This window comes from Prosthecobacter gellanilyticus (genome assembly GCF_007992435.1).
Taxonomy (GTDB): domain Bacteria; phylum Verrucomicrobiota; class Verrucomicrobiia; order Verrucomicrobiales; family Verrucomicrobiaceae; genus Prosthecobacter; species Prosthecobacter gellanilyticus.
In genome coordinates this window covers 1-115,343 of record NZ_BKAG01000019.1, presented here as the reverse complement: position 1 = coordinate 115,343, position 115,343 = coordinate 1, and the positions used below count along the sequence as shown (strand labels likewise).

Annotated in this window: 84 protein-coding genes and 1 riboswitch (1 of these 85 running past the window's edge); of the genes, 33 read left to right on the top strand and 51 right to left on the bottom strand. The window is 60.0% G+C overall.

The window, feature by feature from the left end; all coding sequences use genetic code 11:
• The 5 genes from BGE01nite_RS14605 to BGE01nite_RS14585 form a co-directional block, all read left to right on the top strand.
• Window positions 1-505, top strand: the 3' portion of a protein-coding gene (locus BGE01nite_RS14605; protein WP_146851216.1) for a carbon-nitrogen hydrolase. 365 nt of this gene lie to the left of the window's left edge; only the last 505 of its 870 coding nucleotides appear in the window; its start codon lies off the left edge, out of view; it ends in the stop codon at window positions 503-505.
• On the top strand, window positions 498-1,544 hold the full coding sequence (locus tag BGE01nite_RS14600; RefSeq protein WP_146851215.1) for an agmatine deiminase family protein: 1,047 nt from the start codon (window positions 498-500) through the stop codon (window positions 1,542-1,544). Before BGE01nite_RS14605 ends, BGE01nite_RS14600 begins: the two co-directional genes overlap by 8 nt.
• Before the next feature lie 129 nt (window positions 1,545-1,673).
• On the top strand, window positions 1,674-2,354 hold the full coding sequence (locus tag BGE01nite_RS29290; protein WP_146851214.1) for a hypothetical protein: 681 nt from the start codon (window positions 1,674-1,676) through the stop codon (window positions 2,352-2,354).
• Between the two features lie 115 nt (window positions 2,355-2,469).
• On the top strand, window positions 2,470-3,819 hold the full coding sequence (locus BGE01nite_RS14590) for a 3-deoxy-D-manno-octulosonic acid transferase (RefSeq protein ID WP_146851213.1): 1,350 nt from the start codon (window positions 2,470-2,472) through the stop codon (window positions 3,817-3,819).
• Between the two features lie 123 nt (window positions 3,820-3,942).
• Entirely contained in the window at window positions 3,943-4,146 is a 204-nt protein-coding gene (locus tag BGE01nite_RS14585; RefSeq protein WP_146851212.1) for a hypothetical protein, read from the top strand.
• A 126-nt stretch (window positions 4,147-4,272) separates the two neighbouring features.
• Here BGE01nite_RS14585 and BGE01nite_RS14580 read toward each other — a convergent pair whose 3' ends face one another.
• Window positions 4,273-5,256: a malate dehydrogenase gene (locus BGE01nite_RS14580; RefSeq protein WP_146851211.1), complete on the bottom strand. Its 984-nt coding sequence runs from the start codon at window positions 5,254-5,256 to the stop codon at window positions 4,273-4,275.
• A gap of 94 nt (window positions 5,257-5,350) precedes the next feature.
• Between BGE01nite_RS14580 and BGE01nite_RS14575 the strand changes: the two genes are divergently transcribed.
• The 3 genes from BGE01nite_RS14575 (at window position 5,351) to BGE01nite_RS14565 (ending at window position 9,209) form a co-directional block, all read left to right on the top strand.
• Window positions 5,351-6,694, top strand: a complete 1,344-nt coding sequence (locus BGE01nite_RS14575; RefSeq protein ID WP_146851210.1) for a sulfatase family protein — start codon at window positions 5,351-5,353, stop codon at window positions 6,692-6,694.
• A gap of 159 nt (window positions 6,695-6,853) precedes the next feature.
• Window positions 6,854-8,188 (top strand): sulfatase-like hydrolase/transferase, encoded by a 1,335-nt coding sequence (locus tag BGE01nite_RS14570; RefSeq protein WP_146851209.1) that lies wholly within the window; start codon window positions 6,854-6,856, stop codon window positions 8,186-8,188.
• Between the two features lie 298 nt (window positions 8,189-8,486).
• Window positions 8,487-9,209 (top strand): methyltransferase domain-containing protein, encoded by a 723-nt coding sequence (locus BGE01nite_RS14565; RefSeq protein WP_146851208.1) that lies wholly within the window; start codon window positions 8,487-8,489, stop codon window positions 9,207-9,209.
• Window positions 9,210-9,452: 243 nt separating this feature from the next.
• Here BGE01nite_RS14565 and BGE01nite_RS14560 read toward each other — a convergent pair whose 3' ends face one another.
• Genes BGE01nite_RS14560 through BGE01nite_RS14545 form a run of 4 tightly spaced genes read right to left on the bottom strand, consistent with a single transcriptional unit; the run spans window position 9,453 to window position 14,579 of the window.
• Window positions 9,453-10,232: an SDR family NAD(P)-dependent oxidoreductase gene (locus BGE01nite_RS14560; RefSeq protein ID WP_146851207.1), complete on the bottom strand. Its 780-nt coding sequence runs from the start codon at window positions 10,230-10,232 to the stop codon at window positions 9,453-9,455.
• A gap of 8 nt (window positions 10,233-10,240) precedes the next feature.
• Window positions 10,241-11,683, bottom strand: coding sequence for a hypothetical protein (locus BGE01nite_RS14555; protein WP_146851206.1), 1,443 nt, complete (start codon window positions 11,681-11,683; stop codon window positions 10,241-10,243).
• 6 nt (window positions 11,684-11,689) lie between these two features.
• Window positions 11,690-13,111, bottom strand: a complete 1,422-nt coding sequence (locus BGE01nite_RS14550; protein WP_146851205.1) for an outer membrane protein assembly factor BamB family protein — start codon at window positions 13,109-13,111, stop codon at window positions 11,690-11,692.
• 40 nt (window positions 13,112-13,151) lie between these two features.
• Window positions 13,152-14,579, bottom strand: coding sequence for an FAD-dependent oxidoreductase (locus BGE01nite_RS14545; protein ID WP_146851204.1), 1,428 nt, complete (start codon window positions 14,577-14,579; stop codon window positions 13,152-13,154).
• 136 nt (window positions 14,580-14,715) lie between these two features.
• On the opposite strand from BGE01nite_RS14545, the gene BGE01nite_RS14540 reads away from it, so the two are divergent.
• Window positions 14,716-15,573, top strand: a complete 858-nt coding sequence (locus tag BGE01nite_RS14540) for a hypothetical protein (protein WP_146851203.1) — start codon at window positions 14,716-14,718, stop codon at window positions 15,571-15,573.
• Window positions 15,574-15,732: 159 nt separating this feature from the next.
• On the opposite strand, the gene priA is transcribed toward BGE01nite_RS14540, so the two are convergent.
• From priA to BGE01nite_RS14500, 8 genes are all read right to left on the bottom strand, one after another.
• Window positions 15,733-18,048: a replication restart helicase PriA gene (gene priA / locus BGE01nite_RS14535; protein WP_246145727.1), complete on the bottom strand. Its 2,316-nt coding sequence runs from the start codon at window positions 18,046-18,048 to the stop codon at window positions 15,733-15,735.
• A 111-nt stretch (window positions 18,049-18,159) separates the two neighbouring features.
• Window positions 18,160-18,738 carry a 3'-5' exonuclease gene (locus BGE01nite_RS14530; RefSeq protein ID WP_146851202.1) on the bottom strand — a complete coding sequence of 193 codons (579 nt, stop codon included), beginning with the start codon at window positions 18,736-18,738 and terminating at the stop codon, window positions 18,160-18,162.
• A 115-nt stretch (window positions 18,739-18,853) separates the two neighbouring features.
• Window positions 18,854-19,996, bottom strand: a complete 1,143-nt coding sequence (gene alr, locus BGE01nite_RS14525; RefSeq protein WP_146851201.1) for an alanine racemase — start codon at window positions 19,994-19,996, stop codon at window positions 18,854-18,856.
• 65 nt (window positions 19,997-20,061) lie between these two features.
• Complete coding sequence (locus BGE01nite_RS14520) at window positions 20,062-22,500, bottom strand: DUF4838 domain-containing protein (protein ID WP_146851200.1); 2,439 nt, start codon at window positions 22,498-22,500, stop codon at window positions 20,062-20,064.
• A gap of 234 nt (window positions 22,501-22,734) precedes the next feature.
• The gene (locus tag BGE01nite_RS14515) at window positions 22,735-24,126 is read right to left on the bottom strand and encodes a sulfatase family protein (RefSeq protein WP_146851199.1); all 1,392 of its coding nucleotides are present in this window, start codon (window positions 24,124-24,126) and stop codon (window positions 22,735-22,737) included.
• A 26-nt stretch (window positions 24,127-24,152) separates the two neighbouring features.
• Window positions 24,153-27,941 (bottom strand): FAD-dependent oxidoreductase, encoded by a 3,789-nt coding sequence (locus tag BGE01nite_RS14510; RefSeq protein WP_170266795.1) that lies wholly within the window; start codon window positions 27,939-27,941, stop codon window positions 24,153-24,155.
• A gap of 162 nt (window positions 27,942-28,103) precedes the next feature.
• A complete protein-coding gene (locus BGE01nite_RS14505; protein WP_146851197.1) occupies window positions 28,104-28,679 on the bottom strand; it encodes a transposase in 576 nt (191 codons plus the stop codon).
• Window positions 28,680-28,783: 104 nt separating this feature from the next.
• Window positions 28,784-30,013 (bottom strand): alpha/beta hydrolase family protein, encoded by a 1,230-nt coding sequence (locus BGE01nite_RS14500; protein WP_146851196.1) that lies wholly within the window; start codon window positions 30,011-30,013, stop codon window positions 28,784-28,786.
• Window positions 30,014-30,103: 90 nt separating this feature from the next.
• Between BGE01nite_RS14500 and BGE01nite_RS14495 the strand changes: the two genes are divergently transcribed.
• On the top strand, window positions 30,104-31,150 hold the full coding sequence (locus BGE01nite_RS14495) for a hypothetical protein (RefSeq protein ID WP_146851195.1): 1,047 nt from the start codon (window positions 30,104-30,106) through the stop codon (window positions 31,148-31,150).
• Window positions 31,151-31,169: 19 nt separating this feature from the next.
• On the opposite strand, the gene BGE01nite_RS14490 is transcribed toward BGE01nite_RS14495, so the two are convergent.
• The 9 genes from BGE01nite_RS14490 to BGE01nite_RS14445 all read right to left on the bottom strand — a co-directional run bounded on the left by BGE01nite_RS14490 (window position 31,170) and on the right by BGE01nite_RS14445 (window position 44,902).
• Window positions 31,170-32,510, bottom strand: coding sequence for a hypothetical protein (locus BGE01nite_RS14490; RefSeq protein WP_218032993.1), 1,341 nt, complete (start codon window positions 32,508-32,510; stop codon window positions 31,170-31,172).
• A gap of 4 nt (window positions 32,511-32,514) precedes the next feature.
• A complete protein-coding gene (locus BGE01nite_RS14485; protein WP_146851194.1) occupies window positions 32,515-33,591 on the bottom strand; it encodes a dihydrodipicolinate synthase family protein in 1,077 nt (358 codons plus the stop codon).
• 8 nt (window positions 33,592-33,599) lie between these two features.
• Window positions 33,600-34,847 (bottom strand): sialidase/neuraminidase family protein, encoded by a 1,248-nt coding sequence (locus BGE01nite_RS14480; protein WP_146851193.1) that lies wholly within the window; start codon window positions 34,845-34,847, stop codon window positions 33,600-33,602.
• A 42-nt stretch (window positions 34,848-34,889) separates the two neighbouring features.
• Entirely contained in the window at window positions 34,890-35,648 is a 759-nt protein-coding gene (locus BGE01nite_RS14475; protein ID WP_146851192.1) for a phosphatase PAP2 family protein, read from the bottom strand.
• A gap of 50 nt (window positions 35,649-35,698) precedes the next feature.
• Window positions 35,699-37,273 carry a sialidase family protein gene (locus BGE01nite_RS14470; protein ID WP_146851191.1) on the bottom strand — a complete coding sequence of 525 codons (1,575 nt, stop codon included), beginning with the start codon at window positions 37,271-37,273 and terminating at the stop codon, window positions 35,699-35,701.
• A gap of 97 nt (window positions 37,274-37,370) precedes the next feature.
• Window positions 37,371-38,927, bottom strand: a complete 1,557-nt coding sequence (locus tag BGE01nite_RS14465) for a glycoside hydrolase family protein (protein WP_146851190.1) — start codon at window positions 38,925-38,927, stop codon at window positions 37,371-37,373.
• An 11-nt stretch (window positions 38,928-38,938) separates the two neighbouring features.
• Window positions 38,939-40,420 (bottom strand): right-handed parallel beta-helix repeat-containing protein, encoded by a 1,482-nt coding sequence (locus BGE01nite_RS14460; RefSeq protein WP_146851189.1) that lies wholly within the window; start codon window positions 40,418-40,420, stop codon window positions 38,939-38,941.
• A gap of 3 nt (window positions 40,421-40,423) precedes the next feature.
• Complete coding sequence (locus BGE01nite_RS29390) at window positions 40,424-43,957, bottom strand: FAD-dependent oxidoreductase (protein ID WP_218032992.1); 3,534 nt, start codon at window positions 43,955-43,957, stop codon at window positions 40,424-40,426.
• Window positions 43,958-44,020: 63 nt separating this feature from the next.
• A complete protein-coding gene (locus BGE01nite_RS14445) occupies window positions 44,021-44,902 on the bottom strand; it encodes a right-handed parallel beta-helix repeat-containing protein (RefSeq protein WP_146851188.1) in 882 nt (293 codons plus the stop codon).
• Window positions 44,903-45,029: 127 nt separating this feature from the next.
• Between BGE01nite_RS14445 and BGE01nite_RS14440 the strand changes: the two genes are divergently transcribed.
• Window positions 45,030-45,722 carry an SGNH/GDSL hydrolase family protein gene (locus BGE01nite_RS14440; protein ID WP_146851187.1) on the top strand — a complete coding sequence of 231 codons (693 nt, stop codon included), beginning with the start codon at window positions 45,030-45,032 and terminating at the stop codon, window positions 45,720-45,722.
• A 64-nt stretch (window positions 45,723-45,786) separates the two neighbouring features.
• On the opposite strand, the gene dps is transcribed toward BGE01nite_RS14440, so the two are convergent.
• Together dps and BGE01nite_RS14430 are read right to left on the bottom strand one after the other, a co-directional pair.
• Window positions 45,787-46,356 (bottom strand): DNA starvation/stationary phase protection protein Dps, encoded by a 570-nt coding sequence (gene dps, locus BGE01nite_RS14435; protein WP_146851186.1) that lies wholly within the window; start codon window positions 46,354-46,356, stop codon window positions 45,787-45,789.
• Window positions 46,357-46,426: 70 nt separating this feature from the next.
• Window positions 46,427-47,425, bottom strand: a complete 999-nt coding sequence (locus BGE01nite_RS14430; protein ID WP_146851185.1) for a GlxA family transcriptional regulator — start codon at window positions 47,423-47,425, stop codon at window positions 46,427-46,429.
• Window positions 47,426-47,641: 216 nt separating this feature from the next.
• On the opposite strand from BGE01nite_RS14430, the gene BGE01nite_RS14425 reads away from it, so the two are divergent.
• The 3 genes from BGE01nite_RS14425 to BGE01nite_RS29380 are packed head-to-tail and all read left to right on the top strand — an operon-like array spanning window position 47,642 to window position 49,401.
• Complete coding sequence (locus BGE01nite_RS14425) at window positions 47,642-48,478, top strand: alpha/beta fold hydrolase (RefSeq protein ID WP_146851184.1); 837 nt, start codon at window positions 47,642-47,644, stop codon at window positions 48,476-48,478.
• A gap of 57 nt (window positions 48,479-48,535) precedes the next feature.
• A complete protein-coding gene (locus tag BGE01nite_RS29385) occupies window positions 48,536-48,913 on the top strand; it encodes an alpha/beta hydrolase (RefSeq protein WP_218032991.1) in 378 nt (125 codons plus the stop codon).
• 41 nt (window positions 48,914-48,954) lie between these two features.
• Window positions 48,955-49,401 (top strand): alpha/beta hydrolase, encoded by a 447-nt coding sequence (locus tag BGE01nite_RS29380; RefSeq protein WP_218032990.1) that lies wholly within the window; start codon window positions 48,955-48,957, stop codon window positions 49,399-49,401.
• Here the strand turns inward: BGE01nite_RS29380 and sigJ are convergent.
• The 11 genes from sigJ to BGE01nite_RS14365 form a co-directional block, all read right to left on the bottom strand.
• Window positions 49,380-50,273, bottom strand: coding sequence for an RNA polymerase sigma factor SigJ (gene sigJ, locus BGE01nite_RS14415; protein WP_146851183.1), 894 nt, complete (start codon window positions 50,271-50,273; stop codon window positions 49,380-49,382). The two genes, BGE01nite_RS29380 and sigJ, sit on opposite strands and share 22 nt — an antisense overlap.
• A gap of 14 nt (window positions 50,274-50,287) precedes the next feature.
• Complete coding sequence (locus BGE01nite_RS14410) at window positions 50,288-50,821, bottom strand: hypothetical protein (protein WP_146851182.1); 534 nt, start codon at window positions 50,819-50,821, stop codon at window positions 50,288-50,290.
• A gap of 79 nt (window positions 50,822-50,900) precedes the next feature.
• On the bottom strand, window positions 50,901-51,506 hold the full coding sequence (locus BGE01nite_RS14405; protein WP_146851181.1) for a 2'-5' RNA ligase family protein: 606 nt from the start codon (window positions 51,504-51,506) through the stop codon (window positions 50,901-50,903).
• A 13-nt stretch (window positions 51,507-51,519) separates the two neighbouring features.
• Window positions 51,520-52,467 carry an alpha/beta hydrolase gene (locus BGE01nite_RS14400; protein ID WP_146851180.1) on the bottom strand — a complete coding sequence of 316 codons (948 nt, stop codon included), beginning with the start codon at window positions 52,465-52,467 and terminating at the stop codon, window positions 51,520-51,522.
• The gene (locus tag BGE01nite_RS14395; RefSeq protein WP_146851179.1) at window positions 52,467-53,633 is read right to left on the bottom strand and encodes a Gfo/Idh/MocA family protein; all 1,167 of its coding nucleotides are present in this window, start codon (window positions 53,631-53,633) and stop codon (window positions 52,467-52,469) included. Before BGE01nite_RS14395 ends, BGE01nite_RS14400 begins: the two co-directional genes overlap by 1 nt.
• 31 nt (window positions 53,634-53,664) lie before the next feature.
• A complete protein-coding gene (locus BGE01nite_RS14390) occupies window positions 53,665-54,909 on the bottom strand; it encodes a hypothetical protein (RefSeq protein WP_146851178.1) in 1,245 nt (414 codons plus the stop codon).
• A 148-nt stretch (window positions 54,910-55,057) separates the two neighbouring features.
• On the bottom strand, window positions 55,058-56,059 hold the full coding sequence (locus BGE01nite_RS14385; RefSeq protein ID WP_146851177.1) for a nucleoside hydrolase: 1,002 nt from the start codon (window positions 56,057-56,059) through the stop codon (window positions 55,058-55,060).
• Window positions 56,060-56,083: 24 nt separating this feature from the next.
• Complete coding sequence (locus BGE01nite_RS14380) at window positions 56,084-57,043, bottom strand: hypothetical protein (RefSeq protein ID WP_146851176.1); 960 nt, start codon at window positions 57,041-57,043, stop codon at window positions 56,084-56,086.
• 22 nt (window positions 57,044-57,065) lie between these two features.
• Complete coding sequence (locus BGE01nite_RS14375) at window positions 57,066-58,544, bottom strand: sulfatase (protein ID WP_146851175.1); 1,479 nt, start codon at window positions 58,542-58,544, stop codon at window positions 57,066-57,068.
• A gap of 46 nt (window positions 58,545-58,590) precedes the next feature.
• Window positions 58,591-60,144 carry a pyridoxal-phosphate dependent enzyme gene (locus tag BGE01nite_RS14370; protein WP_146851174.1) on the bottom strand — a complete coding sequence of 518 codons (1,554 nt, stop codon included), beginning with the start codon at window positions 60,142-60,144 and terminating at the stop codon, window positions 58,591-58,593.
• Window positions 60,145-60,195: 51 nt separating this feature from the next.
• Window positions 60,196-61,893 carry an FAD-dependent oxidoreductase gene (locus BGE01nite_RS14365; protein ID WP_146851173.1) on the bottom strand — a complete coding sequence of 566 codons (1,698 nt, stop codon included), beginning with the start codon at window positions 61,891-61,893 and terminating at the stop codon, window positions 60,196-60,198.
• A 136-nt stretch (window positions 61,894-62,029) separates the two neighbouring features.
• On the opposite strand from BGE01nite_RS14365, the gene BGE01nite_RS14360 reads away from it, so the two are divergent.
• On the top strand, window positions 62,030-62,686 hold the full coding sequence (locus BGE01nite_RS14360) for a class I SAM-dependent methyltransferase (RefSeq protein ID WP_146851172.1): 657 nt from the start codon (window positions 62,030-62,032) through the stop codon (window positions 62,684-62,686).
• Here BGE01nite_RS14360 and BGE01nite_RS14355 read toward each other — a convergent pair.
• A complete protein-coding gene (locus BGE01nite_RS14355; protein ID WP_146851171.1) occupies window positions 62,673-63,539 on the bottom strand; it encodes an alpha/beta hydrolase in 867 nt (288 codons plus the stop codon). The two genes, BGE01nite_RS14360 and BGE01nite_RS14355, sit on opposite strands and share 14 nt — an antisense overlap.
• Window positions 63,540-63,652: 113 nt before the next feature.
• Between BGE01nite_RS14355 and BGE01nite_RS14350 the strand changes: the two genes are divergently transcribed.
• A complete protein-coding gene (locus BGE01nite_RS14350; protein WP_146851170.1) occupies window positions 63,653-65,467 on the top strand; it encodes a hypothetical protein in 1,815 nt (604 codons plus the stop codon).
• A gap of 3 nt (window positions 65,468-65,470) precedes the next feature.
• On the opposite strand, the gene BGE01nite_RS14345 is transcribed toward BGE01nite_RS14350, so the two are convergent.
• A complete protein-coding gene (locus tag BGE01nite_RS14345; protein ID WP_146851169.1) occupies window positions 65,471-67,081 on the bottom strand; it encodes a twin-arginine translocation signal domain-containing protein in 1,611 nt (536 codons plus the stop codon).
• A gap of 178 nt (window positions 67,082-67,259) precedes the next feature.
• Here BGE01nite_RS14345 and BGE01nite_RS14340 point away from each other — a divergent pair, with 178 nt between their 5' ends.
• Window positions 67,260-68,627 carry a cytochrome B6 gene (locus BGE01nite_RS14340; protein WP_218032989.1) on the top strand — a complete coding sequence of 456 codons (1,368 nt, stop codon included), beginning with the start codon at window positions 67,260-67,262 and terminating at the stop codon, window positions 68,625-68,627.
• A gap of 87 nt (window positions 68,628-68,714) precedes the next feature.
• Here the strand turns inward: BGE01nite_RS14340 and BGE01nite_RS14335 are convergent, their stop codons facing one another.
• The 5 genes from BGE01nite_RS14335 to holA form a co-directional block, all read right to left on the bottom strand.
• Entirely contained in the window at window positions 68,715-70,169 is a 1,455-nt protein-coding gene (locus BGE01nite_RS14335) for a sulfatase (protein WP_146851168.1), read from the bottom strand.
• 53 nt (window positions 70,170-70,222) lie between these two features.
• Window positions 70,223-72,448 (bottom strand): FAD-dependent oxidoreductase, encoded by a 2,226-nt coding sequence (locus BGE01nite_RS14330; RefSeq protein WP_146851167.1) that lies wholly within the window; start codon window positions 72,446-72,448, stop codon window positions 70,223-70,225.
• 104 nt (window positions 72,449-72,552) lie between these two features.
• A complete protein-coding gene (locus tag BGE01nite_RS14325) occupies window positions 72,553-74,106 on the bottom strand; it encodes a sialate O-acetylesterase (RefSeq protein WP_146851166.1) in 1,554 nt (517 codons plus the stop codon).
• Between the two features lie 78 nt (window positions 74,107-74,184).
• A complete protein-coding gene (fdhD, locus tag BGE01nite_RS14320) occupies window positions 74,185-75,015 on the bottom strand; it encodes a formate dehydrogenase accessory sulfurtransferase FdhD (protein ID WP_146851165.1) in 831 nt (276 codons plus the stop codon).
• A 21-nt stretch (window positions 75,016-75,036) separates the two neighbouring features.
• The gene (gene holA, locus BGE01nite_RS14315; RefSeq protein ID WP_146851164.1) at window positions 75,037-76,194 is read right to left on the bottom strand and encodes a DNA polymerase III subunit delta; all 1,158 of its coding nucleotides are present in this window, start codon (window positions 76,192-76,194) and stop codon (window positions 75,037-75,039) included.
• A 98-nt stretch (window positions 76,195-76,292) separates the two neighbouring features.
• Between holA and BGE01nite_RS14310 the strand changes: the two genes are divergently transcribed.
• Genes BGE01nite_RS14310 through BGE01nite_RS14300 form a run of 3 tightly spaced genes read left to right on the top strand, consistent with a single transcriptional unit; the run spans window position 76,293 to window position 80,554 of the window.
• Window positions 76,293-76,925, top strand: a complete 633-nt coding sequence (locus BGE01nite_RS14310; protein ID WP_146851163.1) for a lysophospholipid acyltransferase family protein — start codon at window positions 76,293-76,295, stop codon at window positions 76,923-76,925.
• Between the two features lie 29 nt (window positions 76,926-76,954).
• Entirely contained in the window at window positions 76,955-77,356 is a 402-nt protein-coding gene (locus BGE01nite_RS14305; protein ID WP_146851162.1) for a hypothetical protein, read from the top strand.
• 36 nt (window positions 77,357-77,392) lie between these two features.
• Window positions 77,393-80,554 (top strand): PVC-type heme-binding CxxCH protein, encoded by a 3,162-nt coding sequence (locus BGE01nite_RS14300; RefSeq protein WP_146851161.1) that lies wholly within the window; start codon window positions 77,393-77,395, stop codon window positions 80,552-80,554.
• A 37-nt stretch (window positions 80,555-80,591) separates the two neighbouring features.
• On the opposite strand, the gene BGE01nite_RS14295 is transcribed toward BGE01nite_RS14300, so the two are convergent.
• The 4 genes from BGE01nite_RS14295 to BGE01nite_RS14285 form a co-directional block, all read right to left on the bottom strand.
• A complete protein-coding gene (locus BGE01nite_RS14295; RefSeq protein WP_146851160.1) occupies window positions 80,592-82,397 on the bottom strand; it encodes an SPFH domain-containing protein in 1,806 nt (601 codons plus the stop codon).
• Between the two features lie 118 nt (window positions 82,398-82,515).
• Window positions 82,516-83,022 (bottom strand): PH domain-containing protein, encoded by a 507-nt coding sequence (locus BGE01nite_RS29000; RefSeq protein WP_170266794.1) that lies wholly within the window; start codon window positions 83,020-83,022, stop codon window positions 82,516-82,518.
• An 11-nt stretch (window positions 83,023-83,033) separates the two neighbouring features.
• Window positions 83,034-83,291 carry a hypothetical protein gene (locus tag BGE01nite_RS28995; protein ID WP_170266793.1) on the bottom strand — a complete coding sequence of 86 codons (258 nt, stop codon included), beginning with the start codon at window positions 83,289-83,291 and terminating at the stop codon, window positions 83,034-83,036.
• Window positions 83,292-83,397: 106 nt separating this feature from the next.
• Window positions 83,398-83,572, bottom strand: a riboswitch (cyclic di-AMP (ydaO/yuaA leader).
• Window positions 83,573-83,639: 67 nt separating this feature from the next.
• The gene (locus tag BGE01nite_RS14285; RefSeq protein WP_146851158.1) at window positions 83,640-85,124 is read right to left on the bottom strand and encodes a serine/threonine protein kinase; all 1,485 of its coding nucleotides are present in this window, start codon (window positions 85,122-85,124) and stop codon (window positions 83,640-83,642) included.
• Between the two features lie 127 nt (window positions 85,125-85,251).
• Here BGE01nite_RS14285 and BGE01nite_RS14280 point away from each other — a divergent pair, with 127 nt between their 5' ends.
• The 3 genes from BGE01nite_RS14280 (at window position 85,252) to BGE01nite_RS14270 (ending at window position 88,165) form a co-directional block, all read left to right on the top strand.
• Complete coding sequence (locus BGE01nite_RS14280; protein ID WP_170266792.1) at window positions 85,252-86,040, top strand: TrmH family RNA methyltransferase; 789 nt, start codon at window positions 85,252-85,254, stop codon at window positions 86,038-86,040.
• Between the two features lie 28 nt (window positions 86,041-86,068).
• The gene (locus tag BGE01nite_RS14275) at window positions 86,069-87,481 is read left to right on the top strand and encodes a sulfatase family protein (RefSeq protein ID WP_146851156.1); all 1,413 of its coding nucleotides are present in this window, start codon (window positions 86,069-86,071) and stop codon (window positions 87,479-87,481) included.
• 96 nt (window positions 87,482-87,577) lie between these two features.
• Window positions 87,578-88,165: a thermonuclease family protein gene (locus tag BGE01nite_RS14270; protein WP_170266791.1), complete on the top strand. Its 588-nt coding sequence runs from the start codon at window positions 87,578-87,580 to the stop codon at window positions 88,163-88,165.
• A gap of 61 nt (window positions 88,166-88,226) precedes the next feature.
• Here BGE01nite_RS14270 and waaF read toward each other — a convergent pair whose 3' ends face one another.
• Complete coding sequence (gene waaF, locus BGE01nite_RS14265) at window positions 88,227-90,185, bottom strand: lipopolysaccharide heptosyltransferase II (RefSeq protein ID WP_146851154.1); 1,959 nt, start codon at window positions 90,183-90,185, stop codon at window positions 88,227-88,229.
• 115 nt (window positions 90,186-90,300) lie between these two features.
• Between waaF and BGE01nite_RS14260 the strand changes: the two genes are divergently transcribed.
• Window positions 90,301-90,840, top strand: a complete 540-nt coding sequence (locus BGE01nite_RS14260) for a hypothetical protein (RefSeq protein WP_146851153.1) — start codon at window positions 90,301-90,303, stop codon at window positions 90,838-90,840.
• A gap of 51 nt (window positions 90,841-90,891) precedes the next feature.
• Here BGE01nite_RS14260 and BGE01nite_RS14255 read toward each other — a convergent pair whose 3' ends face one another.
• Complete coding sequence (locus tag BGE01nite_RS14255; protein WP_146851152.1) at window positions 90,892-93,663, bottom strand: AsmA-like C-terminal region-containing protein; 2,772 nt, start codon at window positions 93,661-93,663, stop codon at window positions 90,892-90,894.
• Window positions 93,664-93,738: 75 nt separating this feature from the next.
• Here BGE01nite_RS14255 and BGE01nite_RS14250 point away from each other — a divergent pair, with 75 nt between their 5' ends.
• From BGE01nite_RS14250 to BGE01nite_RS14230, 5 genes are read left to right on the top strand one after another with little or no spacing between them, the layout of a single operon-like run.
• On the top strand, window positions 93,739-95,214 hold the full coding sequence (locus tag BGE01nite_RS14250) for a Wadjet anti-phage system protein JetA family protein (protein ID WP_146851151.1): 1,476 nt from the start codon (window positions 93,739-93,741) through the stop codon (window positions 95,212-95,214).
• A gap of 33 nt (window positions 95,215-95,247) precedes the next feature.
• The gene (locus tag BGE01nite_RS14245) at window positions 95,248-95,922 is read left to right on the top strand and encodes a DUF4194 domain-containing protein (protein WP_146851150.1); all 675 of its coding nucleotides are present in this window, start codon (window positions 95,248-95,250) and stop codon (window positions 95,920-95,922) included.
• Window positions 95,919-99,254 (top strand): SbcC/MukB-like Walker B domain-containing protein, encoded by a 3,336-nt coding sequence (locus BGE01nite_RS14240; protein ID WP_146851149.1) that lies wholly within the window; start codon window positions 95,919-95,921, stop codon window positions 99,252-99,254. The genes BGE01nite_RS14245 and BGE01nite_RS14240 overlap by 4 nt, the downstream gene beginning before the upstream one ends.
• Window positions 99,255-99,304: 50 nt before the next feature.
• Window positions 99,305-100,519, top strand: a complete 1,215-nt coding sequence (locus BGE01nite_RS14235) for a Wadjet anti-phage system protein JetD domain-containing protein (RefSeq protein ID WP_146851148.1) — start codon at window positions 99,305-99,307, stop codon at window positions 100,517-100,519.
• Window positions 100,516-101,301 (top strand): GDSL-type esterase/lipase family protein, encoded by a 786-nt coding sequence (locus BGE01nite_RS14230; RefSeq protein ID WP_246145726.1) that lies wholly within the window; start codon window positions 100,516-100,518, stop codon window positions 101,299-101,301. Before BGE01nite_RS14235 ends, BGE01nite_RS14230 begins: the two co-directional genes overlap by 4 nt.
• Before the next feature lie 197 nt (window positions 101,302-101,498).
• Here the strand turns inward: BGE01nite_RS14230 and BGE01nite_RS14225 are convergent, their stop codons facing one another.
• Window positions 101,499-105,161: a PVC-type heme-binding CxxCH protein gene (locus BGE01nite_RS14225; RefSeq protein WP_146851147.1), complete on the bottom strand. Its 3,663-nt coding sequence runs from the start codon at window positions 105,159-105,161 to the stop codon at window positions 101,499-101,501.
• Between the two features lie 241 nt (window positions 105,162-105,402).
• Complete coding sequence (locus BGE01nite_RS14220; protein WP_146851146.1) at window positions 105,403-106,194, bottom strand: hypothetical protein; 792 nt, start codon at window positions 106,192-106,194, stop codon at window positions 105,403-105,405.
• A gap of 163 nt (window positions 106,195-106,357) precedes the next feature.
• On the opposite strand from BGE01nite_RS14220, the gene BGE01nite_RS14215 reads away from it, so the two are divergent.
• The 3 genes from BGE01nite_RS14215 (at window position 106,358) to BGE01nite_RS14205 (ending at window position 112,530) form a co-directional block, all read left to right on the top strand.
• Complete coding sequence (locus tag BGE01nite_RS14215) at window positions 106,358-106,798, top strand: 23S rRNA (pseudouridine(1915)-N(3))-methyltransferase RlmH (protein WP_146851145.1); 441 nt, start codon at window positions 106,358-106,360, stop codon at window positions 106,796-106,798.
• A 125-nt stretch (window positions 106,799-106,923) separates the two neighbouring features.
• Window positions 106,924-110,184: a PAS domain S-box protein gene (locus BGE01nite_RS14210; protein ID WP_146851144.1), complete on the top strand. Its 3,261-nt coding sequence runs from the start codon at window positions 106,924-106,926 to the stop codon at window positions 110,182-110,184.
• 27 nt (window positions 110,185-110,211) lie between these two features.
• The gene (locus tag BGE01nite_RS14205; RefSeq protein ID WP_146851143.1) at window positions 110,212-112,530 is read left to right on the top strand and encodes a hybrid sensor histidine kinase/response regulator; all 2,319 of its coding nucleotides are present in this window, start codon (window positions 110,212-110,214) and stop codon (window positions 112,528-112,530) included.
• 147 nt (window positions 112,531-112,677) lie between these two features.
• On the opposite strand, the gene BGE01nite_RS14200 is transcribed toward BGE01nite_RS14205, so the two are convergent.
• Window positions 112,678-113,703 carry a zinc-binding dehydrogenase gene (locus BGE01nite_RS14200; RefSeq protein ID WP_146851142.1) on the bottom strand — a complete coding sequence of 342 codons (1,026 nt, stop codon included), beginning with the start codon at window positions 113,701-113,703 and terminating at the stop codon, window positions 112,678-112,680.
• 162 nt (window positions 113,704-113,865) lie between these two features.
• Between BGE01nite_RS14200 and BGE01nite_RS14195 the strand changes: the two genes are divergently transcribed.
• Window positions 113,866-115,305 carry a sulfatase family protein gene (locus tag BGE01nite_RS14195; RefSeq protein ID WP_146851141.1) on the top strand — a complete coding sequence of 480 codons (1,440 nt, stop codon included), beginning with the start codon at window positions 113,866-113,868 and terminating at the stop codon, window positions 115,303-115,305.
• The last annotated feature ends 38 nt before the right edge of the window (window positions 115,306-115,343 follow it).

Sequence of the window (115,343 nt, the reverse complement as noted above, 5' to 3'; positions counted from 1 at the left end):
GGATCCAGGCTTTGAGGAGAAGTTCTACTTCACCCCCGGTGACCTCGGTTATAAAGTTTGGAATACCAAGTTCGGCCGCATTGGCGTGCTCATCTGCTGGGACCAGTGGTATCCAGAGGCCGCGCGCCTCACCGCACTCGCCGGCGCGGAGATCCTTTTCTACCCCACCGCCATCGGCTGGCTCAGCAGTGAAAAGGCTGAGCTCGGCAAGGCCCAGCATTGCGGCTGGGAGACCGTGCAGCGCGGCCATGCCGTGGCCAATGGCTGCTTCGTCGCCGCGGTCAATCGCACCGGGTTCCAGGATGATACCGAATTCTGGGGCCAGAGTTTCGTTGCCAATCCTTATGGCGAGATCGTCGCCAAGGCCTCCGTGGAGCATGAAGAAGTGCTCATCGTCCCTTGTGACCTCCAGGCCGTGGAGGATTTCCGCCGCATTTGGCCGTTTTTCCGTGATCGGCGCATTGACACGTATTCCCCCCTGACCAAACGCTACCTCGATGAGTAAAGCCTACCCGAAGAACTATCGCCTTCCCGCCGAATTTGAACCGCAGGAGGCTGTCTGGCTGTCTTGGCCGCATAACAAGGAAAGCTGTCCCAAGACTTTCCATCGCATCCAGGACAAGTTCGGTGAGATCGCCAGCTCCATCTCCCGCTATGAGCGTGTGCGCATCAACGCACCCATGCTCTCGCACATGAACATCCGTCTGAGCATCGCAGATAATGAAGGCGATCTCAGCCAGGTGGACATCTACGAAAACTTGACGAACGACGTCTGGTGCCGTGATCACGGCCCCATCTTCATCAAGCATAACGAGACCGGTCAGGTCGCCGTCACCGACTGGAACTTCGACTCCTGGGGCGGCAAGTTCCCCCATGATCTGGATAACCAGATCCCTGCCAAGGCAGCCGCCGCTCTGAAGATGGAGCACTTCACCTCCGAGTTCACGCTCGAAGGCGGCGCCATCGAGTCCAACGGCAAAGGCCTTCTGCTCACCACTGAGGCGGTCCTTCTCAACCCTAACCGCAATGGTGGCAAAGCCCGCACCAAGGCGGAGATGGAAAAAGAGCTCAAGGCCATGCTCGGCGTCACAGACATCGTCTGGTTCAAGCAGGGCATCGAAGGTGATGACACCGACGGCCATATCGACGACCTCGTCCGTTTCATCCGTGATGACGCCGTCATCTGCATGGTCGAGTCCAAGGAGACCGACCCTAACTTTAAGGTTCTCAAGCAAATCCGCGAGCAGCTGGATGACGTCCGCCTTCCTGGCGGCGGCAAGCTTGAGATCATTGAGATCGAGATGCCTAACTCCATTGAGATGAAGGACTGGCGCCTCAGCCGCCTGCCGGCCAGTTACGCCAACTTCCTGATTCTGAACAATGCCGTCATGGTCCCCATCTTCGGCCAGAAGAAGAAAGACCAGTTTGCCGAAGACATCATCGCCGAGTGTTTCCCAGGTCGTGAAGTCATTCCGGTGACCTGTAAGGATCTTGTGACTGAAGGTGGCGCGCTACATTGCATCGCCATGACACAGCCAAAGTGAACGTTTTTCAAAGAAAGTTAGACAAATAGTCGCGAAGCTGGTTAAGCCGTCCATTTTCATCTTGCGCCTTCATCGGCCAACTTGCATTTTCAAGGCTAATCTCCCGCCCCCAACAACAATCCCCCATCTATGCGCCGCCGCTCCAACCCCCTGTCCGAACGAAACATCAAACGCATCGACACTCGTTCCGATGCCTCCAAGCAAACTCACGGCTTCCAGGTCTGCATCTCCCGCGAAGGCGGTCTGCACACCAAGCACTTCTCTGACAGCCTCTATGGCGGCGTCAAAGGCTCCCTGAAGGCTGCCCGCTCCTATCGTGACGAGATGCTCGGCCAGATGTCTCCTCTGGAGGCCAGCCGCATCGCCCACACCGCTAACAAAAAGAACAAAAGCGGTCACGTCGGCATTTCCTACCGCAAGTACAAGACCGCGAAGGGCAAGGTCACCCGCCTCATCGCCGTCTCCGTCCGCGCTGAAAAAGGCCGCACCATCTCCAAGGTCTATCGCTACACCAAGGACGACCATGATGCCGTGCTCAATGAAGCCATCGCTTTCCGTGAGAAGGCCCTCCTGGACCGCCTGAAGCGTGAAGGTGGCGTCACCGGCATCCTCAAGTCCGCTGCCAAGGCCCCGACCGCCAAGGCTGCGCCAGCCAAAGCCGCCAAGCCAGCCAAGAAGGCCGCCAAGGCCCCGGCCAAAGCCGCGAAGAAGGCTGCCAAGGCTCCGGCTAAGAAAGCTGCTGCACCAGCCAAGAAGGCTGCCAAAGCCGCCAAGCCAGCCAAGAAGGCTGCCAAGAAAGGCCGCAAGTAATTAGGATCATCGCCTGGAGTCATCCAGGCGCGGGCTTGCCACGCAGGAGACTGCGTGGCATGAACCCCCTCAAATCTGGCCGCGTTCACCAGGACGCGGCCTTCTTTTTGCCCCGATGTCCCTCCTTTTCACGCTGATCGTCTACAACCTCCTTCTTCCCCTCGGCATCCTCATTCTGCTGCCAGGTGCCGTGCGGAAGATGAAGGCCCGCGGCGGCCGCTGGGAAGACATGGCAGGCCGCTTCGGCAGACTGCCCTTGGAGAAGAAAGCCGCCATCGCCGCTCTCCCATGCGGTCGCGACCGTATCTGGATGCATGCCGTCAGCGTGGGTGAGGCGGGCATCGCCATGAAGCTCATCACCCGCCTGCTCAAAGAAGCTCCACGGACCGGTGTCGTGCTCACCACGACCACTCCGACCGCGCATGCCATGGCAGAAGAATTTGCGGTTAGGCAGTCTGGCCGCGTGGTCGTGCTCTACTCCCCGGTGGACCTGCCCTTTGTCAGTGAGTTCTTCCTCGACCTCATCCGTCCCTCCCAGATGATCCTTATCGAGGCCGAGGTCTGGCCTAACCTGGTTTACTCCGCCCGCCGTCAGGGCATCCAGGTCTCCATGGTCAATGCGCGTCTCTCCTCCAAGTCCGAGCGCCGCTTCCAGCAGCTCGGCTTCCTCATGTGCCCCGTGTTTGGCATGCTGGACCAGGTTCACGTGCAGGAACCTGCAGACGTCACCCGCTTCGCCACCATCGGCGTTCCCACCGCGAACATCCACCACACCGGCAGCATCAAGTTTGACCCCCAGGGTGCCGAGGCCGACCCCGCCCAGGTCGAGCGCCTCCGCGCCGTGATGCATCAATCCGGCATCACCGCTGCCCACCGCCCCATCCTCTTCGCCAGCACCCACAACGCCGAGGAAGCCCTCCTCGCCAAGGTGATCCAAAACCTCGCCGCAAAGCACAAGGACCTCGCCCTCCTCATCGTCCCCCGCCACGTCGAACGCGCCGACTCCATCGTCACCGAACTTCAGTCGTTAGGCCTCGACCCCGTCCTACGCTCCCAGATCCATTCGTCATTCGTCATTCGCTCGTCGTCATTACCAACCCTGTTGGTCGATACCACTGGCGAGCTCCGCGCCTGGCAGTGCCTCGCCAGCATCGTCATCGTCGGCAAAAGCTTCCTCACCACCGGCGGCCAGAACCCCGCCGAGGCTGTCATGGCCAAAAAGCCCGTCCTCTTCGGCCCCCACATGGAAAACTTCGAGCCCCTGGTGGATCTCCTCCTCAAACACCAAGGCGCCCTCCAAGTCCCCGACACCACCGCTTTGGAGTCCGCCCTCGACCGCCTTCTCTCCACCCCCGCCCAGGCCCAGCGCCTCGGAGAGTCCGGCCACACCGCCCTCCGCGCCCACGAAGCCGCCACTATCAAGACTCTCACTTTGTTAGGCCGCCATTCCCAAGCCGGTTTGTAGAAAGATTGAGGTAGAAAAATTAAATCTTTCTACCCTTAATTTTTCTACCAAACTGTCTTGGTGTTCTGGAAATGAAGCAAGCCCGACACGTTGAAGGTGATTCCAAAGACGCACACTCAGCCAATGACTCTGCAGCAGATCAAACAAGAGATTGCCGCTCTGGACGATGAGGAACTCAAGGAGTTCTCAGCTTGGCTCGAGAGCCATCTAGCAGAAGTGTGGGATCGTCAGATCGAAAAGGACGCGAACAACGGCACCCTTGACCGCCTCGTCCACAATCTCGGCATCGATCTGGCAGATGAACGCAATCCCCGAACCGGCAGTTGAGGACAGAAAAGAAAAAATCTTTCTACCCTAATCTTTCTACTAAATCGGATTTGGAATCCCAAGCCCAACAAAAAAGCCGTCCACGAATGCATAACACTCGAGGACGGCCAAAAGAATCAATAGCGATTACAGCATGTCCGCCACAAACGAGCGCTCATCCGTGAGCTCCTTGTTCGTCGCGGCGATCTTCGACTTCGCGAAGTCGTCCATCTCATAACCCGTGATCACTTCATAGCTGCCCGCCGTCGTCGTGCGCACCGGCATGCCGGCCCACACATTGGCATCAAAGCCATACAGACCATTGCTCTTCACGGCGATGCTGTGGATCGCGCCCGGAGTCACCAGGGAGCGCACGTGATCGACCAGAGCGTTCGCGGCAGAAGCAGCGGAGGAGGAGCCACGAGCCGCGATGATCGCCGCGCCGCGCTTGCCCACCGTCTCACAGAAGGGACCTTCCAGCCAGGCGTTGTCGTTGATCACTTCCTTGGCCGGTTTGCCAGCGATGGTCGCATGGGCAAAGGAGGGGAACATCGTCGGGCTGTGGTTGCCATAGATGAAGATGTCTTTCACTTCCGTGAGATCCACACCAGCCTTCTGGGCCAGCTGGGTCTGCGCGCGGTTCTGGTCCAGGCGCACCATGGCGGTGAAGCGCTCGGCAGGCAGGCGCTTGGCCTGGGAGGCGGCGATCATGCAGTTCGTGTTGGCAGGGTTGCCCACCACGGCGATGCGCGCGTCGTCAGCGGCCACAGCGTCGATGATCTTGCCCTGTTCGATGAAGATCTTGCCATTGTCCTTGAGCAGGTCGGCACGCTCCATGCCTGGGCCACGGGGCTTCGCACCCACCAGCAGGCACCAGTTGGCGTCCTTGAAACCCACGGCTGGGTCGGAGGTCTGCACAATGCCCTTCAGCAGTGGGAAAGCGCAGTCATCCAGCTCCATCGCCACACCAGCCAGAGCGGCCAGGGGCTTCTCAAACGGAGCCTCGATGAGCTGGAGGATCACCGGCTGGTCCGGACCAAACATGGCGCCGGAAGCGATGCGGAAAAGAAGGGCGTAACCGATTTGGCCGGCGGCGCCGGTGACTGCGACTCTGATGGGGGCTTTGCTCATGGTGTGTGGAGAGGGCTGGGATGATTCCAAGCCCGGGCCGCGCAGCAAGGAGAAAGTCAGGTCACATCCTGTTCGTTTCGGGGCGCGCAAAGCCATGAAACCCCTCTTCACCCTCCTTTTCTGCCTCTTCGCTCTCTGCCCTTGGCTCTCCGCCGAGAAGCCTAACGTCCTCTTCATCGTCGGGGACGACATGGGTTATGCCGATGTCGGCTTCCACGGCTGCAAAGACATCCCCACGCCGAATCTCGATGCCCTCGCCGCCTCCGGCGTGCGCTTCACACAGGGTTACGTCACCGGCCCTTACTGCTCCCCCACCCGCGCCGGCCTGCTCTCCGGCCGCTACCAGACCCGCTTCGGCCATGAGTTCAATCCCGGGGGTGAGGAGTCAGGCCTGCCCTTGAGTGAGAAGACCATCGCCGACCGCCTGAAAGCCGCCGGTTATGAAACCGGCCTCGTCGGCAAATGGCACCTCGGCTCCCAGCCCGCCATGCAGCCTCAGCAGCGCGGCTTTGGCAGCTTCTTCGGCTTCCTCGGTGGCGCCCATGACTACTTCTCCAAAAACGGCATCCTGCGCGGCACAGAGCAGGTCACGGAGTTCGATCACACCACCGATGCCTTCGGTCGCGAAGCCGCCACCTTCATCGAGAAGAACCAAGGCAAGCCCTGGTTCCTCTACCTCGCCTTCAATGCCGTCCACACCCCCATGCAGGCCACGAAGGAGCGCCTCGCCAAGATGGCCGCCATCACTGATCCACAGCGCCGCACCTATGCCGCCATGATGCTCGCCATGGATGACTCCATTGGCGTCGTGCGCGCGAAACTCGCCGCCACCGGTCAGGAGCAAAATACGTTAGTCACCTTCATCAGTGACAACGGCGGCCCCACCATGGAAGGCGTGACAGTGAATGGCTCCATCAACACCCCTCTGCGCGGCAGCAAGCGCACCACCCTGGAAGGCGGCATCCGCGTGCCCTTCCTCATCTCCTGGCCCGCGAAGCTGAAGCCCGCCGTCTATGAAAAACCCGTGATCCAGCTGGATCTCACTGCCACCGCCCTCATCGCCGCAGGCACTGAAAGCCCCGGCGAAGGCGTGGACCTCATGCCCTATGTTCTCGGCGAAAAGACCACGACCCCTCACGAAGCCCTCTTCTGGCGCTTCGGCGATCAAACCGCCATCCGCTTCGGCGACTACAAGCTCGTCAGCTACGACGGCGCCGCCGAAAGCAAACCCGGCACCCTCCAGGGCCCCAAGCTCTACAACCTCGCCACCGACATCGGCGAATCCAAAGACCTCAGCGCCGAGATGCCGGAACGAGTCAAAGAGCTCCAAGCCAAATGGGACGCCTGGAACCATACCAACGTCCCCCCTCTCTGGGGCGGCAAAGAAAAGCGCGGCAAAGGCATGAAGAAAAAGAAGAAGGGCAACGCTGAAGAATAACGCGCCGAAGTCGCGAAGCGTCCCGGAGTGCGGTGGCAGAGAGGCAAGGGCACCCTTGCCTCGTCGACACCGCTAACGAGCGCATCAAGCGTCCGCAATCCTCAGGCCAATCTCTGCGCACCCCGCCATCTCAAGACGCCTCTGACCTAACCAACAGTCATGAAAACCTTCCTCGCCCTCCTCTTCCTCTCCGCCCTAAGCCCTCTGCTCTCCGCTCAAAAGCCAAACATCCTCGTCTTCTACCTCGACGACATGGCCTGGGCCCAGCCCGGCGCCTATGGCGGCAAGCTCGTTGAGACCCCGAACATGGACTCCATCGCCTCGTCCGGCGTGCGCTTCACCAACGGCTACTCCAGCGGTTGTGTGTGCTCACCCGGTCGCGTCGGCCTGATGACCGGCCGTTATCAAGCCCGCACCGGTCACGATGCCAATCCCACCCGTGAAGGTCGTGAGCTCCTGCTCAGTGAAAAGACCATCGCCCAGCACCTGAAACCCGCCGGTTACACCACCGGCCTCGTCGGCAAATGGCATCTTGGCGATACCTCCGCCGAGTTCCTCCCCCAGGCCCGTGGCTTTGACTTCTCCATGGGCACCGTCGGCAATCTCGGCGAAGGCAAAGGCCCGTCCTTCTATCGCGGCTCCGAACTCTTGAAAGAGCTCGAAGGCGAACCCATCACCTCGCCCATCTATGCCCGCGAAGCCTGCGGCTTTATTGAGTCTAACAAAGACAAACCCTTCTTCCTCGCCCTCTCCTTCAATGCCGTGCACACCCCGCACGTCGCCTCGCCAAAGTGGCTGGAGAAATTCAAGCACCTCGAAAAGCGCACGGGCGAATACGCCGCCATCATCGGCGAGGCTGATGAAGCCATCGGCACCGTCATGACCAAGCTCCGCGATCTCAAACTCGAAGAAAACACTCTCATCTTCTGCATCAGCGACAACGGCGGCGCCTCACCCATCTCGGAGCAGATGGGCCTGCGCGGTCACAAATGGTTCGTCTGGGAAGGCGGCGTGCGTGTCACCTGGATGGCCCAATGGAAAGGCCACGTGCCCGCAGGCCGTGTGGTGAATGACCCTGTCATCCAGCTTGATGTCCTCCCCACTGCCCTCGCCGCCGCTGGTGCGGAACCTCTGAAGGTCGATCTCGATGGCGTGAACCTCCTCCCTCTGCTCGAAGGCAAACAGGACAAGCTCGCCCCGCGTGAGCTCTACTTCCGTTTCGGCGTGCAGCACGCCGTCCGTCAGGGGGACTGGAAGCTCGTCAAAGCCTCCAAGGACATGGACCCCATGCTCGTGAACCTCGCCACCGACCCCGGCGAGCAAAAAGACCTCTCCACCGAAAACCCCACCAAGAAAGCCGAGCTTCAAACCCTCTGGGAAAAGTGGGACGCCTCCATGCAACCCCCACGCTGGGAAGATCGCCGCTGGAACGGCGAAGAACAACGCAAGCCCAACAAAAAAGGTAACAAGAAGACCAAGCAGAAAGAAGAGTGAGTCCAAGTCTAGCTGATGTTGGCACCCGTATCTGAATAGGCCCTCCCAGCGTGGATTGGCGAGCTGGAGGCTCGAAAGCTGGTAGCCAGGGGTGAAACGAAACCGCGAAGCGGTGTAGTGCAACCCCTGGAATAACGCCACACATACACCCATTCAGGTCCGCCCCCTGGAAGGGGGCGAGAAGTCCGCGTCCCCTAGCATCCATCCCGCAAAACAGGGTGAGGGATCTTCTTTTTCGCCGCATCATCCCTCTCTGGCGTATGATCCTTTCCACTCCCCACCTCCCGCTCCCGTCCCCGTGAACATCTACGAAACCCGCCGCCTGCTCGATGAATACCTCCTCTTCCACTACGGGTCTCCCTCCGAGGTCCTCCCCTGGAGCTGGGGGCCGCGCGAAGCCCTCGGTTTCGCCGTCCGCACTGTGACCGAGCTCGCGGACTTCACGCGCCATCCATACACAGCCCTCGATCTCGGCTGCGCCGTCGGCCGCTCCAGCTTCGAACTCGCCAAGCACTGCCAGACCATCATCGGCATCGACTACAGCCACAGCTTCATCGACGCCGCCAAAGCGCTAAAATCATCCGACCTTCCCTACCAGCGTCTCGACGAAGCCTCCGCGACCACCGAGCTCCTCGCCCAAGTCCCCGCCGACTGCCCCCGTGACCGCGTCCAGTTCGAGCAAGGCGATGCCATGCATCTTCGCGAGGATCTTGGCAGCTTCGACCTCGTGCACGCTGCTAACCTACTTTGCCGTCTCACCGACCCGCAGCTCCTCATCGAGCGCCTGCCCTCCCTCGTGAACCCCGGCTGCCAGCTCCTTCTCACCACCCCCTGCACCTGGCTGGAAGACTTCACCCCCCGTGGAAACTGGCCCCAAGGCTCTACCCGCGACTGGCTCAAATCCGTGCTCTCGGAACACTTCGATCTCGCCACCGAAAAAGACCTCCCCTTCCTCATCCGCGAGCACGCCCGCAAATACCAATGGAGTGTCGCCCTCGGCACCCGCTGGATCCGGAAATGATCAGCTCCGATGACGCGCCAGCATAGTAGCCATCTTCCCCGCAAGATGAGCCCACGACTTGCGCAGCATCAATCGAGTGCTTGAAGGCCAAAGGCCTTCCGCATCACAGCGAAGGGGTGCCGAGCCTTGGCGAGTGCTCCCCTGGAACCTGCCATCCAACTTCCCCTCCCACGTCGGACCCCAACGTGGGTCCCGCTCCTTCCCATGGGTCGAGGTGTCACTCCCGATCCAATCCCAGATGCCTCACCACAGCAGCTTCCCACCATCAATCACCAGCACACTGCCCGTCATATAACTGCTCGCATCACCGGCCAAATAAAGCGCCAGCGGCCCGATCTCCTCAGGTCTACCCCAGCGCCCCATCGGAATGCTGTCGGCGACCTCGCCCTCAAATTCTGGCTTCTCATGAATCCATCGTTGGTTAGCGTCCGTGAGGAATGGACCAGGGGCGATCGCATTCACCGTGATCCCATGCACGGCCCAGTCCGCCGCCACCGCCTTCGTAAACATCGTCAGCGCACCCTTGGAAGCCTCATAGCTCCTCCCGCGCATCGCCTTCCCAGGCCAGAAGGCATTGATCGAGGAGATGTTGATGATGCGCCCCCACTTCCGCGGAATCATTGCCGCGCCGAGACGCTTCGTGAGAATGAAGGACTGCGTCAGATTGAGATCCATGATCCGTTGCCACTCCTCCAGCGGCAGTTCTTCCGTCGGAATGTTGATGCGCCGTCCACCCACATTGTTGATGAGAATATCGATGGGCGCATGATCGCGCAGCACCACGTCACAAAGTCTCTCGGCCTCCTCCGGCTTCGAAAGGTCCGCCTGCACGGCACTGACCTTCGACCCCTCACCACTGAGCTGTTCACAGGCCTTTTGCAGATGCTCCGCATTTGACCCTGAGATCACCAGCTCCGCCCCTGCTTCACCTAAAGCGCGTGCCATCTCCAGCCCAAGCCCCCGCGAGCCACCCGTGATCAAAGCACGATGGCCCGTGAGTTTGAAGCGATCCAGAATAGCCATGGCCTGACCTACTTGCCCTCTCCTTCACTGGCTTTCAGCAAAACTCGATAACCATACTCATTCAGCAGAGCGATGGCACCGCGATCACTGCTGTCACGCGCCACATCTGACCAGGAGTTCAGCGCATTGTAAATGGCTTCAATGCCTCCCTCGAGCGCCTCATCCCTGGTGGCCGCATCATGCGCTTTATAAAGCGCCTCCAGAGCCGTGAAGAAATGCACCGTGAACTCCAGTCGCTTCGCGTGATACAGCGTGAAGGATCTCGCACCTTCACGGGCACGAGTGTTGGCTCGGAACATCTCGCTCATCGCGCCTGTGTAGAGCGTCTTTGCCTCCGTGATCCACGCGGGCAGAGCCTCCTTGGATTGCAGATGCCGGAGGAAGATCTCCGCATTCGGCACACCCAGCTCAGGATCGTTCTTCTCGATGAGTGCCGTGGCCTGGCTGATGAGATCCAGGGCCTTCTGCACACGCTCGGTCACGCCATCACCGCAGATCGTCAGCACCAGATCGTTCAGTGCGGAGGCCGGCGTGACCTTCTCATCAAAACTCACCCGGCTGGTGAAGTAAGCGGAGGCATTCAGATCACCCGGGATCTGCGCACCTGCCAGGAAGCTGCCTGCATTGTACTTGATGACCGTGCGCAGGCGGCGCTCCACCGCGTCCAGCGTGATCTGCGGCAGCACGCTCGTCGAGCTCGCCCCAAGAGGCAGCGTCACAAAATCCTGCGGCACCGCCACCAGGCCCATGGCCGTGGCTTCAGCACTGAGATCAGGAATGGGTTCGCCGGATGGAAACACCTTTGCACCCCCAAAAGCCTTCCTGCCGCCCACGTCACCCTCCACAGAGATGGAGGCTGGCGCACGCAGATGCTGGGGAAGCAACACATGGTTATACTTCAGCTTCACAAGCTGCTTCATCAGCGCCAGATGCTCCGCCTTGCTCCAGGACTCCGCGCCTGTGGCCACTCCGTTAAACATGCTCCAGCCGCGTTGCAGAATCTTCGGCTCCAGCACCATGTCGAGCCCATCGAGTTTGAACGCAGGCTTCTCCACCGGCAGCACATCTCCCTGCAGCAGATGCCGGATGCCAAAGTGATGCGCCAGCTCGCTCGCGGCCCAGATCGTGGCCGGAGGGCAGCCTCCGCCGATGATCAGCCCCTTCGGTGTGCTTTTGATCACAAGGCCCTGCTCCGTGATCTTCGGCCACGCCTCTGCGGCAATCGCCGGATTGGACTGCGGACTGCCCACAAGCACCACATGACCTCCATCCGCAGGAACCGTGCTCTGAATGCTCGTCTCCGCTTCAAAGAGCGCTTTGAAATCCGTCGCGATCTGCTCGGCCGCCACCTTGTCCAGCGCATGCGCCTTCTCACCGATGACGAGGGTGACTTTCGGACCCGCGAGAGCGCTCGCGGTCAGGACAAGACTGAGAAAAAAGGATCTCCACATGATGCCTCAAGGTTGGGGAGCACTGCCTGACACGCAAAAGAGATTTTCACGCGTGCGGATGAAGAGCCGTCCATCCGCGATCGCCGGCGTGGCGATGATCTCCTCGCCGATGTCATTCTTCCCCAGCACCTTCAGCTCCGGCCCGTCCTCCAGCACCACTACAAACCCGTTCTTCCCTGCGATGTACACCTTGCCGCCAGCCGCGATGGGCGAGGCAAAGTAGTCGCCAAAATTTCCCAGCCGACTGCGCTCCCACAGCATCTTCCCGTCCTTCGCATCGTAGCAGCTCGACATCCCGCCGCTCTTCACCACATAGAGCCGTTGGTTGTAAAACAGTGGCGAAGAAAGGTTCGAGGGCGACTTCGGATCAATGTTCCAGAGCACATGCGTTTTTGTCACATCACCACTGCCGCCGCCCTTGATCGCCTGGATGATGTTCCCGCCCGCCGCCATGTTGTCCGGGCTTTGAAAGGCCGTGTCGATCTCCTCCGGCCCGATCACCTTGTCCTTGTTCTTGTCCGAGGCATCGAACCGCTCATGAAACTCCTTCGGAGTCTCCTCACGGGAGAGGATCTTGTCCTGGTTCGTGTCCAGCCATTCTAACAAAGCATGCTTCAGCGTGCGCGTCGCATCTCCATAGCTCTGCACCGCGATGTAGATCACGCCGTCATGCACCACCGGAGAGGTCATGATGGTGCGCAGCAGCGTGTTGCAGGTCCACAGTTCTTTGCCCGTGGCCGGATCATAGCCCTTCAGCTTGCCGCTGCCCGCCACCACCAGGTCCGTCCTTCCGTTCGCTTCGCACAGCACCGGCAGCGAGTATCCCGCCAGCATCTCCTTGCGCAGCGTCTTCCACTTCTCTTTTCCCGTCTTCGCATCCACCGCCACCAGGAAAGGCGCCAGATCATCATCCTGGCAGAAGATCACCATTCCATCATGCACGATGGGAGATGAAGCCGCGCCCCAGTCCATGAGATACGCAGGCTTCGGCATCGCATAGCGCCAGGCTTCTTTTCCCGTGCCGAAATCAAAAGCGATCAGCCCCAGCGTGCTGAAGTACACATACACACGCTCGCCATCCGTGGCCGGAGTCGATGACGCATGACTGTTCGGCGGCGTGATGCGCGGCAGCTTGCCGGTCTCAAATTCCGTGCGCCACACCTGACTGCCGCTGGCGATGTCAAAAGCAAACACCGCCGCCTTTTCATCCGCCACCATGGCCGTGCTGATGACACGACCGTTCTTCACAATCGGCGCTCCCACCCCATCTCCGATCTTCGCCTTCCACGCGATATTAGAGTCCGTCGAGAAAGACTCCGGCAGCCCTTTCGAATTAGAAACACCGCTCCCATTGCCGCCGCGGAACTGTGACCAGTCCTCGGCAAAGAGCGATGTCGTGAGCAGAAAGAGGGTGGTGGTCAGCTTCATGCGCCTTTCACTACGAGTGAAGGCATGAGGCTATATCAGCCTACACCCGCTGCCCGAGCGCTTTCAGCTTGGTCTCGCCTTCGGACCACGGAACGTCCTGCGGCAGCCGTTTGCTCGCCGCCGCCAGCGCCGCCGTCACACCCGCCGCCTCGCCCATCGCCACCGAGTTGCCCGTCACACGATAGCTCGCATGCGCGATGAAATCACCGCTGATGCAGCGTCCTGCCATCATGAGACCATCGACATCTTTCGCAATCAGCGCACGCAGCGGCACATCATAGGGCTTCACCTTCACACCCGCATTGCTGTAGGCCGCCGTCTTGTTCGCCTCCTTGCTCAGCGCATGGATGTCCACCGGGAAGGTCGGCCTCACCACCGCATCCTCATAGCGCGCCCCATTGATCAGATCATCCTTGCTCACCGTGTAACGTCCCGCGATGCGTCGCCCGTCACGCACGCCGATCTGCTCCGCCGTGGCCGCGATCTGCAGGCCTTCCCACGGCCCGCCCAGCTTACGCAGTCCGTTGACGATCTTGTGCAGCTCCACACGTGCATGCACCGTGGCCTCCGTGATCTTCGCCGCATCAAAGCAAGGCACGCCATACTGATGATTCATCATCACCAGGAGCAAATTGTCCCGCACCTGCCACAGCGTCGGCTTGGCGTAGGAAGGGAAATGCTCCGTGCGCTTGATCTCCGCCAGGAACGCATCTTTGGCGATGCCGTCCGCCTTGCTCGGATCCGATTGATGAATGTAGGAAGCCAGCGCCGACGCATCCTTGCACACCAGCAGCGCATTGAGCGACATCGGCTGGCACGGGCAGGCCTCCGCCTCGCCATACTCAAAGCTGCATCCCGCCAGCGCGCCGAGGTCCCCATCACCCGTCGTGTCGATGAAAACCGGCGCGCTCCATGCCTGCCGGCCTGATTTGGAATCTGTCACAATCGTGGTTAGACGCTTCCCCTCCTTGTAGGCAGCCGCCACCCGCGTGTGCAGTTGAAACTGGATGCCCGCCTCCACAAACATCTCCTCCAGCAGCAGCTTCATGCCCTCAGGCTCATACACCACACTGCCCTTGCTCGTGCCACGGCGCATGTCGCGTTCATCCAGACGCTTCAGCAGTTCCTGGTTGAACCCCGGCTTGTCGAAATCCAGCAGATAGCCCAGCAGCCCCGCCGTCCACACACCGCCCAGGCAGCCGCGCCATTCAAACACCCGCACCTTGGCCCCGGCCCGTGCCGCCGTGATGGCCGCCGCGATCCCCGCCGGACCCGCGCCGCAAACGATCACGTCCGCATCCTGCACCAGCTTCAGATCCTGCGCCGGCTCATGAAACTGCCCCTCGCTCTGGGAGATCGCCTTTTCCACCTCTGCCGCCGAAAGCAGGCCAGGGGTGATGGCAGCACCAGAGAAAGCCGCGCGCAAAAAGGAGCGGCGCTTGAGGTCAGAAGGGGAAGAAGGCGTCATGGGGGGCGGAAAATACGGTCGTATAGGCGACCTTCGTGCATCCCCCTCCGACCGCACAAGGGTGAAACTCGCTTGAATAAGAACGCCAAAGAACCAGTTTAACCTCGCCTCCCCGCCTGACGGCCCGTTACCCGCCATGAAAGCCCGCTACCTCCTCCTCGCCCTCCTGCTCGCCACACCCACGTTCGCCGCCGTGGAGATCGATATGGAAGGCTTTGGCACCAGCCTGGGCGGATGGAAGGCCCGCAAAGGCAAGGCCGCCGAGTATGAAATCTCCGAGGCCCTCTACCGCACCTATCAGCCCGAGACCTCCCCATCTCCGGACGGCGGTATCTTTGTCTCCGTGCGTATCGACCACGTCCGTGGCTTCATGGCCAGTGACGACCACGCCAGCCTCGAGCTCAGCTTCGCTGCGGATGGCACCCTCGTTACGGCGCAAAGCAGCCTCGCCCTCCAGGGCCGCACCATCAGCAGCGAGCTTATCAAAGGCGGCGCCTCCGCCTCCACCTCCGTCGCCGCGCCGTATGTCGACCGCGCCGTGAAGATCGGCACGGATCTCGTCGCGGACCTCTCCTCCAAACTCCTCCGCGAAAAAATCGTCGAGGCTGGCCGCGTGTCCTTCCCCGCCGCCATCCGGCATAACTACAACCTGCTCTACCAAGCCGTCCGCACCAAGGCTGCAGAGCCAAAAATGACCGACGCCAAGCCCCCGGAGTCTCTCCCCGAAAAGAAACCCGAGACCCCTCCAGCCACACCTGAGAAGAAGCCCGAGGAAGCCCCCAAGCCACCTCCGCAGCAGAAGCAGGAAACCGTCATCGATGCCACCACCGGCAAGCCCGTCCCTCTGCCCGACGTCAAATCCTACAACCCCAGCGGCGCCCCCGGCACCCCGCTCCCTGAGAAGAAGGAAAAAGACGACAAAAGCGGCATGCTAGACGTCGGCAAAGACGTCCTCAAAATCGCCCGCGACGTCGTCAAAGATCAAACGAAGTAGATTGGCCCGTTCGAAGTCGCGCCAGCGTCCCGGAGTGCGGTGGCAGAGATGCAAGGGCACCCTTGCATCGTCGACACCGCTACTGTTCGCACTCAACGCCACCTAACAGCGAACACGTTCTCTGCGCACATGGTATGTGTCGCTCATTGGCGCTTCCCATCACGTCAAACTCACCGGATCCACATCCCAAGTCACCAGAATATCCGGCGGCGGAGAAAGCGTCTCCATCACCGTCTGGATATGCCTCGCCAGCGGACGAATCCGGTCCGACCGCATCAGCAGCTGAAACCGGAACTGTCCATGCGCCTTTGACAAAGAGGACGGCGTCGGCTCGCCCATGATCGTTCCATCCGGCAGACCTTGCAGCAGGCGCTTGTGCAGCGTCTGCAGCGTGAACTCCGCCTGCGTCTCATGCTTCCCACGGCTGCTCACCAGCACCATGTGACTGTAGGGCGGATACTTGAAAGCCCTCCGGTGCTCCAGCTCCTGGTCAGAGAAGCCTTCAAAGTCATTGTGCCGGCTGAACTGGATCGCCGGGCTGTGTGGCGCATGCGTCTGCACATACACCTCGCCTTTCAGCTCGCCACGTCCTGCGCGTCCCGCCACCTGGATGAGGAGTTGCAAAGTTCGTTCGGCAGCGCGGAAGTCCGGAATGTTCAGCGCCGTGTCCGCATTCAGCACACCCACCAGTGTCACGTTCGGAAAGTCCAGCCCCTTGGCGATCATCTGGGTGCCAATCAGGATGTCCAGCTTCTGCGCTCGAAAGTCCCTCAGCGTGTCACGCAGCTGGTTCTTCCTCTGCATCGTGTCCGTGTCCACACGCGCAATGCGCGCCTTGGGAAACACCTCGCGCACCGCTGCCTCCACACGCTCCGTGCCGAAGCCGCCGTATTTCAATCCAGGCTCCTTGCAGCTCGGGCACTTCGTCGGCGGCACGCGGCGCGCGCCGCAGATGTGGCAGACCAGCCGGTTGTCCGCCTTGTGCAGCGTCATCGGGATCGCACAGTCTTGGCACTGCACCACCTCGCCGCAGGAGGCGCAGTCCAGCGTGGTGTGAAATCCGCGCCGGTTGAGGAAGAGAATCGTCTGCTCCTTCTTCTCCAGCCTTGTCGTGATCGCCGTGCGCAGCTTCTCCGAAAGGATCGTCGCATTCGCAATCGTCGTACCCGTGCCTTTCCGGCGCTGCAGACGCATGTCGATGATGCGGATCAGCGGCATGGACTTGCCATCCGTGCGCTTCGTCATGCGCACCAAGTCATACTTGCCCATGAGCGCATTCTGAAAGGACTCCAGACTCGGTGTGGCCGAGCCCAGCAGCACCGGGCAGCGCTCGATGCGCCCTCTCAGCACGGCCAGGTCTCGCGCCTGATAGCGCGGCGTGTCCTCCTGCTTGTAGCTCGGCTCATGCTCCTCATCCACGATGATCAGCCCCAGTCTCTCCAGCGGAGCAAAGATCGCGCTGCGCGCCCCGATCACAATGTCCGCGCGGCCTTCCTGCACCTTGAACCACTCATCATGCCGCTCGCCATCACTCAGATGGCTGTGCAGCACGGCAATGCTGTCCTTCTTCTCGGAAAAGCGCGCCTTGAATCGCTCAATGGTCTGCGGCGTGAGGCTGATCTCCGGCACCAGCACCAGCGCCGTCTGACCCTTCTTCAGCACCTCGGCGATCGCTTGCAGATAAACCTCCGTCTTGCCACTGCCTGTCACGCCATGAAGCAAAATAGGTTTGGCCTCCTCAGGCTTTTGAAGAGCCCCGATGACATGATCATACGCCGCCTGCTGCTCTTCCGTGAGTGTCAGTGGCAGCGTGGGCAGGAACTCCTCCGTTTGAAAAGGATCACGCTCCACGCGGATCTCACTGCGGCTGATCCAGCCATGCTTCAGCAGCGCCTTCACCACCGTGGTGGCACTGGGCAGATCCCGGCGCAGCTCGCTCAGCGTGGCCTCGCCTTTGCGGCGGCGTAGTTCCTCGATCACCCGCGCCTGCATTGGCGCTCGGGCATGCATCTTCTCCAGCACATCCGCTGGAGGTTCCTTGACCAGCTTGAGATGACTGTCCGTGAGAAAGGTCTCCGGCTTGTCCCGCACTGCCTGCGGCAGCATAGCCCGCAGCACCCGATGCACCGGCACGATGTAGTACTCCGCCACCCAGTCTGCGAGTTTCAGCAATCCCGGAGTGAACATCGGCCGCGAACCCACAATGCTGGAAACTTCCTTCAGCTTGCCGCGATGCTCCGAGCTCTGCAGCAGCTCGATCACCACCGCCGGCACCTTCTGATTTTGCAAAGGCACCATCACCCGCGTGCCCACGCCGATGCGTGCGGCCATTTTCTCCGGAATACCATAGTCCAGCTCCAGCGCGGCGGAGCCTTCAAGCTGCACACGGGCCACGCCCGGCATGTCACCAAGCTCGACCACAGGCTCCTGGGCAGGAGCATCGCTGGCGAAGAGGTTGAGCTGGTCGGTGGGCATCGACCGCTCATAAACGAGTTCAGGCGATGTGTCGAATGCGTTGGCGAAGGTGAAAGGAGGTGCTCGATCTCGAACGAATCTCGACGAGATCGTGGATCTCGACGGCATCCATCACACCGCCGGGATCACCCCGATCTTCGTCGTGACTGGACAGGTTTGGAAGTCAGGCACCAGTCGGCCCCACATCTTCCGCACGGCCTGGGTCAGCAGATGCACATCACCGCGCGCATCATGGCGCCTCACACCGGCCGTGGAAACACCCAGCCGGTCCAGGATCGGGTCCAGCCCATGACCACTGCGTCCGCCCCAGATCTTGCGGGAAAAGGCCCGGGAATCCAGATTCTCTGTCTTGCGCACAGGCAGCCCGTGGCGGGTGCAGTTCTCGGCAATGAAGCGCATGTCAAAGCACGGCCCGTTGTGCGCGATCAGCATGGCGCCCTCGGCACCGATGAAGCGGGAAAAGCTCATCAGCGCATCTGCTGGGGAAGGTGCCTCGGCCACATGGTCCTCGGTGATCCCCGTCAGTCCCGTGATGAAATCCGAGATCCGCTGCCGAGGCTGCACGAAGGTGTCAAACAGCTCCTCATCTTCCCACTGCCCTGCCCGCACCTTCACCGCCGCAATCTGGATGATCTCATGGTAGAGAGGTGACAGTCCGGTGGTTTCGAGGTCAAAGATGATGAGGTTCATGAGTGGAGCGGTGGGTTGACGCAAGGTCAGCCCGAACGCGAGCCTAGTCTCGGGATGCTTTCAGCGCAGCCACAATCACGCTTAATTCGGCGATTTATTCAGCGAGCGAGCCTAACTAATAATAAACTCGTGGCACTCGTGTGTTGATGTTTGTCAGCACTTCATAGGGAATCGTCCCTGCCCAGTTCGCCAGATCCTCCGCCGTGACCTGCTGCTTGCCTTGCTTGCCTAGCAAAATGACTTCATCACGATAGTAGGCGGTGCCCCACTCGAGGTTCACCATGATCTGGTCCATGCATACACGACCCGCCACCGGATGTCGCTGACCACGGATGATCACCTCCGCCTTGTTGGAAAGCGCGCGAAAGTAACCATCGCCATAGCCCACAGGCACCGTGACGACACGCACCGCATGATCACTCTCCCAGGTGCTGCCATAGCTCACCGGACTGTTGGATTGCACCACTTTAAAGTAGGCCACATGGCTCTTCCACGTCAGCGCGGGTTGGATCAGCACGCTGCGTGCGCATTCTTCGCTAGGATACACACCATACAGCATGATGCCCGGTCTCACGAGATCCAGATGACTCTCCGGCAGTTGCAAAATGCCCCCGCTGTTCGCGATGTGCCGCAGCGGTGTCGGCAGGCTGTGCTTCTCGTAAAAGCTCAGCACTTCAAGAAATCGCTCAAGCTGCGTGCGCGCATGCGTGAGATCCGCCGCATCCGCATTGGCGAAGTGCGAGTAGATGCCCTCCACCTGGACATGCTTCGCTTGCAGGCTCGCCTGCTGCAGCTTCTCCGCGCTGTAGTGATGGATGCCCAGCCGCTCCATGCCGGTATCCACTTTGAGATGCACTCTTGCCGTCACGCCCATGGATGACGCCGCATTGTCAATCAGCCGCAGCTTGTCAATCGATGGTGCCGTGAGCGTCAGGTCATGACGGATGAAAATCGGAATCTGTGTCTCTGCGATGCCACCAAACACCAGGATCGGTGCCGTGATGCCTGCCTGGCGCAAAATCACCGCCTCCTCCAGCAGCGCCACACCGAGTGAATCCACTCCGCAGCGCACCATTTCCTGCGCCACCGCCACCAGGCCATGCCCATAAGCATTCGCCTTGACCACGGCCATGACCTTGGCACTGCCCACATGCGCACGAATGGCCGCCAGATTCCGGCTCAGCTGTCCCAGATCCACCTCCACCCGGGTCGGGCGGATGGATTCGTCATCGAAAAGGTTGGAAGAAGCGGCGGACATCAATCTATGAACCGGGATGTTCCCCGGCAAGGCCCGAAAGGCAAGCGGGCGCTTCACGATCGCGCCTATTGCTGCGTTTCTTTGACCACCACTTCCTCCGGCAGCAGTAGCTCGCTGGCGTCCCGGGCCAGACAAGGTGGCACCGTCATGAGCTGCCGTTGTCCGCTGGTATGCTTAAAGCTCCAAAGCTGCCCGTCCATGCCCTTAGGAACCTTCATGCTGAAGTAGCCCGGCTTCGCGCTGAAGGTGTGCACCGTCTTGCCCTCCGGATCGAGCATGAGCCCCTCGCCGTCCGAGTATCCACCCACCATCTTCGTGCCCTTCGGCACATAGAAATACAGGTGCCAGCGGCCAAACAGCTTCGCCGGCTGCTCCATGCTGCTGACGATGGTCATCGGCATTCCATCCTGCCATGTAATGGAAGTGCCCTGCGTGGAGTCCGTGACCTCGATCCGATGCAGCCCCGGGAACTTCGTCCCCATCTTCAACTCATGCGGCTTCTTGTCCGGATCGATCTCCAGATGCGCCACCGATTTCAGCTCCGCTTCCGCCAGCGGATACAGCTCCATCTTGGCCGGTCCCCGATTCGGATAAATGACGCCCGCTGTGCCGGTGAGCGAAATCGTGGCAGGTGCAGCATCGACCCACGTCCAAAAATCCCGCACACCGCGCAGATAGATGCCTGCATTGCCACGCGGAACCTCCGTTAGCTTCAGCTTCGTCGCAGGCACCAGCTTCATGCTGAAAGCCACCGGTTCGAAATCGAGCAGCTTCCTCTTCTCCACCCCTTCATCCACCAGCTTGGCAATCTCCTCAGGTTTGAGGGCTACACCCGTCTTCCACGGATTCGCAGCCTCCGGATCATTGTATTTCGCTCCCGGCGGCAGCGTCACTCCCTTGTCACGGTTCGGCACATCACGCCACAGTGCTTTCACATGCACCATGCCCGTGTCACGAATGCGCCAGAGAAAGCGAAACATCGCCTCAAACGCCGCCTGCCGCTCTTTGCCCGAAGCGCTGCTGTAGTCCAGATACAGTCCGCAGTAGTGCGTGTAGAGCGCCAGATCATCCAGCCTCGCCAGAATAGCTTTATCCTTGGTTAGGCCACGGGCCTCCTGAAGCCTCCTCCACATGCGCCCCAGAAGATCATCGCTCAAAGATGGCTTCTTGCTGCCATCCAGCATCTCATAAAACTTCCGCATCGGTCCACTCGCAGCGCCGAATGAGGACTCCAAAAAGTCCGTGACCAAGGCATCAATCTTCTTCGCCTCATCCACATCCCAAAACATCCGCGCTGCGAGATAGCATCCAAGCCCGTTCGGGCCTGCGTTGTCACTCGCCTCTGCGGACATGAAGCGTGCACCCCGCGCATGAAAGTGCGGAATCGTCGTGCGCAGGTAATCGATGTTCCCACCACGCGCCGCGCCTGGCAGATCACGATCCCAGGCGTTCACGCTGTAGTACTCGCGGATGCCCAGCGTGCGTGCCTTCGCGCTCCAGCCATCCAGCAATTGATCAATGGTATAGCCTCCACGGATAAACCCCGTTGCCACACTGATCACCACCTGCGGATGCGCCTCGATGGAGGGCGGCGGCGAATGCTCATTGTAAGCATACATGCCCACCATCCGGCCCGGATGCGCCTTGTCCACCGATGCAGCCACATCATTCGCCAGCAGCAGCGCGCGATCCGTCACGCTGCCGATCTTCGCGCACTCCGCACATTCACACCAGCCACCTCCATCACTCGGATCACAAGACACCGAATCAAGATCCGGCTGCGCCGCAAACTGCGCCAAGGCATCTTCAACGACCAGCTTCCGTAGTTCCGCATTCGACGTGCAAAACTTCGGCTTCTGCCGCTTCCCATCCACCATCGCCAGATACTCCGGATGCTGCTCAAAGACCTTCGCATGCCTGTCCATGATGTGATCATAGGCATGCCCTGTGTTCAGCGTGATGCCACTCGTGGCACGATTACGCCGGTTCCACTCTTCCACCACCGCCTCACGTTCCTTCAAGTATCCAAACCCCGCCCAGATACGCCGCGAATGATAGTCCGGCGAAGTCGTGACCTTTACATCCACACTCAACGAAGGCTTCGATGGCACCACCTCCCAAGTCTTCCCCGGCAGGAACTGCCGAAACCCCACGCGATGCAGCAGATCCCACACCGCATGCTCCACCGCCTGCGGAGTCGCGCCCGTGATCTCAATGCGATCGCCAAACGACTCGAGGTGATAACCTTCACGTCCCGTGAGTGTCACCGCCTCCTTCTGCAGCGCCAGATGAATGCCCGACTCCGACTCCGATGCCTTGCAGACAAACTCCGCCCCCGTGATCCGTGTCAGCATCCCCGCAAGCTCCGTCGCCGCAGTCTTCAAAGCTTCCCCCGCATAAGTGACCTCCATGAAAGCCCGCCCATCCTTCGCCAAGAATGTCTCCACCGCGTGAATGGGAGAGACGAAGACCAGCAGAAACCAGACAAAAGCATTCTTGAGCATGGAGCCAAAGAACGCCCCAGCCCGCGAGGCTGTTTCACAGCGAACCTCTCGTCATCAAGACTGACTCCATGATCCACCCACCAAGTGCATCGAAGGCCAACGTGCCTTCCGCCTCACAGCGAAGGGGTGCCGAGCCTTAGCGAGAGCTCCCCTGGACGAGCCTGGACGATCCTGACGTTTTCATCAAAGCGCGGACCCCAAAGGGGTCCCGCATCTTCAAACGAGCACGCCATCTCACTCCACCGCCTTTTTCTTCTTCTTCCCTTTGTTCGCCCCCGGCGGCTGACCACCATTCGGGCTCAATCGTTTCCACCAGTCCGGCCCCTCGGCATCGATGCTCGCATTGTGCTTGATCAACTGTGCCTTCATGGCCGCAAACCTCTCCGCCTCCTTGTCCTTGAGATCCGTCGCCTCCTGCGGGTCGCTGTTGATGTCATAGAGCTCGAACTCCGTCAGCTCCGCATTCGCCAGGATCTTCCACTCATCCACACGCATGGCGATCTTTGCATTCGGCGCCATGTGCAGCCTCCAGAACAAAGGCTGCGGCCGGGTCACCTTCGTCGCGCTGCCATCCAGCACCGACAAAACATTCACTCCATCCAGCACCTTGTCCTTCGGCGCTTCCACACCCGCCACCGCGAGCATCGTCGGAAACATGTCACTGCCAATCACCGGCACATCGCTCGTCGTTCCCGCTTGGATCTTACCCGGCCAGCGCGCCATGCCTGGCACGCGGATGCCGCCCTCATGCAGATCACGCTTGCGTCCGCGCAGACCGCCACTGGAACCACGACCCGGTGTCTTGATGCCATCACCCTCAGGCCCGTTGTCAGACGTGAAGAAAACAAAGGTGCTGTCCGCCAGCTTTTGCTCATCCAGAGCCTTCATCAAGTTGCCAAAAGCATGATCCATCTGCGTCACATTCGCATGATGCTCCTTTTGCACATAATCTGTTAGGTCGGGATACAGCGCCTTGAACTTCGGATCTGACTTGATCGGGTAGTGTGGCTCATGCGTCCACACCGCCAGAAAGAAGGGCTTCGTCGCATCACGCTTCTCCTTCAGCCATGTCACCGCCTCGCTTACCACCAGCGGCGCGGAGTAACCTTCCATCTGCCCCACCGCTTTGCCATTACGCACAAAATTGTTCGGGTTCTCGTGCGTGGGCGCGGCATTGTTCTGCGTGGCCATCCACCAGTCATACCCATGATCGCCCGGCTGCGGCTGCGCGGGATTGTTAAAGAGCCCGTTGAGATGCCACTTGCCGCTGTGGCAGGTTCCGTAGCCCGCTCCCTTCAAAAGCTCCGGAAGCGTTGTCTCACTGGTCCGCAGATGCACCTCCGCACCTTCCGCAATCCAGGTATAAACGCCATTCCGATGCGGCGTGCGCCCCGTCAGCAGCGCCGAGCGCGATGGACTGCACACCGCGCTGCCCGAGTAGCACTGCGTCAGTCTCACCCCCTGCTTCGCAAACGCATCCAGGTTCGGCGACTTGATGATCGGATGCCCGTAGCATCCAAGATCCCCATACCCCAGATCATCCGCGAGAAACAGAATAATGTTAGGCGAGGCCGCGAAGGACGAAGCCGCAAACAAAAGAGTGGTGGCAAGAGCAAGCAGACGCATGACGCACCTGAACGCTGCGAGGCAGCTCAATGCTTCATCAAAGCATCAAACATCTCCTTCAAAGCCTCTCCGCGTGTCTTGCCAGAAGCCAGGGCAGGGGACTTCTCTGCCTCCGCAACCGCCAGCGCGCGCTTCTGCGGATCATCGATCTTTCGTGCCCAAACTTCGGCAGTCGCCTGCTTCAGCGGCTCATCGAGAGCGATGTTGTAGTCCGCAAAGAAACCTTGTCCGCCAAAGTATTGCGCCGCAGCCATCGCTGGATGCGCATCCTGCTTGAGCAGCTCATTGAAGAAACTGACGAAATGTTTGTTCGTCACCAAGGTGCGCACCAGCAGATCGGAATCGAGCTTCCCAACCGTGGTCCTCTGCTTCTTCGCCAGTGCCGCCGCATATCCCGCAGCCTCACCGACCTGCATCCACACAGGCTCCAGCCGCACCGCGCCCCAGGCCACATGCGTGGCGCTCAGGCACACCGGCACGAGCAGATTGTCCACATCCTTTGGCAGCAGGCTTCGATACGGAATCTGCGCCGGACGTGTCTCCTCAGTCAGGATCAGCTTGCCATCATAGGCATACCCCGGACGTCGGTCCTTGCTGCAGTCATGCGAGTCCATGGACCAGTCCGTGAAGGCGATGCTGTCCGCAAACACCGGCGTGCGTGTGAGACCCGGCGCCGCGCTGTTGTCCTGTTCCGTGAAGACATGCCGTCCGACAATGCGTCGCGCCTCGCGCACATAAAGCTCATAGGGCAGGTTGTCATTGTCCACATACTCATCCAGCGGCAGGCCGATGAGGCGGCAGGCCTCGCGCTTGGCCGGAAGGACGGACTCATCATTTTGCAAAAACCACATGAGCCCGAGCGCGAAATTCGTGTGCCGCTGGATGATCTTCTCGCGCTCCGGCCAGCTTGCATCTGGATACGCATGATTCTCTCCAGGCAGGATCGGGCTGTTAAACGTGCTCTTCCCGCACAGTCCCCCCGCATTCATGCCCATGCGATTGTAGTTCACATACTCCTCGCGATTATAACCCGTCGGCTTCTCCGGGAGTCGAATGTTTCCCGCTTCGTTCGTTAGGCAAAAGCGATGATTGAAAGCCTGAATGGCTCCATCCGCTGTGAAAGGGCTTGTTTCATCAATGGTCCCCTGAACATGCCCGTAAGTGTGCAGATTCAGCTCTCCGTCCAGCACATCCTTCGGCCCGGTATCGCCACTGATGTTGGTGAAAACCTTCCCCGCATGCGGTTCGCCATACTCATCACGCCCTTCACGTCCCACACGATATGCCACCTTCGCCACAGCCGCGAGATCACCTTCATACGTGGCGTCGATATAGGTGCTGGCAGTGACGTAGAACGAGTTTTCAACTCGTTCATCCTTCCGAACGGGTTGAAAACCCGTTCTACTTTCCAGCAACGCCACCTTGCGAATCAGCGCCCCTTCTCTGACGACCTCCACGGGATAATGTGAAAGCAGCGTCGTGATGTTCTTCTCCGCTGAAACCATCTTGTTAAACAGATGCTCGGCCACCCCAGGCTCCATGCGCCCCATCGGATAATGCGTCTGCGTGTAACGCGCCGACGAGTGCTGCCGTGACCCTTCGCCATAAGTCTCACGGTAGTAGTCTTCGATGCTCCTCGCATACTCATTGAAGATTGGCGAGCGATGCCCGCCATACAGTGCATCCCACTGCATGAGCCCGTTCGTCACCATGCCACCGAGATGTTTGTTGTGCTGCACCAGCAACACCGAGAGTCCCTCACGTGCCGCGCGCACCGCACTGGCAATGCCGCCCGGCGTGCCGCCGATGACCACCACATCATAAGCCTTGCCTTCCACCTCCTGCGCCGTGCTGGCGCGCACAGGCTCCACCTTCAGTGGCTTGCGAATGACGGCTGCAGTCTTCTTCTTTTCGGGAACACTCGCCGCAGGCAACTTCTTCCACAGGTTCAGCAGCGCCTCGCCTCGCGTCCGGTTCGTGGTGGGAGATTTCTCCGCCTCAGCCACATGCACCAGCTTCACGATCTCCATCGGCTTCAGCTTGCCCTCACGCATGGCCGTTAGACCCACGCCCCACGCCTTGCGCACGCTTTCCGTCAGCGGTTCATCGAGTCGTGCATTGTAGTCCGCAAAGAAACCCTTCGTGGCAAAATACTGCGCCGCAGCCACGCGCGGATCCTTGGAAGCCACATCCACATCATTGAAGAAATTCACCATCACATGGCTCTCCACCAGCTTCCGCTGCAGCAGGCTCACATCCAGCTCTGCGGGCGTGACCTTCGTCTGAATCGCCAGCGCCGCCGCATGTCCGGCCGACTCGCAAATGTTCATCCACGTCGGCTCCAGTCGCACTGTGCCCCAGGCCACATGCGTGCATGAGAGACACACAGGCACGAGCAGATTGCCCACCCCCTGCGGCAGCAGTGTGCGATACGGCACCTGCCCCGGAAAGGTCTCCACATCTAGCATCATCTTGCCCTCCTCCAGCGCCCCCGGGATATGCCGGGGAGTGCAGGCATGCGTGTCGAGATACCATTCCGTCACGCCGATGCTGTCCTCATGCACCGGCGCACGCTCCAGGCCTTCGGCAAGCATCGCGTCATGCTGCGTGAAAACATAGCGCCCCGTGATGCGCCGTGCCTCGCGCACATAAAACTCATGCGGTCGATGCCCGTTGTCGGTGAACTCATCTTTCGCCAGCCCAAACTCGCGCCAGGACTTCTGCCGCGCAGGCTCTACCGAAGGATCATTCTGTAAAAAATACAGCAGCGCCATCGCCGCATCCCAATGCGCATCCATCACCTTCTGCCGGCCTTCCCAGTCAGCCTCCACATAGCTCGTGTGAATGCCCACGAGCTGTGGACGGTTCCATCCACGCTTTTTGTTCGGGATGGGTGACACGATGGAGCCATGCTCCAGCAGCTTCATCTTCTCAGGATCATAACCAGCCGGCTTCTCCACCGGCATCCGGTTCGCCGGATCCGAGCTCAGCATGGTGCGATAATTAAAGGCCTGCACATTCCCATCGGCCTCCCCCGTGCTGTCCGGCTGCTTGATCTTCTGGATGCCGCCGAACTTCCGAAGCTTGAGCTGACGATGCAACTCCGCCTGCCGCGCGAATTCCGGTGCCGCCTCAGCCTTCACGGATGACATATAGATCACACCCGCGTGCGGCTCCTTGAACTCATCCCGCGCTTCTCGTCCCAGCCGGTACGGCACCTTCGCCACCGCTGCGAGATCACCCTCATAACTGCAATCCGCAAACACTCTGGCCTGGACGTAAAACGAGTTTTCAACTCGTTCTCCGGGCTGAACGGGTTGAAAACCCGTTCTACGAAACGTCACCGTCTTCAGCACCGCACCCTCACGGCTCACCGACGCCGGATAAAAACCCTTAATGAGCGTGATCTTCTTCTCCTGCGTCACAAGCTTCGTCAGCACCTCTTCCGCCACCTTCGCCTCAAACTTGCCATTCGTATGCCCGCCCTTTCCCGGCAGCGCATCCCGATACTGCGGCGACTTCTCCCCATAGGTCGTGCGGTAGTGGTCAAAGACCGCCTGTCGCGCCTCATCATAGATCGGCGACCGCTTCCCCTCCCACAGCGTGTCCCACACCCCGAGCCCACTGGAGAGAATACCCCCGAGATGCTGGTTATGATTCACCAGCACCACATCCAGCCCCTCACGCGCCGCCCGCACCGCCATCGCAATGCCACCCGGTGTGGCCTCATACACACAAAGATCCGCCTGAATCGTCTCAGCCCTGAGGCTGATGGCAGAGCAAACAAGAGCGAGCGCCCCCAAGAGGCATTTCATAGTCAGGTTGGACATCCCCTCAAAACGCCACCCACGCCCTCTTCTGCATGGTTTGTTGCCATGACCACGGCGAAGTCGTCGTCCTTGGACTGCGGCAGCCCTGCTGCCGCTTTCCCCAGCCAGCCCTGCTGGCGTCTGCTCGCAAAATGAACCCGCCCCCTTTCACTCCCCGTCCTCCCTCGCAATCTCATCAAACTGAAAACTAGCAATCGTCCTTACCCACGCCTGCGAAGCCGTCGCCTTGAATGCAGCCGCACTGCACCAAGGCCACTGCGACGCCAGTCCCACTAATCCATGATGCTTTGGATTCTGATGCACATAGTTCAGCCTCGCCAGATAGCTTCGCTGATAGGTGAGATGCGTCTCCCGATAGTTCTGCCAAAGACGCGTTCGTCCTGGTATGCCATCCTCTAAGTTGAGCCGTTTGGTTGAGAGGCTATGAAGCTTCTGTAAAAGCGGCCCCAGCGTCTCGGCACTCCCGCCGGGACTGTGAGCCACCACATGATAGTGATTCGAAAGCACCGCCCACGCTTCGGTTTTCCACCCGACCTCATGAAAGCCCTTCAGCAACAGCTCTTGAAACCAATCTCTGCGTTCACGAGTGTCGAATAATTGAGCGGAATCGCGAGTGCGTGCCGTGACGAAGTAGACCCCGGCCTGATCCAACCGATGCGGCGGTGCGTGAGGCCAGTCACGCGTTCCTTTCAGGCTATCCTCATCGGAGGGCAGGTTGTCCATATGAGCCATTTAGCGGGAGGGAGAAACGGAGTCAATTTTTCGGCAGCAGGGCTGCCATGACACAAAGCGGCAGCAGGCTGCCGCAGTCCAAAGATGCCCGTGGCCTACTCCACCTTCACCTTCGCACTCAAAGGAGACTCATGACCCGCATTGTCCAGAAAGCTCACCGCATAGGTGTGAGGCTTCTTGGCATTGTCGATGAAGGTCGCCACGCGCAGTTCTTCAGGCGTGGAATCTCGCGCCGTGGCCAGATAAGCGCCGTCCTTGAGTCCAAGATCCTTCAAGGGCTTGCCATCACGATAGACCCGCACCACTCGCAGCCCGCCATCGAGAGCAGGATCCACACTCCATGTCAGACGAATGACCTCGGGGGACTCACGCTTCGCCTCCAGCAGAGGCGCATTCAGCGGTGCCGACTCTGTCTTAAACGTGCCAGTCTTGGAAAACTCCTGCCACATCTGTGCCAATCGTTGGTTGGGCATCCAGGCAAGAGACGGATCGATCTCATAGGCGCCAGACAATTCCTTCATCTCCAGCTTCTCGAGGCTCGCAAGCGCGCCCGGTTTGCTCTCGCCTGAAAGCACCGCATCAAAAAAATTGATGCTCATGAGCCGCGAGTCATCACAGTTATGCTCAGAGCGCGGATCAATAACACGGCACACATGACCACCCAGCAAACGAAGTTCACGAAACATCGTGTTCATCGGCTCCCAGGAGACAAAGTGACTCGATGTCGGCACCGTCTCACGCTTTCCCCAAACAAAAAGTAACGGGATCTCACGTGCCAACGGACCAAAGCGCGCACGAAACTCAGGATCACCAAACTGCTTGTGACATCCACCTCGGAAAGAAGCCGCCAGCACGCGTTTCGGATGCCGCGCGATCATCTGCGCGGACCAGCTCGATCCACCCGAGTGCCCCCACAAGACCCAGGGAGCATCCTTGAGTTCTGCGCACCCAGACTGTTTCGCGAAATCAGCCAGAGCTGTCATCAAGGCACGCTCAGAGCCACTGTCCGGATTGTTCCATTCATCACAGCCTCCTGCCACATGATACATCGGCACCAGCAGCGCGCAGTTATGCTTCCGTGCCAGAGCACGCCAGTGCCAGTCTCCCGTGATCGGCGGATGCTTTTCCGGCGATGCATTCGTGCAGCCATGCTGATGAATAATCACCGTTCTCACAGGCTTTCCCGCATCCGGCAGCCAGCAGGAGAACTCAGCATGCTCAAAACGATCGCCCTCCCCCGGTGGCACGATGAGCGAGAGCAGCCGCTCATCGGCAGCGTGGATGGCAGCAAGACTGGCGAAAAAGAGTGCGAGGATCAGTTTCATGGATTCGTGGGCATTCACTAGAGGTCTGAGCTTGGAAACTTTCAAACACAGGAGTTTGTATCTAAGATCAGATTCCAGATATTCTTTTTCATGAGCCTCTCTGATGACCAAGCGCGAGCAATCGCGGAGTTCCCCGCTGTTCTCCAGCAGCTCATCCATGCCGAGCTGGCCGCTGGAAACAGCATCGACCACCTTGGCGGCGGCTTTCCCGCACCTCCTGCAGGTGCCATGTTGAAGTTCACCAAGAAGGTGACCACTCGTGCACGAGTGTCCGATGACGAAATCGATTTCCGTGAGCGCAACAGCTCGATCCAGAGTGGCGAGTTTACCGATGCAAAGCGATTCTATTTCGTGGTCGAGCCACCGGACGACCCTGCTGCTTATCCCAACATGGATGCCATCCGCGCTGAAATGGAGGCCCGCCAGAGAGCTGCAGACGCGGAGCTTCAGGCGAGGCAGGAAGAAGCAGTCCAGCGTGCCAGGGAGGCGGCTCGGTATTTCAGCGAGCAACTGGAGGATCCGCGGCCTGAGATCAAACCTCGTTCCGCTTCACCACTCGTGACCCAGTTCCTGGAAAGCATGGAGATGAACTACGAGCGCTGGCACGATGGCATCGGCTACGACCTCAACGTCTTTGAGTCCGCCAAGCCCAAGGAACGGAAGCAGATCGAGGACCTTCTGATCAATCGCCCATTAGGAGACTGGCGGGATGTAGAAGCCCTGGCGGCTTTAGATTCTCCGCGCGCCCGCAAGCATCTGCGCGGGGCCTTTGAGAGCGCCAACCTTGATCAAAAAATCGACCTCATCTCTCACGCCACCTCGCTCTTCACGAATAAACAGCGCACCGAGGTGCTTATGACTGCACTCCAGGAAGCTGATCAAAGCCCCTCAATGACTCAGGTGATGCTGGAGATTCAAGAGTTCCATCCACCGAAGATCATCAAAGCACTCCTCGAAGGCGTGAAGACACGTGAAGATGTGATCGCCGGAGCGTTTGCCATGATGCTGCTCTTCCTTCACGGAAAAGCAGACTCACCTTATGATAACAACTGGCGGCCCTTCATGCTTCGATTCCAAGGCGAAGCCCGTGAGCCTCTCGTGCAGGAGCTTCGCCGCCATCTGGGTGTGCGTGCTTAGATGACGGTGGTGATCCGTTCTACTGGATCATCGGCACATCCTTGCGCAGCTTGAGCCTGCCGAGCTTGTGCTCACCGATCAGCCAGACCTGCAAGGTGCCCGGCTTCTTGAGCAGTCCTGTGGGAATGGTGATGGCTCCGCTCCGTCGCTGCTCCTCCGTCAGAAAGATCGGATGCCGTCCGTAGCTGTCCGCCGTGTTCCAGAGATAGATGACGATCGGCTTCATGTTCTCAGCACGGAATCTGGCCTCCCAGCCACCGTTCATCGTCACCTCGCCTTCAGGCAGTTTCAGCTTGAGATCACACACGGCAAACTCGCAGGCCTGGCTCATTGATCCATCCGCATGCACCACATGCGCCATGTAGTCACCACAGGTGTCAAAGCTGCGTTCGTGAACACCCGGACCGTTGATCGCGATCTCTTCCACTGTTTGCTCATCACGTCGGATGACCAGGCTCTTCACGCCGCGTTGGTCACGATCCATGACATTGAATTTAACCGGCTGTCCCTTCTGATACGGCACCCAGTCTCCGAGATCGAGCAACAGCGTGCGGTTGATCATCGCGGGCGCTGCATCGGCCTCATGGTTGGGAAAGAGCAGGGGCTCGGCGCGATTGGTTCCGCGCCAGGCATCCCGATCAGTGATGCGGAAGAGTTGCTTGTCTCGGGAGGCCAGGTGCGCGTTGAAGTTCACGGCGCTGCGTTCCGTGGTCTGCGTCGTCGGCGGGCGGCTCTCATCGACCCGCAAGGAAACCACATGTCCTTGGGCATCCTTGGTTACCGCCGTCACAATCTCTACGTGCGAGCCGGATGTCTCCGTGGCGTGCGGGGTGTAGATCACATCACCCACCTGTGCGGCTTCTGCTGATTGAGCCTCCACCCGTTGAATGCCATCACTGACCTGCGGACCATAGCGCCTGCTCACCTCCCAGATCCCGCATCCCAGCGCATAGCTGGTGTAGGCAGAGCACACGCTGCCGTAATAGGCGGCCGCGTTGGAGACCTTGCCCGTCAGGTTCTCCGTGTAGAGCACACTGTGCGGATTCTCCACCGCCGCGAGAAAGGTCCGCAGCCCAATGTCGAACCCAATATAGCGCCCTTCCGATCTCACGCTGGAGTAGGGTACACCCGTGAGCTCCTTGCCAGCTTCGAAGAAGCCACCCTTTCGGTTAGGCATAGTAGCAGCCACCGGTGTCCACTTCACCTGGGACAGGATCCGTGCATGCTCGGCAGCGTTCTGCTGCCAGTTTTTTGATCCAGGCTCCGCTTTTCCGTCATCGGCGCCCAATCGAGTCGGTGCAGTAGAGCAGACCGTGAAGGTCGCAAGAGATGCTGCCAGTGTCGTGAGGGACAGATTCATAGGCTTAGGCTCTTTTAAGGTAGGGCGTCAGGGCCTCAAATCGGAAGTCGATCTCCGCCACCTCCTCCGCGCTCAGTTTAAGCTCGGAGAAGATCGGCTTGTCAGGGATGCTCTGCTTCGGCCCATACTGGCGCGAGATCATGTTCTTGAATACACCGCGCTTCTTCCAAAGATGCAGTTGGAAGCCCCGCAGATCACCACCGGGCAGATGCTGGCCGAGATTGAAGAGCAGCAGCAGCTTCGCGTGAATATCGCGCACCGTGTCCGGGTCTTTTCCGCTCTGCATCAGTTCCCAGACACGCGTGAGCACATCCGCATACACAGCCCGTTCCGTGATCAGGCCTTCTGTGCCGAGGTGTGACTCGTAGAGCCAGCCATGGGCACCGCGCGCGCTGAACACGCGGCGAATCGGAGGCTTCGCGGCCAGCAGCTCACGCGTGCGGGCAATGATGGGGGCGGCCTCCTCCTTGATGTAGCCGAAGTGAGGAAACTCCTTCGCCAGTTCGATCATCATCTTGACGGAAGGCACCGGACCTTTGTAGGCCACGCCTCCCGTTGTCTGCAGAATCACCGGCAGCTTCGTCGCCGCAGCCAGCGCACGCCAATACTGCCGCAGATCCTCCTCCGTGCGTCCATTGTCCGGCGGACGTGAAATGATTGCCGCAGGCGCGAGCTTCTCCGCATGCTTGGCAAAGGCCAGCATCTCCTCAGCGTCCTTCCCCTGCACACCGAGACAGAGTGCCGTGCGCAGCGTTCGTGTTGTGTCGGCCAGCACTTCCATCCCGCGCATTTTTTCGTCCAGGGTGAGCAGGTCCACACTGTCACCTGACTGCGGCCAGATCATCCCGGGACATCCACCCCAGTCCACAAAGCGCGCCTGGTTCGCCAGCACCTCATAGTCCACCGCACCCGTTTCGGTGAAGGGTGTCGTGAGGATGGGAAACGGCCCGCGCACTCGTGGATCCGCACCTGCCACCGGCACACTCTTCTCATCGGCATTCAGCAAGCCTTCGGCTAGCAGGCTCGATGCGCCCACGATGCTGGCTCCGATCATCTGTCGTCGTGTGAGGTTCTCTTTCATGATTGGGATCAGTTTTCAGGTTCAGGAGTCAGCTTCAGCGCCAGGCTGCGAAAGTTCTTCACGCGGTGAAAGGTCGCATAGTCAGCATCATGCTGGTTAGGCGCGTTGATGCTGCTGCGTGCGATGATGGCCAGGTCATCACCATCAATAACAGGCCGAGCATACATGAAGGACTGCGAGACCTTGCCTGCCTGCGCCACACAGCCCGCCTGAAACCAGTTCATGCCATCGAGACCATACATGAGCATGAGAAAGCGGCGGTCATTGCCACCCACGCCACTGGCGTAACGAACATTGCCGCTCTTCTCACCCTTTCTATACCAGTCAAAAGCTCCCTGGCTGTCCACCACGATGTTGGCCGTGGCCCAGAACATCTTCGATTTCTCATCCCGGATGATGCAGAACTTTAACTGTCCGCCCTGCATGGGATGATACTGCGTAAACTTCAGGTCAATCGGCCCACCCTTGTCCTCAAAGTCCAGCACAGCGCCCAGACCTGCCGTGGACTGGCGTTTCGGCTTCACGGTCATCATCACTCGCAGCTGGCCTTGCACATCGATGACATTCGGCTCCAGATACTGGCTCGTCAGTTCGGCAAATTTAGGGTTCGTCAGCGCATCAGGCACTCCTGGAAAGGGCACGGGCTCCGACAAGCGCCACGCGCTTGGGTTCATCACATCACCCGATAGATCACCCGCGATGACACGCGGCCCGCGATTCTTGCCTAACGAAAGATCATCCGTGGCCCAGTAAAGGTGGTTGTCACGCTGCACCATCCCCGTGTGGCAGTTCCAGAAGTGACCTTTGAAGAGCGTCACTGGCTCCGACCACGTCTTGCCGCCATCAGCGCTTTTGAGCAGCAGGAGATCATCATTGCGTGACTTGGTGCCGCCTTTGTTCGCAAAGAGATAAAGGGTGCCCTGATGCACCCAAGGTGCGGCGGAGTAGTACGGAAGCTCTGAACTCTGCTGCCAGCTCTGGCCACCATCCATACTGCGCAGGATGTGCGTGCGGCTCTGTGTGGCACGGCGCTCCACACTCCACTCCTCACGTGGCACCACGGGCACCACCGCGAGCAATGCACCGTCATCCAGCTTCACCAAGCCAGGACCTTCCACGTAGCGTTCAGGATCAGGATTGTGAAACACGATCGTGTGATCCTGAGCTAGAGGCTTGGCCTGCGCATCGGCCTTTGATGGCTCGCTCAAAAAGGTGAGGGCGAGAAGAAGCGAGAGTTTCGGAAGATGGGAAGTCACTCTCCCTAAACGTGTTCACCAGCTTGAGATTGCTGGTGATTATCACTGACCAGCGGGCTGAGCAGGTGTCTCCTTTTCCACAGCGCCACGCCGCTGAAGCCAGCGTGCGATGAGTGCACAGAAAAGGGCCCAGACAATGCCTGCACACCATCCGGCGAGAACATCCGTGGGAAAATGCACACCGAGATAGAGACGAGTCAGGCCGATCAGTAGCACCAGCGTGGCCGCAAGGCCGAGGAGGTAGACCTTGATCCTGCGATCCGCCGTCGTTCGTGCGAGGAGCGCACCAAGCGTGAGGTAGGTGATGGCTGAAAGCATCGAATGCCCGCTCGGGAAACTGAGCGAGGTGACATCCACCAGATGCGGCACCACGCTAGGTCTGTTTCGGCTGAAGACTGTCTTGAGCGCAGCATTGACAAGCCCTCCGCCCGCGATGGAGGTGAGGACGAGCAAGCTGGTGTGCCACTTTCGCCGCAGGGTGAGAAAGCCAACCGTGCCAAGTGTGATCAGCGTGATGAGAGTGGATCCACCGAGAGCCGTGACATCACGTGCAACCGGCAGCAGCCAAGCCGGTCCGCGCGGCTGCGTGGGATCATCCGGCGAGCGCAGTGAGCGAAGCACAAGCTCATCATAGTGCTGCAACTCACCTTCACGCACCTCATCGGCAATCTCCACAAAGATCCACGCGCTGCTGACCAGGGCGAGCAGGCTCAACAGCACAGCCGCTTCCAGAAGCCCACGGCTCGCCAGCCGCTCGCGAAGAGTGACGAGAAAGGAAAGCGGAGATCGCGGGCTGGGCATGGAGATTCGGCGCTAGGTTTGAACTCCATGACGATACGTCCCGATGGCCCTTACTGTTTGGCCGATTGATCGGCATCCGATGATTTCGCGGGCCCCTTCCCACCTCTCGGAGCCGGGAGCTCGGAAACCAGCACCGATGTGTCAGGCGCCTTGCCGGAGTAGAAAGTGACGTAATGCGTGTCCCCGATCACCGTGGCGTTCGCATTGCCGGCATCCCAGGTGCTGGTGCTCCCGATGGCGACAACCTCGGAAGCCGGCCAGCTGCGCGGATGGTTGAAGATCTTCTGCGCATCGACAACGCGCCTCCGCACGAAGCCCTTGCCACGGTGATAGTGGTAGTTGCTGACCAGGCTCGTCTTGGCATCAAGGACCAAGCTTGGCGTGGAACCGAGGATGTCACCAATGTTTGTAGGCTCGCGCTTCCAAGTGGCACCGTAATCAGTGGAGACGATCTGGAACTGCACCGGGCCGGGCTCCGAGCGGGCGATAACGAGGATCTTGCCATCACCGAGATAGACGGCGGCAGGCTCGGTGGGCCAGTCATTCTTGGGCAGCCAGGACTCCACGGTGGTTTGGGTCCAGGTCGCGCCATTGTCTTTGCTAGTCACAATGCCCCAGGCGTTCGTCGGCTTGTCGCCATAGTCTCCGGCAAACCACAGCGCCATGAGCCCGACCTTCGGCACCGTGAAGACATCCGTGATCTGCATCGGCCTAACGGAAAGTTTAGGAGTAGCCACCAGGGTGAACGTCACGCCGTCCGTGGTGCGGTAGAGATCGTGCGCCCACTCGCCCTTGCCGATGCGTCGCAGCCAGAGCAGCATCGCCCCGTTGGCATCCAGTCCTTTTCCGACCGGGACCTCGCCGTGGTCGGGTGAGTTGGCGACCACGGTTTCCGGCGTCCATGTTTTGCCGCCATCGGCGGAGGTGCGGGCATAAGCATCGCGTCTGCCCTCATCGATCGTGTGTGCTGTGCCGCGCGTGTACACGCAGACCAGCTTGTTGCCGATGGCCTGCATCATCGGCCACGAATTGTAACCTTTGACATCCTGCACCACATGCGGCTTTGCGGGCGCATCGACTGGCGTGACCTTCACCATCGCCAGCCCAGTGGGCTTGGTGAAGGTGTCCGCAGCATCACCCGGCTCACGCTGAATGCGCACCCACAGCGGCGCATTCGGCACCACTTCGTAGTAAGACTCCAAAAGGATCGTCCGCGTGTGGAGAGGGCTTGTGGTCATCGGTGTGCTCACCGGAGTGCCCAGGCGGTAGCGCTCTGTGAAGGGCGCGCCCTCCACCATCTGCGAAAGGTGGACGCGATAAACATCCTCCAGATCAGGGCTTGGCGCAGCCTCAGTCGTGGTCACTACGATCTCCACCTTCACCGCGCTGCAGGTGCTCGGCAGACTGCCCACAAGGCCTGATACCGACTGCCCCACCGTGCCACCGGAAAGCGACCACACCGGGATATGCACAGAGCCATTCGACATCAGCACCAGCGAAGGTTGCCCGGTCGCAATGGAGAGCTGGTTCGCATTCAGGCAGATCGGCGTCGTTTCATGAGCTTCCGCCCCAAAGCCCAAGGCCGTGGAAGCGAGCAGTGCGGTGTGCAAGAGAAAGGTTCGCATGTGGCTCACGCTGGCTCAGCCAGGAAGTCACTTCAAGCGCCGCCATTCTTCGAAACTGGAGCATCACCTTTCGCCGCCCCTGTCATCTCAGTGGTGATCAATCAATGACGTAGCTGAACAAGTCGCCGTTCTGAAGATGAAAGCGCAGTCGGATCGGCACGCCAGCAGGCAGCTCCGTCACATCTCCCCAGCGCACCGCCAGTTTCACAGCATCCTTGGCTTCGATGGCGGAGGACTCTTTCTCATAGCCTTGGATCGTGCCGCCATCAGCATCCAGAACTTCAACTCTGAGGCCACCCTTGCTGACATCCGCATTCACGGAGAGATGCCTGCCCTCGGGGATGAAGTCGTGGGTCTCGATGCTACCGCCTTTCTCACCCGCCTGCAAAGAAGCCAGCCCATCGATGCGCCAGGATGCCCGGGCGATGGATTGCTGTTTCTCCGGTGGCTGGCCGCCATGCGGTGTCGTCGCTGCCGTGTAGTACATCCACATCTCATCCCCCACGATCACGGGCGCATTGCACAAACCAAAAATGCTGCCGGCATCATATGCATGCGGTCCCAGTGGAATCACCGGACTGCGGTCGGAGCAGCGATCCCAATGCCGGCCATCACGGCTCGTGACAAGCTGGACATCAATGATGCCAGCTGCACCTCTCTTCTGACCATTGACCCCATCATCGCCAAACAAGACGGAGGCAGGTTCAACACGACGAAAGTGAGTGACGAATCCCAGCCACTGCCCGGCATAAGGAAAGGCAGAAAGATTGTAGTATTCAGAGTAGGTTCCGCCCTTCAGCTTGCGAGTGGCTTTGTTGTCCACTTCATCCGCCACGACCACAGGATGCGGCTCGGACCAGTGCTTCATGTCTTTGCTCACCGAAAGGAAGACATGGCGGATCCCCACCACGCGAGGATCACCCTGCCGTTTGTGAAAGGCCAGATATTCGCCAGTGACCGGGTCCTGTGAGAGCGTGATGGTGTCACAACCGAGCAGAATCGGTTCAGGGTCGACCGTCCAGCGCAGACCATCCGCCGAATGAGCCGCGTAATACAGACGATGGTCTTTGTCCCGATACCAGTCGACCATTTCAAACTTGTCCTTCAGCCTCTGCAGCTTCGCGTTGTCCACGCCCTTGCTTGCATTGCCGACCGCCTTGAAGCGCTTCTCGGGATCCGTCTCGAACTTGTCATCAATGATGCTGGCACTGTGAAGATGCAGGTCCGTTTCATTGGTCTTGCCGTTGATCTTCAGAATGGGACGTTCCCAGTGAATGCCGTCCGTGGAGGTGGCAAAGAGCACACTGCCAGGATCTGCATACCACATCTTGAAACCGCCGCTCTTCTCATCGCGCATCACCGTTCCGTAGATGTTCACTCGTTTGTCGATGACGCCGTCCTTGATTCTCACCTCCCAGGGCATTTCTGCGGTGAGCACCGGCTTCTCGAGCTTCTTCGCCGGGTGGACGACTCGCGTGACACCCTGCTTGCTGCGGATCATCACGCTGTCCACAAAGAGCTGCTTTTCACCCTTCTTCAACGAAGGCGCAGCTGGGCGTGCCAGTGTGACTTGCTGTGCCAGCAATGACACAGGAAGAACTGTCGCGAGGACCAGGCATGTCAGGATGCTTTTCGCAGATGAGGGGAGTTGCATGGCATCAATAGTTAGTCCTTGGACTTCTTCATCACCAGATTCCCCGTTGAGACGGTGTCTTTGCCGTGATCCGTGATCGGAGCCGCCGTCACGTTGTCACGGATGATGCTGGCTTCAGCATCTTTTGCGACCTCCACCGTGCCATTGACGTGCGTGTTGCCAGACCAGATCCATCCGCTGGCTTTGATTATACAGGTGCTGGCATTGCGCATCATGTTTCCGCGCACCAGCACGTGGCTTGACTTCATTTTGCTCTGGGATTCGGAGTGCACGTCTCCTTCGCAGACATTGTCGGCAAAGATGATGTCGCGAATTGTCGTCAGGCCCGGCATGCGCGGATCGAGGAGGTAGGCATCTCCATCGAAAACATTGCCGGTGAAGGTGATGCCCTCATACACGCAGGAAAGCGCCTCGGGCCGGGTCACGAAGTGCAGGGTGCACTTTGGCGTGGTGTGCTGGTTGCGGAAGATGTTTCCCGTGACCACCACGTCATGAACCTTGGAGTGCAGCGGCAGCGGCTCGGTGCGGAAGAAGAGGCAGGGAAGCACCGCTCCTTGGCGGACTTCGGGCATCGGTTCCACATGGTTGCCGCTGACGCGGATGTGATGCGAGCCCTCGCTGACATTGATACCAGTCCTTTTGAAGTAGACCACGTTGTCCTTGATCTGCACATTGCGGCTGCCAAAAATCACTTGCGGACCATCGATCACATCCACGATGTGGTTGTCCGCGATGAGACCGCCATTGCACTCCGCCAGCTCGATCGCCTTGTTGCCGCAGGTCTCGATGTAGTTGTGATGCACCTGCCAGTTCTTGAACTGGGTCGCCATGCGATCTTCATCAAAGTAGCCTTTGCGCACTTTCTCTGGTTCAGCCGCCGCCTTCGCTTCCTCTGCGCTGATGACACGCTTGACCAGATACATGGAGGTCGCCGCCTTCGTGCAGCCCACCGCCTGCTTGGCATCATAGATCCAGCAATTCCGGACCGTGACATTGTCACAGGAAAGCAGTAGCGACTCAGGCTCATCCAGACGTGCATTGAAACCCATGATGGAACCTCCGCCGATGGCCTTGTCATGCCCCGTGTAGCGCAGATGCTCGATCACCACATTGTGCGCGGGCACCTTCGCGCTTCCGATCCGTATCGGAAAATAGCGCAAGTCGTTAGGCGGTGTCTTGGGGTCGAAATAAAGATGCGTGGCATACCCCTGGCCACGAAGAGTGATGTTGCTCTTGATGATGACAGTCTCATCATCCGCATGACGTGAAAGCTTGAAGTCCCCCGCACCCAGCAGCACCACGCCCCCACCCGCCGCCGCGACCTTGTCGATCGCCTGTTGCAGAATGTCATCCGCGATCACATCAGGCCCAGGCGCTGGAACACGCAGCTCAAAGCCATTCGCCGACTGCTCTGCGGGTGCCGCTGGCCCGGCTGCGGAGACCAGACCATGGGTGAATGCGAGGAGAGTAATGAGTGAGAGAATCCGTTTCATAGATCACTGCGCTTTGAGACTCTTCCACATGGCCACCAATGCGCCGCCTTTGGTCTGTTTGGTTTCGGGTGATGTTGCGACCTCGGCTGCCAGCACTGCATTGGCGAGTTTGATCGGATCCAGCTTGCCGTTCTTCAGTTCATCCAGGCCCCGTTGCCACACTGCCTCCACCGATGCGGAGAGCGGTGCGTCGAGCTTGGCATCATAGCTGGCGAAGAACCCTTTGGTGCCAAAATACTGCGCGGCGGCTACACGTGGGTCATCGGAAGTGACATCGAGGTCATTGAAGAAACTCACCATGACATGGCTCGCGGCAAGTTTGCGGACCAATGCATCTGGATCGAGGGCAGCGGGGGTGGTCTTGCCTCTGATGGCGAGCGCGGCAGCGAAGCCTGCGCTCTCGCCAGCCTGCATCCACACAGGCTCGAGACGAATCGCTCCCCATCCGATATGCGAGGCGGAGAGGGCTACGGGCACAAGGAGGTTGTCCACCTCTTTGGCGAGCAGGCTGCGATACGGCACCTGCGCGGGGCGTGTCTCCTCACCGAGGAAGAGAATGCCATCCGTGCTGCCACCCGGGGCTTTGCGCGGCAGGCAGGCCACGGAATCCACCGGCCAGTCGGTGATGGCGATGCTGTCCACATGGATCGGCGTGCGGGAGATGCCTGGAGCGACCACGTTGTCCTGCTCCTTGAAAACATATCGTCCGACGAGCCGGCGTGCCTCGCGCACGTAGATCTCATAAGGTGCATGCTGGTTGTCAGGAAACTCATCCGCCGCCAGTCCATAGTTGGCGAACTGCTTCCGATCCTTCTCCGGTGCCTCGGGATCGTTTTGCACCCACCACAGGCGCATCAGCATGCCTTCGAGATAGCGCTTGGAGATCTCCTCACGCTTCGGCCAGTCGGCTCCTGGATATTCATTCTGCGGGCCGATGAGGCGACCGCCGTTCCAGGCGACTTTTTGGTTAGGTAGATTGGGCACAAAGCCGCCACCTCCGGCAGCCTTGGCGATGGCAGGATCATAGTTCGCAGGCTTCTGCACCGTGATTCGGTTCGCCGGATCACGCGTGAGGATGAGCCGGTAGTTGTAAGCCATCACGGAGCCATCCGCCTCGCCGCTCTGCGGGCCTTCCACGATGTCCGCTGTGGCGTGGCTGTTGTAGCGAATGTTCAGCGTGCCTTCATCAGCCGCCTTGGGAAAGCCACGCTGGCCGGGCTCCTTGTGGCGCTCTTGGGTATAGATGACCCCCGCATGCTTCTCGCCATACTGGCTGCGCGCTTCGCGGCCGATCTGCGTCTTCAGATCTGCGGCAGCCATGAGATCGCCCTCATACATGCCATCGGCAAAGATCTTCCCCGAGACGGTGACGGCCTTCTCACCATGCATTGGTTTCAGAGTCACTGACTGGATGAGCGAGCCCTCGCGCTTTGCCTTGGTGATGATATGCCCCAGCAACACGGTCAGTGTCTTCTCCTTCTCCACCATTTCATTAAAAAGCAGCTCCGCGATGCGTGGCTCGATTTTCGGACGGTCGATATGCGCCCTGCTCGTCTTGCTTGGCATGGACACCACGTGTTGCGGCGAACCTTCACCATAAGTCTTGCTGTAGTAGTCAGCAGCTCCCTTGAGAATCTCACCATACAAAGGCGAGCGCAGCCCGTCATACGGCGCCTCCCAGCCTCCCGCACCACTGGTGGAGAAGCCGCCCAGATGCTGCGTGTGATTCACCAGGAGCACGCTCAAGCCTTCACGCGCAGCCCGCACCGCACAAGTGATGCCACCGGGAGTGCCGCCGATGACCACAAGATCATACGACTTCCCATCCACACTCTCCGCCTTCGCAGCACTCTTCAGCAGCATCGGCGGTGGAATCTTCACCGGCACCGCAGGGGCTGCACTGGCGCTCGTTTTCATGGGAAAGCCGGAGGAAGAGCGTGTGTTGCGTTCTCCCGTGGCTTCGCCTTCGGACAAGAGCTGCAGGCCATCCACCACAACATAGCCATTAGCGCCTTCATTGTTGATCTCGATGGTTCCTTTCTTGCCCTTCGCAAAGGCAAACACGCCAAGCGAGCGCGGGATGCCCTCTTCCAGACAGGCTTCGCGCTGGTTCTGCGTGACCTTCTTCTCGCCATCCGCACCACGGATGATGATGGTGGCATTGCTCGCACGGTTGGAGGCGTGATTGTAAAGCAGGCGCACTTCATACTTCCCGGTCTCAGGAATCGCGGGCGTGAAGACAGCACTCGCGGCGGACTTCTTCGCGCGATCATCATGCCGATACGATGAGCCGACCAGCGCAGGCAGCTTCTCGCCGACTTTCCAGGCACCGCTGTATTTGGCATCGCTGTCATCCAGCACAATGCCCGCGACCTTTTGCGCGACAGGCTTCCCGGCCTGCTTCTCCGCCTTGTCGGTTTCAGCAAGCGTGAAGCGAGTGCTCACCACAGAGTTCAGCTCAGGACCTGGGCGATACTTGATATACGTGGTCGCGACGACCGTGCCATCGGGCAGAAGCTCGACTCCTGGATAACCGCAATCACTGCCTTTGTGGCTGTGCAGCAGCTTCACCTTATACTCGGCATCCTTGCCGCTGATGATGTCTTCATAGCGACCGACCCAGGCGACGAAATGCGTGCGTGTGGGGCTGTTCTTGCCCATGTCGCGGAAGCAGATCACAAGCCTGCCATCCTTCGTGTACACCGCCTTGTGGCGATCACCATGCAGACCTTGCGGCAGCGCCTTCACTTCTGACCATGTCTTGCCTTCGTCATCACTGGTGATGAAGTGCGCGGGCTCGCTGCGGATGTTTTCGCGGATCAGGCAGAGCAGTTGTTTGCCATTCGGTGAGCGCACCACTTCCGGTTCGCAGGGCTTCAGATCACCCAGATCCACCAGCACACGCCATGGGCTCCAGGTCATACCACCATCCGTGGATTCACTCTGCGTGACGACGTTGGACTTTTTGTCCTTGGTCTCACCGGGGCGGCGGATGTTGGAAAGGCCGATCAGCTTCTTTCCACCCTCCACCGGCATGATGGTGCAGAAAGGCATCACACATTCCAGGTTGAGGCTCTGCATCGGCGACCACGTCTTGCCATCATCCATCGAGAACGAGCGCTGCATCGTGCCATTGTCCGGCTGTCGCGTGCCGCCCGGGCCTTGTCCTGCATAGACGAAGAGGCGCGTCTTTCCTTGCGGATCCGTGAGGCGATAGAGGGCAGGGCAGTTGCGCGTCGTGCTCCAGTTCTCCGGCACTGGTAGTTCCTCGCTCCAGGTCTTGCCGCCGTCATCACTGCGCTTCATCGGCCCGCAGCCGCCACCGTGACCATGCGTCCACACGCAGAACATCGTTTTGCCATCCGGCAGCAGCAGCGTGGTCGGGTGACCTTGATAGACCTTGTCTGTGCCCTGAGACACAATGACCTGGCGCTCAGTCTCCTGCGAAAGGTCCACATAGGGCGGCGTCTCAGCCGACCATGCGACCGTGACGCTGAGGATGGCTAAAAGGACTCGAGAGAGGGTTGGAAATCTCATGCCCCTACAAGACGTCAGCGCTGTGCTGACTTTTCCTGGTAAAGCCAGCAGACCAGCGAGGAATCAGTCCTTTTTCCAAACCACGCCCGACTGCTCCACCGCCACATCCGGGCTGCGCACCACGATGTCCTTGTCCTGATGATGGATGGTGCAGTTGGTCACCTTGTGCTTCTTGCCATCAAAGAGAAAGGCCGCGTTCACATTGTGATGCAGCACGCAGTTCGTGTAGGTCGTGACGGAGTCATTCACATCCGCCACACCACCCGAGACAGAACCATTCCAGGCAATTTCAGAGTCAAGGACGTCCATCTGCACCGTCTCATGCGCGCTGATGCCTTCATCGCCATTGGACAGAGCCTTCACATTCTCCAGCCGGATGCCCACACGATCTCCATGGATGTTAAAGCCATCATTCGCGGCGTGCATGGCCGTGACATTGCGCACCGTGATGTGGTTGCCCGCGATCACCACACCGCTGGCGAGACCCGCAGGAGGCTGGATCACACGACCTTCACCGGGCTTCTTCTCCTTCGGCCAGCGGAAGTAAAGGGAGCCATCCGCCGCCCAGCCGACTTCACCAGGACGCAGAGCCTTCGGATCTTTATAGATGACTTTCTTGGCAACGCCGGATGCCTTCTCAGCTTCACGATCACGGCGGATGACCAGGGGCACTTCATCGATGAACAGGCCCGCGCGCTGCACGTCTTCGATCGGTGGATGTTTTGGCAAAGGCCCGCGTGAGGTCCATAGATCGCCTTCCTTGATCCAGTTCTGCTCCGTGATGTCGATGCCGAGATCGATGACCAGCCCCTTGCCATCAAACACCACCGGAGCTTCCGCCGTGCCGCTCTTGTTCAGCACCAAGGTCTGGCGTCGGATTTCCTGAGCATGAAGGGAGGCCGCCAAAGCGGTGAGCAGAAACAAGGAGGAGGTGAGAAAACGCATCGTGAGGGAGAACACCTTAGCAGCCACATTTCTATCTGTCTGGCGTCACGGATTGATTCCGAGAATTTGCTGATGATAGGCCGATTCCGAGGCCATCGTATGCTCTGCCCACTCGTCCTTGCCTTCTATGAATCTCCGCCGCTTCTCTCTCGTGGTCTTCACAACTCTTCTGTCTCTCAGTGGTGCAAGTCCTGCGGCCGAAGGGAAGCCGCTGAAAATGCTCTTCGTCGGGAACAGCATCACACGTCATGGCCCTGCGGCGAAGATCGGCTGGACCGGAAACTGGGGTATGGCCGCGACTTCGGAGGACAAGGACTACGTGCATCTGGTAGTGGACGCAGTGACGAAGAAGCAGGGAGCGAAGCCAGAGTTTCTGGTCGCGAACGTCGCCGATTTCGAGCGCAACTTTGAAACCTTCGACTTCACGACGAAGCTGAAGACGCAGACTGATTTCGCGCCGGACATCGTGGTCCTCGCCATCGGCGAGAACGTGCCTGCCTTGCAAACGGAAGAGTCGAAAACGAAGTTCAAAGACAGCGTGACGAAACTGATGACGCTGCTCAAAGCCAGCCCGACCACGAAAATCTATGTGCGCGGCTGCTTCTGGGCGAACCCTGCCAAGGACACGTCGCTGAAAGAAGCCTGTGCAACCGTAGGCGGCACCTTCATCGACATTAGCTCCCTGGCCAAGGATGAGGCCAACTACGCCCGCTCCGAGCGCAAGATCGAGCACGAAGGCGTGGCCCGTCATCCCGGTGATAAAGGCATGCAAGCCATCGCCGATGCCATCTCTGCGTCGATTGTAGCTACCTTGAAATGATTTAGGCCAGGGCCTTCCATGAGGAGATCCTGGCCCGTGGGGCGTTGATCAGGCGATACCGCGGTTAGCGACGAAGGGTGGATGCATCCGCCTCTTCCTGAGTCCAGCGTGGTTCGAGGGCCACATGAGCCTCCACCTTCCACAGCAGCTCGTCGATGCTGCGGGAGACTTGGGTGAAAAGGTCCACGGTGCCTGCATCACCCGTGTCTTCAGCCAAAGAGATGGCTTCACGCGAGGCCTGTGCCGACTGCGCCAGCGCGGCGGACATGGCCCAGACATGCTCGCGACCGTCCAGCGCATCCAGAGGATAGGCCGGCAGCCTGCTGGCTTGTGAGACAGCCTGCGAGGTGCCGCGAGCGATGCCTCCGAGCATCACCGCACGCTCGGCCACTTCATCCGTGAGCTCGCCGACCTTTTCAGCGACCTCATCGAAGAGCGCGTGCAGCATGGTGAAGTAGGGGCCTTTGACATTCCAGTGCGCCTGCTTGGCCTGCAGACCGAGATCGATCAGGTCAGCAAGCTGATGGTTCAGCAATTGGATGAGCACGACACTGCGCTTTTCAGGCTGGTCATGATGAGTGTTCCACAGTGGGGAGGATGTTTGACGAGGGGTAATGGAGGTGTGCTTTTTCATGGCGACACCAGACTAGGCCAGCTCAATCCCAAGCCCATGCCAACGATCCGACGATTTGCGCCAAAGTGCCTCAGGCCGTGGCTCGAATGCCCGAAGACCTGAATCGCGCGCGATACTCCGCAGGCGTGGTCTTGAGCTGCCGCATGAAGCAGCGGCCCATCACATCCGCGCTACCAAAGCCGCAGGCTCTCGCGATTTCCTCCATGCCCTGCGTGCTGCGCTCCAGTTTCCGGCGCACGGCCTCGATGCGGATCTCCTCCACATAGTGCGCGGGGGACTTGCCCATCTCACGCGTGAATACACGCTGGAAGTTACGCTCGCTCATCGCCGCCTTCGCAGCCAGCGCTGGAACAGAAGGATCATTGGTTAGGTGTTCGAGCATCCAGACCTGGAGATCCCGCAGCGGACGGTCTTCAGAGGTCTGCTCTTGAAGGGACACACTGAACTGCGCCTGGTTGCCAGGCCGGCAAAGGAACACCACCAGCATGCGGGCTACTTCGAGCGCCAGCTTGCGCCCATGATCCTCTTCCACGAGCGCCAGGCTGAGGTCGATGCCAGAGGTCGCACCTGCCGAACTATAAATGCTACCATCTTTCACCCAGATCGGATCGGGGTCGACCTTCACCTTGGGGAACGTGGTTGCGAGCTGCTTGGCATAGGCCCAGTGCGTGGTGGCACGCTTGCCATCCAGCAGACCTGCCTGTGCCAGCAACCACGCACCCGTACACACCGAACCCACACGGCGGGATGTCTTCGCGTGCTTTTGCATCCAGGTGAGCAGCGGCGCAGGCGGTTCGGTGAGTTCATTGCCCATGCCGCCAGGAATGATCAGGGTGTCCACCTTGCTCTTCACCGTGCTGTAGTGAGGGCCGCTGCGCATGCCGAGACCATACATGCCATCCAGAGCTGGCTCCTTCTGCGTCGAGACATGCTGGATCTGATAGCGTCGATCCTCCGGAAGCAGTGCATTTGCGGTTGAGAAGACATCCGTGACTCCCGCGACGTCCAGCTCGCGAACACGGGGATACATGAGGATGACAAGGCGACGATTCGATGCGGGAGAATTCATGTTCGGCACGCCGCTTTATACACGCCGTATAAAGAGCGGCAAACGGCCAATTCTCCTTCGAATCCCCTGGAAAAGCGGGTTTTGGCAGATTGGCAGAAATCGTCGGTTCCTTGGCATTCCCCTCCGGAATCTTTCCCCTACACTGATGCCACAACGGAAAGCCAGACGGCCAACCGGATCACTCCAAACTCAAACACCAAGAAAGACAATAACATCATGAAAACCAACTCCAGCACCATCACCACCAAAGACGGCACTCAGATCTACTTCAAAGACTGGGGCGCAGGTCAGCCAGTCATCTTCAGCCACGGCTGGCCTCTGTCTTCAGATAGCTGGGAAAACCAGATGCTCTTCCTCGCCAACAACGGCTACCGTGCCATCGGCCATGATCGCCGCGGCCACGGTCGTTCCAGCCAGAGCTGGAATAACAACGACATGAATGGTTATGCCGACGACCTGGCAGAGTTGATCGAGCAGCTTGATTTGAAGGATGTGATCCTCGTCGGTTTCTCCACCGGTGGTGGCGAGGTCACCCGCTATGTCGGTCGTCATGGCACCAGCCGTGTGGCCAAGGTCATCCTGGTCTCTGCGGTGCCTCCGCTGATGGTGAAGACGGCAGCCAATCCTGGCGGCCTGCCGATTGAAGTCTTCGATGGCATCCGCGCCGGCTCCCTGGCAGATCGCTCACAGCTCTACAAAGACATCGCCAGCGGCCCCTTCTACGGTTACAACCGTCCCGGTGCCAAGCCCTCGCAGGGCATCATCGATGCCTTCTGGATGCAGGGCATGATGGGCGGCCACAAGAACACCTTTGATTCCATCAAGGCCTTCTCCGAGACCGACTTCACCGAGGACCTGAAGAAGTTCGATGTGCCGACTCTCATCATCCATGGCGATGACGACCAGATCGTGCCTTTTGAAGCCGCAGGCCTGGCCTCCTCCAAGCTGGTGAAGAACTCCCAGCTCATTGTCTACCCAGGCGCCCCGCACGGCATCGCGGATACTCACAAGGACCAGCTCAATGCTGACCTCCTGTCCTTCATCCAAGCCTGAACCTCTGAATCTGAATGTCTGAATCACCTAACTTAAAGCACTTCAAAGAATACGATCATGAAAACTTCATCCAAAACCATCCTGTTGATCCACGGTCTGTGGGTGACCCCTCGCTCCTGGGAGCATTTCCAGAGCCGCTATGAGGCTCAGGGTTACAAGGTCATCGCCCCGGCCTGGCCGGGGATCGAGGGCAGTGTGGAGGACATGCAGCGGGATCCCTCCAGCTTCAATGGCATCGGCATTGAGAACGTCCTGGAGCACTACACACGCATCATCCAGTCCCTGCCGGAGAAGCCCATCATCATCGGCCACTCCTACGGTGGCCTGATCACCCAGATCCTGATGGATCGCGGCCTCGGCGCCTCCGGTGTGGCCATTGATTCCGTCCCGCCAAAAGCATCGTCCTGCTGCCTCCCTCCACCATCGAGGCCCTGACTCCGGCGCTGGCGAATCCCTTCAACTACAAAGGCACCTACATGTTCCCCTTTGCCCGCTGGTGGAGAGTGTTCGCGAACAGTTTGAGTGAATCTGAAGCGCGTGCTGCGTATGCACGCTACGCTATCGCCGCTCCAGCCCGAGCCATCTTCCAGGCCGCGCTGTCAAACATCACCCCTGGTTCCCAGGCCGCGATCAATTTCCGCAACTCCAGCCGGGGCCCGCTGCTGCTGATCGGTGGTGAGAAGGATGTGATCATGCCTGCCTCGCTGAACCGGAAGAACTTCCGCAAATACAGCCGCTCCTCCGCGATCACGGAATACAAGGAGTTCGCGGGCCGCAGCCACTTCATCATCGGTGAAAAGGGCTGGGAAGAAGTGGCGGACTATGCCCTGGACTGGGTGCAGTCCAAACTCGGTGAAAATGCTGAGAAGGTCTCAGCATCTTCCCGCAAAGAGGCCGTGCCTCAAGCCCCCGCCGTTGCCTGAAAGGCGCGGAGCTTGTCTGGATTTCGATGGGAGAAGATCTTGGTGATCTTGCCTTCCACGATCTCCAGGGCCATGGCGGTGACGGTCTGTCCATCCATCTGGATGAGCACCCCAGGTGAGCCATTGAAGCTGGTGGGCCTTGTTTCATAAAAGCCACGCGCCGGGCCGCCGGGCCTCGAGATGTTGATGAAGAACTTGGTGACGATGTCGCGGCCTGTGAGCACCTTCGGCACCGCCGTTGCCTTGCCTCCGCCATCCGAGTAGAGAGAGACATCCTCCACCAGCATGTCTAACAAAGGTTGCGTTTCACCAGCTCGGCACGCGCTGAGAAAACGGGTGAGGAGCTGCTCATGCTCGCTGTTGGTGGTTGTGAAGCGGGGCTTCTCCGCCCGCACACGCTCGCGGGCTCGGGAGACGAGCTTGCGGCAGTTCACGGCAGGCTTGTCCAGGATCTCGCTGATCTCCTCAAAGCTGTGCCCGAAAACCTCATGCAGCAGAAACCCTGCACGCTCCACGGGCGAGAGCTTCTCCAGCACTATGAGCAGCGCGATGGAGACACTCTCATCCACCTGCGCCGTAGGCTCTGTGGAAGCAGCCTCCGGCAGATAAGGCTCCGGCAGCCAGGTGCCATAGTATTCCTCACGCTGCACGCGCGCGGATTTCAGCCGGTCCAGGCAGAGACGGCTGACCACGGTGAGCAGCCAGCTTTGCGGCGTCTTCACCTCGGTCAGGTCCGCCTTCGCCCAGCGTAACCAGGTTTCCTGCACCATGTCCTCCGCATCACTCACGGAACTGAGCATGCGATACGCCACACCCGTGAGCTGCTTGCGATGTGCCTCAAAGGCGGCGACATGTGGATCGGCGATGTTCATGGTGCTGTGGAAGGTTAAGCCGCAAGCTCAGGGATCAAGGCGCAACTTTGCGCGTGACCCAGGGCGCGCTTGAGCGTCGGGTAAAGGTGGGTGGAGACCACACTGACGGCGATCTCCGCAATGACCTCACGTCCCCAGCGAGCTTGCAGGCGCGGCAGAAGCTCCGGATCCAGATCCACGTTGGCGGCCACACCGCGAGCGTAGTCATAGATATCACGCTGCTCGGGCGTGAGGCCTTTGCCTTGATGAAGGGAGGCCTGGATCAGGGCTTCCGGCATGCCTTTTTCACGAGCCATCTTGACGTTCAGCAGCGTGCAGGGACCGCAGTCTTGCAGGCGCATGGCGGCGATCTTGGCAATCATGAGCACCTCATCAGGCGCGCTCTTCTGGTAGCGCCCCATGCCCATCGCAGCTTCAAAGGTCTTGAAGGCTCCGGGCGAGGCATCCATGAGCTCCTCCAGATAGCTCACGTCATAGTCATAGTGCTGGCCGAAGGCCTGGAGGTTCTGCCGCGAGGCGGCCAGGGTGTCAGTGGGTGCTTGTTGCATGGCACTGGGTATGACGAGCCAGCGCCAAAGAGTGTGACCGGCCGGGAAAATATTTCTCAAAACGGCTCGCATCCAGGAATCATGCCTGGTCTGGACCCCGAAGCTGCCAGCGGTTGAGCACCTCATAGGATGTCCCCATCCTGCCACGAACCAGCGCGAACTCCCGGATGCTCAATTTCACCACAGGATCAATCAGCGTGGAAAAGGGCTGTACACCATAGAGAAGAGTCATGTGAGGGCTGAAGGTGCCTTCTTTATGGGTGCGCACACTGTTTCTCACCAGCCTGGTGGTGAGGAGCTGGTGAAGACTGGTCAGCTCAGACTCCTTGCGGATGTCACGTAGCACCAGGGCACCTCCACCAAATTTGCACAGCTCCGAAAAACGAACTGTGAATGGCGGAGTCGCATCAGCCGCTTCCTGCGCTGCGATGTCGATCGAGTGCAGGAGGTGTTTGGACAGGCCCAGCTCTTTATTGATGGGGTGCAGGCTCAGGTGAAGTTGCCCAGCCTGTCGTGGTGTTCCCTGGAGTCTGTATTTGCTCTGCCATTCCCGCAAACGCTCGAGCAAATGAGCCTCTTCATCCGGGGCGGGAAGCAAGGCCAGGAAGACACTGCCGCTCTGACTGGGCGGTCGAAGCGTTTCCTCGGGTTGAAAAAGATCTGCAGTGAGAAGCAGGTCGGTCATGGCGATGGGCAGCCTACTTCGTGCCTCGCGTTGCTGGCTCGTTCAACTTCTCAATGAGATAATCCTCCACCCGCGCATGCTTCACATTCTCACTCCCGGGATACACCAGCTCACACGGCACGCCGATGCTCAGGCACTTCTCCTGAAGCTTTACCCCAAAATTGGCCGTGTGGGCCGGGTTCTTCTGCGGCTGGCCGACCGCAGGCGGTGTGTCGTAGAAAAGGTAAACCGGTGGATCGTCTGCCGTCAGCAGCGCATAGGGCGAGTATTCAGCGATCCAGGGCAGGATGGAGTCACGCTTCGCCACAAACTCATCGGCGGGCTTTTGATCCTTGGTCCGGTCACCTTTGAAGCCGAAGGCATGGTAACCATACTCATTGTTCGGCGTCCACTCGCGCATCTGCACCGGATCCAGGGAGGTCTGGGCTCGCACCACGGCCACGCACCAGAGGCGTGTGGACTCACGTGAGACCGGATCACTGCTGCCAGCATCCGCCAGATCCGGATGAAAGGCCAGCCAGAGTGATGAGCAGGCGCCCGCACTGCTGCCACTGGCGGCGATGCGCTGTTTGTCGATGTTCCATTCACCAGCCTTGCTGCGCACGAACTGCAAGGCACGCGCCGCATCATGCAGCGGACCTTTCACCGGCGGCACCAGCTTGTCCTTCTCAGCGTCCGCGATGAAACGGTAGTTGATGCTGACGACGGAGATGCCTGATCTGAGATAAAGCGCCTGGCTGTTGAAGCCAGATTTATCCCCGTTCATCCAGCCGCCGCCATGGATGAAGAAGAGCAGGGGAGTGGGTTTGTCAGACTTCGCCTGCCAGAAGTCCAGCTTCTGGTTCGCATGCGTGCCATAGGCGACATCGGCATGCGTCGGAGCCGGCACATCGGCAGCCGCAGCACCGTGACTGGCAAGTGCGCCCAGCAGAAGAATGAGGCGTTGGAGGAAAGGCTTCATCACTTCCAGTCTGCCAGCGGATTGTCCCGGATGTCCAGCGGGAAGCTCACGCTGGCACCCTGGCGCACATGCGAAGCCAGCACCGCCGTGATCATCTCCACCGTCACGCGACCATCCACAGCGCTGCACTGCGGCTGGCGGTTCTCTTCAATGGAGGCGATCAGATCGAGCGCGCCAGCGGTGTGGCTCATCACCTGCTTGCCGATCTCCGCCACCGGCTCAGCCTTGCCGATGCCCGCCGCGCTGATCGGAACCCAGGTGCGAGGCTCGTTGTTAGGCTGAAACTGATTGCCTGGAAGAAAATGCGCCAGCGGAGTCTGGTCTACACGGATGTCGATGATGCCCTTCGTGCCGATGAGTTGCAGGCCGAAACCCACCTTCGGATCACCCGCTTCCTGCATCGAATCAAAGTAGAAAGGCACACCCGACTTCATGTCAAAGCGTGCATGCACTTCGTTCCCTGCGATCGGGCCATAGTCAGCTCTGCCACGGTTCACATCCGCCGGAGTGACGAGCTTTCCATTCAGCTTCACCAGGGCCGAGCAGCTCTGCGGCTTGCCTGCCAGAAATACACCGAGGTTCAGCACATGCGAGCCGAGGATCCAAAGGTCCTCCATGCCACCGCGACGATCTTCCTTGCCACGACCGCGCAGTTCCAGCAGACGTCCGATGGCACCCTCCTCCACCAGCTTCTTCACCAACGGCAGTGTGGGATGCCAGCGATTGCGATGGGCCAGCGCCAGCTTCACACCATGCTTCTCACAAGCCGCGATGATCTCATCCGCCTCGGCAAGGTTTCGACAGAAAGGCTTCTCCAAATAAATGCCGCGAGCACCCGAAGCCGCTGCCGCCAGCACCATGTCACGATGCAGCCCCATCGCCGGACCGATAGCCACCAGATCAGGCTTGGCCTTGGCGATGTCATGATAATCCGCAAAGCCCTGGGTGATGTTCAGCTCCTTCAGCGTTGCCTCGAGCTTCTTCGCATCAGGATCCGCTGCAGCCACGATTTCCGTGCTCGGAACTTTTAGCCACATGGTGTCCAGGCTATGACCATAGCTTCCCTTGTTTCCCACCACGACCACACGCCATTTGCGTGCTGGTTCAGCATGGGAGGCGAGAGCGAGACTGGAAGCAGTGGCAGCGATGAAATGGCGGCGGTTCATAGTGAGGCGGGAATTTAGCAGTGTGAAGATGCTATTCTTTCGACTGAACAGACAGAATGGACAACTGCCGGGTGCCATCTTTACCGATGCCAGGAACAAGGATCTGAGTGCTGTCGCGGTTCCAGAGTGGACCTGGATCAATGCGCAGATCACCACCGGTGTAGCCACCCTGATCGAAGCCTGGAGAGCGCACCCAAGCGCCATCAGCGAGACGCAGGAAGGTATAAAAATTCTGACCGCCCTCGCCATGTCCGTTCACGAACCACTTTCCATCCGGCGAAAGCGCCACATCGCCGCCGGGCTTGGGGAAGAGCTCCGGCGTGCCGAGATCACCAGCGATCTCCATCTTGTCCGTGTCATAGAGGATCTGGCGATCATCCTTCTGGCCGATCATGAGATGACCCTCAGCCCAGTCAGGATGTCCGCCGATGAATGTCTCCAGCGGGCGCAGGTTTGTGCCATCGGCATGCATCACACAGGGAATGTTGCAGCGGTCCTTCAGTTCGAAGTCGCCACGCACAAAGAAATAGATGCGGTCGTCGTCACGGTTCCACAGCGTGTGATTGATGAAGAGATCCTTCCCATCCACTTCGGGATGCGTGGCACGCAGCGCATTGGCGAGTTGTTTGAAGGACACCAGCAGCTTGGTTTCCTTCGTCGCAATGTTCACCTTGAAGATGCCATCGTTCTCAGGCTGCGAGACTCCGAGGGTCCAGTCACGAGTCTCGGGATAGCCAGTCACGGGTCGCAGGCGTGCCATGCGAGCGTAATTGATGCCGAGAAACCATCCGCCCTTCTGCGCGACCCCACTATTCCCGAAAGGTGTTTCGGGATGTCGATACTCAGTGATGCGCTGACGCTTCTCGATGTCATAGAGCACGCAAAAAACTTCCTGTGTTTTAGGGTCGCGGTCATTGAAGAAGAACTGCGTCTCCGGTTGCTGCGGATTCCAATACATCATCGTGCCCTGCTGTGGATTCCAGGCACGCGTGCGCTCCACCACCGTGATGGAATTGCCTTTCTGCGTATCGATCAAGACGATCTCCGCTTCATCCTCGGCACGCGGCATGTGGTCTTGAAACGTGGTCTGCAGGCTCAGAATGTAGCGACCGCTCTGATTCCAGGGGATCGTGCGCACATGGCCGATGTATCCAAAGAAGTGATGCTTTGGCCCGCTCGTCAGTGGTGAGACACTCACGCTCAAATCAGCCGCGTGGGCTGTCAGCAAGACAAGGCTGAGGCCGTGGAACGCGAGGTAGGTGAGGAGTCGTTTCATGCGAGAGCATGAGAACGGCGTCTTGATGCCTCACTTTGCCAGGAACCACGATTTCGTGGTCGCATCACCATTGAAGAAGGTTGTGAGCAGATCAGTCATCTTCATCTGACGGTTTATGATAGGGTGCCGTTCTTTTCGGACAAGGTGGCTATCTGGAGCCATGAGGCGGTGCCACGATCAACTCATTCAGCACCGCTTCCACTTGGCGGTCATTCGCCGGTTTCTTCAAGAGGTAGCGCTGCTTGCCAACAGTGCCAGGCTGCCAGTCAAACTTCATGTCCGGCTGCAGATTCATGCGACCTGGCTCAGATATGTCCCAGCAATCCGTAAGTCCTCGGATGGCATAGAGAACAGTCGCGAGATCAGCCACATGACGGTTCTTGGCCTTGCCGCCAAAATAGTGTTCATAGGCGCGGCGCACGGGGTTGTCCGCCGGTGTGCTGGCGAGTGATTCACCGATCTGCAATCCGCTGGGAACAGAGCAGACTTCACGACCTGCGAAGACGGTCTCACCGGGCCAGTGATGAATGACTTCATAAGCGGACTTGGCATCCCGCTGAAAGTTCACATTGCCGAGTTTCAGCTCATCCTTGGGAGGATTGCCGACGAAGTTGCCGCCCATGCAGACCCACTTGCTGACCTTGGCGTTGATGAGATCGAGACCGCTGGGATGACCGTCACTTGCAGGCAGTTGCAGCAGGTTCTTGAGGTTGGTAAGATAACCGACCGTGATGATGACCACGGAGTGATCAGCCTGCTTCTCCAGCACATCACGATACACCATCACAGCATCAGGCACGGCCTCGGCGGATGTCACCCGATGAGGGAACTCCGTCGCGATCTTGGAAGCAAACTTGGTTGGTTCCAGCACGCCTGCGCTTTTGACCATGCCAAGCGGGAGGTCGGGTCTGCCTCTATACCGGTTGATGGCATCCACAGTGGCGATGGAGTTCACATCTCGCACGCTGGTCACCGTGGCCAGTATCTCGCATTCACCACGATCTGCCAGCGTGTGCAGCACGGCCATGGCGCCGGCATCATCACAGTCCGTTTCCATGTCCGTGTCAAAAATGACCTTCACCGGAGCCGCGAAAACCACGGACAGGCAGATCTTCGGGAAAAGCAGGATGAGGCGCGACAGAGTCTTCATGAACGTTCTTTAGAACGTCACAAGTCAGCGCTTCCTGGCCGCCACTTCCTGCACAATGCGGTGAATGATGGCGTTGTTCTCGGGAGAGAACTGGTCCTTCTCCGACCAGCGGGTGAGCTGCCTCTGCTGATAGACACCTTCATCGGCGTCATCGAGAGCCTGGAAGATCTCACGAACGAGTTCCCAGCCGCTGAGATCAAGATCTTTGAGCACAGGCTCGCCATTCACATAGCGGGCATCGATCACCGACTTCGGTAGCTTCACCTTGGGCAGCTTGCCGCCCTTGTCATGCAGGTTCAAAAGAGGTCCCCAGTAGGTCTTCGCAGTGTCGTAGGAACTGGTGAAGATGGATGACGTCATCGTCGCATCATCCGGCGGCCACGAGGCGGGCATGAGACCTGCCGTCAATCCTCCTTCTCCGAGCGCACGCTCCGACCAACGTGCCGTGCCCTCGGTGAGCCAGCTGTTTTTGAAGTAACAGATGCTGTTTTGCAGAATGTGAAAGACTTCATGCGCAGGGGTGAGATTTTCTGATGCCTTCACAGAGGTGGCGACATTGAAACACAGGCTTCCGGTGCCCTCAGGATCGCCTGCGCGTTGGAAGCGCTGGATCTCATCATAGGTCACGCCGTTGGACTTCAGCACGTCTTTGCTGATGAGATGAACGTCAATCCAGGAGGTGTCTTGATAGCGCTTCGTGGTGAGAGGATCGGCAAAACCGAGGCTCTGCCAGAGCTGTAGCGCGACGCGTGTTTGCGTCATCACATCCTCGACCTGATCCGGTGTGCCGTTGCCATTGAGGTCTCCGGCGGAGACAGCGTGCTCGCCCTCGGTGGCGTAATAGATGCGAACCTTCTCGATGATGTGAACCTTCGTCAAAGAGCGTCTCGCGGTCGCAACGGTGGCAGGAGGCGCTTTGGAGATCTGGGCCTGTGATCCATGGATCAGAAGGCAAAGAAGCAGTGCGGAGAGCAGACGAGTCATTGAGTGGAATAAGCGCCGCTAATCACGCTTCCTTCTTCTTTTTCTTCTTGCCCTTCACAGGTTCCGGAATGTGCTCGGGCGCGGATGGATCATAGCTGGGATTTGGCAGCGGCATTTGAGCGTCGACCTGCTCGCGCCATTGGTGGAGGCGTTCGCGCAGTTCCGCAGCCTTCTCCGGCTGCGATGCACTGAGGTCATGCTGCTCGCCGAGATCGTTTTGCAGATCGTAAAGCTCCACATGCATGTCGTTGTAGAACTCGATGAGCTTGAAGTTCCCTGAGCGAACGACACCAAAGGGCATGGAGCCGCCGAGTTGATAATGCTGGTGATGCGGGTAGTGCCAGAAGAGCTCGCTGCGGTTGAGCGTGCCTTCTCCACGTAGCAGCGGCAGGAGGCTCAAGCCATCGCGCCCGGAGGCTCCTGTGGCGGAGGTGGAGTTCACGGGCTGCACGCTGGTCATGTCGAGCAGCGTGGGGAAGAGATCCATGGTGATGGTCGGCGTGTCGGAGGTGCTGCCGGGTTTCGTTACGCCGGGCCAGCGCACGATCAGCGGCACGCGTAGACCGCCCTCATAGGCCGAGCCTTTGCCGACACGCAGGGACTTGTTCGCCGTGGTGGGCACGCGGCCGCCATTGTCCGAGGTGAAGATGACGATAGTGCGGTCCGTGAGCTTGTGTTCTTCCAAGGCTGCCAGCACACGACCCACCGCCGTGTCCATGCTCTCCATCATGGCGGCATAACCAGGATTGCTATGCATGAGGCCGGCTTTGATCTTGCCCTCATATTTTTTCAGCAGATCCGCACGCGCCTGGATGGGCGTGTGCACGGCGTAGTGCGGCAGGTAGAGAAAGAAGGGGTTGTCCTTGTTCCTCGCGACATAGGCTGCGGCTTCTTCACCGAGACGATCCGTGAGGTAGTCACCCTCCTTGCCTTCGCTGAGCGTGGAAATTTTCCAGGGCGCGATGTAGCTCGGCGGTGCGCCTTCATTGGTGCCGGCGATGTTCACATCAAAGCCCTGATTCTCCGGCGAATGCTCGCCTTCGCCGAGATGCCATTTGCCGATGCTGGCCGTGGTGTAACCCGCAGCTTTGAAAGCTTCCGCAAGGGTCACTTCTTCGGAAGGCAGATACCTCGTCCAGTCCGGCGTGAGCAGTTTTGGATTCTCCGGCATGCGACCGGGAATCCAGTCCGTGATGTGCAGACGTGCGGGATACTTTCCCGTCATCAAAGCCGCACGCGTGGGAGAGCAGACAGTGCAGGCGGCGTAGTTCTGCGTGAAGCGCATGCCCTCGCTGGCGAGCTTGTCCAGATTCGGTGTCTCATGCAGGTCGCTGCCATAGCAGCGGAGATCACTCGAGCCGAGATCATCCGCGAGGATGAGGACCACATTCATCTGGGCCGACGAGGCCGATGATGAAATGAAGAAGATCGAGACGAAGACGCTGAGGCAGCAGAGAAGCGCACGTGCATTCATGATGGATTGGGCTGGACGGTTGCTCATGGGGCGATTCAACGAGGCTTTTGTCCAACCCTTTCCAAAACCCGGCTCACCCAGCGGATGTCAGACGTGCCATGACCTCATCATCCACCGGTTTGCAGGAACGGTAGCCTTCACCGTGCTCGGGCAGCGTTTGCAGGAAGGCCGTGCGCGATTCAGCGCTCGGGAAGTCGAGGCCGATGAGCGCTCGACCGATGCGCTCGCCGGACTGGCGGTAGTTGAAGTAGCAGAGGTTCGCCCGGCCGCGGATCAGGCGGGAGAGGAAGTCATGCAGAGCACCTGGGCGCTCATAGAAATCCAGGCGCAGGAAGACCGGATGCATGAGCAGATCGCCGCGTAGCGGGATCGCTCGGAAGGTCACATCCACAGCGTCCGAGATGTCCTGCCAGCGATAGCCTCCAGCATCGAGTTTCGCGGGCAGGGCATCGAGCAGTTCGGGGCGCTCCGCTGTGATGGTGAAGACGGGCCAGGCCTGCTGCGCATCATGCAGCCCGTATTGGAAATCAGAGATGTTCAGGCCCTCGAAGCAGGTATCAAGCAGGCGAAGCATGGTGCCAGCCTGCTCAGGAATCTGCACTCGCAAGGTGCGTGACACAGAGCTCGCGGAGCCTTCAGATTGAGCGATCAAACCGAGCTGGAGGAAGTCGATGTTCGCGCCGCTGATGACGATGAGCACCTTCTTCCCGGCGAGTGAGGCGCGTTCCTTCAACACGGCGGCGAGCCCCATGGCACCGGAAGGCTCAGAGATGCAGCGCAGCGTTTCCCAAAGCACGCGAATAGCCGCGCTCACCTCCGAATTCGTGATGGTGAGCATGCGGTCCAGTGTGTCCTTGCAGATGCCAAAGGGATTCTCGCCCGCTTTGCGCACAGCAGTGCCATCGCAGAAGATGTCGAGATCATGCAGCTCCACAGGCTTGCCAGCTTCCAGCGCGGCTTTCATGGAGGCCTGGCCCACACCTTCGACTCCCACAATCTCGATCTCCGGCCAGTAAGTTTTCAGCCAGCAAGAAACAGCGGAGGACATGCCACCGCCACCGATCTGCAGATACGCGACGTCAAACGGCCCGTGACCTGAGAGCACCACCTCATCCGCCAATGTGCCCTGGCCGGCCATGACGTGCAGATCATCATAGGCATGCACATAGGCCGCGCCGCTGTTGTGCTGGTCCTCACGCGCCGCCATCACGGCCTCGTCATAGCTGTCACCAGAAAGCATGATGCGCACAAATTCGCCACCATGATGCAGCACCGCGTTTTGCTTCACCTTCGGTGTGGAGCGCGGCATGTAGATGCGTGTTTGAATGCCGAGTGTTTTGGCCGCGAGAGCCACGCCTTGCGCATGATTGCCCGCAGACGCGGTGACCACACCGGCGGCGCGTTGCTCAGCCGTGAGCTGCGTCATCGCATTGCAGGCGCCGCGCCATTTGTAGGATTTCACGGGCGAGAGATCCTCACGCTTCACCCAGATCTCCGGTGACGGACCCGGGCCGGGCAAAACGAGCCGTTCCATCAGAGTCGGCTGGCCGAAGCGATACACCCTCTCGCGGGCAAACAAGATCTCTTGTCTGAGGCGGCGGTCGAGGGGTAGGTTTTCGCGTTCCATGGGCGGGCATACATTCCCGCCGCTCATGGAACGGCAAGAGGTTTTGCATCTTCAATGCGCGCCTTTGGCACCTTTGCCATGCTTCCACTCCAGTACCTGACCATCTTTTTCCAGGAGCGGCTTCAGCTTCGCATAATCCACTTTCTGCACGGGAATCTTCTCATCCATCGCAATCACAGCGGCGGTGGCAGCGCTCTGGCTGCTGCACATGAAGACGGGTTCCATGCGGATGCTGCTGAAAGCGGTGTGGCTGCAGCTCAGCGCAAAGGTGACAAGGAGATTGTCACACTCGCTCTGCTTTGGCACGATGGCGTCGTAGCCGATGGGATAGGGCGGCGCGCCATCGCGGCCGCCGGCGGTCTTGCCCTCGCGCGTGACCACGCCATCTCGGACAATGCGGCGGATCTCATGCGTGTCCGTGCCATAGCTGCCGAGGCTCACGCACTTGGGCGCGACGGTTTTGCCAAAGGTGTGGTGCTCAGTGAGCACGAGGTCGCTGATCATGCGACGAGCCTCGCGGACATAGATCTGGTGCGGCCAGCCGCCGTTGTCGGCAAACTCATCCTTGGGCAAACCGAAGCGCTGCATGTCCTTCCGCACCTTCTCCGGCACGCGTGCATCCGTGGCCAGGAAGTGCAGCAGGCCGCGATGGTAGTCCTCATGCTCCTTGGCGATCTTCTCGCGCTGAGCGTAGCTCGCCTCAGGCCAGGCGTGGGAGGCTCCCGGGAGGTTTCCGCCGAAGGTGGCCGTGTTAAAATCCCACTTGTCGTTAGGCAGCGCATCGTGTTTCGAGAACCAGCGCAGATCCATGTCATCGCCATTGGCTTTGCAGGCTTCGATGAAGCGCGCCACGATCTCATACCTCTTTGGATCATAGTCCGCTGGCGGGGTGATCGGGATCATGTTGGTCTTATCCGTGGTTAGGCAGAGGCGGAAGCAGTAGGCCTGCACCCCGGGGGCGGGATCGCCAGGCTTGCCGGGATCGCCTTCCTGGATGAGTGGCAGCAGGCCGCTTTTCGGATCACCCTTCACCATATAAGGATCGAGAGGGAAATCACGGTCCCAGGCGCCGAGACCGTCTTTCAGACGTCCCGTTGGGCCGGGCTGCCCAAAGCCAGTGCGTGGCATGAAGCGCTCACTGTAATGGATGCCGTTGTAGGTCTCGCCATACTTCGCATTGCCCTCGCGCATCAGCGTGTAGCTCACGCCTGCCTTCGCCATGAGGTCGCCTTCATAGGTGGCATCGATGAACATCTTCGCGCGAAACACATCACCGTTTTCCGTGGTGAACTCGATGATGCGCGCGCCTTCCTTCTTCACGCTCGCGAGCCGGGCGCTGAAGTGGGTTTTGACTCCGGCTTCCCTGGCCATGTCGGTGAAGACTTTCTCAGCCTTGTGCGGTTCGATGGCATAGGCACCACCCGTGGCCGGGCCACCGCCTTTGCTTTCAAAAGCCTTGTCCCAGGCCAGCGTGACACCCACGGTCGCGGCGAGCTTGGTAAAGTATTCACGCGCGATGCCACCGACGGAACGTGGATCACCAATGTCAACCGCGCTGAGGCCGCCGGAGGTCATGCCACCGAGATGCTTACCAGGCTCAGCGATGACCACGCTCTTGCCCATGCGCGCGCCCTGCACGGCTGCCGCCACGCCACCACTGGTGCCGCCATAGACGCAGAGGTCAGACTCGATGACTGCGGCATGCGCTGTCAGCGACATAAGGCAGAGGACTGGAAGGAGGATCTTCATAGGGGAGGGATGGGCGGGTTACTTAACCTGTGTAGATCTGTCGTCTTGCTGGTCAAGACGTGTGACCAGAGCACTCGTCCTTCAATAATTCATGGCGCAGGGGCATCTTGCGCGTAGAGCCTGATGTCAGTCCCCCATGAGTTTCGACACCCTTGCCCCCATCTACCGTTCCATGGAGCGCTTGACTGCGGGCAGGAAGCTGCAAAAAGCGCGGACGGAGTTCCTGGATATGATCCCCGTGCCGAGATGCATTTTGACCGTGGGTGAAGGTCACGGACCTTTTCTGCTGGAGTGCTGCCGTCGCTTTCCCGAAGCCAGCATCATCTGTGTGGATGCCAGCAAGGCCATGATGGCTCAGGCGCAGCAGGCACTGAAAGAAAGCGGCGTGAATGCTGCGCGCGTGCAGTGGGTGCATGCAGATGTCTTCACCTGGGAGCCGCCGGTGGCTTCGTTTGATCTGATCGTCACGCACTTCTTTCTCGACTGTTTTACTGAAGAGCAGATCCGCACATTGGTGCCGCGCATTGCCAGGGCAGCGGATCGAGATGCGAGCTGGCTGCTGGCGGATTTTCAGGTGCCCCAGGGCTTTTGGAGGCGTCTCCGCACCCGGCTCATCCTGGCGGTGCTTTATCTCTTCTTTGGGATCATGACGCGTGTCTCGGCCAGAAAGCTCACAGCGCCGGATCCCTTCCTGCAACGGGCGGGCTGGCGCTTGCAGAGGCGTGCCGAATACGAATGGGGGCTGCTGAAAAGCGACTGGTGGGTGGCGGACAGACGCGTCAGGGAGCCTTGACGATCTTCTCACCCTTCGGTGGAGCGGGAAGAGTGGGTTCACCGCTCAGCAAACCATGGCGCACAAGAAAGCGGTCTGCCTCACTGATGGTTAGGTTCTGCCAGGGAGCACGGTTGAAGAAGCTGTGGGACTGGCCCTCAGCGAGCCACAGCTCGGTGGTGGTATTGCCCAGATCCTTCAGCTGTTTCAGCGCCACGTCTGAGCCCTTCTTCCAGGGATCATTCGTGCCGAAAAACATGATCGCCGGCGGCAGCTTTGCGCTCAGGTGCTTCAGCACATCCACTTCGGCATCAGGAGCATCATCCGTAGTGAAAGCGGGATTGAAAAGCAGGTAGGCGACGACGCTGGTGTCGATGTCCTTGGGATCAGCGGGATCATTGAGACCGGGATTGTTTGTGGCGAGCATGCAGATGTGACCACCCGCAGAACCACCGCCTGTGATGATGCGCGCGGGATCGATGCCGAGCTCTCCCGCGTGCTGTTTGAACCAGCGGATGGCGCTTTTGGCATCCGTGATGCAGACACGCTTGCGAGATTGGCCGGGTACAGCATCCTTCTTGCCGGCAAGCTGGTAGTTCACCGTGGCGGCCACGATGCCACGGCTGGCGAAGTAATGGCAGGCATAGCGGAACTGCTCCAGCGTGCCGCCACCCCAGCCGCCGCCGTGAAACATGATGAGGCCCGGCACCTTGTTTTTCGCAGGCTCCCAGTTCGGCGGGAAGTAGATCTCCATCTCCTGCGGTTTGCCGCCGGACTGCTTGTAGACATAGACCTTCCCAGGCACATCCTCGGCGGCGAGGGCGAGACTGGTGAGCAGGCTGAAAAGCGTGAGAATCAGGTGGTGCAGTTTCATGATGGAATGCGGCCTTAACGAAGGGTGTGTTCTTGAAGTATCAGGTCATTGTGCGCAAATGACGCCAGATTGTGGGGAAGGCGGACGTTCATGCGGCATCCGACCCCCAACCTATGAAAGCATCTCTCCCGCTGCTGATCGCTCTTGGCTCTTCCATTGCTCATGCGGACGAGCCCAAGATTCCTGCCTTTCCTGGCGCGCAAGGTGCTGGGATGCATGCCACAGGAGGACGTGGCGGAGAAGTGGTGATTGTCACCAACTTGAATGCGAAAGGTCCTGGTTCGCTCGCAGAGGCGGTGAGCCAGCCAAACCGCATCGTGGTGTTTGGTGTGTCGGGCATCATCGATATTTCCAAGGTCGGCAAGCCTGGACGTGAAAAGCCGGGTGTGATTGAAATCTCCCAACCCGGCATCACCGTTGCGGGTCAAACGGCACCCGGTGAGGGCATCTGCATCAGGGGCGGCGCTTTGCAGATCCATGCGAGCAACGTGGTCCTGAGGCACCTGCGCTCAAGACGTGGCTGGAACTCCGAAGGAGACACGGGAGACTCGATCGAGTTCAAAGCCGCATCGCTGGGTGAGGCGGAGGCTCCTGCGGGGCAGACGCAGGAGGCCTTTGACAAGCGGAAGGACAAGAAGCTCGAGCGCGGCAGGTTCGTGCATGAGTTTGCCGGCATGACAGATGTGATCGTGGATCACTGCTCCGCCTCCTGGGCCACGGACGAGAACCTGACCTGCACGCATGTGGACCGCGCCACGGTTTCGTGGAGCATCGCAGCAGAGGGGCTGGACTATGCGAACCCGAAGCAGACACCGCCGAATCACTCTGAAGGCGGCCTCTGGGGCAGCGGCGCGCCGGATGGAAGGGCGACGATGCATCACATGCTCTTTGCGCATAACCGCCTGCGCAATCCACGGCTCACCGGAGGCGATGATGTGCCTGCGGTGCTGAACATGTATAACTGCGTGGTCTATGACTGGTCAGAATATGCCACGCACACAGGGAGCGAGCGTGTGTTCTTCAACTGGACGAACAACGCCTACAAACGCGGGCCGAGCACACCGGCGCAGATCGCGGGTCACGCCTTTGAGTTTCATGGAGATCCGGGCGCCCGGGTATTTGCGAAAGGGAACCTCATCGCTGCCTCCGCCGAGGCCACGGCCAACAACAAGCTGGCCGTCTCTCATAACCAAAAGTTCAAAAAGGTGTCTGAGTCTGACAAAGAGGCGATGAAGGCGGATGCCCCGTTTGGCGAGCTTCCCGTCATGCAGTCGGCCCGTGAGGCTTATGAGGCCGTGCTGGCGGACACGGGTGCCACTCTGCCAGCGCGTGATGCAGTGGACCTGCGCATTGTCAGTGCGGTGCGTGAGGGTAAAGGCGCGGTGATTGGCAAAGAGACGGATCTTCCTGAGGATCAGCGTTGGCCGGATTATCGCTCGCTACCCGCGCCGGCGGATGCAGACAAGGATGGCCTTCCAGATTTCTGGGAAGTGCAGTTTGGTCTGGATCCGAAGAATGCGAAGGACAGTGCAGACATCGCTGCCGGTGGTTATGCGAACATCGAGCACTACATCAACAACACGCATCCCCGTGGTGCTGACCAGCCGGTTGTTTCCGTTGCCGCGACGGTATCGCGTGCTCATGCGGGACAGCCCGGTGAGTGGCGGGTGATGCGCAGCGGCGATCTGAAGGAGGCCCTGACGGTGAGTTATGAAGTCAGCGGTGATGCGGCGAGCGGTCGTGACTATCAAGCGCTCAGCGGGAGCGTGACGATTCCCGCCGGACAGGCTTCCGCAATGGTGCCTCTCACACCTGCGGCAAGTGCGGGTGATAACAAGACGGTGGTGATTACGCTGAAGAGCGGCTCAGGCGTGCATGTGGGCTGTCCCTCGGCTTCGCTCATCGTCATACGACAGGCGAAGCCGTAAACCTCACGCGAGATCGACAAAGGTGATGGAGACCGTCTTGCCTGCCTTGGAGGTGAACTCGGCGCTGTTCTTGCCCTCGCGCATCAGTTTGGCAGGAACGGTCCAGACACGCAACTCCTCCGGCTTCCCCATCAGAGAAGGGTAGGGCACGGCGAAGGGTTCAGACGCATCGTTGGTTGGGCTAATAGGCTCACCGTTGAAGGTGGCCTGCCATTCGGTGTCGCTAAGGGACTGGTCAGACTGAATGCGGAGACGCAGGTTCTGCTTCCAGCCTCCCGAAGGCGCGGCGATGTCGAAGTTGAACTTCTGCGGCTTGCCTGACTCGACCTTGCGCGGCACGGGTGGTGGCTTCATGCCTGGCGCACGCCAGCCAAAGGCGATGAACCAATGCTGAGGCTGCTTGGCCAAGGCTTTGGGATCACTCAGTTCTTTGAGGGCCTCAAACGGAGGTTCGCCAAAAGTGCCGCGACCTTCGCCCTGACCATGCTGGCGGTAGTAGGCAAAGTTGAAGAGGCTGATGCCATCAGCCCCGCGTGCATAGGCTAGATGTGCGCTGGTCTGCAGATGCTCCTTGGTGGCGCGGCGATAGGGGAAGACATCGTAACCAGCGGTGACTTTCTCTCCCTTCCAGAGAGTGTGGCAGAGCTCAAAGTAAAGTGCTGCGCCTTGTGTCTGCTCACGGATGGCCACGAGATCATGCTGCTGCGTGGTGAAGTAGTGATCCGAGGCGTTCACCATGTCGAGACCGGCAGCGACCATGCCTCTCAGATCCAGGCCGAGGACGTCTAGCGCCGTCAAATGACAAGGCACACGCGCGCAGAGCCAGCGGCGGCGGCCATCGCGGGCGGTTTTGTCCAGCAGCTCACGCACCTTACGCACGAAGGAAGTCATGATGGCCTGGCGCTTCTCCAGCGGGGTCTCATCAAGACGGAAGTAGCTGTAAAAGCGCAGGTAATCGAGCTCGAGGCCATCGAGATCGTAGTTTTCGCAGAGCTCGCGGATGAGAGCGAACTTTTGAGCGCGCACCTCTTCGACGGCCCAATTTTGCACAAGGTCAGTGCCACGCAGCGAGCCCGGCTTGATGCGATATTCCGGATGCTCCACATAGTGACGCGTGACACTCATGCCGATGCTGCTGCCTGGATTCACACCCGGTTTCGGATCGCTGAACTCCTTGTGGTGCGCATCATTCATGCGGAAGGAGATGAAGGCAGCCTGTTTCTGCTGCCGGCAGCGGTCGATGAAGATCTGGACAATGTCTCCGCCATTGATCACGAACTGGCCGAAGGAGTCAGGCTTCTGCCCGTAGCGCTCCTTGATCCAGGCATAGTGCTCCTTCACAGGGATCACCTTGCTAGGCCACATGGGCACCATGCCAAGACCGGGCTGCAGCATGTGCGCATCCACCAGTCCCGTGACCTCATCCACCGTGGCCTCGATCATCTTCTGGCTGAGCGGCTGGCGTGCTGCATGAAACGGACTCACACAGGAGGTGATGTTCGTCGTGTCGTTGCTGTAGAGCAAGCGAAACGGGGCTTTGGGGCGAGGATCGGCCGCCAACAAAGGCATGGCAGCAGAGGCAGCAGCGGTTTGGAGAAAGTGACGGCGATTCACAATGAAGAGGGGGCGGGTGAGAACGCAGGTCCGGGCGTGGACTTCTATGAAAATGTGACTCAAAGCCTCCTGAGCAAGGTCTAGCGGAAGCATGGCGGTCACAAGAACAAGTGTTCCTGCGTCTGTCAGGCGGCACCCTTACAGCCAACCGGACACTGAGGGCCGAACCATGATTGCCATGAACACCACCCTTACACTTCAAACGGGGCGCGCATGCTTATGTGCTGCCATCACCCTAGGCTTCGCCGGAGTATCCTACTCTCAGGAGAAGGAGAGCTTTCCAGATCTGGTGAAACGGCTCGAGGCAGACAAACCGAAATTTGCCAAACGTCACCAGGACTTGCTCAATGAGCGCTACGATCTCTCAGACAAGCCTGTGGAAGGCCTGACGATGACGAATGGCAAGCCCGTGCAAGGCGGCGTGCGGGTGAAGCTGCCGAACGACCTTACCTGGGACAAGCTGAACGCGATGTCTCCTGAGGCCATCAAGGACGGTGATGTCTGGCCCGCTGGCTTTTATCCGCTGCCGCATCCACATCATGAGGCAGGCGGCATGGTCTTCCCGAAGAAGCAGATCGATGAAGTGAAGAAGCAGACGCAGCGCGATCTCACGCGCTTCGATCTCGACTATGACCTGCCGGATCACATGCTGCCGGAGTTTCCTGCGCCGATCTTCATCAACACGCGCCCTGACCTGGGAGATGTGTCCAAAGGCCAACTTGTAACTCTGGCGAACTTTTATGATCTCTTCCATGGCTTCCTGAACACCAAGCAGCTCGACGGATTGCGTCTTCTGCTCACACCCTTCCCGCAGGCACAGTTCAATGCCACGCATGACCGGCGTGCGCTGCTGGCTACACAGGGCGTCTCATGCTTTGACTGCCACTCCAATGGTCACTCAAATGGTGCGACGCATACGGTGGGTGACATCCGTCCGAACGAGCATCGTCATCGCATCGGCACGCCGACCCTGCGAGGCATGAACATTAACAACACTTTTGGTTCGCAGCGTGCCATGAAGTCGGTGGAAGATTTCACGGAGTTTGAGCAGCGCGCGGCTTACTTTGATGGCGAGCCTGACCAGGCCTCCCGCAAAGGTGTGAATCCTCTGGACCGCGGCACCCAGGTGCAGGCGATGGCTGAGTTTCAAAACATCCTGGGCTTTGCGCCTTCACCCAAGCTCGCATCCACCGGCTGGCTGATCCCCAGCAAGGCGTCGAAGAGCGAGCTGAATGGTGAGGCCCTCTTTCATGGCAAGGCGCTCTGCTCCATCTGCCACACGGGTCCTTACTTCACGGATGGTCTGATGCATGACCTGAAGGCGGAGCGCTTCTTCAAGGAGAAAATGATCAATGGCCGCAAGGCGAGTGCGGACGGGCCTATCAAGACTTTTGCGCTGCGTGGGATCAAGGAATCTCCGCCCTATCTGCATGATGATCGTCTGATGACACTCGAGGATACCGTGGAGTTCTTCAATGTGGTGCTCGAGACGCATCTGAGCACGGAGGAGAAGGCGGATCTGGTGGCGTTTCTGCGGGCGCTGTAAGTGAAGATTTTTTAACCGCAGATAACGCAGAGAGTACAGATGCCTTGAAGGGAGGGGGACTTGGCAAGTCCCCCTCCTTGCGTTGTGTCACTTCGCGGGAAGAGCGGACTTCCAGCCTTCCTTAAGGCGCTTGGCGAGGTCGGTGACAGTCGGCGCATTCGCGGGATCCGTTGCCACACTTTTGGTTTCCTGCGGGTCGTTGAGCTCGTCGTAGAGTTCGATGCCGGCGGGCTTGTTCTGAAGGTCGTGCCACTCGGTGTAGCGCCAGCGCTCGGTGCGGATGCTGCGGCCGGTGTAGGGTGGTTTGCCTGTGCGGAGGTATTGGCTGAAGGCAGCGTTCTTCCAGGGTTTCGTAGGGTTCTCAAGCAAAGGAACGAAGCTGGTGCCTTCGAGATGCTTGGGCAGAGGCAGCGAACAAACTTCGGTGAGTGTGGGATAGAGGTCGACAAGCTCAACGAGGGCTTTGGAGCGCTGCCCTGCGGTCTTCATGCCCGGGGTGCTGACGATGAGTGGCACGCGAGTGCCGAACTCAAAGTTCGTCATTTTGGTGAAGGTACCATTCTCGCCGAGGTGATAGCCGTGATCTCCCCAGAAGACGATGACGGTGTTTTCACGCAGGCCGAGCTTGTCGAGCTCATCGATCACACGGCCGAGCTGTGCATCCATAAAGCTCACGCAGGCGCGATAGCCACGAATGAGGTTGTGCGCCATCTTGGGAGTGACCTTGCCATTCTCAGGCACGGTGCCGTAGCTACGCAGTTCGTAGTTATTATGGAAAGCAGGATCAGGTGCGTTTTCAGGGCGCTTGGAGTTCGCGGCGAGCTGGATGCTGTCCTCAGGATACAGGTCCCAATACTTCTGCGGGCAGGTGAAGGGGAGATGCGGCTTCACAAAGCCGACGCCGAGGAAGAAGGGCTTTCCATCCGCTTTGAGCTGGCGCAGTGTCTCGATGGCTTTCTCAGCAGTTTGCGCATCGGGATAGGAGGCATCGGGCTCATCAGCGGCTTCAAAGGGTGCGGCGCGGAGTTGCTTGGGCTGCTTGTCCTTCGGCAGGGCTTTGAGGTTCTTCACGTAGTCGAGCGAATCCTTGGTGAACCAATGGCGATACGGCTCGCCATGATACCACGCTGGCTGGCTCCAGGACTGGGGATCATCGCCGGGCTCGCGCTCGCTATGATGGAAGATCTTGCCGAGTGAGAGGCTGGTGTAGCCGTTGTTCTTGAAATGCTGCGGCAGGGTGACCACGTTCGGCATGTTGGGCCGCATGAAGTGCTGGTTGTCCAGCACGCCGGTGGTGTCTGGCCGAGTGCCGCTGAGCACGCTGCTGCGGGAGGGATTGCACACGGCGACCTGACAATAGGCGCGCTCAAAAAGCATGCCGCTGGCGGCGAGCTTGTCGATGTTCGGCGACTTCATGTGCGTGACACCATAGCAATTGAGCTCGGGCCGCAAATCATCGACCGCGATGAAGAGCACGTTCGTGGGAGCCGCAGAGGCCACCGTGACGGCAAGGATGGAACACAGAAGCAGCGATTTCATCATGAGGATGCGGAAACGCTGCGAGCGAGCCGATCCTGCAACGAGTTCAGTTTCCGTCACGCACCTTTCGGCGGTTCCAGATGATCGGGGATCTTGTTACCATCGCGGTCATAGTCCACGAGCTGCGAAAGAAACTCCTTCCCGAGCTGAAGCACACGCCAGAGCTGGATGGCAGCTTCTGCGCGCGAGAGCGGCAGCGCGGCGCGGTCCTTGGCATCAATCAGACCTTTTGAAGCTGGGAGATGGGAACGCGTGAGCCAGGTCTCCAGCATGCCCCAGGTGGCGTTCTGATCCGGGCTGAATTTGTCCGCGAGAGGCGCGAAGTCACCCCAGGAAACCATCGCTTCAATGTAGGGCCTGTCAGCGTCATCGCCGGACACATCGGAGTAGATCGGCTTGTGATGTCGCGTCCAGTCCTTGGAGCCCTGAAGGCTGCGAAGAGTGCGAGTGATGAGCTTCGCGAGCTCGCGGCGTGACACGGTTTGATCCGGATGAAACAGCACATCATCCGCCGAAGGCTGCCAGATGCCACGGGTAGATAGCATGTTCACGGCTTCGAAGTGCAGATCATCAGGCATGAGATCCTGCCAGGGCCAGATGAGCACGCCTGGGCCGCCGTGACCGCGTGCGAGCTTGAGCTGAAGCTCGCGCACATGCGCGGGATCGGTGACGACCTCGCGTGGCTGCTTTTCATCCCGCAGACTCACCCAGGCCAGGGTGCCCGCAGCCTGGCCCACATGCATCATCTGGCCGTGCAAACGCAGCGCTGACTGCACCACACTGCTGACACCGATGTTCTTGCCACAGCCTAACAAACCATTCATCTCGACGGGCACGAGGCCGCGAAGCGGAAACACAGCCCGGTCGGTGTCCGTGTGCCAGCCGCGGTCCTTGGTGTGGATGTATTGCCATGGCTGATTGGGGTTCGAGGTGAGGAATCTCCGGCGTGTGGGATGGAAGTCGATGTTAAACTGAAAGGCGAAGGCCGCATCCGTGGGCAGCACCTTGGCCCATTTGGGTTCTCGGGAAGTGGCGCGGATGTCGTGCTCGCTCAGCATGTGCATGGCCTCGAGTCGGAGCCCTTCACGCACATAGGGCTTGGGCGGGAACTTGTCCCGGGTGCGAAATTCATCCGTGAGCTGCATGTAGCGGAAGGACTGGGGAAAGTCTCCCACGCGATCATGCACCGCTGTTTGCAGATGGTGCAGCACGCCGAGCGCATGCTGCTTCGCATCTTCAAAGATGATGCGGCGCTGAGCCGGCGTCAGGTTGACGATGTTCTTCTTGGAGGCGCCTGCTTCAGTCTTCTCCAGTGCCTCCACCACACGCTGTGGAAGCTGGCAGAGCGGGTAGTCCTGCACGGGATAGTTGATGAAGGTGGCCTCTGTGCCTGGAGCGAAGCCATTGTGCCAGCGGTCCACGAGACGACGATGCGTGTAAGGACTGTTGCCGCTGGGTGAGTAGATGCCCGCGCTCATGTCACTATCCACCCATGGCGGAATGCGATCCAGCGCGGCGAAGGAACGCGCATCATAGCTAGCAGGACGTGGGACGGTGACATCCCTCCCCTGTGATTCGCGCAGCACCACACAGTAAGAGATGGGGTTCATCTCCTGGGCCCCTGCTTCATCATAGGCCTCTGGAGCACTTGTCTCACCGAAGCGGGACTTGAGATCGGGACCTGCGCCATACTTCGCACCGCTGAGGCGGATCACATCTCCCCAATCGGAGGCATCGAGAGTGAGTTTCGACGTGATGACATGTATTTGGCTAGGTTGGTGAACCTCGTGAAAGGTGACGCTTTTTACTTTGCCAGCCTCCACGCTGACTTTGTCTGGCTCCCAACCACGCAGAATACGCAGCGCGCCATTGTCGACATGTGGCTTGAGCCATGCCTCGAAGATATCAGCGGCGGCTTTGGGTTCGATGGTCTCCGTGCCGCAGAAGGAATTGCCCGGGCATGCCTTGCCATACTTGGCCGAATTGTAGGCGCGGATGCGCTGGATCATTTCGAGGAAGAGTCCGCTGCGCGGGAAGTTCACGCGCTTGCCATTCACCGTGGTCCATTCATCCATGCAGCCCACGCCTTCCGCGCTGAACTGGCCGCCCAGCCAGTCGATGTCATTCACCAGCACAATCTGCTTCACGCCGAGTCTCGCGGCCTGGATGGCAGCGGCGCAGGCAGATTCATTGCCTCCGACGATCAGGAGATCGGTCTGGATGAGCTCGGCGCTGGCGATGAGCGGGAGAAATAGAAGCGGGAGAAGAACGGTCTTCATCATGGGGGAGAGGGAAACGTGTTTGATCAGACGTGTCTTCTGAAAACAAAAAGCCCGCAAGAGTCGTGAGACTGGCCTGCGGGCTGAGGGGAGGAGATCGGTGACGATTACTGCTTCGGCTTCGTGGTCATGTCGAAGCTGTCACTGCGAAAGGGGGTGACGGGCAAACCATCGATGCTGTAGAGATTACAGACAGGATTGTCCGACCAGGCATAGCGGACGGCAACGGGCTTGGCGACGCCTTCAGCGCTGACTTCGAGCTTGTCCTTGGCGATGATCTTGGCGGTGGCCCAGACCCACTTCTTGTCCTCACCGCAGATGGCGAAGCCTTTGACATCACCCACGTCCACCGTGCGCAGGGTGGAGCCGAAGGTGTCGAGAGTAACAGTGGCCTTGGCACCTGCGAACTCGGCGCTTTTGAACTCAGGGCTGCGGTATGGAAGCTTGAGGCCGTAGTCCTTCACCAGAGCCCAGCGGGCGAGGCGCTCGGCCACGTCACGCTTGTTCTTTGGATGGATGTCGTTGGACTCGCCGAGGTCGATGATCACAGCCTGGCCGCCGTTTTTGATGGCTTCCTGAGTCTTGGTCTGGCTCTCACGAAGCTCGGCCCAGGAGCTGTCTCCAGGAGTGGGCTTCTCAGCCATGAAGTCGGCCAGCTGCACCCAATAGAAGGGGAAGTCACCCTGCTTCCACTCGCTGCGCCAGTGGGTGATCATGAGCGGGAAGAGGTAGCCATATTCATAAGCGCGGCCGGCATTGCTCTCGCCCTGATACCAGATGGCACCCTTGATGCCATAACCAATAGTTGGGAGAAGAACACCGTTGTAGATGTTGCCGGGGCGGCTGTTGCCAGTGAGTGTGCTCTGCGGGCTGGCGGGAGCGCGGGTGGTGAAGGGCTTGCCAGCTTTCTTGGCTTCCTCACCATCATTCTTCCACTTGGCGAGAGCGGCTTCATAGTCGGTCTTGGCCTTCTCAGAGGCCAGATCCTTCTCACGCTGCACCCAGCCATCCATCAGGCCTTTGAAGCGGGCATCTTTTTCCAGCACATCACGGCGCACCCAGGCCTCGGCAGCGCTGCCACCCCAGGCGTTGTTGATGAGGCCCACAGGCACATCCAGCATCTGATGCAGCAGACGGCCGTAGAAGAAACCGACGGCGCTGAAGTTGCCGACATTCTGCGGGGAGCACTCGGCCCAGCCGCCCTTGAAATCCTTCTGCGGTTCCTGCGTGCCGACCTGTGGCACGGAAATCAGGCGGAGGTTCGGATACTTGGCCGTGGCGATCTCGAGATCAGAATCCCAGGAGGCCTGCACGCTCCACTGCATGTTGCTCTGGCCGGAGCAGATCCACACCTCGCCGACGAGGATGTTCTTGAGCTCACGGGTGCTGGTGCCCTTGATGCTCAGGGTGGCAGGCTTGGCATTCGCAGGCACGGGATCCAGCTTCACGGTCCATTTGCCATCGGCCTCAGCCTTGGCGGTTTTGGTCTGGCCCGCGAAGGTCACGGTCACCTCCGTGCCGGGAGTGTCCCAGCCCCAGATGGGGTTCGCCAGCTTCTGCTGGAGCACCATGTTGTCACCAATGATGGCGGGAAGTTTGACTTCAGCCTTCGCCGAAAAGGCGAGGGCCGTGAGGACGGGGATGAGGAGATGCTTGCGCATAGGAGTAAAGAGGGCGGAACAAACGGGCCGAGGAGGTGATTCCTTCCGTATCAGAAGAACAAAAATACCAGTCCTTTTTCAGACCCCAGCGATCCGCTGCGGATGCGTGTAGACATTCATGGTCTCGCCACGCAGAAAGCCGACCAGGGTCTGGCCGCTGTCCTGGGCAAACTGCACCGCCAGACTGCTGGGCGCGGAGATGGCGGCGACGACGGGCACACCCGCCGCCAGGGCCTTTTGCATCATCTCAAAAGACACGCGGCCGCTGAGCAGCAGCACGTGTTTGGAAAAAGGCAGCAGGTTCTCACGCAAGGCCCAGCCAAGGACTTTATCGAGCGCATTGTGCCGGCCCACATCCTCACGCAGCACCAGCAAGTTTCCATGTTCGTCAAAGACAGCACAGGCATGCAGGCCGCCGGTTTGCGCAAAGGTAGGCTGTGCGGCACGAAGCTTCGCCGGAAAGGTGGCGAGCAGTGATGGCGTGATGATTGACTCAACCGGCAACTGAGAATCGAGAACCTCGAACTTCTGAAACACACTCTCGAGGCTGGTCTTCCCACAAATGCCGCAACTGGAAGCGCTGAAGACATGGCGCGTGAGGCTGTCCCAGTTCACCACGGCACTGCCGGCGAGCAGCACGTCCACCACGTTGCCATACTTATTGTTCGTGCTCGGGCACTGGCTGACCTCCAGAAGATCACGCGGACTTTTCACCACGCCTTCGCTGATGAGGAATCCGGCGACGAGCTCCTCATCATGTCCGGGTGTGCGCATGACCACAGCGACGCTGCGGCCCTCCACGCGGATTTCCAGAGGCTCCTCGCGGGCGGTGACATCCTCCGTGATGGCCACGGCACTCGGCAGGGTGATGCGATGCACCGTCACGGGAAAGGTGGTGTCATCACTCATGAGCTGAGTTGGAAAAAAGGGTCACGCCTTGCGTGTGCGTGGCGCCAGCAGGCCCACGAGCAGGCGCTCCATCACGACCTTGGTGTCGAGCTGGGTCGTCACCAGCTTCGCATTCGCCGCAAGGCAGGCGGAGAGGCCGTCGTGCAGTTCATCGAGCGTGAATTTGCGCGCTTCGGCCACAGCCATGAAGAGTGGATACACGTTGAAGCCGGTGCCATCTTTTTTGCGCGGCAGATGCGAGGTGGCGCTGGAGGGCAGGGCTTCCAGGCTGGAGCTGAAGCCGTTGTAACTCATCGTGTTCACCTTGTTCCTTGAAGTGAGCTCTTTCACGATGAGGAGGTTCCGCACCTTCGGAACGATGGCCGCGAGCAGGATGCCGATGGCGTTCTGCCCCTGATACATGAGCACGCCGAGCAGCTCCAAGGCGCGCTGCAGATCACGTGCGCCGATGGCATTGCCGATCTCCCACACGACGCCGGCACGGCTCATGGAGACCATGCCGCGCACCGTATTGAGTCCGCAGCGGCGGCGCTCGCCGAGATAAAGGTCGATCTTTTCGATCTCGTTCTCCATCTGGCGTGTGTCGTCGCCCGCCATCTGCACCAGGAGTTCCAGAGCGCCGCTTTCAAAGCTGAGGCCGAGTTCGCGTGCCTTGTTCAAGGCATGATGCATCACCGCCTCTTCCCAGCCGGCCTTGCTGGTGTCCGGCTTGTCATGGACTTCCATGCTCGCGATCTTGGAGAGGCGCTTGAAGGAAGTGCGGCGCTTGTCGATGGAGCTTGTGCTGAGCACAAACTTGATGTCCGGCGGCAGGTTCGACTCCAGCACGTCCAGAATGTTTTCAAAACCTTGCACCGAGGCTGCGGCCTTGCCGGTCTGATTGTCACCGAGGAAGTTCGCGCCTTTCAGCCACACCACCTTGCCACCGCCGAAAAAGGGCAGGGTCTGCAGCGCCATGATCACGTTTCCGCAGATCTGGCCGGCATGCTCGGCGTTGTCTGCCTGGCCTTCGACGATCTCATTGCCAAAATCTCCCGCTTCCGGCGGTGTGATGCGCTGGACGATCCTCATGGCCGCCTCCTTCACGCGTGCCTCGTCCGTGCCGACGACGGCAAAGAACTGGTTGCTGGAGGTGCTGCTGCTGGCGGTGGCGGCGGCGGCTTTTTTCGGTGGAGGCATGGCGGGGCCGATGTGTGAACCCAAACGACCCTCGTGGCAAGGGGTGGATGGTCTGACGTGTTGCGTCTGCCCTGCGCCCCGCTAAGACATGGGATCACATGGCGAAAATTCGCATCAAAAACCTGGGAAAGATCGTGTCGTGGCTCATGCGCGGCATCGGGGCCACGCTGCGCTTTGAGGTCGAGGACCGCACGGGAGCCTTTGATACCCAGCGTCCAGGCTGGATCTGGGCTTTCTGGCACAATCGCATGTTCGTGATCCCCTATGTGCATGAGCAGTGGTTTGCCCACATTCCGGGCGCGATTTTGAGCAGCCCCAGCGGTGACGGCCAGATCATTGCCGATGCCTGCGCCCAGTTTGGCTTTGAGGCGGCCCGTGGGTCGAGCTCGAAGCCTCAGAAGGGTTTGAGCGCCCTCATCATGCTGTCTGAAAAGGTGAAGGAGGGTCGCGATGTAGGCATCACCCCGGACGGGCCGCGCGGACCGCTGTATCAGATCCAGCCGGGCATCATCAAACTGGCGCAGCTCACCGGCGGGACCATCGTGCCGGTGCGGGTGCTCTACTCACGCGCGCTGAGGTTCAAGACCTGGGACCAGTTCATGCTGCCGCTGCCTTTCTCCACCGTGAAGGTGATCTTTGAGCCGGTGATGACCGTGCCGCGCCGGATGACCGAGGAAGAGTTTGAGGGGTATCGAGCCTCGCTGGAGCAGACGCTGGTGAAGGAGGCGTAGGGGAATCTCATTAGACCAGTTCGCACGCCATGGCTCTTCCACCCAAACAAGTCATCTACCGGGAACTCCTGCACTGCACGTTGCCGCACCTCCGTAACGTCTCGTCATGGCGCTGGTGGATGCGCATGTGCGACCGTTCCGCCTACTACGAAGCTGAACTGATCCACAATCTGCCGGTCTCGATGTATGAGCCTGATTTTGTCGAGCACGACGTGTGGTTTCTGAATGTGCAGGCGAGGACCTACTACGAGGAGTGTAGCGCGCATTGTCTCACCTCTATCCACAGCAAGTTGAGAGGATACGAGAGCTGTTCGCACTCGTGCCGCCTCACCTTCGCCCGAAGCTACAGTGGGCGGGGCCATCGTGAGCTTTGGGTGAAGAAGGCCAAGGTGGATGGTCGAGAAGGAAGCGTCCTGTGGCGGCGTTCTTGACCTCTTGACTCCTTTTGACCAGCCTTGACCTTTCTCATGCGCTCTTATCTCCCGCTGCTCCCTTTGATGCTGTCCGCCTTTCTCTCTGCCGCCGAGAGCAAAGACCGCCTTGTCCGCGAGACAGAGCCTCTGACTGCGGAGCAGGAACGCGCCGCGCTGCATGTGCCACCGGGCTTTGAGGTGCAGCTCTTTGCCAGCGAGCCGATGATCAACAAGCCGATCAACATGGCTTTCGATGCTCGTGGCAGGCTCTGGGTCAGCTCGACGGTGGAGTATCCTTACAGCGCGGACAAAAGCCGCTGGTCGGATGCCGAGGGCACGCGAGTCAAAGGCAGCCGCGACGCCATCAAGATCCTCGAAGACACGGATGGCGACGGCAAAGCGGACAAGGTGATCGACTTTGCTGATGGCTTAAACATTCCCACCGGTGTGGTGCCCTGGCACAAGCCGGAGCACAAGGCAGGCTGCATTGCCTGGAGCATCCCGAACATCTGGTATTTCGCGGATACGGATGGCGATGACAAAGCGGACATTCGGCAAATTTTGTTCGGCCCGTTGGGTTATGAGAAAGACACCCACGGCATGTGCAGCAGCTTCCGCCTGGGTCTGGATGGCTGGGTGTATGCGACGCATGGGTTTAACAACACCAGCAAGTTTAAGGCGAAGGATGGCAGCTCACTCGAGCTTCACAGCGGGAATGTGTTTCGCTTCAAGCCCGATGGCTCCACTGTCGAACGATGGACCCATGGTCAGGTGAATCCGTTTGGCCTGTGCTGGGATCGCTATGGGAATCTTTACAGCGCGGACTGCCACAGCTCTCCCATCTACCAACTGATCCGTGGCGCGCACTATCCGAGCTTTGGCAAGCCGCATGACGGTCTTGGCTTCGCGCCGGTGATGTGTGAGCACACGCATGGCAGCACGGGTATCTGCGGCATCGTTTACCTCGATGGTGGCGTGTGGGGCGCCGAGTGGGATGACCACATGCTCGTCGGCAACCCGGTGACCTCAAAGGTGAATCGTGACCTCGTCACCTTCAGCGGCAGCACGCCGAAGGCGAATGAGAGGCCTGATTTCATCACCAGTGATGATCCTTGGTTCCGCCCGGTGGATCTTCAACTAGGTCCCGACAATGCGCTCTACATCGCTGACTTTTATAACCGCATCATTGGCCACTATGAGGTGTCGCTGGAGCACCCGGGCAGGGATAAGGAGCGCGGCAGGATCTGGCGGGTGGTGAAGGAAGGCTCCACCTCCAGCCTGGAGATGTGGAGTCATGTGACGCGTGAGGCCAAGGGCATCGTCAAGCTCATGGAAAAGGGCACGCCTGCACAGCGAAGACTGGCGATTGAGGCGTTTGCGCAGGATCCGAAACTGAGGGCCGAAAAAAACTTTTCCATGTGCGGTGTCGGGGAGCCTCCACCTGATGAACGTCACGCAGAACCTCATGCGTGGTTGAGCCTGAGACCATCTCCAGGTCAGCCTAACTCACATCTCGAGTCGGATGTAGTAAACGTGTTGAGTCAGAGAGTGATCCATCTGCGCCTTCTTGCCCTCCGCATCGCTGCTGCGCTTGGCCCATGGAGACCGGAAACAAAAGATGCCATGGTCTTCACGGCTTTTGAGTGCCCGACGGATCAAACGCTTACCATCCACGCCCTGGCAGATGCCGTCACGGCGCATCCATCATCAGAGTTTGTCTCGCCGCTGATTGACCATCTTCATCGTTGCCCTGCCTCGGATGTATCTTTGAAGCATTCTCTTCTGGTCGCGCTTCGTAACTGCCTGGAGGCCGGAGGCATGCGTGAGCTTTCAGACGGGCTGATCCCGCAGCCGCTGAAGCGGACGATGTTTGAGGTGATCACCAGCACGCGGAACCCCGAAGCTGCGAAGTATTTGTTTGATCGCCTTCCCAGGATGAACCGCGATGACCAGGTCGGCCGCGCGATCAGTCACATCGCACGTTATGGCGATAGCGCGTTGATCGTGCCGCTGATTCAGTTGGTGAAGTCCCAAAAAACGAATTCAACCGAATCCATTCAAGCCATTTCCGATGGCCTTAGCGAGCGAGGTGCGCCTGTGCCTCAAGAGCTCCACTCCTGGGCACAAGAACTGGCGGAGGCAATGCTCGTGGATCTAACCAAGAAGCCTCAGCCTTCCTGGACATCTGTCGCTTCGTCAAAGGCCCCCATATGGGCTCTCAAAAGCCGCAAGTGCTCCGATGGCAAGGAGGCGCAGGTGCTGCAGAGCATGAGCGGGGGCGGTGGAGATGAGGAGAGTCGTGTGGGCATCTTGAAATCCAAGGAGTTTGTAGCGCCGAACCAATTATCACTTTGGGTGAACGGGCATCGCGGTTTTCCGAAAGGAGAGGTTCACGACAAGAACCTGGTGCGTGTGGTGGATGCGACCTCTGGTGAGGTGCTCGCGAGTGTGTTCCCGCCGAAGAATGATGTCTGCCAGCGCATGAAAATGGATCTGGCGAAGCATGCAGGCAAGCAGGTGCGGCTGGAGATCGTGGATGGAGATGATGGCAAGGCTTATGCCTGGCTGGGCATCACACGCATTGAGCCAGCGGTGGTGAGTGTGGATGATTTTCAGACGGAGGACACCGTGCGGGAAGGTTTGAAGAAGATCGCAGTCATTCTTCAGCACAGTGCTCCCGCGGCGTTGCGGGAAAAACTGGCCGCTTACCTGCCTCCGCGACCAGCACCGCCGCCACTGCCGATCTCACCCGAGCAGCGGAAGCAGATCGATACGCTGATCACCTCTCGTGTGGAGGCTTTTGCGAAGGCCAAGCCAGATGTCGCCAAAGGAAAACAGGTTTTCCAAACCAACTGTGCGGTGTGCCATCGTATTGGCGGTGAGGGCGGACTCATCGGGCCGCAGCTGGATGGCATTGGCACACGTGGCGTGGCACGCTTGAGCGAGGACATCCTGGATCCGAACCGCAATGTGGATGCGCACTTTCATGTTCACACCTTCACGCTGAAGGACGGCGCGGTGTTCAGTGGCTTCCTGAAAGCCGAGGCCGGGCAGGTGAACATCCTCGTGGATGCTGCGGGCAAGGAGCATCGCGTCACCAAGAAGGATGTGGAGAAGAGTGACGTGATGCCCATGTCTCTCATGCCGCCGGTGTTTGGTCAGACGATCGATGAGGCGTCGTTTCAGGATTTGCTCGGCTACTTGCTCGGGAAGTAGCCAGCGGCTTGTTGCCGCTGGCTCTGCCCAACTAACTTTAGTTCACCGGACTGACCGGGACGGTCACTCGCGGGCCGCTGTTGCGGGCGGTCATGGCCATGAGGGCCTCGATGAGGCCTGAGGCATTGCCATTGAGGCCGCCGCCGTTCACCAGCACGTCTGGGACGACGCGGAGGTTCTTCTCCGCGATGATCTGGAAGAGCTGCATGAGCGAGTAAGTGTCCTGACCCACGGCCTGGATGCCAGCGCTGTGAGCCTCAGCTTTCGCCTGGCCGGTGGCGCGGATGGCATCAGCATCGCCTGAGGCGCGCAGGCGGGTACTGGTGGCCTCGCCCTCGCTTTTCTTCACGGCGGCACTGGCCTGAAGCTGGGCGATCTGCACGCCCTGCTCAGACTTCACCATCTCATGCTGGATGTCTGCGAGCGAGGTCTGGCGCACGAGTTGCTGGCGCTGCTTTTCCGCAGCCTCCTGAATCTCATAGGTCTTGCGCTGCTCCTCGGCGAGCTTGCGATCCGTCTGTGTTTTCATCAGGGACTCGGGTGGTGTGATGTCGCCAATGAGAGTGTCGATAGCTTCCACATCATACTCGCGCAAGGCGGTGCTGATATGGCTGGCGGCTTCCGACTGGCGGTCACTGCGCGCACTGAGGAAATCCAGCACGGTGTAGTCCTGCGCGCTGTTGCGGAAGTAGTTGCCGACGATGGGTTGCAGGACGTGGTCGATGAGGTTCTGCAAGGAACCCGCACGCGAGATGACCTTTGGAGCTTCATTGGCACCGATGTGGATGATCTGGGAGACATCGAGATTAAAGGCGAAGCCATCCCGCGAGCGCACGGTGATGGAGCTGAGTTTTTCATCGAAGCGATGCGCCTCGGTGCGGTTCGCCCAGTTCAGCACGATGTTCGTCGTGGGCACAAGTTCGACACGCATGATGTGCGTGTTGATGGGGTGCTTGCCGGGCAGCAGCGGCTTCACCCACACACCTTTGTGGCCGACTTCTACAAGGTCACCATGCTTGAAGTCAGGGCCGCTGACGTCCTCATGCGCCTTGCCGACATAGGAGATGACGACGCCGACATGACCGATGGGGATCTCGATCATCTCCACCTGCTCCACACTCGCGAACCAGGGGTTGATGTTCCACTGACCGCTGAGCAGGATCTGCTCCTGCAGGCCACGGCTGCCGCCCGCATTGAGGAAGCTCTGTGCGTCCTGGAAGTTGTTGTGACCTGCCACGATGGGGCCGGCCATTTCTCCCTGCTCGATGGGCAGACCGTCCAGCGTGGTGACGATGCCGACGCGGTCGGGCTCCACATGCAAAAGGCGCAGGCAGCCCGGAGCCACGCCGTGCTCATGCGACGTGCGTGTGGTGATGACATTGAACAGGGCTGGATTGATGCGGTAAGAGCCTGCGGTGAGCACGCCGAGCTGACGGCCTTTCTCGCCGCTGTTTTTCAGGAAGGCACGGGCGTCCTGGAAGTGATCACAGGCGACCACACGACCCAGAATGCGCTGCGGTGGGATGGCAGCGCCTGTGCGTGCGACGATGAGGGCCAGCTCTCCCTGAGGCACCACAAGGATGGGCACCTTTTGCACCTGATACTGCCAGATCCAGTAACCGAAATACAGCCCTGGTGGAAGTGTGTCCGCCTGGAAGCCGGCCTCTCCATTCAGGGCGATGATCTCGCCCGGAGGCAGGCTGTTACGGGCGAAACGTTTGATGATGAGGCCGACCTGCTGCTCGTTGATATGGACGATGCCGAGGACATTGATGGTGATGATGAACAAGATAATGAGGGTGGCCCACCAGTAGGTGAGCGCGAGATCGAGAAGAGTTTTCATAGAGAAGAGAAGGGGGAATGTTTGGAGAAAGGGAGTGGTGGAGTGATGGAGACATGGATATCCAGAGGGCCGTTGTGATACTGGCCTAACAGGATGTTGTATTGGATGTCGGCCTGCTCTATGGCGGAGTGACCGCGGCCTTCACGGCTTCGACGAAGTCCTCGGGATCGTCGGGGGAGAGCACAATGGTGTTTCTCTCATGGAAGATCAGCACCACTGGCCGTTTCCAGTCATTCACATAGGCACGGTAGTGCCCGAGACGCCTGTTCCAGTAATGTCCGGTGATGGAATAAAAACCGCCGTTTCCATATATGCGGATGCTGCCGCTCATGGCTTCGGGCATCGTCAATGCGTACTTCAAGCCGCTGATGGGGATTACGGTGTCCCAGAGCAGACGATGAATGCGCAGGATGTTTGCATCCAGAGTATAACCACGGACAGCATAGCACGCCGCTGGAACAACGATGAGCCAGGGAACAAGGCAGATGAGGAGAGCCAGCAAGGATGACGCGTTGACGTAGGCTATTGCGAGAGCGGCCAGACACATCGGTCCGAGAAACAAGGTGGAGAAAAGGGAGATCCACTTCAGCCCTGTGCCCCAGGGCGCTTTGAAATGTTGTTTCATGAAGGTGATCCTCATTTGGTGATGAACTCGAGCCGCTGGCACTGAGGGCAGCGCCAGGCGCTGACTTTGCGGGCTTCGCGCCTCACACCAAAGATCCAGGCATTGAGCTGGCGCAGGATGGTCTGGTCCATCGGCGTGGGGCTGACCCAGACGTTGTTTTGCAGCAGGCAGCCACGTGTCATCGGCACGCCGCACTCGCGGCAGGTCACAGGCGCAGGAGGTTCCGTCAGGCTGCGTGGATGGCAGCCGCGGATCGCGGTCAGGTTCATGGATATGGTCTCTTGGCGGCTTTTTGCCAGACGGTCTCCCGTCCTGCGAAAAAGCAGGTCTATGTGGGGAAACCATGGTCCCGATGCACAGGCACCGGGCAGAGGATTGCCCTCCCAAATCGGCCTGCGAGGTTAGCTGACGGGCTAGGTCTTGGAAGTGACCCCTCAGGTGGTTGCCCACCCTTGTGCGCCCCATCCTGAAGGCTCTTGCGATTCTTCAGGAAGTTGGTTCCCCCGTGCCAGCGCTCAGGAAGGAGCACCAGCTTCGGCTGCACGGGTAGTCACGCACGGGTAACCAACTTTGTCAAATTCGGCGATGATGTTCACGAGTGCACGATGCACTTGAGACTACTTTCCAAGAGCTGCTTTCTTGCTGCGATAGTCGTCACGCAGGCGCTTGAGTGCGGCTGGCAGATTCGGCTCGTCCGTGTCAGGCACTGATTCGCCATTTTGCAGGCGTTGCAGTTCTTTTTGGAAGAAGGGCAGCTCGTTGAGACGCACTTTGTCGAGCGCGGCAGTAGCTTCGCTCTGCACCGCGTTACGATACTCGGCTTTCAGCGCTGCGAGGGGATCCGCGGCGGGTGCGGGTGGCGGCAGGGTGATGGGTGACGATGGCGCGGTGACGGGTGCTTGCGGAAGCTGCGGAGCTTCGGGAAGCTTGCCGAGCATCTGCCCCGGCATCGCGGCTTCTTCGCGTGCGGAATCAGGATCGTTCGGATCCTTGAGCACGATCTTGTCCTTCATCACGTAGAAGATGAGCATGACCACAGCGGCCACGAGGAAGATGGAGAGATGCAGGCTGGCACGCAGGCAGGCCCACAGAAAGTCATCCAGCTTCTTCATGAAGGAGGGCTGCGGGCGCACGACCGGAGGCGGCGGACGTCCGGGCGCATAGCGCGGAGGGGCGTGGGTGGCAGGCACCGCAGGTTCGTGCGAGTGCGAGACCGGTGGAGGCGCGGCGGGGGCAGAGACGGGCGCCGGGCGTGATGCCCGCGCGGGGGCAGGTGCCGGGGCTGGCCTGGCTGCGTGTGCTGAAGGCGGATCGGCGGCGGGTGTGCCAGCGGACTTGGTGGAGGCCCCTTGCTGCTGCGTTTTCAGCGCCTGCACCAGAGCCTCGCGGACTTCAGCCGCGCTGGTGTAGCGGCGTGTGGTCTCCAGCTGCACACAGCGGCGGATCACTGCCCCGAAGGCAGGCGGGAGATTGCGTGAGACACGGCCATCCTCAGGCAGAGGCTCGCGGCCAAACATCTCATGCAGCAGGGCGCCGAGATCGGTGAGATCTCCGGTGATGGAGGCCTCGCTTTCATGCAGCCAGGAGATTTCGCCGCTGGGCGTGATGCTCATGCCCACGCCGGTGATCTTGAGCTGGCCTTCTTCATCGACCAGCACCGTGCGCGAGTTCAGCGCGCCATGCTTCAGTCCCTGCTCATGCAGCATGGAGAGGATGTCGCAGACCTGCAGGGCGTAGCTGTAGCCCAGCTTCGGCGGCACCTGGCGCTCCTGGATGAGGTCGGAGAGCACCCGGCCGTCCACATGCTCGGTGACGAGATACAGATGGCCGGAGATGGCGCGGCCAAAGTCATACACGGCCACGATGCGCGGATGCACGATGCGGGCCCGGGCGCGCAGACGCTCCATCAGGCGGCCGGCGGCCCCCATGGAGGGCTCCGCCATCACGCGGATCATCACAGCGCGGTCCAGCGCAGGCTGGCGCGCGAGGTAGATGGCGCTTTCCTCGCCCACGCTGATGCGCTCCTCGATCTCATACTGCGGCAGTGCCGAGCCGAGCTCTTCAGCGGTTGGGAAATCGGCAGTCGGGGAGATATCGGACATGATGGGGGGCGCAGGACTTTTTCGGGGGAAAGCGGCGGCTTGGCAAGCACCAAGAGACGGCGCGGTGTCACGCTCGTGCCTTGCGGTCCTCCCGTGGCTGCGCTACCCAGCAGGCCGGATGCCAGCCATGATCTCCAGTTCCAGCAACGAGCGTGTCAAACACGCGCGCCGGGTGCGTGACGGCCGTGAGGAGGGGCTGATTTTCATTGATGGCCTGAGACTGGCCGAGGAGGCACTGAGGTCCGGCACCCATGTGGAGACAGCTTTTGTGGATGCGGAAGCGCAGGAGGCAAGGCTGGAGGCGCTGGTGGCAGATTTGGCGGCTCAAAAGGTGCCCGTGCTCACGGCTTCCCGCAGCGTGCTGGACGCCATGGCAGACACCGTGCAGAGCCAGGGGGTCATTTTGATCGCGAAACGTCCAGCGCCGGATGCAGGTGCGCTGTTTCGAGATCAGACAGGCTTGCTGCTGGTGGGCATCGATCGTGTGCAGGACCCTGGAAACATGGGCACTCTGCTGCGCACGGCGGAGGCTGCCGGAGCTCACGGCGTGATCGTGCTCAGTGGCAGTGTGGACGTGTATTCGCCCAAAGTGCTGCGCAGCTCCATGGGCTCGGCCTTCCGCCTGCCGGTGATCACGGAGGTGAGTCATGAGACCCTGGCCGATCTCAGGCAAAAGCACGCGCTGCATCTCACCGCCGCCGCTGGCGAGGGAGAGCTGGACTACGACCGCTATGACTGGCGCCAGCCCACGCTGCTGCTGCTGGGCAATGAAGGCCGAGGTGTGAGTGCAGAGCTCATGCAGACCTGTGACACCCGCCTGCGCATCCCGATGGCGAATGGCGTGGAGTCTCTCAATGTGGCCGCTGCGGGTGCCGTGATGCTCTTTGAGGCTTCCCGACAGAGAAGACGCGGATAGTGCGCTGCCGGTCTCGCGTTTAGAGATCATGCGCCTGGCCCTCTCTGTCCTTTGCGTCCTATCCGTCCTCGCTACCACGCTGGTGGCACGTCCGACGAATGTGGTCTTCATCCTCACGGACAACCAAGGCGCGTGGACCCTGGGCTGTTATGGGAACAAAGACATCCGCACGCCGAACATCGACGCACTGGCGAAGGGTGGCATCCGCTTCACACGGGCACTGAGCAGCAATGCGGTGTGCTCGCCCACACGCGCGACCTTTCTCACGGGACTCATTCCATCGCAGCATGGAGTGCATTCATTTCTGGATCCGAAGTTCATGATGGGCCCGCAGGCTTACAACACGCTGGGAGAGTTCACCTCCATCGGCGAGATCCTGAGAGACTCCGGCTACACCTGCGGCCTCAGTGGCAAATGGCATCTTGGCGACAATCTCAAGCCTAACGAAGGATTCTCCTTCTGGGTCACGAAGCCGGATGGCAGCACGAAGGAGTTCTATGATCAGGAGATCATCGAAAACGGCCAGGTCACGAAGGTGGCTGAGTATACGACGGACTTTTGGACGAGACGCGGGATCGAGTTCATGGAGGCGAACAAGGAAAAACCTTTCTTCCTGTATCTGGCTTACAATGGGCCTTATTCGCTGGGCAATCTGATGCTCAATGAGTCGAAGAACCGTCACGCGGCTTATTATGCGGACAAGGAGCTGCCGAGCTTCCCGCGAGATGCCATGCACCCCTGGCAGCACCATAACAAACAGTTTCACAACGATCCACGTGCCATGCGCCGCATGGCCAGCGAGGTCAGTGGTGTGGATGATGGCGTGGGCGAGGTCATGGCCGCGCTGAAGAGGCTGGGATTGGAAAAGGACACGCTGGTTGTTTACTCGTCCGATCAAGGCTGGATGGGCGGCCAGAATGGCATCTGGGGCATGGGGGATCACACCCGGCCCATCGGCGCGCATGAGCTGATGATGCAGATCCCGCTGATCTTCTCACAGCCAGGAAGCATTCCAGCGGGTGAGACGTCGGACTTTCTGGTGAGCAACTATGATTTCCTGCCCAGCCTGCTGGGCTACCTGAATCTCTCAGACAAGCTGCCGACGAAGCCCAGGCTGCCCGGCCGTGATTTCTCCGCTGTTTTGCGAGGTCGTGACATCGATGCCTGGGACAACACGATCTTCTATGAGATGGAGACCTGCCGTGCCGTGCGTGGGCAGCGCTGGAAATATGTGCAGCGGCATCCAGCGGGACCGCATGAGCTCTATGATATGCAGGCAGATGCGCAGGAGCGGTTCAATCTGCTCGGTCAACCCGGCATGGAGCCCGTGGTGAAGGAGATGTCAGCCCGGCTGGATGCCTTTTTCCACACCTATGCCGACCCTCAATACGACCTGCTGCATGGCGGCAGGTCCAAGGCGAAACGTGTGACCGCCGAGTAGTGCGATGAAGTTGCCAGCGCGCCTGTTTAGCGGCATGAGAGACACATGAATTTTTACAGGGGCCGATCCAGGCGAGGACGAAAAGGGAAGGGGTGGTTGTGGCTATGGATCGCGCTGCTTTTTGCCGGCTGGCAGGGCTGGGAGCAGGTGGTCCAGAAGACCTCCTCACCCGAGCGCGAAGCCACAAAGGTTTTCGAGGTCATCCTGGATGCAAAATGGCATCCGCATCGTGACAATGATGGCGACAGCTTTCATCTCGAGCACGGTGGCAAGGTGCATGAGTTCCGTCTCTACTTCGCGGATTGTCCGGAGAAGAAACGGCATCATCTGAATGGCGATCGCCTGGCCGAGCAGGGGCGCTACTTCGGCGGCTTGAGCGAGGCTGAAACAGTGCTTGTGGGGCAGAGGGGCGAGGCGTTCACACGTGAGCTCATGAGCACGCAGCCCTTCGTGGTGTGCACGAAGTGGCACAAGGTCTACAACAGCGGGCGCTACTATGCCTTTGTGATCTTCCCGGATGATCTGGACCTCTCGGCGAAGCTAGTGAGCGCAGGCCTGGCGCGGATCCACACGGGCGGGACGACCTTGCCGGATGGCCGGGATAAGAAGGCGTATGAGCAGCAACTCAAGCAGATGGAAGCCGAGGCGCGAAATGCGAGACGCGGAGCGTGGGGACGGCTCTGACATGGACTGCGGCAGCCCTGCTGCCGGGGAGGAGAGTCGTGAATGGACTCCTGAGGCTTCGCTAGCTGATCCTCGCCATCACAGCACCCGCCACTCTCTCCGGCGTGATCTTCGTCATGCACTCATAGTGACCAAAGGGGCACTCGCGCTTGAAGCAGGGGCTGCAGGGGACTTGATGACGAATGACGGTATGCTGGTCACCGAGCGGGCCGGTGAGGATGGGTTCGGTCGAACCAAAAATGCTCACCGTCGGCACGCCGAGGGCGGCGGCGAGGTGCATGGTGCCGGTGTCATTTGTGACCAGCAGATCACAGCCGCGAAGCTGGGTGATGAGCTCGGCCAGCTTGGTCTTGCCGACGAGATTCGTGTGCTTCACGGCATCACCCACCAGGGTTGAAAGCTGCTCGCCCATGGCGGCTTCACCCGGAGCGCCGTAGAAGGTCCAGGAGATGCCTGCGCGCTGGCTGGAGACCTGCTTCATCACCTCGGCAAAGCGATCCAGCGGCCAGCGTTTGGCCTGGCCGTATTCAGCGCCGGCGCAGATGCCGATCTTCAGTTCGCCGTTTTTGGTTGCCGGTTCGCGGTTGGGGACCAGAGCATCGGAGACTTCAGAGCCGATGATCTTGGCGATGTAGAGATAGCGATCGGTGTGATGGACGGGCGGTCCTTTGACCTTGGGCTCGCGGATCTTGTGACGCAGGAACTTGCTGCGGAAGGAGCCGGTATAACCAATAAGACGCTCGATGCCACCGAGCCACAGCTCCAGCGTGCTGCGGGTGCTGTTGGTCAGAAGCACCGCCGCATCAAAGGGCACGCCGCTGTTTTTGATCCGGCGCGCCACGGAGAAGAGGCCTTCCTTGTTGTCCTTGCCAATGTAGCGGTCCACGCCGGGCTGGGCTTCCCAGAGGTCACGCAGCTTCTCCGGGCCGAAGACGGTGAGCTTCAGATCCGGGCGGCCGGTGCGCATGGCGCGCACGGCAGGGAAGGCCATGCAGGCATCGCCTAACCAATTAGGTGATCTGACAAGCAGCTCGAAGGGCTGCAGGCGGCTCATGTCATACCCCGGCGGGTAGGCGATGCCGCGGCGGTAGCTGTTGATCATGAGGAGCGGCTTCGGTGTCTTCCAGCGGTTGTGCACCCAGAACCAGCTCTCCGGCTGCTGGCGGATGAGGGCCTCCACGGCTTGATTCACCTCGGCAGTGAGAGTCTGAAAGGTGGACTCCACTGTGGGACGAATGGCAGGACCATAGCTGGCGCGCCAGCGTGCAGGACCATCGTCATACACGGCCAGGGTGACCATGATGGCCTTCGTGCGCAGGGCGACCATGCCGGCGATCGGCGTGGTGGAGGCGAGACGGTCAAAGAAGGGTGCCCACACGCCCAGGTCTCCCGCGTGCTGGTCCACCAGGATGCCGAGACTGCCACCCTCACGGAGGTGCTTCATAGGCGCGTGAAAGCCCTCCTGCCTGTTGAAGATGGCGTAGCCGTGCTTTTGCCGGGCACGCAGGACGTGCGCATCCATGTAGGGATTGTGCAGCGGCTGGTAGATCACGCCCGGATGACGGCCAAACGAGCAGAAATTGGGCAGCTTGTTCAGCACCTCCCAGCAGCTTTGATGAGTGACGAGGCCGAGGATGGGCTGGCCAAGTGCCAGCGCGGCCTGCATGTGCTCCATGCCGTCCAGCCGCACGCGGGCCTCGATCTGTTCCCGCGTCATGGTGGCGAGTTTCAGGCCGCTGAGCCCATTGGCAAAAACGGACAAGAAGTGCGCCCGCGCGGTCTTCCTCTGCCACGCTTCATCTTTCTCCCGTCCAAAGGCGATGCGGACGTTCCGCAGCACCAGACGGCGGTATTTGCCGATGACGAACCAGGACACGGCACCCAGGGCGCGCCCCACATGCCAGATGAGGATGAGCGGCAGCATCTTGAGCACCGCCTCCATGCCCAGGAAGGCCATGTACACGAGCCAGTAGCGCGCGAGTTCGAAGCGCGTGTGCTGAGGTGGGTCGGGCTGGCTCATGGGCTCCTTCCCTGACACAATCAGGCAGGGCTGGCAATCGCGGAGAAATCGTAGGCGCAGGTCCGATAAGCGGAGATTTACAACTGCGGCGATGTTTGGCAGTTTGAAGGGGATTATGAAAAACTTTCTTCCCCTCCTCGTCGTGGTCCTGGGTTTCAGCGGCGGATTTTTGCATGCGCAAGGCACCACCGGACCGACGCAGACGAAGCCAGTCCCCGAGGAGTTCCTCCAAGACGGCCTTTGGACCGGCTCGCTCAAGGGCGGCCGCTACATCGTGAAGGCCGGGCAGATCATCGCCCTTTCGAAGCATGAGTATATCGCGGATGCGGCGGCACGTGTGGTGGAGGTGAATCTCACGCTGAGCTCCAACACGGCCGTGCGCTTTTACTACCTGGAGCCGGTGAGGCTGGAAGGAAATGGCGTGGTCGCCGTGGGGCAGCAGGCCATCGACAAAGCCCGCCAGGCAGTCACGGAGGCCGCAGGGCGCATCTCACCTACGCTCACCGAGCCGAAGGTGGTGAAGAGCTATCCCGTTTCCACCCATGCCCACACGGTGGAGTATGTGATCAAGGAGGAGGCGAGGTTGAACTCGCTCTTCGACAGTCTTGAAAATGCGTTCCGTGATCCGGGGAGAAAGCATTTCTGGAGGGAGTGATCTGAACAGCCCCTTTTAAAAGACAGCTCCACACGAAGGGGCTCTTGAGTCCTAGTCCGGGCTTCGGAAGAGCCTGCCGTCACTGGGTTTGTCGGGCTTGTCCGGATTCTTGAAGAGCTTTTTCAACTGCGGCAGCAGCGGCTTCATGCCTTCGGCGGCAGGGCGGTCCACGGGCTTGTTGTTCTCATCCAGCGGCTGGGCCTTCACCGTGCGTTCGCCGCCGCGCAGGAGCTTGGCCTCCCATTTGGCATCGGAGAGCGGGCCCGTGCCCTTGTATTCCAGCAGCTCGCTGAAAGGCAGGAAGACAATGCCGGGGAGGCCGCGCACACGCACCTGCGCGTTCATGTCCAGGCGGTCGTTGAGGAAGTCGATGCTGCCATCCAGCAGGACCTTGAAGGCACTGGTCAGGGCGGTGAAGTCCTTCGTCACCAGGAATCCATCCCCCACGCTGAAGGTGCAGTCGGCTTCCTTGGCGATGTTATAACCCGCGATCTGCTTCGGCAAAATGGTGCGGAGCATGGGGGCGAGCATGCCGACGATGGGGATGGAGTAGAGGTCTCCATTCAGGATGGTCAGGGCACCTGTTCCCTTCAGCGCCTGCCAGTCATTCATGCGGCCGGTGAACTTGAAGAACCCGGTGGCATCTCCCTGGCTGTCATTCCCCTTCCAGTAGATGCTGGCAAAGAGCGGCAGGCTGATGTTTTTCAGCAGCAGCTCACCCGTGTAAGCTTTCGGGTCGCGCTCAGAGGCCGTCGTGCCCGTCAGGGAGAAGTTTCCGCCTAACAAAGAGGATTGAATGTCAAACTTCGTCCCCGCGCGTCCCCCGCTCACATCCGCGCGCACCTTCTCAAAGGGCATCTGCTTTTTGAAGACCTCGAAGGGGAATTTGGCCGCGGTGACTAAGGCGGTGAAGTCATCAGACTCGGGCCGGAGATCCACGCGGCCTTTCGCATTCATGGGGCCTCCAAGAACGTGTCCGCTGACATCAAAACGCAGGTCCATGCCCTTGAAGGTGAGCTCACCGGCAGGAGACTGGATGAGATAGTCCTCGTTGAAGAGCACATAGCGTCCGGTTCCGGAAGGATGGTGAAACTTGACGACGAAGTCATTCTTTTCCGGCGCGCGATACCAGATCGTCCCCTGCACGGAGGCCTGGGTGGTGTTGGGCAGCTTGTATTTCGCCACGATCTCCGCCGTCTTCGGGCCGAAGACGCCCACCACACCCACGGGGTCGATGCCGGACTTGATGCCGTCCAGCTTCACCCACTTTTCCACATCATTCACCTCCACATGAGTGGCTTCGGCCACGCCTTCCGGGCGGCGCACCTTGATGTTCTTAAAGTGCATCAGCGGATGCTGGATCTCCACATCCGCGATGAATTCATCGACATACAGGCCGCGATACTTCATGCGCCGGAGATCGCCATGGCCTTTGTTGACCCATGTTTTCGGATCAGGATCCGTGCCGACACCCACGACTTCCAGATCGATCGAAGACTCGGGGGTGAACTGAAAGCGCTGAATGATCTCCCGGCCCTGCTTCCCCTCCACGAAGGGCAGAAACGCATTCGGGTCCATGCGCACTGTGAGCTGGTAGCGCGTGCCCTGCGTCTCATGCAAAAGGGTCTGCGCGCTCAACGTGCCGGTCTTGTGACGAAGTAAAAAATCACGGACATACACGCCCTCCGGCGCCACGCCGATGGTCGCCTTCAAGCCATCAAAGACCTCACCCCGGGTGCCGAAGCGGCCGCAGTCCAGGTGCCCCGTGACCTGCACGGGACGCTTGTGCTCAGAGAGCGGCCCATCCACATGCCACACACCTTCCAGCGCCAGGTGAGGTGATTCGTAGAAGACGATCTCGCGCAGGTTGTCGTTGTCGAGAAAGGCCTGCGCGAGGCCGGGAAGATCCGCGCTGGAGGTGAGCTGAAACCGCAGATCCTCCGCGCCCATGAGCCAGGAGGCACTCACATTCACCTCACCGAGACGGTCCTTCAGATGAAAGCGTGTGAGGTCCACAAAGCCCGCGTTGTATTCTGCCTCGGCGCGCACTTCGTCCGCCGCATAGCTGCCGTATTCCAGACCCTCCACCTCGAAGAAAAGCCGCACATCCAGCTCATTGAGTTTGTCCAGCGCTCCATTGACCTCGAGGTTCAGATGCGGTGCCTTGGCAAAGGTGAACCTGCTGAGCCAGTCGAGGCCGCGCTGCACCCGCTGCTGATGTTCGCGCAGACCCTGCACGCGCTGCATGGGGGTCGGGGCTGGCACGCCGGGAGTGGGGGGATCCGTCTCGGTCTTCTGCGGCAGCAGCAGCTCACCCGTCAGGCTCAGGACAATGCCGGCGAGCGTGCCCTCCACCTGCTGCAGATCCAGACGGCCATCATTGATATAGACACGCGCGCTGAGGTCATCCAGCTCAATGCGGGTTGGGTTGGGTGACTCCGGATCGACCGGGAAGGACACGCGAGTGTGGCTCAGCTCCAGCGCCTCCACCACGAACTGCTTTTCCATCAGCTTCCCCAGATTGAAGTCGAGGATGAGGTGGTCCACGTCCGCCAGCACATGCTTGCGGTCACTCCCGGCGAAGACACGCACATCATGCGCCACGATGCCGCCCACGGGATTGATCCGCAGCCTGCTGAAATCCAGGTGCAGTCCGCGCTGCGCCAGCTCCCGGATCACGAAGTCGCGCCAGGTCTTCCCAAAGGCATCCGTGCCCAAGTAAATCGCCCCCGCCAGCAGACCGCTGCCGAGAATGAGGCGAATGACTTTGGAGAGGAATTGGTTCAAGCCTGGGAAGGTGCCTTCGGGGCCGGGTGGGGTCAAGCGATGGTCAACGGAGCGGTTTGCATGCCGACTTGACCTCTTGGAGCATCTGGTGACCTCTTGGCTTCGCCCTTCATGCCCGAAACTCTCAGCACCCGACTCAGCCGCAGCGTCTCGGCGGATTTCTTCCGTCCGCTGGCACGGCCGTCAGCGCCGGTGTATGTGGACTGTGCAGACCGGCTGATCGAGGAGGCAGGCGAGGCTGGGCGGCTCTCCCAGCGTGAGACCACGGAGATCATCCGCGAGGTCATTGCCCGGCATCCGCTGTCACTCCTCGCTGAGGATGAAGGCGCGGCGCTCAGAGATGCGCGGCAGCGTGCGGGGCAGTTCTTCAACCGCCTCATCGCTGCCGGCTGGTTGGAAGACCAGACGCTGGGGCTGCATGAGCGCTGGGCGGTGGTCACCCCGGGCCTGCGACCACTGATGCGCATGCTGCGTGATCTGGCGGAGGATCGTGTGGCGGAACTGAAGACCTTTGCGGACACGCTGCGCGGTCTTTGCCAGACGCTGGAGGAGCGCGGGGTGCTGGATCCGCAGGTCAATCCGCCGGACCAGCTCAGGTCGACCATCACCGATCTCTCGCAGCGTCTGGAGCGTGCCATCGAGCAACTGCATGCGGTGGAGAAGATCGTGACCAGCTTCGAGCAGCGGCAGAGGCAAACGGCGACGGCTGCGGACACCCTGAACCTGCTCTATGAGGAGTTTGGCCAGGGGCAGCACATGGTGTGCTATGATGCGCTGCGCCGTGGCGGATTGCTCACCCGCATCGAGAACGCGCGCAGTGCCATTTCGGAGCGTCATGATGATCCGCTGATGCGTGAGCGGCTGGCCACAGGCCTGCGTGAGCACTACGGCTACGATGACACGGAGTCCTATGACCATGCGGTGATGATGCTCACGCGTCTGGAGCGGGATCTCGGCGGATTGAAACGACGCGCCGAGGCCATCGATCTGCGCATGGCGGCCTTCAACCGGCTCAGTCAGCAGAGATATCGCTACCAGACGGAGTTGCGCGGGCGCCGGCCGGAACTCGTCAAAGCCTACTGTGATGCGATCAATGCCGCGAGTGCGGGTGGACGCTTTTCCGAGTTCGCCGGGCAGAAGGCGGACTTCGCTCCGCGCTGTGTGGAGACACGTTTCTTCTTTGGTTCAGAGTCACTCTACAAACCGCGCCGCACGAAGATGCCGGTGGATCTCACATTTGGTCAAAGCAGTGCCTCGAAGCAGAGCGAGGATGAAGTGCTGGCGGCGTGGAGAGAACGCCAGCGCCTGGCGCTGACACCTCAACGCGCGGCGCGCCTGGTGGCAAAGCTGCTGCCGAGCAAGAAAGGCGAGATGAGCACGGAGGAAATCACTCTGGAAACGGCGGACGACTTGCTGGATCTGCTGGCCGTGGTGGCCTACGAGCATGCGCCTGCCCTGGCCGGGAAGCGCGTGCGCTGGAGTGTGGACGGTGTCCGCCGCAGGAATGGCCTGGAACCGCACATCATCGAGCATGACGAGATCGCGGGTCATCGTGTGGAGCGGTTCACGATCAAAAGGGAGGCTTGAGGAAGCGCCACAACCCTCCATCATCACCGCCCCATGTCTGCCCCCACCTCTGATCCTCTCTGGCCGCGCTCCTTCTGGAGTGATGTGCCGGACAGTGACCGCGCCGCGCTGCGCGAGGTGCTGGCAGAGCTGCTGGGACGCGGTGTGCTGCTGGGAGACGAGGGCAGCGGGCGCGAGCTGTATATGCTGGCCCGGGACCACTATCGCACGCATGTGGAGGACTACCTGGCGCCGCTGGCGCTGGAGCTGATCGTGGATGATGACCATTCGCTGCTGCAGGCACGCCCGCGCACGGAGTCATGCCTTTTGTTAGGTCGTTTTGACAAGGATGAGACGCTGGTGCTGCTGGCGCTGTGGCGGCTTTATGATGATGAGATCAGCACGGGCAGCCAGGAGGCGGTCATTGTGACCGTGGACCAGCTCTGGGCCGCGCTGAAGGTGTATTTTGACAAGGTGGCCACGCCGGAGAAATCCCAGATCGAGTCCTGCCTTGTGCGGCTGAAACGGCATCGGCTGGTCCGCACGCTGAAGCCGGAAGGCATGACACAGGCGGGCGAGATGCAGATTGAGATCCTGCCCAGCCTGGCGCGGGTGATTCCCTTTGATGACATCACCGCTTGGCAGACGCGTGTGGATCTGCATCAGCCGCAGAGCAGTGCCTCTGGCAGTGGCAAGGAAAGTCTTGAGGCCGAGGAGGTGTCGCCATGAGTTCGCGCATCACCTTGAGCCGTGTCCTCGCGGTCAACTGGTATGGCTATCGGCAGTTCATTGATGTGGCCGGTCTCTCGCTGATCACAGGTGCGAATGGCAGTGGCAAGAGCGCGCTGCTGGACCTCATCCAGTTTGTGATGCTGGGTGAGCAGCAAAGCCGCTTTAACAAAGCTGCTGCCGGTGCTGGCAGCGGGCGCTCACTGCGCGGCTACTGCCTGTGTGATACGAACACGACCGGTCGCGATGGTGCCGAGCGCTATCTGAGGCCGAGCAGCGTGACGCTGGCGGGCCTGGAGTTTGCCTGGCCGCTGCAACCGGGCGAGACCGAGCCGCGCCGTGAGACCTGGGGCGCGCGCATTGAGTATGAAAGCCCCACAGCCAAGCCTTCGACCATTTGGTTTCGTGCTGGAAGACGTCTCGCGTGGCAGGATTTCCTGAACAACGAGGCAGGGCCGCAGGAGATGAGGTTCATGCCTGAGGATGAATTTCGCACCCGTGTGCGGCGTGAGCTGGATGGCGATGTGTGGGACCGGCAGAAGGCGTATCTCGATGAGATGGCGATGAGATCGCATCTCGGTTTTGACCCGGAGCAGATGGGCAAGACGCTGCCACGCGCGATGGCCTTTGAGCCGGAGAGCAATTTCGAAAAGTTTGTTCGGGAGTTCCTGCTCGAGCCCGGCATGCCGGATGTGAAGGCGGTGAAGGCCAGTGTGGATGCGCATCGCCGTGCGCAGGAGCGTCTGGAGAAGATGTATGACCAGCTGGAGCGGCTGAAGCGCATCTCCGGGCATCATCAGGACTGGATCACCTCCAAGCGTGAGTCCGCGCTCTACACGCATTTGAGTGATGCGCTGAAGCATGAAGAGGCGCTGGAGAACCTGAACCGTCGCAAAGCCACTCTGGAGGCGAAGCGTGCAGATCATGCGGACAATCTGGAGGCTCATGAGCAGGCTGTGCAGGAGCGTGAAAGACTGCGCTCGTCTGTGGAGGCCGCGCGCACTGCCCTCGGTGACAAGGCCGTGAAACTGGAGGAGAATGATCGCCGCCGCCGCGAGATTGAAAAAGAGGTCAGCCGTCTCGAAACTGCGGCCACGCATGTGCGTGAGCTGCTGCGTGATCGTGTGCGCCGCTGGCAGGACTGGATGCTGCACGGTTCACGTCTAGGGATGGACATCCCGGACCATGCCTCAAAGCTCATGTCCGCCATGCAGAGCGCGGATGAGAGCCGCGCCCTGGCGGCCACGCGCGAGATGCCGCCGGTTTACATCCAGCTTCGTGACCAGGCCATGGAGGCTCTCCGGCCCATCGAGGCGCGCTTGGCCGAGCATGAGGCGAGGAAAGCCGCGCTGCAGAAGGATCTGGGGCATCTTCAGGAAGGTCACGCTGCACCCGCACCGCTTTTGAACGCACTTTTGGCTCGCGGACAGCGGGCCGTGGCGCTTGGGCGTGTGGTAGAGGTGAAGCCTGCCGCGGAGAAATGGTGGCCGCTGCTGGAGAGCATGATTGGACTCTATCGGCGGGCTGTTTTGCCGGAGGACTTCAAGGCGGCGTGGGACCAGGCGCAGCAGACGCCAAGCCCCACGGAACCCTTGATTCACCCGGATGAGGTGCGCCAGGCTGCGGCAAACGTGGAGAAAGGCTCCCTGCGTGAGTTTTTGGAGACCAAGCATCAGACAGCAGGTTTTTTGCTGGATCATTTGTTGGGCGGAATCGTGGCGGTGAACAAGGCTTCACAGCTCGACAAGCATCCGCGCGCTCTTTCGCTGGATGGCTGGCTCAAGGATCCGCCACGTCGCTTGAAGATCACGCCTGAGAAGGAGCTGACCCTGGGTGAGGAAGGTCTGCGGCGTCTGCGTGACATGCGTGAAGGTGAGCTGCGTGACACCGAGGCGGTGATCCAGGAAGTGCGCCAGGACTGTGATGATCTGCGCTCCTTTGTGAATCGTGGCCGTGAGTGGCGGCTGGATCATTTTACATCGCCGGAGTCGGCGGATGAGATTCATCTCCTGCCACGCTTGCGTTCTGACCTGGGTGAGCTGCGTGCCACCTGGGATCTGCTGGCCACGCCGGACAATGTGCAGGCCATGGAAAACCTGCGTGTGCAGAATGCCACGCTGGAAGGCATTCATGAGCGCATCGGCGGTCTGAAGACGGCCATCACGGCCTTCTCGGTGGAACAGGCGAGGCTCGAGGACGCGCTGGTGGAGGATGTGACGGCAGAGGAGCAGAGCCGTTTTGCACGGCAGACTTCCCGGGTGCTCGTGCGTGGCGTGACGGATGATGAGATCACCAGTCGCATCGCGTCTGAGCGGCAGAAGTCGACGTCCTGGCGGAAGTCCATCGAGATGGCGGCCACTTTGGCCTTACAGCTTGAGACCCGTGCCGTGGAGCAGCGCCGCCTGCGGGATGATCAACGCCGCGAGCTGGTGGTGGTGCATGCTGATTTGGGTGATGCACTGGACCCCGATGCCGAGGATAACGATCTTTATGACCAGCGTCGCGATGATCTGGAGACCCATGAACTGGAGCGCTTCAAGACAGCAGCTTTGGAAGCGAAGAAGGAGTGGGAGGACCGCTTGCAGCACCAGGTGCTGGATGTGCTGCGTGAAAAGCTGAGCGAGGCGGACCGCACGAAGCGCGAGCTGAACCGCGCCATGGATCATGAGATCGGCGGCTGGCGCTACCAGCTCACCAGCCGGGCCGACAAGGCGCACAGCGCCATCTGGACGCTGGTGGAGAAAGGATTGCCCAGCGGTAGCGAGATGGAGCTTTTCAATGCAGCGGGTCGTGACGACATCGAGCGTGCGAAGGCAGAGCTCATGGCGGCCATCGATGCGGCGGATAATCCGGAGGACAAGCGTCATCAGAAGGCGCTCGACTATCGCTACTATCATCACTGGGACATTGAGGCGAAGCCCGCAGGTCGTGGTGATGCGGCGGCGATCAGCCTGAACAAGAGCGCGAAGAAGCAGAGCGGTGGTGAGAATCAGGCGCCGTTCTTTGTGGCCACTCTGGCGGCTTTCCGTCGGGTGTATGATCTCGGTCGTCGTGATGAGCAGCACAACCTGGGGCTGGTGGTGATGGACGAGGCTTTCAGCAAGCTGAGCGGTGACCGCATTGATGATTGCCTGGCGCTCGCGCGGAACTTCGGGCTCCAGCTCATCATGGCCTTCCCTGAAGACCGTCTGCCGACGATGTTTCAGCACGCTGACACGGTGGTGCAGTGCCGCGTGGAACGCACGTATGACGCGGAGTCCGAGCAGATCCAGAACATCGAAAACTGGGTGGTCCGCGTGGAAGGTGCACGGCTGGCGGAGCTGGTGGAGTAGTGGTCTGCTGCCCGCTCTTGTCGGCGGGCCAATCTTCGCCACGGTGAGTGATGCGCTGGTTGCAAACGCTTCATGAGCAGTGGATGGCCGCCCGGAAACGGCGGGTGACATTGGCTGCGCGTGCGTTTCGACGTGATTGGGAAGGGCTGCTCGATGAAGCGGGCATCACGTCTGCCGAGGACCGGCAGACGGCTCTGAGAGAAGCACAGAACCTGTCTCAGCTCCGCTTGATCGCCTTCAAGAGCAAGCCTCGCTACATCGACAAGATCGAGATCCCGCTGGAGGCCGAGGCATGGCTGCATGGGAGGTTTGGGTCATCGCCAGGAGGTGAAGTTCAGCAGAGGGCGCTGGCGGTGGTGGATCGCTGGGCTGCGGAACCGCATCCACTCTTGTCAGATCTTTGGTTGGGGCTTTGTGGTCGTTTGAAGGCTGAGTTTAGCATTCCTCGGGTGGTGGAGCCTTTTCGCTGGCTGGAAGCGGAGCGGGTGGATGAGTTGCTGAGGCTGATGTTTCATCTCACCAGCCGTGAATGGCCGGAAGGCACGCTGGTGCGGGATGCGAGCACACGACTTGGCCATGGCTCAAAGTATCTCGAAGAAGAGCAAAGCTTTATCGAACGAGCCTTGGCACAGCTTTTTGGACGGGAGATGCCGCTGGAGGCGCTGGGCATCCAGACGAGCAACAGTGTGCTGCATTACTGCGGGCCGATGGTGCTGCACTATGAAGACCATACGAAGGTGCTCGATCTGCGTTATGAGGCCGCGCTGTCGGCCGTTGAACTGGAGAAGGTGGTGCACATCACCACGACTGCGGAACGTTTGCTGACCGTGGAGAACCGGAAGACAACCTTTCTGCAGTTGGCGCGGGCTGATGAGGCGCGGAGCACCTTGATGGTGGCTTCGTCATTTCCGACGCAGGCCGTGCGTCTGCTTTTGCAGAAGCTGCCACGGGAGATTCCTCACTATCATTTTGGCGATACAGATCCGAGCGGCTGGGATATCTTGAGGAGAATGCGTGAAGTCTCTGGACGTGAGGTGCAACCTTTTCAAATGCGCTGGCGGTCTGATGAGAACTCCTGGTTTCTCACCAGCCGTGACCGGCAGGTGATTGAGAGGTTGATGCATGATCCACAGATGGCCGATTGCCAGGCGGACCTTCAGCCGATGCTTGATTCGAAACGGCGTGGTGATTTTGAGCAAGAATCTCTTCCTCCTGTGCTATTGAGAGCATGGCCTTTTTTCACCTCCGCACCCCCGTCGTTATGAAAACACGTTTAGCAATGCTTGCTGCTCTCGTCGTGCTGGCGGGGCTGGCATTCATGCAGGCGGAGGAGAGGAAGAAGCTGGCGCTTTCGACGGAGATCAACACGGCGGTGACGCCGATGCTGAAGCTGGAGAAGGACGGCTATGGCTGGGAGGAGCGGCATGATGAGATCATGCGCATCAAGAATGAGATCGATCCAGAGATCGTGCTGATTGGAGATTCGATCACGCATTTCTGGGGCGGGAAGCCGGATGGTGGTCGCATTGGCAATCGCGGCACGGAGACTTGGGAAAGCTTGTTTGGGAAGCGCCGGGTGCTGAACTTGGGTTTTGGATGGGATCGCACGCAGAATGCGTTGAAGCGCATCGAGCTCGGCGAGCTGGACGGGCTGAAACCGAAGGCGATTGTGATTCACATCGGCACGAACAACACGGCGCAGACGGAGAACTGCCGGTCAAACACGCCGGAGGAGATTGCGGCGGGCATCGGTGCGATCGTGGAGCAATGCCAGAAGAAGTGCCCCGGCGCGAAGGTGATCGTGATGGCGATTTTCCCGCGCGGGAAGATGGCCGACAATCCAAAGCGCGCCGAGCTGGCGAAGATCAATGCAGTGCTGGCTGCGGCGCAGAAGGACAAGCCGGGCGTGACCTATCTGGATATCACGGACAAGTGGCTGGAGCCGGATGGCAGCATCTCGAAGGAGGTGATGCCTGATTCACTTCACCCTAACCAAAAAGGTTATGGCGTTTGGGCGGAGGCTCTGAAGGCGGTGCTGCCGGAGTGAATAGTGGTCTTGAATTTCGCGAAGCGTCCTGGAGTGCTCCAGTCCTCTGGAGCTTTCCGACGGAGTGAGTGATCGGCGTGTTTCGATTGGCAGATGACCCTCGATTGACCTTCGAAGATAGCTTGCGCGAAAACATCGTTAGGCCTTCGAGAGCGCCGGAGGGCCGGCGCACTCCAGGACGCTTCGCGACTTCGGGGTCACTCGAGGGTGATGCCCTGCCAATAAGCAAACTCCCAGGCCCAGCCGTTGGGGTGGGCTTCGAGTTTCACGGTGACTTCCTGGCCAGAGTAAGGGGTGAGGTCGACTTCGATGTCTTTCCAGCGGGGCTTCTGGTTGTCGATGGTCTGCTCTTTGATCTCTTTACCATCGACCATGACTTTGAGGAGCCAGTCACCACGGTCATCGGAGGCGACGCGGAATTTGAGCTTGGTTTTGGTGACCTTGAGTTTTTGCTCGAGGCTGGCGGGAGTCTTCTTGTCGGTGAAGGGATGCACGAGCAGGACGTTCGTCTGGCCGTGATACTCAGCGAGCTTCACGGGGGTGCGCTCGAAGTCGGGGGCATTCACCTTCCAATCCGGATTCCAGTGGCTGACACTTTCCCAGTCGATGGCGCGCCAGTTGGTCTTTTGCGGTTGAGGCTTGGCAGGCTCGGCGAGTTCGACGCCGCGTATGAGGAGTTCCTTCTTTTCCTGGGTGAGCGGACCCTCCTCAGGTGGGGCTAGGATATACCAGATCATGTCGCGGAAGGCCGTGTCAGGCAGATTGCCGAAACCCATGGGCATGAGGCTCTGCTGGCTGTTCGTGAGCGTGGCGATCTCCGCACGTGCGACGATCTGCGAAGCGCCGCCTGGGCCGAGGAGCTTTACGTGGCCGGGAGTGTCTTCGACCACACGACCGCTGAGAGTGCGGCCGTCCTTGGTGGCCAGGGTGAAGTTCTCATAACCGTTGCCAATGATTTGGTTAGGGTCGATGACGTTGGCAAGGAGGGCATCGAGATTGCTGCGGCCGCTGCCGATGAGGTCAGGACCGACCTTTTGACCACCGCCGTGGAACTCATGGCAGACCATGCAGGTGGCGGTGAAGAAGAGTTTGCCATTGGCGAGATCAGGCTCGCCGGTGAGGCAGGCCTGTTTCTTCTGGGCGATGAGGGTCTTGATGTCTTCGGAGGAGTCCTGCCAGGCACCGAGGACTTTGAAGGCATGGTCGCGAGTCGCCTTGTCCTTGCTGGTGGCGAGCTGACGGCGCACGGGAGCAGGGAAACCGCTGGCGCTGATCTTGCCTTCGGCGATGGCATCGAGCATGGCATCCGTCCAGGCATCGCGACCCGCGAGGGCTTCGATGGAGGCGTAGCGAATCTGGAAGTCTTTGGAAGCGGCGAGACGGAGCAGGGCAGGGATGAAGTCGTCTCCACCGATGTCAGCGGCCATGCGAATGGCAGTGACGGTGAGAGTGCCGGGCTCGTTGTCATTGAGCAACGAGCTGACGGCATTCTTGACGGAGTCCGTGCGGACCTGACGCAGAGATTGAAGAATGGCGATGCGGTCCTTCTCGCTCTTCTGGGTGTCCTTGAGTCCGATGAGCAGTTCCTGAACAGCGGCTTCATCTCCCCACAGAACAGCGAGGGTGCGCGCATGAGCGCTGATGGTGGGATCCTGATGTTTGCGCCAGCCGGTGAGAGCCGCGGAGACATTGCGCACGGGCTTGGTGATGCTGCCCTCCTGGCCTTTGATCAGGCCTTCGAGCGCGGTGCCGAGCAGCGCATCCTGACCCGTGAGACCTTCACAGAAGGCGAAGGCGCGATCCACATGCTTGGCATTCTGAGTGTCGGACAGACGGTGCATGGCCTTGTGAACGATGGCCTGCGAGAAGGGCTGGGTTTCTGGAGCGGTTTCCGCGAGCCAGTCTAACCAAAAGGTGGGGTTGGAGACGAGCATGGGCTCGATGGCCTGCCAGGTGGAGAAGCTGAGCATGCGGTCCTTCTCAAGGCTGCCAGCTTTCATGAGCGCGGTGAACATCTCCGGCCAGGCGAGACGCATCTGGTCCTTGCCACGACCATCGACGGTGAGGCGTCGCGCGCTGAACTGACGGAGAGCGATGGCGGTGGCGAGGCGCACGGCGGGATCCTTGTCGCCCGCGAGTCGTTCGAGGAAACCGGGCACAGCGATGTCCATACCTTCCTTGAAGGAAGTGTCTGCTGCGTGCTCGCCGACCCAGCGTGCGGCCCAGAGGCGGAAGGGAGCTGACTTGTGCGAGGCGGCGTAGTCGAGCGTGGAGGCGACCTTGCCATCGTGGTCGAGCTGGCCAATGGCCCAGAGGGCTTCCATGCGGGCGAAGGGGACTTCCTCGGATTTCACCAGGGACTCGAGGCGTGCGGATCTCTCGGCGTCTTTGCGCTCCACAAGAACCCGGCGTGCCATGCGGCGCATCCAGTTGTTGGGATGCTCGAAGAGTTCGACGAGGGCTTCGGTGGAGAGTTTTTTGAGGTTGAGGTCGGTGTGTTCTCGGGACGGGGAACCGGACTGGAAAGTCCGGTTTACGTGTTCGACGCGCCAGATGCGGCCGCGATCACGATCGACACCTTCGGGGTTGGCCTTGGCGTTTTGGTAGCAAGGATACTTGTCACACCAGTCCATGACCCAGAGGAAGCCATCGGGGCCGGTTTGCGTGCTCACGGGGCGGAACCAGCCGTCATTGGCGCGGAGGAAGTCGCGACGAGGCTCGCATTTGAAGCCTGCACCGACGGGGCTGATGACTTCTTCGTGAATGGCGTTGTCATGGATGTTGCCGATGAAGGCATGACCCCAGGTATCTTTCGGGTAACGTCCGCCCTGATAGATCTGCACACCGGCATAGGCAGCGCGGAAGTGCTTGTGCTTCACGATGCTGGGGAGCAGCTCATAGGAGTAAGGGTTCTCCGGCGCTCCGCCCTGACGCACGTAGATGCCACCGGGTGCCATGTGGAAGAAGTGATCGATGACGCAGGCGCTGATGAAGAAGTTCCCCGCCGCATCGTAGTCGCAGCCCCAGGGATTGCTGGTGCCATCGGCGAAGACTTCAAACTCCCAGGAGGGAGGCGTTGCGTCACTTTTGGTTAGCTGAGCAGGTGCGGGCTGGCCTGGGGTTTGAGCCACCTTCACGGGGCGCGCACGGCCAATGCCAGCATCGAATTTGAAACCTTCGTTCTCGGGCTGGCCGGGGCGGCGGACCCTGCTGTTGGTGAAGACGCCGTGGGTCATGTAGAGCCAGCCATCAGGACCCCAAGTAAAACTGTTCACAAGCTCGTGCGTGTCCTGCCGTCCAAAACCAGTGAGCACCACGCGCCAGTCGTCCGGTTTGTCATCGCCATTGGCATCCCGGAAATGAATGAGGTGCGGCTGCTGGCCGATGTAGATGCCATCATCACCGCAGAGGATGGCGGAGGCGAGGTTGAGACCTTCGACGAAGACGGTGCGCTTGTCGGCCTCGCCATCGTTGTTCGTGTCTTCGAGGATGATCACGCGATCGCGAGGGATGGAGCCGACGACCTTCGGCATCGGATGGTATTGATCATCCTTGGCCTCGCCCCCGAAAGGTGCGGGATGCGGAGAACCATTCGGGTATTCATAGGCTTCCACCACCCATAGGCGGCCGCGATGATCCCAGGTCATGGCGACGGGATTTTGCACCATCGGCTCATGAGCGAAGCAGCGGACGTCGTAACCCTCTGGCACACTCATTTTCGCGCGGGCTTCTTCCGGTGACGGACATTCGTTCGTGGTGGGCAGATAGGTGCCGGTGAGTTCCTTGCCGTTGATGGACGGTTGAAGGCCGAGAGCGAGGCTCGTGAGAAAGAGCGTGAGCAGTGGGTGGTGCTTCTTCATGATTGATATGCCTGATGCTACGAGAAAGCAGCGGCGAGCTGGCAGACAAATTTTGGGAGGAATCGGAAGGAAATCACGAATGACGAAAGTAGAGCGGTGGTGATGACGCGAGAGATGGTCGATGCGGGCTCTTTGGCGGATCGTGGATGCAACCCCATTCGAATGGGGTTTTACGTTGGGGCACAAAAAAGCCCTGCGGTGAGGCAGGGCTTTTTAAAAGTGAAGATGAGTTCGTGGGCGACTACTGCGGTGGCACGCGGAAGAGCTTGCCGGTGTAGGGGCATTTCACTTCCATGCCAGTGGGCAGGCCGGTGACGTCGACGAGCTGATGCTTCGCAGCATACGGGCTGTTCACGAAACCCGCGCGGCCGGGGATGGCGATGCCATAAGGCAGATCAGCGGCAGGTGCAGGTGCGGGGGCAGGTGCTGGAGCAGGCTCGATCTTCGGCGGCTCAGGCTGGGTCACAGCGGCGACGTTCGTGTTCGGCTTCACGCTTGGCGCGGGCTTCGGCTCGATGCGCGGAGTTGGAGGTGAGTTGTCAGCCACACGCGGAGTGCTGCGCACGCGGGGTGTGGGAGCGGCGGCGACCTGGCTCGGAGCAGCGCTCACACCGTTCGGCACAATGAAAGGCTTCTGGGTGTAAGGGCAGACCACTTTGGATCCGGCACCCATGCCACGCACGTCCACAAGACGGCCTGGAGTGGTGTAAGGGGAGCGGACGTAACCAGGAAGATCAGCCACAGCGCGTGCGACGGGAAGATCACCCGTGATCTGCGAAGGCGGCGGAGTATCGATGCGACGCTGCGCAATAGCACCGCTTGTGCGAGGTGCGCTGGTGGAACGGGAAGCGACCATCTGGCTGGATGAACCCGTGCTCAGCGGTGCGCCCGACCCCTTGTTCATATAATAGGTGATCAAGCCACGGCTCTGAATCTGGTTCCACGCATCGCGCGGAGGGATGGAGCAAGACACGACAGCCATCGCGGTGATGCCGAGCAACGGCAGACGTAAGAGCGCTTGAAGGGAGTTCATGGGAGTCCGAATTTTTTAATTTCGCATTCCCAGTTTAGTGAACTTTTTTGTTTTTGCAACAATAATGAGTTCCGGATAAGAGTAGAACTGCTTGATATTTTATTAAATTAAGGTTTTTCATAACTGGCTTTTATGTGCGTTTCAGCCGAAAAGCAGGGCAGATATGCAATGGAGAATCATCACGGTCGGGAAGCCTGCACTGCCTTGGGCAAAGGCCGGGCTTGAGGACTATTTGGGCCGTCTGAAGCGAGCCGCGCGTGTGGAACATATGGTCATCAAAGAGGGGCCCCGTGAGCAAGTGGAGACCCAGCTGTTACAGGCGAGTGAAGACAGCCTGCGCATTGTGTTGGACGAGAGGGGGAAAGCCCGCCGGAGCCTGGAACTGGCGGGCTGGATCCAGGAGCATGATGTGCGAGGAACGAAGCGCGCCAGCCTGATCATCGGCGGTGCGGACGGGCATTCTGAACGGCTGCGAAAAGCCGCTGATGAATGCTGGACCCTGTCCTCGTTTACTCTGCAGCACGAGATCGCCCTCGTGGTCGTTATGGAGCAGATCTATCGTGCCTACAGCATCCTCAGAAAGGAGCCCTACCACCGTGAATGATCAAAATTCCGTGCCACCAGCAATTTGCGGATCTGCGAATCACATCTGTCCCGCTTTCTCCTTGTTGAGAAGCTAAGACCTGCTTATATTTTAAAAAAACCAAGTTTTTGTCTCCCGGGCCTCTCATGTCATCTTCTGTCCTCCGAAATGTGATCCATCCGCGCGCTGCCGGCTCAGGGCCGCTGCCGGATGTGGTGCCTGATGGTGAGCATCTCCATGGAATGCCCGGAGGGGATGACATGGAGCGCGTGCTGCATGTGCTGGTGGAGAATGCACCCGTGGCGATGGCCATGTTTGACCACCAGATGCGCTACCTCCTGGCGAACCGCGCCTGGGTGGAGGAGTTTGGACTCGGGTCCGTGCATGGCCTGATGGGGCGCAGCCAGTATGATGTGTTTCCCAGCCTGCACCCGGGCTGGCGCCAGGTGTATGACCGTGCGCTCCAGGGGCACATCATCCGCAGTGAGCATGATGCCCTCTCCGGACCTGATGGACGGCGCATCATCTACCGCTGGGAAGTGCGCCCGTGGCGCCGCCAGCTGGATGCCAGCGTGGGCGGTCTGATGATCACCTGCGAGCGTTTCGGCCAGGGGGAGACCCCGCCTGAATCCGCAAATCAAGAAGAGGCGGCCGCCAAGAGCGCGCCTGCGGAAGCTTCGAGCCCGGCCGGAACCATTGTGGATCTGGCGGTCCCCATCGTCTCTCTTAATAACCATGGGGTGGTCCAGGTGGCGAACGTGGCTGCCACGAACATCTGCCTGGCCCGCGGACTTAAAGAGGGTGAGACAGAGTTTTGGGAGGCTTTTGGAGACGGCGCGCCGTCCAGCCTCTTTAAACAGCAGGTGCTGACCACTCTGGAAAGCCTGACGCAGCCGGGTGCTCCGGCGTCCTCTATTTTAAATGTGCCCGCCGCGCCAGCACCTTCCGGTGTGGGACATGTGGCCTGGAGTGCCGGGCCGGGCGCGGATGGCCATGCGCCGCAGCGCCCCTCACGCTGGCTGCTGACACGCTCCGCCGGTGCTCAGGGGCAGGGCATGGAGCTTTTCACCGCGGTGGCACTGCCAGCGGAACCTGCTTTGAGAGCGCCTATCGCTCCGCCTAACCTTCCCGCCATCGCCTCTGCCGTGGCAGCGATCGCCCAGCCTCCGGCCGCGGATGGACTGGGCAGCGGCATTGAGCTGCGCCGTCTGCAGGATGATCTGGCGCGTGCGAAGCAGGAGCTGCGCACGCTGCATGAGGCCGAACGAACTTTTGCACAACGCGAGACACGCCTGAAGCATTATCTGGACTCGCTTCCCTTCGGTGTGCTGGTGCTGAATGAGCTCGGTGAGCCGCTCTTTCAAAACCAGCCTGTCACGCGCCTGCTGGGCCGCGCCGTGCAGAAAGACGAGACGGTGGAGCAGTGGCTGGCCGCAGGCTGCCCGAATGACCGGCACCGTGAGCATGTGACCACGCTGTGGCGTGAGGATGTGTGGCGCCGTCAGCTGACCCGCACTTTCACACTCGCCACCGCAGACGGTCTGCTGAAGGACCTGGAGTTCCAGCCCGCGAGCCTGACCGGCGGCGGATTGCTGGTGAGCATTCAGGATGCGACGGAGAAGGTGCGCCATGAAGAGCAACTGCGCGCCACCGAGGCGAAGTTCCGCGCTCTGCTGCAGGAGTCTCCGCTGCCCATCGTGCTGATTGACAAGGCCGGAAGTGTCTTTGAGGTGAATCACAACGCGGAGGAGCTCTTTGGCCATCCGAAGACCGAGCTGCGCCGTCATCCGTTGGATCGTTGGTTAGACTCTGCAGGCGCCGCGGCGCGTGCCGAGGCCGTGCGTGACCTGCAGCTGCGCAGCCAGCGCAGCACCATGATCGACGTGCATGTGATCCGCGAGGACTATGACCCGATCCCGGTGCATCTGCATCTGGCGCAGGTCATGGACTCTGAGGGCGAGCCGCACTGCACCATCCATTTCTTCGAGCTGGAGCCGCCGCCGCAGGTGGTGGAGGTGCCCGTGGAAGTCCGGGTGGAGGTGCCTGTGGAGGTCCGCGTGGAAGTGCCCGTGCCTGTGGAGGTCCCGGTCTACATCACTGCTCCTGCCACGGCTGCGGAGCCGGCTGTTTTCGCGCCGCCGCCCGCGTTTTCGCCCACGTCTGTTTTGTCACGCCTGATGGCTTCAGCGCCCTCGATGCCGATGCCGATGCCCATGCCGACGCCCGTCGCAGCACGTGGTGTGACTAAAGTGACGCGCACCGTGGCCAGGCAGATGCCCACGGAGACTCTGATTTTCAAAACGAATGTGAACGGCCGTCTCAAGGCCTGCACGGAGCGCGGCCTGGAGTTGCTGGGCCTGGCTGAGGAGGAGGCGCTCGGGCGTCCGCTGCACCAGCATTTCCGGCCAAGTGATGCCACCGGTTTCTACGCCGACCTCTCCGTGTATGCGCAGGATCCGAAGGTGATCCATTCCCTGGTCTGCTTCTCTCACACAGGCGCGCGCCACCCGGTGCAGGCCAAGGTGGAGCCTCTCGGCGGTGGTGGGTTTGACTTCGCCCTGCATGAGATCGCCATGACCACGGTCTATGATGAGATCGTGGAGGAGGTGGAGGCACCTGTGGATGAGGCCCCGTCCTCCTACCCCGGTGAGATGGTGGGTGAGAGCGCTGCTGAGGCAGGCGTGGCCTATCATAGTGAGCCGGGTCCCTCTCATGAGCAGCCCCTGCCGCAGTCTCCTCTGCCAGCACCGGCGCCCTGTGAGGCGGTTCCGGAGGTGAACCTGGCCCGTGAACGGCTGCTGCTGTCAGAGACGCATCACCGCATCAAGAATCACCTGCAGATCATCTCCAGCCTGCTGAACCTGGAGTCGAACACGATCACGGACCTGAATGCGCGGAATGCGCTGCGGTCCAGCCAGAACCGCGTGCGGTCCATCGCGGATCTGCACCAGCACCTTTATCAGGTGGCGGCTGGGGAAAACAGTAGCTTCCGGGACTTTGCCGAAGGTCTGCTGGAGCGTCTGCGGGAGTGCTACGCCGTCTCTGCAGACCGCATTCCCGTGCATCTGGACCTGGAAACGGCGGACATCCAGCAGGAGTGGATGATGCCCCTGGCCCTGACCCTGAACGAGACGCTCTCGAACTGCTTTGAGCATGCGTTCCCCGATGAACGCCGCGGCGAGGTCCGTGTGACGCTGAAAGATGAGGGCGATCATGGGGAGCTGATGGTGATGGACAATGGCATCGGCCTTTCCGACAGCCAGCGCCCTGGCACGGCCTCCGGGCTGGGCCTGAAAATCCTGGCTGTCTTTGCCGAGCAGATGAGGGGACAGCTCGTCCTGGAACGCCCCGAGTCCGGGGGAACTGAAATTCGTTTGCGATTTCCTATAGCAAGTTCTGATATTTAGAGTTAGCTTGGTATTGCTAAATCTAAAATGACCGGTTTTGACCGACTCCGCATCCTCATAGTCGAGAACGAAGGCCTCGTCGGCTGTGACATGGCCGCGTTCCTGAACGACCTCGGTTATCGGGTCGTGGGCACGTGCTCCACCTGTGAGGATGCCATCCGCCTCTATGATGATCTGCGTCCGGAGCTGGTGCTCATGGACGTGCACCTGGACGGACCGATCGATGGCATCGAGACCGCCCGCCGTCTGCAGCAGCGTGGACCTCTGGCCATTGTGTATGTGACCGCGTGCGCGGATCTGGAGACGGTGAATCGTGCGCGTGAAACCCATCCGCAGGGGTATTTGCTCAAACCCTTCAGCCATGATGAGCTCAGGCTCACCGTGGAAGTGGCGGCCTCGCGTGTGCAGGAAGACCAGCAGCGCCGGCATCGCGAGCAGAGTTACCTGGAGACCTTTGAGAGTCTGGCCGATGGCGTGATCGTGGCGGACCTCGCCGGAGTCATCGTTTTCAGCAATCCGGCCGCGGCCTCCGTGACTGGCTGGACGCAGGCGGAATGTGTGGGCCGCTCCCTGCATGAGGTCTTCCGCATTTATCATTCAGGCGGTGAGCCTGCCATGGTGGAGCTGGCCACGCCGACGCAGCCTCCTCAGGAGCGCACAGTCTGGCTCACCACGCGCGAGGGCCAGCGTGTGCCTGTGCAGGACCGCTCCACACCGCTGCGTGACCAAAGCGGACAGCTCACCGGCGTGGTCATTCTCTTCCGTGCCCTGCCTGTGCCGGCGGATGCCGCGCCTGCGACGAGCGCCGCCCCGGCCACATCTTCCACGACCTCTGCGCAAGCACCGCTCGTGGATGTGGTGGAGAGCATCTCGGATCCGCTCGTCGCTCTCGACGGGCGCTGGCGCATCACCTATGCGAATGCGAGCGGGCAGCAGCTGCTGGGCCGTCAGACTGAAAAGTTGTTAGGCGCGCACCTGTGGGATCTGCTGCCTTCCGCCACGCGTGAGGAGCACTATGGCTCGCTGAGTCATGCCATGCTGCATCGTGAGTCGGTGAGCCGGGAGATCTATCTTGAGGAAAAGCAGATCTGGATCGAGCTGCGCGGGTATCCGTTTGCAGAAGGCCTGCTGCTGCTGCTGCAGGACATCACCTCGAAGCGTGAGGAGGCGGAGCGCCGGAGCCGCCTGGACAGGCTCGAGTCGCTCGGGCTTCTGGCGCGCGGTTTCGCGCATGAGTTTAACAACCTGCTCACCGTCCTGCTTGGCAATCTCTCACTGGCCGAGATGCGCCTGCGCACCGTGATCCAGCTTCCGGAGATCCATACAGCGAAGCAGGCCACACTGCAGGCGCAGGGGCTCGTCCAGCAGCTCCTTACCTTTGCCCGTGGTGGTGCGCCGATCAAACGGCCGACGCGGGCTGGCGAGCTCATCGACCAGTTCTTCCAGCATCACAGCCGCGCTGCGCGCATCGAGTATCGTCTGGAGATCTCTCCGAGCCTTCCCACGCTGGCGCTGGATCCGGCGCAGATTCGTCGTTTGTTAGGCAATCTCGTCCGCAATGCCGAGCAGGCCCAGCCGGACGGCGGGGTGATCACCGTGCGCTGTCATCCGCATGATCCGGGCGCGAGCTATCCGCATGAGATCACCAGTGACGTGCCGACGTCGCCGACAGGCATTGTCATGGAGGTCACGGATCGCGGCGAGGGCATCCCGACGGAGAATCTGGCGCACATTTTCGAGCCTTACTTCAGCACGCGAAAGGCGGAGAACGCCACGGGTCTCGGCCTGACGGTGTGTGAGTCCATCGCCAAGGCGCACGGCGGCTCCATCTCTGTCCGCAGTGAGGTCGGGAAGGGCACCAGCGTGAGTCTCTATCTGCCCGTCGACGCGGATGGCGAGGAAGTGGATGCGCTCGGCCTGAGCCGCGCCTTTGAAACGGCTCCGCAGGCGGCGGTCACACGCATCCTGGTGTTGGAAGATGATCCGCTCGTGAGGGCGCTGATCGTCCGCAATCTCACGAGCCAGAGTTACGAGGTCACCGAGACCGCGGAAGGTAGTGAGACCGTCAAGGCCTACCAAGAAGCACGGCAAAGCGGCAAGCCTTTTGACCTGGTCATCCTGGATCTGAGCATCCCGAACGGCATGGGCGGCGTGCGCACCATGGAAAAGCTGCGCCAGTATGATCCCGAGGTGCTCGCCATTGTCTCCAGCGGTTACAGTGACGACCCCGTCATGGCCAAGCCTGCCAGCTATGGCTTCGCCGCCGTGCTTCCCAAGCCCTATGAGCCGATGGACATGGTCCGTCTGGTGAAGAGCGTGCTGAACCAGCGGGCGGTCGGGAAGTGAAGCGACACGTTCGTGTTTAGCGAACTCTTTGTTAACCACTGATAAACACTAATGGGCACTGATACTGACCAAGCCTTCTGATGGCTTGGTCATAAGGGATTATCAGTGTCTATCAGTGGTTAAAAGAGTCTGCTGTCCTCGGTGGTATTAGACCGGACGCAGCACGCTTTTCACGACCTCGCCTTTGTGCATCTTCTCGAAGGCTTCGTGCCATTCGGTGACGGGCCAGACGCCGCCGATGATGGGTTTGACATCAAACTGGCCGCTGCTGAGCAGAGCGATGACGCGCTCCCAGATCGGCCAGTTGTGGCTGAAGCTGCCTTGCAGCGTGATGTTCTTCTGCACGAGCGGGTCGATGTTGAAGCCGAGAGGTTGAGGGCCCCAACCCACTTTGCTGATCCAGCCGGCAGGGCGGACGATATCCAGGGCGATCTTCAGCGTGACGCTGGCACCGGCGGCATCGATGACACCATCGCAGCCGAGACCATCGCGCTGCTGCGCCCAGGGCTTGGCATCGCCGATGATGACCTCGCAGCCATACTGCTTCGCGATTTCTAGACGATGAGCATCTTGGGGCAAACCAACGATGGCGACTTCGGCGCCGCAGAGGCGGGCCATGGCAGCGCAGAGGATGCCGATTGTGCCTGGGCCGAGGACGATGACGCGGTCACCGGGTTCGATGCGCGCATTCTTCACCACGGCATTGTAAGCCACACAGCAGGGTTCGGTGAGGCAGGCCTGCTCGAAAGGAAGCTGGTCAGGAACGTGATGAAGGATGCGGGATGGCACACGCACATACTTGGTCATGGCACCATTCACGCCGTAGCCGAAGCCTTTGCGTGTGGGGTCGAGATTGTAGAGACCCCGGCGCGTCATCGGGTTGTCCTTGGAGATGATGGCGGCGGTCTCGGAGACCACGCGGTCGCCTTCTTTCCAGTGCTCCACTTCTTTGCCGACCTCGACAATGTGACCGCCGAACTCGTGACCGAGCACGACCGGGTAGTTCACCGGCCAGGAATGATCCGCTGTCCACTGGTGGAGGTCAGAGCCGCAGACGCCGACATTGGCGACCTCGAGGAGCACATCGTCAGGGCCGATGGTGGGCTTTTCGATTTCACGGACTTCGACGGAGCCCTTTTCAGGAGCGTAGTTGACGACGGCGGCGGATTTCATGGTTGGTGAGGCGGGATGATACGTCATTTCCACTCCGCACCACGACAAAGAATGGATGATTCACGACAAGGACGGCGGTGACGATTCCTCGGGTGCATCCTGAATAGCGCGGTGTGCGAAGGGGCTGGAAGTCCGCAGTTTTGTGCACGTTATGCACCCATCATGAAGCGCTTTCTTCTCACCCTGGTCCTGTCGTGTGCCGCGCTAGGCTCGTCTTTAGCGGCCCAGCCGAACTTTGTCATGATCTTCATTGATGACATGGGCTGGGGAGATTTTTCCTGCTTTGGGAACAAGGAGGCGAAGACGCCGAACATTGATCGCATCGCGTCGGAGGGCATTCGCTTCTCGCAGTTCTATGTGAACTCGCCCATCTGCTCGCCATCACGCTGCGCGCTGACCACAGGGCAGTATCCGCAGAGGTGGCGCATCACCTCGTATCTGAACAATCGTGCGGACAATGAAAAGCGCGGAGTGGCGCAGTGGCTGGATCCGCAGGCGACCACATTGGCGCGTCTGCTTCAGCAGAAAGGTTATGCCACCGGGCACTTCGGCAAATGGCATCTCGGAGGTCAGCGGGATGTGGATGATGCGCCGCCGATCACAGCGTATGGGTTTGATGAGTCGCTCACGAACTTTGAAGGCATGGGGCCGAAACTGCTGCCACTGACACTGAAGCCCGGCGACAAGGAGCCTGGAAAAATCTGGGGAGATGCGGAGCGCCTGGGCAAGCCGGTGACATGGATGCAGCGGTCCGAGATCACCACGGGCTTCATCGATGCGGCGATTCCGTTCATCGACAAGGCGGCGAGCCAGAAGAAGCCCTTCTATGTGAATCTCTGGCCGGATGATGTGCATGGGCCGTGGTGGCCGCCTGTGGCGAAATGGGGTAACAACAAGCGTGAACTCTATCTCTCCGTGCTGCAGGAGATGGACCGGCAGTTCGGCAAGCTCTTCGAGTATCTGCGGGCGAATCCTGAGCTGAGGGACAACACGCTCGTGCTCATTTGCTCGGACAATGGGCCTGAGCCGGGCGCTGGCAGCGCGGGACCTTTTCGCGGCTCGAAGACCACCCTCTATGAAGGTGGCACAAGGTCACCGCTGATCGTGTGGGCACCAGGTTTGGTGGACAAGGGCAAGGCCGGCGTGTCTAACGAAAAGTCTGTCTTTGCGGCTTTCGACCTGATGCCCTCCATGCTGGGAGTGGCGGGTGTGCCCGTGCCGGAGGGTGTGAAGCTGGATGGTGAGGACATGTCCTCGGTCTTGCTGGGGAAAGGCGAGGGCTCACGTGCGGCTCCGATCTTCTGGCGTCGTCCACCGGACCGGAAGACCGCAGGACCTGGGCTGCCAGAGAGATTGCCAGATCTGGCGATGCGTGAGGGAGATTGGAAATTCCTCTGTGAGTATGATGGCGGCCTGCCGCAGCTCTATGATCTGGCCAAGGATCGTGGAGAGACGATGAATCTGGCCGAGCAACATCCAGAGGTGGTGAAGCAGATGAGCGAGAAGCTGCTGGCCTGGCATCATTCCATGCCGCCGGACAATGGCCCGGCACTTGGGATTGAGATTCCGAAGGGCAAGGGGAAGCGAAAGAAGGCCAAGTGATGCCGTGGTCTGCGCGGCTGACGGAGCGCGGACTAAAG

Bases quoted from the DNA above. Each gene is read 5' to 3' on its own strand.
- BGE01nite_RS14600 (WP_146851215.1), top strand. From the start codon at position 498: ATGAGTAAAGCCTACCCGAAGAACTATCGCCTTCCCGCCGAATTTGAA.
- BGE01nite_RS29290 (WP_146851214.1), top strand. From the start codon at position 1,674: ATGCGCCGCCGCTCCAACCCCCTGTCCGAACGAAACATCAAACGCATC.
- BGE01nite_RS14590 (WP_146851213.1), top strand. From the start codon at position 2,470: ATGTCCCTCCTTTTCACGCTGATCGTCTACAACCTCCTTCTTCCCCTC.
- BGE01nite_RS14585 (WP_146851212.1), top strand. From the start codon at position 3,943: ATGACTCTGCAGCAGATCAAACAAGAGATTGCCGCTCTGGACGATGAG.
- BGE01nite_RS14580 (WP_146851211.1), bottom strand. From the start codon at position 5,256: ATGAGCAAAGCCCCCATCAGAGTCGCAGTCACCGGCGCCGCCGGCCAA.
- BGE01nite_RS14575 (WP_146851210.1), top strand. From the start codon at position 5,351: ATGAAACCCCTCTTCACCCTCCTTTTCTGCCTCTTCGCTCTCTGCCCT.
- BGE01nite_RS14570 (WP_146851209.1), top strand. From the start codon at position 6,854: ATGAAAACCTTCCTCGCCCTCCTCTTCCTCTCCGCCCTAAGCCCTCTG.
- BGE01nite_RS14560 (WP_146851207.1), bottom strand. From the start codon at position 10,232: ATGGCTATTCTGGATCGCTTCAAACTCACGGGCCATCGTGCTTTGATC.
- BGE01nite_RS14555 (WP_146851206.1), bottom strand. From the start codon at position 11,683: ATGTGGAGATCCTTTTTTCTCAGTCTTGTCCTGACCGCGAGCGCTCTC.
- BGE01nite_RS14550 (WP_146851205.1), bottom strand. From the start codon at position 13,111: ATGAAGCTGACCACCACCCTCTTTCTGCTCACGACATCGCTCTTTGCC.
- BGE01nite_RS14545 (WP_146851204.1), bottom strand. From the start codon at position 14,579: ATGACGCCTTCTTCCCCTTCTGACCTCAAGCGCCGCTCCTTTTTGCGC.
- BGE01nite_RS14540 (WP_146851203.1), top strand. From the start codon at position 14,716: ATGAAAGCCCGCTACCTCCTCCTCGCCCTCCTGCTCGCCACACCCACG.
- priA (WP_246145727.1), bottom strand. From the start codon at position 18,048: ATGCCCACCGACCAGCTCAACCTCTTCGCCAGCGATGCTCCTGCCCAG.
- BGE01nite_RS14530 (WP_146851202.1), bottom strand. From the start codon at position 18,738: ATGAACCTCATCATCTTTGACCTCGAAACCACCGGACTGTCACCTCTC.
- alr (WP_146851201.1), bottom strand. From the start codon at position 19,996: ATGTCCGCCGCTTCTTCCAACCTTTTCGATGACGAATCCATCCGCCCG.
- BGE01nite_RS14520 (WP_146851200.1), bottom strand. From the start codon at position 22,500: ATGCTCAAGAATGCTTTTGTCTGGTTTCTGCTGGTCTTCGTCTCTCCC.
- BGE01nite_RS14515 (WP_146851199.1), bottom strand. From the start codon at position 24,126: ATGCGTCTGCTTGCTCTTGCCACCACTCTTTTGTTTGCGGCTTCGTCC.
- BGE01nite_RS14510 (WP_170266795.1), bottom strand. From the start codon at position 27,941: ATGAAATGCCTCTTGGGGGCGCTCGCTCTTGTTTGCTCTGCCATCAGC.
- BGE01nite_RS14505 (WP_146851197.1), bottom strand. From the start codon at position 28,679: ATGGACAACCTGCCCTCCGATGAGGATAGCCTGAAAGGAACGCGTGAC.
- BGE01nite_RS14500 (WP_146851196.1), bottom strand. From the start codon at position 30,013: ATGAAACTGATCCTCGCACTCTTTTTCGCCAGTCTTGCTGCCATCCAC.
- BGE01nite_RS14495 (WP_146851195.1), top strand. From the start codon at position 30,104: ATGAGCCTCTCTGATGACCAAGCGCGAGCAATCGCGGAGTTCCCCGCT.
- BGE01nite_RS14490 (WP_218032993.1), bottom strand. From the start codon at position 32,510: ATGAATCTGTCCCTCACGACACTGGCAGCATCTCTTGCGACCTTCACG.
- BGE01nite_RS14485 (WP_146851194.1), bottom strand. From the start codon at position 33,591: ATGAAAGAGAACCTCACACGACGACAGATGATCGGAGCCAGCATCGTG.
- BGE01nite_RS14475 (WP_146851192.1), bottom strand. From the start codon at position 35,648: ATGCCCAGCCCGCGATCTCCGCTTTCCTTTCTCGTCACTCTTCGCGAG.
- BGE01nite_RS14470 (WP_146851191.1), bottom strand. From the start codon at position 37,273: ATGCGAACCTTTCTCTTGCACACCGCACTGCTCGCTTCCACGGCCTTG.
- BGE01nite_RS14465 (WP_146851190.1), bottom strand. From the start codon at position 38,927: ATGCAACTCCCCTCATCTGCGAAAAGCATCCTGACATGCCTGGTCCTC.
- BGE01nite_RS14460 (WP_146851189.1), bottom strand. From the start codon at position 40,420: ATGAAACGGATTCTCTCACTCATTACTCTCCTCGCATTCACCCATGGT.
- BGE01nite_RS29390 (WP_218032992.1), bottom strand. From the start codon at position 43,957: ATGAGATTTCCAACCCTCTCTCGAGTCCTTTTAGCCATCCTCAGCGTC.
- BGE01nite_RS14445 (WP_146851188.1), bottom strand. From the start codon at position 44,902: ATGCGTTTTCTCACCTCCTCCTTGTTTCTGCTCACCGCTTTGGCGGCC.
- BGE01nite_RS14440 (WP_146851187.1), top strand. From the start codon at position 45,030: ATGAATCTCCGCCGCTTCTCTCTCGTGGTCTTCACAACTCTTCTGTCT.
- dps (WP_146851186.1), bottom strand. From the start codon at position 46,356: ATGAAAAAGCACACCTCCATTACCCCTCGTCAAACATCCTCCCCACTG.
- BGE01nite_RS14430 (WP_146851185.1), bottom strand. From the start codon at position 47,425: ATGAATTCTCCCGCATCGAATCGTCGCCTTGTCATCCTCATGTATCCC.
- BGE01nite_RS14425 (WP_146851184.1), top strand. From the start codon at position 47,642: ATGAAAACCAACTCCAGCACCATCACCACCAAAGACGGCACTCAGATC.
- BGE01nite_RS29385 (WP_218032991.1), top strand. From the start codon at position 48,536: ATGAAAACTTCATCCAAAACCATCCTGTTGATCCACGGTCTGTGGGTG.
- BGE01nite_RS29380 (WP_218032990.1), top strand. From the start codon at position 48,955: ATGTTCCCCTTTGCCCGCTGGTGGAGAGTGTTCGCGAACAGTTTGAGT.
- sigJ (WP_146851183.1), bottom strand. From the start codon at position 50,273: ATGAACATCGCCGATCCACATGTCGCCGCCTTTGAGGCACATCGCAAG.
- BGE01nite_RS14410 (WP_146851182.1), bottom strand. From the start codon at position 50,821: ATGCAACAAGCACCCACTGACACCCTGGCCGCCTCGCGGCAGAACCTC.
- BGE01nite_RS14405 (WP_146851181.1), bottom strand. From the start codon at position 51,506: ATGACCGACCTGCTTCTCACTGCAGATCTTTTTCAACCCGAGGAAACG.
- BGE01nite_RS14400 (WP_146851180.1), bottom strand. From the start codon at position 52,467: ATGAAGCCTTTCCTCCAACGCCTCATTCTTCTGCTGGGCGCACTTGCC.
- BGE01nite_RS14395 (WP_146851179.1), bottom strand. From the start codon at position 53,633: ATGAACCGCCGCCATTTCATCGCTGCCACTGCTTCCAGTCTCGCTCTC.
- BGE01nite_RS14390 (WP_146851178.1), bottom strand. From the start codon at position 54,909: ATGAAACGACTCCTCACCTACCTCGCGTTCCACGGCCTCAGCCTTGTC.
- BGE01nite_RS14385 (WP_146851177.1), bottom strand. From the start codon at position 56,059: ATGAAGACTCTGTCGCGCCTCATCCTGCTTTTCCCGAAGATCTGCCTG.
- BGE01nite_RS14380 (WP_146851176.1), bottom strand. From the start codon at position 57,043: ATGACTCGTCTGCTCTCCGCACTGCTTCTTTGCCTTCTGATCCATGGA.
- BGE01nite_RS14375 (WP_146851175.1), bottom strand. From the start codon at position 58,544: ATGAGCAACCGTCCAGCCCAATCCATCATGAATGCACGTGCGCTTCTC.
- BGE01nite_RS14370 (WP_146851174.1), bottom strand. From the start codon at position 60,144: ATGGAACGCGAAAACCTACCCCTCGACCGCCGCCTCAGACAAGAGATC.
- BGE01nite_RS14365 (WP_146851173.1), bottom strand. From the start codon at position 61,893: ATGAAGATCCTCCTTCCAGTCCTCTGCCTTATGTCGCTGACAGCGCAT.
- BGE01nite_RS14360 (WP_146851172.1), top strand. From the start codon at position 62,030: ATGAGTTTCGACACCCTTGCCCCCATCTACCGTTCCATGGAGCGCTTG.
- BGE01nite_RS14355 (WP_146851171.1), bottom strand. From the start codon at position 63,539: ATGAAACTGCACCACCTGATTCTCACGCTTTTCAGCCTGCTCACCAGT.
- BGE01nite_RS14350 (WP_146851170.1), top strand. From the start codon at position 63,653: ATGAAAGCATCTCTCCCGCTGCTGATCGCTCTTGGCTCTTCCATTGCT.
- BGE01nite_RS14340 (WP_218032989.1), top strand. From the start codon at position 67,260: ATGAACACCACCCTTACACTTCAAACGGGGCGCGCATGCTTATGTGCT.
- BGE01nite_RS14335 (WP_146851168.1), bottom strand. From the start codon at position 70,169: ATGATGAAATCGCTGCTTCTGTGTTCCATCCTTGCCGTCACGGTGGCC.
- BGE01nite_RS14330 (WP_146851167.1), bottom strand. From the start codon at position 72,448: ATGATGAAGACCGTTCTTCTCCCGCTTCTATTTCTCCCGCTCATCGCC.
- BGE01nite_RS14325 (WP_146851166.1), bottom strand. From the start codon at position 74,106: ATGCGCAAGCATCTCCTCATCCCCGTCCTCACGGCCCTCGCCTTTTCG.
- fdhD (WP_146851165.1), bottom strand. From the start codon at position 75,015: ATGAGTGATGACACCACCTTTCCCGTGACGGTGCATCGCATCACCCTG.
- holA (WP_146851164.1), bottom strand. From the start codon at position 76,194: ATGCCTCCACCGAAAAAAGCCGCCGCCGCCACCGCCAGCAGCAGCACC.
- BGE01nite_RS14310 (WP_146851163.1), top strand. From the start codon at position 76,293: ATGGCGAAAATTCGCATCAAAAACCTGGGAAAGATCGTGTCGTGGCTC.
- BGE01nite_RS14305 (WP_146851162.1), top strand. From the start codon at position 76,955: ATGGCTCTTCCACCCAAACAAGTCATCTACCGGGAACTCCTGCACTGC.
- BGE01nite_RS14300 (WP_146851161.1), top strand. From the start codon at position 77,393: ATGCGCTCTTATCTCCCGCTGCTCCCTTTGATGCTGTCCGCCTTTCTC.
- BGE01nite_RS14295 (WP_146851160.1), bottom strand. From the start codon at position 82,397: ATGAAAACTCTTCTCGATCTCGCGCTCACCTACTGGTGGGCCACCCTC.
- BGE01nite_RS29000 (WP_170266794.1), bottom strand. From the start codon at position 83,022: ATGAAACAACATTTCAAAGCGCCCTGGGGCACAGGGCTGAAGTGGATC.
- BGE01nite_RS28995 (WP_170266793.1), bottom strand. From the start codon at position 83,291: ATGAACCTGACCGCGATCCGCGGCTGCCATCCACGCAGCCTGACGGAA.
- BGE01nite_RS14285 (WP_146851158.1), bottom strand. From the start codon at position 85,124: ATGTCCGATATCTCCCCGACTGCCGATTTCCCAACCGCTGAAGAGCTC.
- BGE01nite_RS14280 (WP_170266792.1), top strand. From the start codon at position 85,252: ATGATCTCCAGTTCCAGCAACGAGCGTGTCAAACACGCGCGCCGGGTG.
- BGE01nite_RS14275 (WP_146851156.1), top strand. From the start codon at position 86,069: ATGCGCCTGGCCCTCTCTGTCCTTTGCGTCCTATCCGTCCTCGCTACC.
- waaF (WP_146851154.1), bottom strand. From the start codon at position 90,185: ATGAGCCAGCCCGACCCACCTCAGCACACGCGCTTCGAACTCGCGCGC.
- BGE01nite_RS14260 (WP_146851153.1), top strand. From the start codon at position 90,301: ATGAAAAACTTTCTTCCCCTCCTCGTCGTGGTCCTGGGTTTCAGCGGC.
- BGE01nite_RS14250 (WP_146851151.1), top strand. From the start codon at position 93,739: ATGCCCGAAACTCTCAGCACCCGACTCAGCCGCAGCGTCTCGGCGGAT.
- BGE01nite_RS14245 (WP_146851150.1), top strand. From the start codon at position 95,248: ATGTCTGCCCCCACCTCTGATCCTCTCTGGCCGCGCTCCTTCTGGAGT.
- BGE01nite_RS14240 (WP_146851149.1), top strand. From the start codon at position 95,919: ATGAGTTCGCGCATCACCTTGAGCCGTGTCCTCGCGGTCAACTGGTAT.
- BGE01nite_RS14235 (WP_146851148.1), top strand. From the start codon at position 99,305: ATGCGCTGGTTGCAAACGCTTCATGAGCAGTGGATGGCCGCCCGGAAA.
- BGE01nite_RS14230 (WP_246145726.1), top strand. From the start codon at position 100,516: ATGAAAACACGTTTAGCAATGCTTGCTGCTCTCGTCGTGCTGGCGGGG.
- BGE01nite_RS14225 (WP_146851147.1), bottom strand. From the start codon at position 105,161: ATGAAGAAGCACCACCCACTGCTCACGCTCTTTCTCACGAGCCTCGCT.
- BGE01nite_RS14220 (WP_146851146.1), bottom strand. From the start codon at position 106,194: ATGAACTCCCTTCAAGCGCTCTTACGTCTGCCGTTGCTCGGCATCACC.
- BGE01nite_RS14215 (WP_146851145.1), top strand. From the start codon at position 106,358: ATGCAATGGAGAATCATCACGGTCGGGAAGCCTGCACTGCCTTGGGCA.
- BGE01nite_RS14210 (WP_146851144.1), top strand. From the start codon at position 106,924: ATGTCATCTTCTGTCCTCCGAAATGTGATCCATCCGCGCGCTGCCGGC.
- BGE01nite_RS14205 (WP_146851143.1), top strand. From the start codon at position 110,212: ATGACCGGTTTTGACCGACTCCGCATCCTCATAGTCGAGAACGAAGGC.
- BGE01nite_RS14200 (WP_146851142.1), bottom strand. From the start codon at position 113,703: ATGAAATCCGCCGCCGTCGTCAACTACGCTCCTGAAAAGGGCTCCGTC.
- BGE01nite_RS14195 (WP_146851141.1), top strand. From the start codon at position 113,866: ATGAAGCGCTTTCTTCTCACCCTGGTCCTGTCGTGTGCCGCGCTAGGC.